Origin of the sequence: Mycobacterium noviomagense (assembly GCF_010731635.1) — a bacterium.
Classification (GTDB): Bacteria; Actinomycetota; Actinomycetes; order Mycobacteriales; family Mycobacteriaceae; genus Mycobacterium; species Mycobacterium noviomagense.
Genome location: NZ_AP022583.1, coordinates 4,099,884 through 4,215,226, shown reverse-complemented (window position 1 = coordinate 4,215,226; position 115,343 = coordinate 4,099,884). Strand labels below are relative to the sequence as shown.

Below are 115,343 nucleotides of genomic sequence, written 5' to 3'. Positions count from 1 at the left end.
CCGTCGCCTCCGGCCATTACGTAGTCGCCGCCGGGGGTCAGGTGCGGCAGTCTAGGGTGTGGTGTCACCCCGGTGTCGATGACGGCGACTTTCACCCCGCCGCCGCGGCCGAATTGCCACGCCTCAGGCAAGTTCAGCATGTCCATGTATTTCGGCTGCACCCGAAAGTCGGTGCCGGGCAACACCCCTACCTCGGTGCAGTAGGAGCTCTGCCTCATCGGTTGTGCCGGTCCGGGTGGACCGTCAGGCGGCAGGGCTGCCGGATCGACCACGGGAGGAGCGATTGCAGCCGCCGACGGTGAGCCGGCCAGCGCGCCGGAGACAACGATCAGCGTGGTTGCGGTCACTCCGGCCGCTCGGCCGCACCACAGCCGAGCCTTACCGGTACCGGATCGCTTCATAGACGTTCATCAGCCACAGCGCCAGCGGGAATATCGGCATCAGGCAGAGGTATTCGATCCATTCCACGAATTTGCGGAACAGCGGACTGTAGATCGTGTTCGGCACCACCGCCGCGGCTGTCAAACCGGCCGCCGGAAGCAACACCAAGACCGAGACCCCGGCCGAAAGCACCGCCGGCGAGCCTGACACGAGTATGTAGCGCACCACGACAGCGGCAATAATGAGCACCGCGGTAGCCGCCAAAGTTATTGACTGCCAACGGTCTACATACGAGCGGCCGCGCAGCATCAGGAAGCCGAAGGTGAAGGCGGCCAGCAGCAGCGGCAGCCATTTGCGCCCGGCGTGCGGATCGCACAACCCGGCGGTGCAGACCACGGTCAGCACGCCGAGGCCGACCAGCAGGCCGGTCAAAAAAGATCGGGCTCGCTCTGCGCGCAGCATCACATCGCGCACCGAGGAGGGGCCTTCCAAAGTCGGCTGTCCCCCACCGGAAACCACGACGGTAGTTGGCAGATCGGGCCGCGCCTCGAACACCCAGCGGCTGGTGGCGGACGGAAAGACCGGCAGGCGGATTCCCGACAGCCACCGCGACAACGCCGGGGCACCGTGATACAGCAGCACGCACGCCAGGAGCACACAGGTCAGCAGCGTCACCGCGCTGGTCAGCAGCACCATCCGGGCGAGACCGGCGATGGTCGCCGCAGCGCAGATCGTCACCAGCGCGGTATAGATTCCCAGCCGACGACCGGTGAACCGCATGACCAGCATCGCCGCGACGCCGAAGATACCGAAGCCCAGCACCGCGTGCGGCGCGCCGACGGGACCGGGGGCGGTGGTGGATAAGGCCACGGCCAGCGGCGCCAGGCCGCTCAGCAGCATGATGTCGCCGACCCGCCGATCCGCAACGGTTTCGGCCCGCATCAAAATCATCGCGGCCACGGTCAGCACCAGCACCGCGATCACCGCCGCGAACGGGGCCGGCAGCCACGACTCGTGGCGCCAGCGCCACCACTCCAGCAGGCCGCTGGCCAGCACGACACCGACGGCCACCATCGCGGCGCCCACCTGGACGGCGACCACGGGATCGATCGGGGCGAAGCGCTTGCTGAGGTTTGCCGACACCGCCGTCGAGATGTGTTCGATGACCTCGGAGCGGTGTTCGGTGTCTTCCAGGAACTTCAGCCACAACCGGTCACCGTCATAGACCTCTTGCTCGGTCAACGACAGGTTCGGCCGCAGCGGTGTGCCGTCGACGAGGCACAGCGTCCAGCGGCCACGCCCCTTGGCCTGCAGCGGTGCGATCCCGAGCTCGCGCAGCCGGGTGTTGACCACCTTCAGCAGCGGGTCGATCATCACCGACAACGGCGCATGGGCGTCCAGTACCACGCCGATCTGGACGTCGGCGGCCATGATGGCCACCACCGCCGCCTGAGGTGTGCCGATTGCGTCAGCGCCGGGCTGCGGCGCTTCTACTACTGCGGTCATTGTCCCGCAGCCCGGTCAATAAATACTGAATGCATCTGCCTCGCCTCGCAATTTCTGAATTGTCCTGCTTACCGCCGCCATCGAGCCAATTCTAAAGTATTTTGCTGTGTCCGCACGCCGAGCGAATACGTTACCGAAAGTTGTTGCTACGGCCGATATTCGACGCCTGTTGTTAAACTCTTCGATGCGTTTTCCACTCGCCGAAGGGAAGGGTCTCTAAAACGGTCTTGACCCCTACCTGCACCAGCTGTGGGGTGGCGGGACAGATCGCCAGCCAGGTTTCTCCCGAACCCGCCGTGCGGGCCTGCTGGTAGAGCGCGATGCGCCCGCCCGATCCGTCTTTCAGTGACAACACCGAGGCACTGGGTCCTTTGGCGTCGTCGCGGTATTGGCGCGCATAGACCGCCGCCTCGGCTTGGGGATCGGCCAGCGCCTGGCCGAGTGCGGCCACCGTGGCCGCGCTGATGCCCAGCCGCCGCAGGTCACCGCCGGAGAACACGTTGAACCCGGCGCTTTGCCAGGCCTTGGTTGCTTCCAGCATTTCGTCGAGCGGAACGTTGACCGCGTTGATCTGCGCGGGCTCCGCGTGGTGAATCGACTCAAGGCCGTCGAAGACCAGGGCCGCGATCGATGGGGTGTCGGTGATCGCCACGTCGTCGACGGTGATTTCATCAGCGACCCGCACGGCCGACACCCAATGCGTCCCGCGGCGTGCCAGCACCACGCGGAACTCGTTGTCGGGGATGTCGCGCGAGCCGACCGGCTGCTCCTCCCCTTCCTCCGGTTCGATGACGCCGTAGCGGAGTTTGCCCCTCGACAGCAGCGCAATGACCTCCAAGTCTGGCGCGGCCAGCACCCGCATCCGCTCGGCCACCTGGTCGTTGACCGTGTCGTCGGCGACGATGCCCTGTTCGCGCATCACCGCCATCCCGGGGTGCTCGTTGAGCCAGTCCATCGACTCGGTGGACACGAACGGCCGGCAGCGAAGTTCGGGTGCGACGTGGCGGATGTCCAGCAGTGCCTGCAGCAACCAGAAACCCTCGACGTTGACGGTGATGTCGGTGCGTGTGCTCTGCTGATCCATCGTTGCCCCCATGTCTGGCGTACTCGGACACCGAAGGACGCGGCAGCACACCGAATGGTAGGTGTGCTGCCGCGCCTGCGTTTAGTTGTTAGGCCCAGCTGGAGCCGACAGCGCTGTCGGTGCTGTTCATGTTGGCACTGGCGGTTTGCACCTTTTGGCCGTGGGCATTGGCCTGCTCGTAGATCACCTGGAAGTTGCGGCCCAGTTCGGTGATGAACTGTTGGCACGCCGTCGACCCGGCGCCACCCCAGAAGTCACCGGCGGCCAGCACGTCACGGATGATCGCCTGGTGCTCGGCCTCCAACGCCGCAGCCTGCGCGCGAATCGTCGCACCGTGGGCGTCGACGTCGCCGAACTGATAGTTAATGGTCATGTGGGTTTTCTCCTAACCTGGGAAAGACTACGCAGCTGCCGCGGTGGACGCTAGCTGCGCAGGATGTTCTGGGACGCCTGCTCTTGCTGCTCGTAGTTGTTCGCGTCGCGGATCAGACCGTCGCGCACGCCGTGGAGCATGTTGACGATGTTGCGAAAGGCCTGATTCATCTGGCTCATGGTGTCGTAGGAGGTGGCCTGTGCAGTACCACTCCAGCTGGCACCGGCGATGTTGACCGACGACGCCCACATCTTGCGGGCCTCGTCCTCAACGGTCTGAGCGTGCACGTCGAAACGTCCCGCCATCGCCCGCATCTGGTCCGGGTCGGTCATAAACCGAGTTGGCATCTGATATCTCCTTAGCTTGAAATCAGCTGGTTGTGTTGGATGTGGTGGCCGGACGCATCACGCGGTGGCGTAACCGCCGACCCGGAAATACACGGCTGGTCCCCCCTTTCCTAACCGGCGTAGACCGGGCGTTGCACCACGGTGGGACGGACATCGAAGCGTGGAGTCGAAGCGACAGGCGCCGCCGTACCGGCGCGGCCGGCCAACGGCGCCCACGGCGCGCCCATCATGCTTCCCGGGTTCGCTGCGCCGACAGCCGGCGTAGCGGCGCTGGCAGTGGTGGCCGGCAACGACGCGGCAACGGGATTGAACGCCGGAGCGGCCGACGCCCAACTCTGCGGGACTGACAGCACTCCGACCGACGTGGCCCGGCCCAGGCCCGCAGTCACCGCAGCACTCCCGAAACTCGGTGTGGCGAGCACACCGGAGCTGCTGCCCACCGCGGAACTGAGCCCGGGGAAGCTGCCGAACATGCTCATGGCGGGAGTCACCGACCGCATCAGCGAGCTGGCCGAGCCCAGCATCCCTGCGCCCGACGAGCCCAGCGACGCCGACGTGCCGCCCGCACCGGACGCCATGCTGGCGCCGGAGGTCAGGGCCGTGGACGACGTCGTCAGACCGGTCAATGCCGTCGCCGACGATGTACCTGAGGACGACGTCGATGACGCGGTTAGCGGCGCCGATGTCGTGGCGGCCAACGGCATCGACATCGTCGATGTCAGCGGTGCCACGGTTTGCGCGCTGGTGCCGGCTCCGGTGCCGGCAGCTTGTGCCGCCGCCGCGGCCTGCAGGGCCGTTGCACCTTCGGTGGTAGTTGGCATCGGCGGGACGAACGGCGTGAACGTCGACGCGAGCTGTGACGCACCGGCATAGCCGTACATGGCCGCGGCGTCCTGGGCCCACATCTCCATGTAGTGGGCCTCGGTGGCCATGATGGCCGGCGTGTTCTGACCGAAGAAGTTGGTCGCGATCAGCATCATCAGCAGCGCGCGGTTGGCCGCGATGACCGGCGGGGGCACGGTCATAGCGAACGCCGCCTCGTATGCGGCCACCGCCGCCTTGGCCTGCATACCCGTGGCCTCGGCCTGTCCGGCGGTAGCACTTATCCACGACACATAGGGGGCGGCCGCAGCCGCCATCGATACCGATGACGGCCCCAGCCATCCACTTGCAAGTGTCGCGATCGCCGAGCTGTACGACGATGCCGTCGAATACAGCTCCGAGGCCAAGGTGTCCCAGGCCGCCGCAGCGGCCAGCATTGGCCCCGCTCCTGGACCGGCGTACATCCGCGCGGAGTTGAACTCCGGCGGAAACAGCCCGAAATCCAACATCTAGGTATCCCCCGCCAGAACCTGCTACTGCGCTGCTGCCGCGTTGGCGGCCTCGGTGACCGCGTAGGAAGCAGCGCTGGTGCCCAAGGTGTTGACGAACTGCTCGTGGATCGCCGCGGCTTGCGCGCTGACCGCCTGGTACATCTGCGCGTGCGCGACGAACTGCGCGGCCGTCAGCGCCGAGACCTCGTCGGCGGCGGCGGGAACCACGCCCGTCGTCGGAGCGGCCGCGGCCGCATTCTGGGCGCTCATCGACGCGCCGATACCCTGCAGGTTGGCAGCCGCCGCCGTCAGCGCTTCCGGCTGTGTGGTTACGAAAGACATGTAGCTTCCTTCCCCTCGATAGCTGAAGAGCAATCGCTCCGGGGAAAGACTAAAGGTGTTCGACCGGCTATGTCGCCCTAGAAAGCAGGTGTTCGAAAGTGTTCACCGAGCGGCAACAAGTGTTCACGTTGCGCAACAATCCATTAACAAGTTGAGGTCGGTCTGGACGTTCGCGCAGGTCTTTTCGGCTCCCGCGGAGAAGTCTCGAAAGGTGCGAGATTCCAGCACCGCCGCCGACGGCCGGGCGGGTTGCGGCCGAAGCGCAGCGCTGAGGTTAAAAATCATCGGGCAACGAAACCGCCGGCTCACGGCCGGGCGCTGCTGCTGTCGAGCGCTGGTGTCAGGCCGTTGAACTCGTGTAGAAGAGTCTGATGGAAAACCTGCCCCTCGATCCGTCGGTGCTGCGGGAAGCGATGGCACGGCGGTTGTATCGCCGGTCGGTGGCTATGGGGCAGATAACGCTTCCGGCCGTGCCCAGCATGGTCGACGAGTACGTCGTGATGTGCGACAACGTCTTCGCCGGCCTGGGTGTGCGGTTTTCGGCCGGGCAGTTCGCCGAACTCAAGACGGTGCTGGAAAGCCAGTTGGCCGAAGCCTATACGGCTTCCTCGCGTTCCAACATCGTCATCTCGTTCCACGTCCCGGTCGGCACGATCCTGAACTACCGTGTCAAGGCCGAGTGGTCGACGATCGACGCCGCTTACGACCAGTGGCTTGCCATCCGCGAGCCGCCATTGTTCGGCACCGAACCGGACGCGCGCGTGTGGACGCTGGCCGGCGAATCAGCCGATCCCAGAAGCTATCCGGTGCTCGACGTCGGCGCGGGAACCGGACGCAATGCGTTGGCCCTGGCGCGACGCGGCCATCCGGTCGACGCCGTGGAGCTCTCCCCGAAATTTGCGCACATCCTTCGGACAGAGGCCGAACGGGAATCGCTCGACGTGCGCGTGATCCAGCGCGACGTCTTTGCCACCATGGACGGCCTGCGCACGGACTATCAGCTCGTCGTGGTCTCAGAAGTGGTACCCGACTTCCGCACCGCGCAGCAGCTGCGCGGCATGTTCGAACTTGCCGCGCAGTGCCTGGTTCCCGGCGGTCGCTTGGTGTTCAATACGTTTGTGCCGCGCGAGGGCTACACCCCGGACGACGCCGCGCGAGAACTCGGACAACAGTGTAACAGCATGATTTTCACCCGCGAGGAGATGACGGGTGCGGCGGCCTTGCTACCTCTCGAGCTCGTGGCCGACGACCCCGCCTACGAATACGAGAAAGCCCATCTGCCCGAAGGCGCTTGGCCGCCCACCGGCTGGTACGCCAATTGGGCAAGTGGCCTCGATGTGTTCGACGTCGAGCGCGAGGAGTCCCCGATCGAATTGCGCTGGCTCGTCTACGAAAAGACGAATGCAGGCGCTCGATCAGGGAACCAGCCGTAGTACAAGCGTCGCTATCCGGCGAAGGGTGGGCGCGCCATCACAGTGGGTTTGAACCCGTATCGGGGGCCAGGACCACCAACGTGCCCGGCCCCGGCACCGGCTAGCGGCATCCCGCCAAGCAAGTTGCCGGCGCCGCCGGATTCCGGAGCGGCGCTGACGCTGCTGATCGGTAGTGGCGACATGGGTTTCGCCAACGGGGCGCCTCCCACCCACGAGGGCGGAACCGTGAGCCCGCCGACGGCACCCGCGTTACCCAAACCCGCGGACACGTGTGCTCCTGCCGCGGCACCGCCGCCTGCGCCGCCGCCCAGCAGGCCTCCAAGGGCACCCAAGCCTCCCGTTGCGGCCTTCGCAGCGCCCCCGGCAGCTGCGGGGGCACTTCCGCCCATCAATCCCATGGTCTTTGCCATCTGAATGCCGGAGTTGCCCATACCGACGCTGAAATACGGCAAACCCTCGGTGTTGTAGAAGAAACCCGAGTATGGCGCGTAGTCATTTAGCAAAGCGGAAAGCGACGAGGGGGCGGTCGACCCGAACAAGAATTGGAAAATCGGGTTGTTGAACAGCGGGTTGGACGACGACCAGAACGTCGAGATCGGGTCGGTAGCGGTCGTGGCGGGTGTCGCAAGGTTCTGCAGCGAGGTCGGCGTCGACGACACCAGCTGGTGCAAGACGTTCTGCGAACTCGTAGTCGCCGCCGCAGTGGTGACGGCATTGTTGACCGCGGTGCCCTGTATCGCCGACGCTGCCGGATCGGCAACCTGCGCGGGCGAGGCGAACGGGATCACCTTTGTGGCGACAGCTGACTGGCCGGCATATGCGTACATCGCGGCGGCGTCCTGGGCCCACATTTGGCTGTACTGTGCCTCGAGCTGCGCGATCAGCGGCGTGTTTTGCCCCAGAACGTTGGTCGCCACCAGCTGCGCCGTTTGAGCACGGTTGGCGGCGACCATCGGCGGAGGAACCGTCGCCGCAAACGCCTGCTCGTAGGCAGCGACCGCCGTCCTGAGCTGACTAGCCGTTTGCTCGGCCTGTGCAGCGGTGGTGTTCATCCACGCGACATAGGGCTGCGCTGCGTTGGCCATCGCTGTGGATGCCGGCCCGAACCATTCCTCACCGACAAGCTGGTTGATCACATTGTCGTAGCCAATGGCAGTCGAATTAAGTTCAGCCGCAAGGCTATTCCATGCCGACGCGGCAGCCTCGAGCGACGCCGGGCCGGCACCGGCGTACATGAGTGCGGAATTTATTTCCGGCTGTAACGCCCCGAAGTCGACCACTAGTCCTCTCCTTAGCCGGCCGCGACCGCATTGGCGGCTTCGGTGACCGCATACGACCCAGCACTAGTTGCCAGTGTGTTGACGAACATCGCGTGAATCGCCGCCGCATGGGCGCTGACCGCCTGATACATCTGGCCGTGGGCGACGAACTGCGCCGCCGTGAGCGCCGACACCTCGTCGGCGGCCGCGGGCACTACTCCCGTCGTCGGGGCTGCTGCAGCCGCGTTCTGGGCGGCCATTGCCCCGCCGATACCCGACAGAGTGCCTGCCGCCGCCGTCAACGCTTCCGGCTGCGTGGTCACGAATGACATCGGATTCCCTCCTGGATGGACCTCAACGACCTTCGCACAAGCAGTTTCGCTACAGAGGTTAGATGGCCACGCGTCCACGGCACGCGAGCGGCGCCAAGTGTTCATTCCCGATTGACTACTGTTCATTCGCGGATAGCAACTGTTCATCCGCGGTTGGGGTTGACGGGCTGTTGCTATCGCGACCTCTACGAATGCGCCGATGGGGTGGTCGGTCGCGACTCGATGACCCCGCAGGGCTCATCGCTACCTAACTATTGGCGGTTAAAAATCTTGCCGCGGATAAAGGCTTGTTCGGGCCGTGGCTGCAATATTGGTGCCATCACCAGCCGGTGACGACCGAGGGTCGTGCCCCGTGGAGTGGTGTAAGTAAAGCGGGCGTTTCGCCTGAGGCTCTGCGGTTGTTCACTATGCCGTGAGGGCTGCCGATGTGGCAACGTTCTGCTCGGGTTTGGTGGCGGGATTGAGCAGGGCGAGTGTGGTTTCGGAGAGGTAGCGTTTGTCGGCGACCTGCCATTCGTCGTGGGCCTCGACGAGCACCGAGCCGGCGAGCCGCAACAGTGCGGCGGGGTTGGGAAAGACTCCGACGACGTCGGTGCGGCGCTTGATCTCTTTGTTGAGGCGCTCGAGTGGATTGGTCGACCAGATCTTTTTCCAGTGCGGCACAGGGAAATCGGCGAATGCGGTGATGTCTGGGCCGGCATCGCGCAGCATCGTTTCGACTTTAGGAAATTGGCGGCCAAGCATGGTGGCGATGGTGTCGAGCTGCTCGCGCACGTGCTCGGCGTCGGGTTGGGCGAAGATGGTGCGGATCGCTGCGGCGACCATCTCCGCCGAGCCTTTGGGAACCTGAGCCAACAGGTTGCGCAGGAAATGCACCCGGCAGCGTTGCCAACTCGCGCCGATCAGGATCGCCTCGATGGCGTTGCGCAGTCCGGTGTGGGCATCGGAGATCACCAACTGCACCCCAGACAGACCCCGCGATTTCAGCGAGCGCAAAAACGCCGTCCAAAACGCGCCGTCCTCGGAATCGCCGACATCAAAACCCAGCACTTCGCGGCGTCCGTCGGCGGCGACCCCGGTCGCGATGACCACCGCTTGGGAGACCACGCGGTGGTTGACGCGGGCCTTGCAGTAGGTGGCGTCTAAGAAGATGTACGGGAATCGTTGATCGGCCAGCGGCCGATCCCGAAACGGCGACTTCGGTGTCCAGATCAGCGCAGATGCGCGACACCTCGGATTTGGAGATACCGCTGTCGGCGCCCAAGGCTTTGACCAGATCGTCGACCTTGCGGGTGGAGGTGCCGTGCAGGTAGGCCTCCATGACCACCGCGAACAGGCACTGATCGACCCGGCGGCGCCGTTCCAGCAGCGCCGGGAAGAACGATCCGCTGCGGAGCTTGGGGATCCGCAGCTCCAGATCCCCGGCCACTGTGGAAAGCGTGCGCGGCCGTGAGCCATTGCGCTGGTTGGTGCGGGCTTCGCTGCGCTCGTAGGGGCCAGCGCCGATCACCGCGGTCAGTTCGGCGTCGATCAACGCCTGATAAATGGTTTCGGCGGCCTGCTTAATCCGGCCAGCGGCATCGGCATTGCGTAGTGCGTCCAACACCTCCAGCAAGGCAGACTGATCCAGGGCCATCGCGATGTTCCTCTCGGTAGTGATACTTGGCGGTTTCACCACAGAGACTCACGCGATGGCCCCCTCTACATCAGAACCGACACGCCGCCATTTCCACCACACCCAGGGACGTCAACCGACCGAGCTCTGGCATTGTCTGGTTACGTCGCACCGCGACCCGAACATTCTGCAAGCGGAGATCCGAGCGGATGAGCACTCTGGGCGAAAACCAGCCTGGCACGTTCCACCTACCGCGGCTGGAGTATTCGACATTGCCGATGGCCGCTGACCGGGGTGTCGGATGGAAGACGTTGCGCGACGCCGGGCGGGTCGTGTTCATGAACGGCGCCTATTACCTGACCCGCCGCGAGGACGTACTGGCCGCGCTACGCGACGCCAAGCTCTTCTCAGCACGACTGGCGCTTCAGCCCCCGGGCAGCCCGGTGCCAGTGCTGCCTTTGGCGTTCGACCCGCCCGAGCACACCCACTACCGCAAAATCCTCGAACCGCACTTCGGCCCGCACGCGCTGAGTAAATACCGGCCCCTGATGGAGCGCCACGCCGCTGAACTGATCGCTGCCCTCGCCGGCCGAAACAGGTGCGAGGCGATGGCAGATTTCGCGCGCCTCTACCCGTATCAGGTGTTCATGGACCTCTACGGGCTGCCGCTGAAAGATCGAGATAACGTGATCGGCTGGAAGAACGCCGTTGTGGCCGATAAATCTGACATTTCGCAAGGTAACGCGCTGGTGGCGTATTTCACCGATGCCATCCAACAACGCCGGCAGCGCCCCGGCGCTGACCTGTTGTCGCAGGTGATGACCGGTCCGGGCGAGCTCAGTGACCTGGAGCTGCTCGGCATGACCCTCCTGCAGATTCTGGCCGACTTAGACGTGGTCGCCGCGGCGATCGGTTTCTCGCTATTCGAATTGGCGCGCCGGCCGCAGCTGCGCAGAGAGCTTCGCGATAACCCGGAGGCGATCAGGGTTTTCATCGAAGAGATTGTCCGACTCGAGCCGTCGGCGCCGGTGGTGGCCCGGGTTACCACCGACTTCGTCAACGTGGGCGGCATGACGCTTCCCCCAGGCACACCCGTGCGGTTGTGCACGGCCGCGATCAACCGCGACGGCAGCGACGCGACGTCCACCGACGATCTGGTCATGGACGGAAAAATGCACCGCCACTGGGGATTCGGCGGCGGCCCCCACCGCTGCTTAGGTTCCCACCTGGCACGGATAGAACTGACCATCGTCGTCGCGGAATGGCTCAAGCAGATCCCCCACTTCGAGCTCCCCGCCGGTTACACCCCAGAGATCAAATTCCCGTCGAAAGGGTTTGCGCTCAGATCGCTACCGTTGAGCTGGAGCTGACCCGGTCACCTGCGGTCAGCCGCAGTGCAGCGCTTGCGGCCCACTTGCCCACGTCGGTGGCTGCGACCTGCAGGAGACCCGCTGTCCTCGGCCGTCAGCAGGCCCTGCCCACGAGAGGCAGCGGCACGCTTGAGCTTGGCGTGGATGTACTCGGCTCAACGTCAATGCTCTGGACCGCTTCACCGAGGCCTCGATATCTGTGATCAATTCACGACAACGAAATGTTCATCTGTCGTTCGCTTGGTGGTTCGGTTCGGCGGTGGCACCAAGAGACCCACGCGGTAGTGCGCTCAAAACGCTTGGGCGATCATGGTTGCTGGCAGACCACGTTCCAGTGCTCGCCAAATGGTGTGTTTGCGCCGTGGCTGCAATATTGGTGCCATCACCAGCCGGTGACGACGGAGCTCTGGCATTGTCTGGTTACGTTGCACCGTGATCCGAACAATCCGCAAGCGGAGATTCGAGCAGATGAGCACTCTGGGCGAAAGCCAGCCAGGCACGTTCCACCTGCCGCGGCTGGAGTATTCGACGTTGCCGATGGCCACCGATCGGGGTGTCGGATGGAAGACGTTGCGCGACGCGGGACCGGTCGTGTTCATGAACGGCGCCTATTACCTGACCCGCCGCGAGGACGTGCTGGCCGCGCTACGCGACGCCAAGCTCTTCTCAGCACGACTGGCGCTTCAGCCCCCGGGCAGCCCGGTGCCAGTGCTGCCTTCGGCGTCCGACCCGCCCGAGCACACCCACTACCGCAAAATCCTGCAACCATACTTCAGTCCGCACGCGCTGAGTAAATACCGGCCCCTGATGGAGCGCCACGCCGCTGAACTGATCGCTGCCCTCGCCGGCCGAAACGAGTGCGAGGCGATGGCAGATTTCGCGCGCCTCTACCCGTATCAGGTGTTCATGGACCTCTACGGGCTGCCGCTGGAAGACCGAGATAACGTGATCGGCTGGAAAGACGCCACTGTCGCCGGCAAGTCCGACGGGCGCGAGTTGCTGGCGTATTTCACCGATGCCATCCAACAACGCCGGCAGCACCCCGGCGCTGACCTGTTGTCGCAGGTGATGACCGGTCCGGGTGATCTCAGTGACTTGGAGCTGCTCGGCATGACCCAACTGCTGATAGTGTCCGGTCTTGATACGGTCGCCGCGGCGATCGGTTTCTCGCTATTCGAATTGGCGCGCCGGCCGCAGCTGCGCAGAGAGCTTCGCGATAACCCGGAGCCGATCAGGGTTTTCATCGAAGAGATCGTCCGACTCGAGCCGTCGGCGCCGGCGGCGGCCCGGGTTGCCACCGACTTCGTCAACGTGGGCGGCATGACGCTTCCCCCAGGCACACCCGTGCGGTTGTGCACGGCCGCGATCAACCGCGACGGCAGCGACGCGACGTCCACCGACGATCTGGTCATGGACGGAAAAATGCACCGACACTGGGGATTCGGCGGCGGCCCCCACCGCTGCTTAGGTTCCCACCTGGCACGGATAGAACTGACCATCGTCGTCGCGGAATGGCTCAAGCAGATCCCCCACTTCGAGCTCCCCGCCGGTTACACCCCAGAGATCCCGTTCCCGTCGAAAACCTTTGCGCTCAAGTCGCTACCGTTGAGATGGCGCTGACCCGGTCACTTCGGGCTCAGCCCGTCCTGTCCGAAAACGCCACAGCCGTAAGCATTCTCGACCGGCTGCTCCGACCACGCCGATCGTCATCAGCGGCGGCGACTCTACCGGATTGGCCAATCCAGCTCAGACGAGCAGGAGGTCGCACCGTTAACCGCCTCACAAGGGGTGGCGCGTTTATCCGGCCAAGATCGGCGACATCAAGGTGCATTGACAGGGACCGTGCCCGACACCGACAGCAGGACTTCGTGACTTCATTCAAGTTCGCCCGAGGACCCGGTTAGCCAGCGTTCTGCTTCGCCTCCTACCCGGCCGACGGTGGGCGCGACATCACCGCTTGGCGGAATCCGTAGCGGTGAATGAAGCCGCCAGCGGCGCGGCCCAGGCTTGTCCCGGCTAGTGGCATACCGCGCAGCAGACCGCTCGTACTTCCGTGAGTGTGCGAGTGGATGCCGACGAAGCCGGGTGCCTCGTTGACCGGCGTTTGCGGTGTCGCCGTGGCCCAACTCGGCGGCACCGACAACCGCCCGATCGTGCCCGCTTGGCCGAGACTTGCAGACACCGACGCCGGGTCGCCCCAGCCGCGCAAGCCACCCAGGCCGGCGAATTGCGGAGTGGGGTACCACGCTCCGCCCACACCGGCCATTGTTCCTCCCGGGCCGGATGTCAGCTGCTGTGCTATGCCCATGCTGAAACTCGCCAGTCCGGCATGGAAATATCCCGTCAGCGTCTGTTTGAGGATTGTCGTGAGATTGCTGGTTGTCAGCCCGAGAGCCCATGCTCCCTGACCCATGTTCAGTCCGCCCAGCAGCGACGTGTCCCTCGTCGATGCCGTCGATGCCGAAAAAAGTTGTTGGAGTGCCTGGGGCACCGCGGCGGCCAAGGCCAGTTCCGTTGTAGCGGAGGCGGTTCGCTCGCCCGCCGTTTTGGTGGCCGCCGCAGCTTGGCCGGCCGGCCCGACCAGGGTAGCGGTTTGCAGCGGCGTGAACGGCGTCACCGCCGAGGCGGCCGACGACGCGCCGGCATAGCTGTACATCGCCGCGGCATCCTGGGCCCACATCTCCGCGTAGTGGGCCTCGGTGGCCGCGATCGCCGGGCTGTTTTGACCAAAAACGTTGGTGGCCGCGAGCGCCATCAACTTGGCGCGGTTCGCAGCGATGACGGGTGGGGGAACGGTGGCCGCAAACGCCGCCTCGTAGGCAGCCACCGCCGCCTTCGCCCGGCTGGCCGACTCCTCGGCCTGCCCGGCGGTAGCGCTCATCCACGCCACATAGGGTGTCGCGGCGGCGGCCATCGCCTCCGACGACGGGCCTCGCCACGACCCACTCGTCAGTCCCGTGACCACAGCGCCGTAGGAGGCCGCCGCCGATCTCAATTCGGCGGCAAGTGCATTCCAAGCCTCCGCGGCCGCCAGCATCGACTCCGGCCCCGGTCCCGAATACATGCGGCCCGAGTTAATCTCGGGCGGTAGCAACGCAAAATCCAGCACTTTTCAACCTTCGATAGCCACAGTCGCGTTGGCGGGCTCCTATGTCGCGTACGAATCGACCGTCCGGGGTGGTCATAAAACGGCTCATGGATCGCTGGTGCACTAGGCACTAGGCGCTAGCTCGATACGTGCCGGGCTACGCGGCAAACTACGCTGCTGTCAGCGGCGACAGCGCTCACCCGGCGGGAACCACACGCTCGTTGCGGTGATCGGCGCATTTCCGGCGCTCATCAGCGCCAGCGCTTCGCAGCTGCGCGACCGCGTTCCGGGCTGTCTGCTCACCAACAAATCCACTTTCTTCCCGATAACACTGCCTAACCGGACGTTTGGCCACGATCATTGTTGCCCGGCGTTAGGCTCGTTGGCGACAGTAGCTCGCCATGGCCGCACACCGTGCAGTCAACGGCGTGTTGTATTCCGGAAAGCTGGCGTTCGTCTGCGCGCCCATTCGTTCGCCGCAGCTAATTGGCCGCCCAACTCGGCACCGACGACCTGCATAAACAAAGCGTTAGCCGATACCGATCAACACATCACTGATCCCCTCAGAGCTGCGGCCTACAAGGCGGCGAAGGGTAAAAATCTTGTTGCAGATAAACCGTCACGCTCGATCAGCGTCGGGTCTCAAGCGGGTCGCCGCTGCCATCCAGCCAGACCACCGAAGCAACCCGCCAACCCGCAGGCCGCCACTACGAAAGCCATTGCGGCTCATAGTCCTATCCGGCAGACGGCGGGCGCGGCATCACGGCGTGGCGGAAGCCGTAGCGGTGGACGAAACCGCCTGCGGCGCGCCGACCTATGCCCGTCCCGGCCAGCGGTATACCGCGCAGCAGACCGCTCGTGCCCGGGCTGACATGGCTGGCGCCATGTGCGCTCAACAGCCCCGGGGCCGTCGTCTCCAGCGCTTGCGGTGCCGCGGCGGCCCAGGCGGGCGGCACCGACAACCGTCCGATTGTGCCCGCTTGGCCGGCGCTGGCAGAAACCGACGCCGGGGCGCCGCCCCAGCCCCCGAGGCCGCCCAAGCCGGCGAATTGTGGCGTCGGGTACCAAGCTCCGTTGGCGCCGGCCGTTGTCCCCCCAGGGCCGAATGTCATCTGCTGTGCCATCTGGATGCAAAACTGCACTACACCAGTTCCGAAATACGCTTGCAGGGTTTGTTTGAGCACTGTCGTCATGTTCCCGGTCGTCAGCCCGAGACCCCACCCCCCTTGGCCGAGATTCAGGCCGTCCAACAGTGAAGTACCGGTTGTGGACGTAGTGGATGCCGCAGACACCGACGAGAGTTGCTGTAGTGCTTGGGGCACCGTGGCGGCAGAGGTCAGTTGCGAGCTGGCACTCGACGCGATCTGCGCCGCGCTGCCCGCCGGGGTGCTCTGGGCCTTATTGACCGCATCGGCTTGGTTGGCTAGTCCGGCGGTGCTGCTGGCCAGCGGCGGCGCGGTGAACGGCGTGACCATCGAGGCAGCCGACGACGCGCCCGCATAGCTGTACATCGCGGCAGCGTCCTGGGCCCACATCTCGCCGTATTGCGCCTCGGTGGCCGCAATCGCCGGACTGTTCTGGCCGAAGAAGTTCGTCGCTACCAATGCCTGCAGCTGGGCCCGGTTGGCCGCAATCACCGGCGGAGGCACGACGGCCGCAAACGCCGCTTCATAGGCGGCCACCGCCGCCCTGGCGTGATTAGCCGCCTCCTCGGCCTGCCCGGCGGTGCCGCTCATCCACGCCAAATACGGTGCGGCCGCAGCCGCCATCATCACCGACGACGGCCCCAGCCACGTGCCACCTGTCAGCCCCGTGACGACCGAGCGGTAGGACTCTGCCGCCGAGCGCAATTCGGCGCCAAGAGCATCCCAGGCTGCCGAAGCCTCCACCATCGATTCCGGGCCCGGGCCCGAATACATTCGGCCCGAATTAATCTCCGGCGGTAACGCCCCGAAATCCATCGATACCTTTCCTTAGCCGACCGCGGCTGCCGCGCACGAACCAGCGACGGCGTGCAGCGGGTTGTCGGGGTGCGCGGTCACCATGAAATGCGCTTTCTTCTCTCCATAACCTTCCGCGAACTTCCTGGCCAACAGCTTGCTCGTTGGTGAGATTAGCTGAGCCATACCGGGACACGCCGCCACCGCAGCCAACAATTCATTCCCAGCCAACTGCTGTTCATCCGCAGTTGGATCAGAAAGCTGTTCGTAATATGCCGTTAATCCTCTTCGAGGATCAGCGCCATCTCGGGGCAGGCCGCCACACCCTCGCGAACCAACTCCTCGTCCTCGCGCCTCACCTCGTGCTCTTCGAGGATGGAGTATCCAGAATCATCGATCGGAAAATGTTTGGGATCGACGGCGTAGCACTGCGCATGGCCCACGCATCTCGACTGCTCGAGACGAACCTTCATGCAGCTTGTCCTTCCGCCGCGCTCACATGCCGCGAGGTGAGCCCGTCATCAACTGTCGATAGAGTCTAGAAGACACTATGAGCACTCGGGACCATGGGACGCCCGGCACCTTCCACCTGCCGCGGTTGGAATACTCGAAGCTGCCGATGGCCGCCGACCGTGGTGTCGGCTGGAAGGTGCTGCGCGACGCCGGACCGGTGGTTTTCATGAACGGATCCTATTATCTGACGCGCCGCGAGGACGTCCTGGCGGCGCTGCGCAACCCTAAGGTCTTTTCATCCAGGCTGGCGCTGCAACCGCCGGGAAGCCCGTTTCCCGTCGTACCGCTGGCGTTCGACCCGCCTGAGCACAGCCGTTACCGCAAAATCCTGCAGCCCTACTTCAGCCCACACGGGTTGCGTAAGTCGATGCCGGTCCTGCGCAGACACGCGACTGACATGATCGATGCTCTAGCGGAGCGGGGCGAATGCGAGGTGATGGCAGATCTTGCGAGTCCCTATCCATTTCAGGTTTTCCTCGACATCTACGGTCTGCCGCTGGAGGACCGTGACCGATTGATCGCCTGGAAAGACGCCGTCATCGCCGACAAGCCCTATATCACACAGGACGACCTCGGCGCGACGCGCGAGCTGTACGAGTATCTTGCCGCCGCAATCAAAAAACGCCGGCAGAACCCGGGTTCGGACATGTTATCGCAAGTGATGACCGGCGAGGGCGACTTCACCGATCTCGAACTGCTCGGCATGAGCCACTTGTTGATACTGGCGGGCCTGGACACCGTGACCGCCGCGATCGGCTTCTCACTTCTGGAGTTGGCTCGCAGACCGCACCTCCGGGTCATGCTACGCGATAACCCTAGGCAGACAAGGGTTTTCATCGAGGAGATCGTCAGGTTGGAGCCATCAGCGCCCGTGGCGCCACGGGTAACCACCGAGACCGTCACCGTCGGCGGCATGATGCTACCAGCAGGCTCACCGGTGAAGTTGTGCATGGCCGCGATCAACCGGGACGGCAGTGACTCGACGTCGACCGACGACCTCGTCATGGACGGCAAGGTGCACCGACACTGGGGATTCGGCGGCGGACCGCACCGCTGCCTGGGATCGCATCTCGCGCGCCTTCAGCTGACCGTGATTGTCAGCGAATGGCTAAACAGAATTCCCGAATTCGAGCTGGTACCAGGGTATATCCCGGAAATACGTTTCCCGTCAAAGACTTTCGCGTTGACGACATTGCCGCTGTTCTTCGGCTGATCGCTCTCCCGATCAGCTAACGCGCGCTAGGACGCCGCTAATGCTGCTGCGCCATGTCGGCAAAACACGACGCCGCTGCGCCGACTGAGCAGGCGAGGGCTGCTCGCCTCGCCGCTCGGGGGACTGAGCGATTTTCGCCCTCGGCGAAGTCGGTGACTGGATCGCTGCTGCGCTATAACGTCCGGCCCGCGCGGTTCCGCACCTACCGGCACCAACGGCGCCGCCCCCAGCGGGAACAACGCACATATCACGAACGCCAGCGGATAACCGGCCGCCGTGATTAACGCGCCGAAAGCTGGCGGTGTAACTGCCGCCGTCAACCGCTGGCAAATATTCTGTGCCCCCAGCGCGCGCCCGCTCCAGAACGGTCCCGCGGACTCCGTGATTGGCGGCCAACCCGTTGTAGCCCACCGCTCACCGCCGCGACGACCATGGCAGTCTCGGCGAGCGGCGAGCTCACGTAATCGTCGACTGCAAGTATCAGCAACGCCAGGAAGCAGGCGACGGCGACCGTTCGAGTTGGCCGCAAGCGCGAACCGGCGCGATCCGACCACCGGCCGACCGCGATGCGGCCCAGCGCGCCGATCAGCTGCCCCACCATCACCAACGCACCAGCCGTCGGTATTGACCAGTGATGGTCACAATCGACCAGACCAGCATAAACGTCACCGTCACCGACTGCGGCACCATCAGCAGCGCCGAAACCAGGTGGATGCGTTGCAACACGTTCGAGCGCCGGTACGGGTTGGCCAGTTGCTCGTCGATGGCGGCCGCCCGCGTCGGCCGCGGCGGGTTGGCCAGGCAGATAAGGCGGCCAGCGCGGCCACCGCGCATGCGATCGCCGGATACAGCAGCGCGGCGAAGAAACCGTTTTCGATCTCGGTCAGCTCGGGCATCCCGACTGCGCCGATCGCAACGCCCAGCGGTTGCGCGGTCTGGCGGATTCCCATCGCCAGACCGCGCTGGTGCGGCGGGAACCACCCCGACACCGGGTGCGGCGCTATGTCGCCAAATACACGATCTGCCCGGCAATTGCGCACGGCCTCGATCGCGAAATCGGATCAGTGGAAGTAGGCAAGCTGGCCGATCTGGGCTGTCGGAGCCGGCATTCTTCGGGGTCCGCCCACACGCCGTGCTCAAGGGCGGAATGATCGCGTAGGCGGCATGGGTGACGCGAACGCCTCCATACCCACCCCGCAGCAGGTGTTCCCGCGGCCGATGTTCGGCGCCGCCGCACCCGCGGCAGCGGCGACCTCGCTCCACTTCGTCGCGCCGCAGGCCATCGACGCCGGTCTGGCCGACCGGCTCGCCGTCGACCGGCGACTGGTCCCGGTCGAGAATGTCCGCGCGGTCGGCAAGGCACAGCTGCCGCTCAACGACGCCCTGCCGGATATCCGGGTGGACCCGGACACCTTCACCGTGCGCATCGACGGGGAGGTGTGGCAGGAGCAACCGGCGGCCGAACTGCCGCTGGCCCAACGCTATTTCCTGTTCTGACAATGTCTGGTCGCGGTCGTCTCGCTACGCTACGTCGGCGGCCAATTGGTTGCGCCGACGCGTGATCAGGATGCTCAAACGGTGTGCTACCACGGCCACTACCAGGAATGTCAGAAACAGCCACCACGGCGGGCGCGCGAGTTCCCACACGAAGACCGCCGCCCACAAGGGCGCCCGCTGGGTTATCGCCACTACGCCCGCCGCCCCCATCAGTGCGACGGCAGGCACGCTGAGCGTCATATCCGTCCAAGCGTTGATCGTCAGCGTTACAACGGATCCCATCGCCGCGCCAGTCGCCAATGCGGGTGTCAACATGCCTCCGACCGCGCCGGCCCGCAGGAACACGGCGGTGAGTAAGGGTTTAAGGACCAGGATCACAGCCGCGGCGGCCAGCGTCGGCTCACCGCTCAAGATCACCGTCAAGATACTCTTGCCATTGCCGGGTAAACCCGGCCACCACAACGAACACATGCCGGTCACCAGCCCTGCAGCGGCGATCTCGGGGATCAGCCGCCACGACGTGGTAACTGCGGCTCGGTGCGCCAGAGCCATCAGCCGGTTAAACGCCAGCCCGACACCAAGCGCAACCGGCGAGAGCGCCAGCGCAGACGCGGCCATCAGATAAGACAATCTCCTGTCGGGCCAAACCAGTTGCGTGGCGTCGTGGGTGACCGGGGCAGCCACCGCCACGGCGAGAGCAGAAGTGATCAGCGCCGTTCCTAACACGCGCGGCTGCCATGTACCTAGCAATACCCGGGCGGCAAACAATGCGCCACCTACCGGGACGCTGTAGACTGCGCCAAGCCCGGCCCCAGCCGCGCAGGCTAGCAGGATCTGGCGGTCTTGCGCGGTCAGGCACCAACGCGAGGTGCCAAAGTCGCCCAATGCGGCGGCGAACTGACGGGGCGCGCCCTCTCGGCCTAGGGACGCACCGGAGCCCACCACGAAAATCTGCAGTGCGGCGTCGGTTATTAGGGGCAGACGGCCCATTTGCTCGCGCCGCGTCATGACATCGATTAACTGTGGCACCCTCGTACGTCGGCGAAGCCACCACCAGCCGCACCCGGCCAGCGCGCCGCCGAACATCGGCCCCAACGCTCGCCGCGCCGGACTGCTCTCGGTCACACCCACCAACAACGACCCGAACGAATAGTGGTATGTGAGGTGCTCGACGGCATGCAGGAAAAGTGTGGTCGCTGCACCCGCAGCACCAGCCACGAGCCCAACGATTATGATCGCGCTGCCGAATTCCAGGTGGCGGCGGATCACGGGGCAAACCTATGCAAGCAGTTGCTAGGCGACAACAGTCGCGGTGGCGAGCACTTGTCAACCTTCCTGGTTAAATCCGCTGCGTCACAGCGGGTGCGCTATGACCGGCTGGCGAACGTATACCATCCAGGTCAGTATCGCTGCGGCCACATAAAACGCGGTGAACATCCAGAACGCGGGCGTGCCGGTACCTGTGCAGAGGTAAGACTGTCGCATCGCCAAATTGATTCCGGAGCCGCCGAGCGCTCCGAACGCCGCAACGAACCCGCTGACCATCCCCGACCTGGCTCGCGAGCGGCGCCGTTCGGCGCCGCTACCGTCAAGGGTGTGGCTGCACGCCTCGAAAACGGTCGGGATCATCTTGTACACCGATGCGTTCCCGATTCCGGAGAGGATGAACAGGACGATGAATGCAACCATGTAGCTGGTCATCGCGGGGCCGGCGGCAGGGCCGGGGTTATGGTCATCCAGGGTGCTGATGGCGGCCAGCAGTCCGGCGGCTACAACCATGGCAGCGAAAACCGCCAGTGTGACGCGGCCGCCGCCGAGTCGGTCGGCCAGCCGGCCGCCATAAATCCGGGCCAACGACGCCAGCAAAGGTCCGACAAACGCGACTTGGGCGGCATGCAGCGAGGCCTGCGCGGGACTTTGCCCCCCAGCGATGAAGCTGATCTGCAGCACATGGCCGAACGCGAACGCAAACCCGATAAACGAGCCGAAAGTGCCGAGGTAGAGCAGCGCGAGCAACCATGTGTCACGGTGAGACAAGATCGACGACAGGATCGACCGGAGGCACGTCGGGTTTATGCGGTGTTGCTCGAGATGGTCCAGGAACACTGTGGCTCCGATGCCGACAATAGTTACCAGTACCAGATACACCGCGCACACCCAGTACGGTTGCCGGTTGCCGGCTATGGCGATGACCACCAGCCCGACCACCTGGATTATCGGCACCCCCAAATTGCCGGCCCCGCCGGTAAGTCCCAACGCCGAGCCCTTGAGCCGGTGCGGGTAGAGGGCATTGGCATTCGTTGTCGACGCCGCGAAATTGCCGCCGCCCAATCCGGTCAACGCCGCGCACACCAGGTACGGCCACAGCGGCAGCCCCGGGTGGGCCAATAACAGCATCGTGCCGCCGGTCGGGATCAGCAGCACGAAGGCCGAGAATATCGTCCAATTGCGGCTACCGAAGGTCAGCGCGGCCATCGAGTAGGGCAGGCGCAGGCATGCACCGACGAGGGTGGCGGTGGTACCGAGCAGGAACTTATCGCCCGCTGAAAACCCGTACACGTGCTTGGGCATAAACAGCACCATCACCGACCACAGCGACCACACCGAATAGCCGAGGTGCACGGTCGCGATAGACCAGATTAGATTGCGCCGGGCGATGACTTGGTTACCGGCCTCCCAGGCCAGCGGATCCTCGGGATCCCACTCCGTGATGCGATGTGAGCGCCGCATACAGTCCTTACCTTAGGGGTGCCCGTGCTGTTTGCCACAGCCGTCGAATCATCCTCACGGGTGCGTAGGACGTTCGCTTGACGTCTCAGGTCCCCCGCGTGGTTTGGCTCACCGTGAGAATAATCTCGACCCGGTGGCGGCGCGAAGCCGACATGCCATGCGGCCGTGTCTTGTTGGCGGTCGTGGTCCTGTACGAGTTCCCAGAACCGTTCGTATTCGTCGATCAGCTGCCAGTGCGCATCAGTGACGAGTTTGGGCTGCCGGGAGGCTAGCCACTCGGCCAGCTTGTCGGCGTGGTCGGTGCCGACATCGGCGAGGGTGGCCCGTGACAGGTCATCGAGCAACGTCGACGGTGTCCTGCGAGTCCTTCTTGTTGCTGCCGATCACCCTGGTCGGGCCTCGCTTGATCCAGCCGACGACATACTCGTTGCGGCTGCCTTCCACCCGGCCGTTGGTATTCGGGATGGTTCCGATGCGCTCGTCGAACGGCCAGGCCCGGCGTGGACACGCCGCGATAGCCCACCGAGCGCACGACCAGCTGCACGGTAGCGCCTCACGTGCGCCGGTGTCCTTGGCCACTACGCGCCCGCTGTCGTCGCTGACCAGCTCGTTGCGCCCGAGCACGATCCGCTCGACTTCCCCGTCGCCCTTGATCTCCATCGGAGAGGTAAAGAACCGGAACATAATTCGGCGGTGACCCGGGCGCGGCTCGCGGCCGACGTAGTCGCGCAGCACCTTGATGTTCTGCTTGCACGTCTTGCCCACCGTGGCCGCGTCGTCGTCGCTGATGCCCTCCAGATCAGCCCGGTCGACCACGACTTCCACCCCTTTGAGGTCGACCAGCTCACGCAACTCCAAGGTGGTGAACGCGGTCTTCAGCGGCCCGCGCCGACCGATGATCACCACTTCCTCGACCCCTCGGTTGCGCAGCGATTCCAGCGCGTGGTCGGCGATGTCGGTCTGCGCCAGCGCATCGAGGTCGGTGACCAGGATCCGGGCGACATCGAGTGCCACGCTGCCGTTGCCCACCACGACGGCCCGGGCGCCGGACAGATCAGGGATCATCCGCTAGAAGTGCGGGTGAGCGTCGTACCAGCCGACGAAGTCGACGGCGGAGATGCTGCCGGGCAAGTGTTCACCGGGGATGTTCAAGGCTCGATCGGATTGCGCGCCGACGCGGTAGATCACCGCGTCATAGTGCCTGGCAAGCTCGACCGCCTCGACGTGCTCGCCCACCACCATGTTGCCGAAGAACGGAAGCGGGAGTCGTCGGCCGTCTTTTCGAACTGCTTGCTGATCGATTTGATCTTGCGGTGGTCGGGCGCTACGCCGGAGCGCACCAGCCCCCATGGCGTGGGCAGCATCTCGAGCATGTGTACCGCGACGTCGAGCTGGTCCGACGAGTCGGCGGCCTTCAGCAGTGATGCCGCGGCGAAGAATCCTGAGGGGCCGGAACCGACGATCGCGACGTGGTAGGGGCGCATACTCACGGTCCCGCGTGGCGATACGCATCACCGTGTCCTGCCTGATACGCGCTGCCGCAACACCGGTCCAGTCTGCGCGTATGTGCCATGTTGATTTCGCGGCTCGCGCCCCTAATGGTTCCTGGCCCGGTGGATCGCCAGTAGAGTTGTCGACGTTGTGGAGGCACAAGCCTTCGTTGTGTCTCCCTACGGCAGGTGGTCCCGCCCCGTCGGGGCCTGACGATATTCCGCAAGCGAACGACTATCAGTAGCGTCGGATTTGGTGAGAGTTTGAGGCATGTCGGCTGTGAAGATAGCGTGTAAAAGCTCCTCAAGCCAGGCTGCCGCACCGTCGGTAGGAACCTATAAGTTTTGCCCTGGTCAGGTTGATCTGAGAAACCTGACATGACAGCAACTTTCGTGAGGTGGTTGTCGAGCCACCGGGTGCCTGGAAGCGCTGCCTGCTTTCAGCCTACAAGGCCGGCTCATTGCGCTGGTCACTCCTATAATCGTGGACAAGATCCCCTACAGACACACAAGGCCGATTTGTGATGTGATTGAGCATGGTGCTCAGTTCTCGCATGCCCGAACTAGGCTCATTCGAAATCTTTTTGAAGGTCGCCCAAACAGGCAGCCTTGGCAGTGCCGCCCGCGAACTCGGGTTGACCCAACAAGCTGTGTCGGCGCGGCTGGCGTCTATGGAAGCAGAGATTGGTGTGCGGTTGGCCGTCCGAACAACACGCGGCTCGCAACTCACGTCTGCTGGTGTCCTCGTCGCCGAGTGGGCGGCTCGCTTGCTCGATGTCGCCCAGGAGATCGACGCCGGTCTGGGCTCGCTTCGAACGGAAAGCCGCCGGCACGTCAAGGTGGTCGCCAGCCAGACGATTGCCGAACAGCTCATGCCCCGCTGGCTGGTGTCCTTCCAAGCCGCGGTCGCCCGGCGCGGCGGCACCGCCCCCGAAGTGGTTCTGACGGCCACCACCAGCGTCAAGGCGATCGCTGCGGTTCGCGACGGCAGCGCCGATCTCGGATTCGTCGAAAAGCCTGGCCCCCCTCGGGGATTAGGCAGCTGTGTCGTGGCGCACGACGAACTGGTGATCGTCGTGCCGCCGGATCACAAGTGGACTCGACGGTCACGAGTCGTAAGCGCCGCCGAACTAGCGCAAACACCCCTAGTTACACGCGAAGTGGGGGCAGGTATACGTGACAACCTGACAATGGCTCTGCGTCGGGCGCTGGGCGACAACGTCGAGCAAGCGCCCGCCGTGCTCGAATTGCCGTCTGCTGCAGCTGTGCGGGCCGCGGTCCTGGCCGGCGCGGGACCGGCAGTCATGAGCCGGCTCGCGGTGGCCGACGACTTGGCGGTCGGTCGTCTGTGCGCCATCACTGTCCCCGAGTTGCAATTGGGGCGCCCGCTTCGAGCTATCTGGGTCGGCGGGCGCACCCCACCCGTCGGCACAATACGAGATCTGCTCAGCCACATCAGTGCCCGCACACCGAGGTCGCGCAAATAGTCGGATCGGTATCCGAATCGGTGACCTCGCCGACTACCGGGCTTTCAAGGGCAACCGGCCGGCGATTGGCTTTGCTAAACAAGTTTCGACGACGCATAACCGGTTAGGCGGACGTTAGGTTAGGCCGCGGCTTGTGCGGCAACTGCCTGATCGTAGCGGTCCAGCACCGTCTCGACCACCAGCCGGTGCGCGCCCAGCGGTTCCGCCATCGGAATATCGGCGGCTCGCGCGTAGGCCAGTACCCTGTCGGTCAGTCGTCCCGGCGCCAGGAAGAACGGCGCGATAACGAGCCGTCGGGCGCCGCGGCGCCGCAATTGATTGGCGGCCTCAGGCACCGACGGCTGGGGCCCGGTGACGAAGGCGGTCGTGACTGCGGCCCACCCGGTGCCCGCCGCAAGCTTGGCCGCCACCTGGGCGGTACGCGCATTCGCCGCGGCATGCGACGAGCCGATCGCCGCGACCAGTACGCCGAGTTCACCGTCGAGCTCGCAGACTTCCCGCGCGGCCAGCCGCTCGTGCAGTACGGATACCAGCCGATCGTCCTCGCCCAGGACGTCGGCTTGTCGCACGGCGACACCGGCGCGTGCGATCTGCTTGGCATCAACGAATGTCTCAAGCAGATCCCCCGACTTCGAACTGCCGCAGGGCTACACCCCCGAAATCAGTTTCCCGTCCAAAAGTTTTGCGCTCAAGTCCCTACCGTTGAGCTGGGGCTGACCCGGTCACGGGTGCGCTCCCACGATTCAGGCGGATCTCCGAGCGGAGCTGAAGCACCGTGCCTTGGGTAGCTACCGGCGCCGGCCCAGCTCGGACGCGCCGAAAGCCCACCACGAAATCAGCGGCCTCCTGATCGGGCGGTGTCTTCCAGCAGATCCGCGGCGCTGGCGGCGCTTTGGGCGGGGTTCGTCATTAGCGCCGCCACCTGATGCGCTCGCGTGATGTATTGCGGCGTGATGATGCAGCGCAGATCCGCGACTAATGATTCCCGATTCGTAGCTGAAAACTGCCGGGATTTCCCAACTTTCAGCCGTCCGACCGCCGCTGCCCAGATCGGCTGATCGAGCCAAAACCACAGAATCAACGTCGGAATGCCGGCTCGCAGGCCTGCGGCTGTCGTACCGGCGCCGCCATGGTGCACCACCGCACGGCAGGCCGGGAAGACGGCTGAGTGGTTCACCGCCTCAACCACCCTCACATGGCCGGGCAGTGGGATTCGGCTGAAGTTGTTTGCCCCCGAACAGATCAATGCGCGCTCACCCAATTGCGCGCAGGCAGCGCTGATCATCGCCACGGTGTCAGCTGGAAACGCGATCGGCGTGCTGCCGAAGCCGAAGTAGATCGGCGGTGGTCCCGCCGCAATCCACGACAAGACCTCCTCGTCGGCAGCTGTGGCCAACTCGAGGGTCAGCGCACCGACGAAGGGACGTCGCTCACCATGTTCCGCCCATTCGGCTGCAAGCCCGGGCACGCAGAGCTTGTCATAGGCCTGGATTTCCAGCGCTCCGGCTTCCCGTGACGCTGTCTGCGGCAAGCCTAATTCACGGCGATGGGCCTCTTGAGCTTCCTTCGTAATGTGCCAATGCAGCGACCCCACGGGCAATACCTGCGGATAGAAGTGCAACGCAGCCAGCGGAACGCTGTAATACTCTGCGACGTTGGCCGCGAGCGCCTGCTCATTCATGCCCGCCACCACCAGATCGGCTCCGTTTGCCAGCGACATGAGCGTCGTGCTCTTCTCCGCCCAGACCCGGGTGACGTGGTCCATGACTTCGGGTAGCGCGCTGATCGGGTTCTGAACCTTGCGGACGAAATCCGCGTCGTGCAGCAGCGCCTGTGAGTCGGGCCCGTAAGCGACCGCTGCGAGCCCGGCTGACTCGACGAGGCGATGCATGTTAGGCGGGACCGCCATCCGGACCTCGTGGCCTCGCCGCTGCAGCTCCACAGCCAAGGCCGTGCAGGGCTCGACGTCACCGCGACCTCCGTAGCCAGCTACCACACATTTCATCAATGCGAACCTAGCTCGCCGTAGTCAGCCCAAACGCGCACGGGCGGCGTCTTCCAAAAGGTCGGCGGCGCCGGCAACGCTTTGCGCTGGCTTTGTCATCGCAGCGGCGACCTCACGGGCACGCGTCACGCAGTCGGCAGCGAGGACGGAGCACAGATCGGCCACCAGCGAGTGCCGGGTGATCGTCGGAAAGTGGCGCGCTGCACCGACTTTCAGCCGTTGAACGACACCTGCCCAGATCGGTTGGTCGTGACCGACCCACAGGACCAGCGTCGGGATTCCGGCTCGCAGGCCTGCGGCGGTCGTGCCGGCGCCGCCGTGGTGAACAACGGCGCGGCAGGCGGGAAAGACGGTCGCGTAGTTCAACGTGCCCACAACTTTGACATGGTCGAAATGCGGGATGTTTTCGAAACCATGGAGCCCGGTGTAGATCAACGCTCGTTCCCCCAACTCCGTGCACGCTGCGCTGATCATGGCGACTGAGTCGGCGAAAGACTCAACGGAGGTGCTGCCGAATCCGAAGTAGATCGGCGGTGTTCCCGCCGCGATCCACGACAAGACCTCCTCGTCGGCATCCGTCGCCAACTCCAGCGTCAACGCGCCTACGAATGGCCGCCGATCGGACACGTCCGCCCATCGGGCTGCCAACCCCGGAAAGCAGACCTCGTCGTAGGCCTGGATTTCCAGCAGATCATGCTCCGGTGCCGAGGGACCGGTCGGCTGGGGCAAGCCTAGTGCGCGCCGTTGGGCGTCTTCGGCCTCCTTCGTGATCTGTCGATCAAGCCACGACAGGGTCGCCGGCATCGACGGGAACTCGTCGATCGGGTAGCAGTGCAGCGTGGCCAGCGGAATGCCGTGATGCTCCGCAACGTTGGCGGCAAGCCCCTGTTTGTCGCTCATCCCGGTCAATATCAGGTCGGCTCCGTCTGCCAGCGTCGACAACACCGTGCTCATCTCTAACCAGAGCTGCGTCGCATACTCAACGAATTCGCACAGCGCGATGACCGGATCCTGAAGCCGCGAGAAGCGGTCGCGCTCTTCATCCCGTAGCAGCGAGTCCGGCCCGCAGGCAACTGCAGCCAGGCCCACCGACTCGATGAAGCCAAGCATCTGCGGCGGCACGGCCATCCGCACCTCGTGCCCTCGGCGCAGCAGCTCGCGACCGACGGCGGCGCAGGGCTCGACATCACCACGCGTTCCATAACTTGCCAGCACAAATTTCATCGAGCCGGACCCGACTCACGGTTGTTCGCCACAGCGCCCCACCCGGGCGGCATCTTCCAGGAGATCGGCTGCCATGGCGGCGCTTTCAGCCGGATTGGTCATCAGGGCGGCGACCTCACGGGCTCGCGTGAGGTATTCCGGGGCGAGCAGGCAGCGCAGGTCAGCGACAAGTGATTGCTCAGTCGTGGCCGAGAGGGGCCGCGCGAAGCCAACTTTCAACTGGTCGACGGCAGCCGCCCAAATCCAGATCGGGTGATCGAGTCCAATCCAGAGGATCAATGTCGGGACTCCGGCTCGCAGGCCCGCGATGGTGGTGCCGACGCCCCCATGGTGCACGACCGCGCGGCAGGCGGGAAAGATGGCCGAGTGATTGACCGCGGCCACCACCTTGAGATGGTCGAAACGTGGGACACCGCTGAAATCGTTTGCGCCCGAACAGATCAGCGCCCGCTCACCTAGCTGCATGCAGGCCGCGCCGATCATGGCAACCGTGTCAGCCGGCGAGGGCACCCGCATGCTGCCGAATCCGAAGTAGATCGGCGGTGTTCCCGCCGCGATCCACGACAAGACCTCCTCGTCGGCATCCGTCGCCAACTCCAGCGTCAGCGCGCCTACGAATGGCCGCCGATCGGACACGTCCGCCCATCGGGCTGCCAGCCCCGGAAAGCAGACCTCGTCATAGGCCTGGATCTCCAGCGATCCGCGGTCCATCCCTCGCGCCGAGGGCCCGGTTCGCTCCGGCAATCCCAGGGCGCGGCGCTGGGCCTTCGCTGCCTCCTCCGTGACCCGGAAATCCAACCACCCCAGCGGCGGCGGCAACACCGGAACGAACTCCCGCATCGGGAAACAGTGCAGTGCGGCCAGCGGAATGCCGTAATAGTCCACGATGTTGGCGGCGAGCGCCTGTTCGTTGGTGCCCGCCAACACCAAGTCGGCCCCGTCGGCCAGCGACATCAGCGTCGTGCCCATCTCCACCCAGAGCCGGGTGACGTGCTCGATGACGTCGGGCAGCATGTTGATCGGATTCTGAACCGTGCCCACGGAATCCACGTCGTGAAGCAACGCCGGCGGGTCGGGCCCATAGGCGACCGGCGCCAGCCCGGCCGACTCGACGAAGCCAAACATGTTGGGCGGGACGGCCATCCGAACCTCGTGGCCTCGCCGCAGCAGTTCGCGGCCGACGGCGGCGCAGGGCTCGATATCGCCGCGGCTTCCATAGCCGGCCACCACGAATTTCATCGCCGCACGCGGCTGGCCACGAGTGGCTTACCGGCGCACGTCGGTAGCCGCCACCTGAACGAACACGCCGGTGTCTTCGGCCATCAACAGCCCGCGACCGCGTGGCAGCGGGCCACCCTTCATCTTGCCGCGGATGAAACCCTCGTCCGGGTCGGCGTCCATCACCAGCAGCGGCGCGTTGGCCTGATGCAACGCCCGCAGCATGGGGTCGCTGCCCGCCGAGGACCAGCCGCCGAACGTGCGGGTGACGAACACGTGCAACCCGACGTCGGCGGCCCGGGTCACCCAGGGCGCGGCCTTGTGCAGCGGGGAGTCGTAGCCGGCTGGCAGCTGCTGGATGTCGTCGATGATCAGGAAGATCTCCGGGCCGCTCCACCACGAGCGCGACAACAACTCTTCGGCCGACAGTCCCGGCGGCGGCTCCCGGCGGGCCAGCGTGGCCGCCAGCTCGTCCATCATCACCGCCACGCCGTCGAGGTTGTAGGCGAACCTCTCCACGTAGTCCGAGCCCAGCACCGTCAGCAGCTGACGGCGCGGGTCCACCAGCCACACCTGCGCCGACGGACGCGACGTGGGCGGGGCCGTGCTCGCCCCGGGTGCGTAGATCCGGCCGATCTCGGCCATGATGGTGGCCAGCGTCGTGGTTCGACCGCACTCGCGCCGGCCCGTCACCATCAGATGCGCATTGTCGGCGAAGTTCAGATACACCGGCTGCAGATCCAATTCGGAGATAGCCCAAGCGATTCCGCCCGCACCGACGCCCTGGCGCCGGTCGGCGGCGGCCAACGCCCGCACCTGCTCCAGCCCGAAGCGGGCCGGCAGCCTGCGCACCGGAGGCGCCTCGCCGACAGCCAGCTGCCGGACCGCGGCGGCCACGCTGTCGCACTCGAACACCGCCTGCGGGGTGTTCCCCAGCGCCGGGCGCGCCACCAACGTGTGCAGCCCGGCCTGCGGGTCGCTGTCGAGTCGCACATAGTTGACCGCAACCATGCCGCGACCGGGTTTGGGCGGAACGTCTTTGGCGAAGCGGGAGCGCACCAGCTTGGCGTCCTCCACCGCGGCCAGGCGCAACTCGACCCGCGAACCGAAGCCGCTGCGCACCGCGGGCCGCAGGTCCGATTCGCGGTCGGCGGTGACCACCACGTGCACGCCGAAGGACGGTCCCTGGTTGATGATCAGGTTCACCTGCTCGATGAGCACCTCGTTCTCTTCGGCCAGTGCCCTGTAGTTGTCGATCACCAAATACACGTCGCCGAACCCGTCGTCGGGCACGCTGCCGGGTTCGCCGCCGAACTTGCGACGCCGGAACACCTCCATTGAGGGGACGTCGTATTCGAGGAAGCTTCGTTTGCGCTCCCGCACCAGACCCAGCACCTCGGCGACCGTGCGGCGCACACCGTAGGGATCGGTCGGGCCGGCGACCCCGCCGACGTGCGGCAGACTGGCCACCGTGGTCAACGCCGTGCCGCTGTAGGCCAGGCAGTAGAACTGAACCTGCTCGGGCGTGTGGGTCATGGCGGCCGAGCAGATCAGGGTCTGCAGCGCGGTCGTCTTACCCGAACCACCGGCCCCAAGGATCAGCACATTGGCGCCGGCCCCGGAGGTGTCGACCGTCCACGGGGGCTGGTCGTGCTTGTAGGGGCGGTCGATGATGCCGATCGGGAACACCAAATTCTTGGCGGTGCCGTAGTCCTGCTGCCACGGTCGGCCCAGGAAGCGGTTCACCAGTTCGTCGATCGGCAGCGGCACATCCAGCGGCGGTTGCCACAGCCGGTACGGCTCGAAGTCGATTTGGCGCAGTTGGTCGATGATCACTGTGCCGACTTTGGGCGTCCGCAGCGCCTCTTCTTCCTCACCCTCGCCGTCACGGTGGCCGTTGAGCACCTCGCCGTCGACGACCTCGGGAAGCGCGCTTTGGCCGTTCGGCCCGCCGACACTGACCTCGATCGGAGTGAATGCGGTGGTGAAGAGCTGTGGGCGGATGTAGTCGATGGCGTGCGTCAGCGGCGTTTGCTCCTCGCCGTCGAGCGACAAGCCGCGGCGGTAATCACGCCAGAGGTATTCGGCCTGGAACCGGATGATCTCGTCGCCGCTCTTGCGGAAGTACCCCAGACCGGCCTGCGCCGGCAGGTTCACCGCGTTCGGCACACCGGCCGCCTGTGCGGCGCCCGCGGTCTGCGCTTTCAGCACCAGCCGATAACCCATGTTCTCCATGAGCTTTTCGGCCCGGCTCTCGATGGTCTGCGACGCCATCATCAGGTGGACCCAGTAGGCGCGGCCCTGGCGGCCGATCGAGTCGAGAACGTCGACCGCGGTCGGCATGATGCGGAACCATTCGTAGAACTCGTCGATGACCACGACCAGCATCGGCAGCGGCGGCATGTCCTGGCCGCGGGCCAGCATCCGGGACCGCAGTTCGTTGTATTCCTTCGCGCCGTCGACACCGGCGGAAAAGCAGATTTCCTTGCGGCGGGCGATCTCGCCCCACATCGCCTCCAGGAAGCGCTCCATCAGCGCTTGGTCGTCTTCCAGGTCGGTGATGATCCGGGAGACGTGCGGTACCCCGTCGAACGGCTTGACCGCGGACCCACCTTTGAGGTCGGCCAGCACGAACTGCAACTCTTCGGGCGGATGGGCGAGCATCAGCGACTCGATCACCGTGCGCACCAGCGACGACTTACCCGAGCCGGTGGTTCCCGACATCACGCCGTGCGGACCGTCGCCGCCCTCATCCAGCGACTTCATGTCAAGGAACAGCAGCTCGCCGTTGTCGGCGCGATTGCCGAACGGTATCCGCAATCGTGATCGGCTGAGCATGTCGTGACGGCCGCTCCACAGCGAGTTGAAGTCGATCTCGCCGGCATCGTCGATTCCGTAGTAAGACAAGATGTCTCGGGCACCCAGCTGTACAACCCGCTGACCGATCTCCTCGTAGGCCTCCGCGAGTCGCCAGTGCGCCATCTGCTGGGCGAACTGTTCGGCGTCGGGTTCGGTCATGCAGTCGGCGAGCGCGAAGAACCATGCGTTGTCGTCGATCACCATCCAGGTGTCGCGGTCGCGGGGCAACGTCTCGATCACGCCGGCCTTGTCGGTGAACCGCAACACCCGCTGCGGCACGGTCGTCCACACCGGCGAGCCGGTGAGGTCGAAGAACGTCACACCGTCGATGCCATCAGAGCTGATCACGTACTCCCACTGCGGGTCTTCGATGTCCGCGATGATCACGTGGTGCGGAGTGGGCGTCTCCGCCGACGAGCTGGCGTGCCGCGGAGTGAAAGACCCACGGCCGGCGAACAATTCGGCTTGCTCGGCGGCGAACTCACGCACCGACGTGTACACCATCCGGGCGTTGCCGGCGGCGTCACGGCGCCGCGGGTCGCCGAAGTGCGGAATCCATTTCACCCAGTCCCACCGGTCGGGATCCGAGGTGACGACGATCATCTGGACGTGGTCGGGTCCGTGCGAGAACGCCAGCTGGCAGATGATCGCCCGCGCCAGCCCCAGAACCTGCTCGCGGTCGCCGACCAGCGAGTACCAGGGCTCGACCAGCAGCGACACCATCTTGGGCAGGTTGTAGACGACGCTTTGGTAGCGGCCGAACTCCTGCAGCGCCTTACCGGTCACCGGCTCCAGCTCGATGTCGGTCGGCATGTTCTGGGGCTCACCCCAGGTCACCTCGGGCCGCGTCATACCGACCCCGACCCGCACGACCCCGAAGTTGAGGTCCTTTCCGTCGGGCTGGCGCTCCCACATCCGGGACGAGCCGACCGCTGCCGCCAGCGTCGTCGGCGCCGGGTGGAACCAGCGGTAGTTGGCGTCCATGCTGTCGGCCGACTCCTGGGCGGTCTCGCGCAGCATGTCGAGCATCAGCATGAACTGGGCGCGCATCGCGTCGAGCTTGGGTCGGCTCATCTGCTGCTGGCCGCCGAAGCGACCGCCGAACATCATCATCGCGACGCCACCGATCATGAAGATCGGAAATATGGCGCCGGCCCCCAGGAACAGCCGTGAGCCGCTGGCCACCGTCATGCCGACCATGCCGACCAATAGGCCGACCACCAGAACGCCAACTACCACCAGCCACCACGGCTTGCCTTCCGGGGGCGGGACGCTCAACGGCGTCGGCAGGACGATGTTCTCCGGTTTCACCACCGGCGCCCGCTCGGGCGTGGGGCGAGCGAATCCTCGTTTCACTTCGGTACCGCCAATTCAGCAGGGTTCGTGTCTGTTGGGAGAGTGTCGTGGCGCACCAGTGCGTCCTGGCGCGAAAGCTCAGGGCCGGGAGCCAGCAGCCGAAGCGCCACCCACGGTGCGGGGCTCGGGTTGGAGGTCAACCCGAGTGCGGTGCGTGCCTCACGCGAGTTGTCCACGCCGTAGCGCACCCCGGATTTTGACAACAACCATAGCGATTCCGCTGTCTTAGCGGCCGGATCGTTGCCGGTGACGACGACGAAGTTGGCGTAGTTCGGGCCGTAGTAGACGCGGTCGGCTTCGCGGCCGGAGTTGTCGGACTTCACCAGCGACACCACCTTGTTGGTGTCGCCGGTAGCGACCGGCACGGTCGGTCCGGAGACCACCTGTTCGCGGGCGCGTTCTTCGCCGGTGGTCTTTTCCCACCACCAGCAGGTTGCCGGATTCTCCTTCATGTTCACCACGTTGAGCGGGCTGTCGGGGTAGGCCGACAGCTCCAGCCCGTGGACCACCGGCATTTTCGCCAATGTCGCCGGCGCCACTACTACCGGCGTGCTGCCCGACGGGGTGCCGGCGTTCTGCAGGATCTGGGCCACGATCGGTGAAATGGTCTGCACGCCGTCCGGCAAAACCACCGAATATTGTTGCGGCCCACTGATTTGCGGTGTGACGAGCACAGCGCCCACCGGCGCGGGGGCGCCGGGGAAGTCTGCCTTGCTACCGCTTTCCGGCACCTTCGGCACCACCAGTTCCGGGCCTACGGGCAGCGCGTCGTAGAGCGCCCGGCTCATCGGGCTGGCCTGCTTGACCTCCTCGGGAGTCAATCCCAACGGCAACAACACCGCGCGGTTGGCCGCATCGATGCGTGACCGGCGGCCCTGCCGGATCACGTACGTGTCGTTGCCGTAGCGCAGCACCACCGCGTCCGAGCCGCTGACCACGTGCCGGCGGCCCGACAGATCCGGGGTGCCGTTGATGACCGTCACAGTGACCGAGGCCGGCGCGCCCACACCCTGTGCCGCCGTCACCGAGTCGCACACCAGCCACGACGACGACGTCGGACTGGTCGGGGAAATGTCCGACGGCGCGCCCGGAATGCCGACCATCGGCCCGTGCGGCTGTTCGGCGATCTGGCTCGAGCGCACTTTGTGCGGGTTTTCGGCTCGCCCCGCAATCAGCCGCGCCGACGCCAGGTTCAACGCCGGATACAAGGTGTCGCCCACCCGCACATAGAGCGCCCCCGAGTCGCGGTCGGCGATGATCGGCGACTCCCCCATCTGCCCGGACGGGCTGATGAAGGACCACAGCAGCGCGCCGAGGCAGATCACCGCGGCCGCCGACACCGACGCGACTACGGCCAGCGCCTGCCGGCGGCCGGGCTCGACCTCCATGCGGACCCGCCACCGTGTCAACGCCATCGCGGTACGGCGGGCCAGGAACTGATAACCGGTGACCTGGGTGCGGGTCGACAGTCCCAGGCCGTAGCCCGACCTGTGCTGCCCGCGTTCTGAATTAGATGGCACTTTGGGTCGCAATCCCCATCCGACGGAATGCCACGGCAGCGGCCGCGGCGTGATTTACATCGATAACCGTAAGGCACCACCACCGACCTCGCCACGCGACGAGTTGTCCGCCGCGGGACGGGTCGACAGCGTCGCGCCCCGAGCTGCAAGCGGCGCGCACCACCGTGCTGTCAGTCGTCATGTCCCCCGCTGAAATGGTTGAGTCTTCACTGGCATCGTAGCCGCGGACAGCAAAGTCGGCTCGGCGAACAGAGTAGCGGCTAACACACCACGCCAGCCCTGTTGTTCGGTGACGCTCACGTGACCGTCACGTGTCCGCCAGGCAAACGCGCTAGCGCCGGCACGTCCGGGCCGCGGCGGCGCGGCCGCCGGTCGCCAAGCAAGATGGCTGCATGACTGAGCCCGCGCCCTCGTTGGCCGACCTCGCCGAAAAGTTTGGGATCGCCACCGAGTACGAGGATTGGGCCGGTCGCAACCTCGCCATTCCGGAGAGCACCTTGGTGGCTGTGCTCGCCGCTTTCGGCGTTGCGGCCGCCACCGAGCAGGAACGCAGCGCGGCGCTGGATGTTTATGAGCGTTCCTATTGGTCACGTCCGCTGCCGGCCACGATCGTCGTGCGCGCCGGCGCCGAGACCCGGTTTTGGGCGCATGTCACCCACGGCGACCCTGCCGAGGTGTGGGTGCAACTGGAGGACGGCACCGTGCGCCGCGGCCTGCGCCAGGTCGACAACTTCACCGCACCGTTCGACATCGACGGCCGCTCGATCGGCGAAGCCAGCTTTGTGCTGCCCACCGATCTGCCGCTGGGCTACCACCGGCTGCATCTGCGTTCCGGCGGGCTCGAGGCTGACGCCGCGCTGATCGTGACGCCGGACTGGCTCGGGATCCCCGAGCGGCTCGGCGCCCGCCGCACCTGGGGCCTAGCCACCCAGCTCTATAGCGTGCGGTCCCGGCAATCCTGGGGCGTAGGGGATCTCAGCGACCTGACCGACCTCGCCGTCTGGTCGGCGTCGAAGCATGGGGCCGGGTATGTGCTCGTCAACCCGCTGCATGCGGCCACGCCGACGAAGCCCATGGAACCTTCGCCGTATCTGCCGGCGTCGCGACGCTTCGTCAACCCGCTCTACCTTCGCGTCGAGGCAATCCCGGAATTCGCCTACCTGCGCAAGCGTGGCCGGGTATGGCGCAAGCGCGCGGAGGTCCAGCAGCGGGCCGACAAATCCGAGCTGATCGACCGCGACACCGCCTGGGCGGCCAAGCGCCGGGCACTCAAGCAGGTGTACCGGGTACCACGGTCAGCGGGACGCGAGCTGGCATATGAGGCGTTCTGCGCCCGCGAGGGCAGCGCGCTGGACGACTTCGCCACCTGGTGTGCGCTTTCCGAGCGCTACGGCGGCGACTGGCATCAATGGCCGCGATCGCTACAGCACCCCGCCGCACCGGGAGTCGCCGATTTCGTCGCGAAGCATCGCCGCGCCGCGGACTATCACCGGTGGCTGCAATGGCAACTCGACGAGCAGCTCGCCGCTGCGCAGTCCCAGGCGGTTCGGGCCGGGATGGGCCTGGGCATAATGCACGACCTTGCTGTCGGCGTGCACCCGGACGGCGCCGACGCCTGGGCGCTGCAAGACGTGCTGGCGCTCGGTGTGACGGCGGGCGCACCCCCGGACGAGTTCAACCAACTCGGCCAGGACTGGTCACAGCCGCCGTGGCGGCCGGACCGCCTCGAAGAGCACGAGTACGAGCCGTTCCGCGCGCTGATCCGGACGGTGCTGCGGCATGCCGGCGGCGTGCGCATCGACCACATCATCGGGCTGTTTCGGCTGTGGTGGATCCCTCGCGGCGCACCCCCCACTGAGGGCACTTATGTGCGCTACGACCACGAGGCAATGGTCGGCATCGTTGCTCTGGAGGCGCACCGGGCCGGTGCGCTGGTGGTAGGCGAGGACCTGGGCACCGTCGAGCGGTGGGTGCGCGACTATCTGCGGGCTCGCGGCGTGCTCGGCACCTCGATTCTGTGGTTCGAGCTCGACCGAGAGGGCGACGGCGCCCCACTGCCCGCTGAGCGATGGCGGGAGTACTGCCTGTCGTCGGTCACCACCCACGATCTGCCCCCGACAGCCGGCTATCTGACCGGAGAGCATGTGCGACTGCGCAATGCGCTCGACCTGCTGACCCGGCCCGTTGAGGAGGAACTGGAGGCCAATCGGCGCGAGTTGGACGCGTGGCTGGCGGAGTTGCGCCGGGTCGGGCTCCTGGATAACCACACCGATCCCGAACAGGACCAAGAACAGGTCGTGCTTGCCTTGCACCGGTATCTGGGCCGTACCCCGTCGCGGCTGCTCGGCCTGTCGCTGACGGACGCGGTCGGCGACCGGCGCACCCAGAACCAGCCCGGCACCACCGATGAATATCCCAATTGGCGGGTACCGCTGGCCGGGCCGGACGGTCGGCCGATGCTGCTTGAAGACGTGTTCACCGACCGTCGCGCGGCGGCGCTGGCCGAGGCAATGCGCGCTCAAACCGCGCCGGAACCCACCTGTTAGCTTCGGTTCCCATGAAAGTCGCCGTGGTCGCCCCGGTCGCCGCCGGGGTCACCGCGGACCCCGGCTGGATGGTGAGCTTCGCGGCGCACCTGGAAGCCTGCGGTTTCGAATCGATCGTGGTTGCCGAGCACACCGTGCTCGCGGCCCGCTACGACAGCGTCTACCCCTACGACAGTTCTGGGCGCGTCGACTTGACAGCCGATTGCCCCGTACCGGATCCCCTTGAGCTGCTTGCTTTTTTGGCCGGCCAGACCACACGGCTGGGGTTGGCTACCGGAGTTCTGGTGTTGCCCAACCACCACCCCGTCGTGCTCGCCAAACGCGCGGCGACGGTGGATGCGCTCTCGGGTGGTCGGCTTCGGCTGTGCGTCGGCGTGGGCTGGTTGCGCGAAGAGGTTGAAGCGTGTGGGGTCGCATTCGCCAGCCGCGGCCGGCGGGCCGACGAGCAGTTGGCGGTGCTGCGGGCACTGTGGGCCGATCACCCGCAAGGCGTCAGTCATCACGGTGAGTTCTTCGACTTCGATGACGTCATGTGTTACCCGAAACCTCTTGCAGGGCCGCGTCTTCCGGTGCACATCGGCGGGCATAGCCGGGCGGCGGCGCGACGGGCGGGCCGCTTCGGCGACGGTTTTCAGCCCCTCGGTGTCGGCGGCGCGCAGTTGGCGTCGCTGCTGACGGTGATGCGTGACGAAGCGGTCGCAGCCGGTCGCGACCCGGCCGGTTTGGAGATTTCTCTTGGCCATCTGGTCACCAAGATCGACGCCGAACGCGCGGGCAGGCTCGCTGATCTGGGCGCCGACCGCATTGTGCTGGGTATGCCCGCGATCACCGATCTCGAAGAGGCGAAGGATGTTCTGTCGGCCTGCGCGCAGCGGTTAGCGCTGACGACGTGACGGTCTCCGCAGCCGATCGAGCGGCACTCTCGGATCTCGTGCACCGCTACGCCAGCGGGATCGACGATCGCCGATTCGACGAGGTGGTACTGCTTTTCACGCAGGGCGCCGAGCTGACTGTGCCAGACCCGCCGGCTCGCCTCGAGCCGGTCGTGCGTCACACCGGGCAGGAGGCCATCGGCACGGCGATCGGCGCGGTTGCCACGACCCTGCGCACCGAGCATGCGATCGTCGGCGAGGTTTACGACGCCGGTCCCGGGCCGGACGCCGCCCGCGGGCGCATCACCTGCATCGCCCACCATTGGGACCGACGCGGGGACGAGCTCGTCGACGTGGTGTGGCATGTGCGCTACGACGACGAATATCAGCGCACCGATGGCGGGTGGCGGATCTCTCGCCGCGTGTTGACGCTCAACGCCATCGAGACCAGGCCAGTGCGACGGGTCCGCCATTGAGCCACACCCCACGTGGGCCGGCACCTCTATGGCTATTGCGTGACGCAGGAGTGAACGACAGCCGAACCGCTGATATCGCGCACACAAAGGAGCGAGGGGCTCAGAGTCGATGTTTAGCGAGTTCAGGATTCAAAGCTAACTCCCAGCAATTGTTTCCACGGGGTTAACCATGGCTCACAGATCTCTTCGTGTATCTTCAGCCGCGTGACGACGACGGACGTTAATGGTGCTCAAGGGCATGGTGATTCGGCTGCTACTGCTACGGCAGCGCATAACGGCAACGCCACGTCACTGCAGGTCGGCACGCCGCTGACGTTCGATCCGAACTATCGCAGCGAGGTGCATACCGCCGAGGACACCATCGATGTGGAGACCTACGGCGGCGGATTCGACCTGACCAGGCGGGCCACCGCGCCCAAACTGCGGGTGGGCCGGGACAAGTGGTTCAACCTCCTGTGGCTGATTCCGATCGGCTTCGCCCTGCTGGTCGCCGCGGTGGCAATCGGTAAGGGCCTGTACCACATGCCGGCGGTGCAGGCATTCATCCACCGTTACCCCGGCACCGACGCCAAGGGCGTCAAGCCGGGCATTCCGGCGTGGATCGGCTGGACCCATTTCTTCAATCTGTTCATGATGATGTTCATCATCAGGACCGGGATTCAGATCCTGTGCGACCATCCGCGGCTCTACTTCAGCCGCAACGCCACACCCGGTAAGGACGAATGGCTGCGGGTCGGTCCACCCGTTCCGGACGACGAGTACTGGACGGCTAATGCCGACACCGTTGCGTTGCCAAGGCATTTCGGCCTTCCCGGATTCCGGCACTCCATCGGCCTGGCTCGGTGGTGGCACCTGGGCGTCGACGTCTTGTGGTTGGTCAACGGCGCGGTGTTCTACGTTCTGCTGTTCGCGACCGGGCAGTGGCGGCACATCGTGCCGACCAGCTGGGATGTCTTCCCCAACTCTGCGTCGGTGGCGATTCAATACCTGTCGCTGCATTGGCCGACCGACAACGGATGGGTTGCCTACAACGGATTGCAGGTGCTGGCGTACTTCACCACGGTCTTCATCGCCGCGCCGGCTGCGCTGATCACCGGGCTGGGGATGTCACCTGCGTTATCGCAGCGTGTGCACTGGCTGTCCAAGCGGCTGAGCATTCAGCACGCACGCTCATTGCACTTCGTGGTGCTGGTGTACTTCTTGTTCTTCATCCTGGTGCACGTCACGCTGGTGTTCACCACCGAGGCGCTGCGCAACCTCAACCACATGTTCGCCGCCCGCGACGACGACAGCTGGCTCGGTTTTTGGTTTTTCGCTGCGGCAATGGTGGTGACGGCGGTGGCGTGGGTTTGGGCCACTCCGTTCACCATTCGTCACCCGCGGGTGGTGCAGCGGGTCGGCTACGCGCTGGTCGGGCCTTTCCAGCGCATGCTGGAGAAGTTGGACCCCAAGCCGGGTGCGTTCACCGAAGAAGACATCTCACCGCATCACTGGCGTAACGGGCGCCTGCCGGAGACGGTCGAGTACAAAGAGTTGGAGCAGAACGACTTCCGCGATTGGCGCCTGCGGGTTTACGGCCTCGTCGAGAACCCGATGGAGTTCTCGCTCGACGACCTGAAGGCACTGCCCTACCACGAGCAGATCAGCCAGCACTTCTGCATCCAGGCCTGGTCGGGCGTCGCCAAATGGGGTGGCGTGCAAATGAAGACGCTCCTCGACATCGTCAAACCGCTGCCCGAGGCCAAATGGGTGGTGTTCTACTCGATGGGTCTCGGCGCGACCGGTGGGATCTACTACAACGCGCATCCCATCGACCAGATGACCCACCACATGACCATGCTGGCCTACAACATGAACGACCAGCCGCTGCCCTACATGCACGGCAAGCCGCTGCGGCTCCGCAACGAATTGCAGCATGGTTTCAAGCTGGTGAAGTGGATCAAAGGCATCGAGTTCGTCGCCGACTACCGCGACATCGGCAGCGGCTACGGCGGCTACAGCGAAGACCACAAGTACTTCGGCCGCCACCAGACGCTCTAACAGCGCGAGCAGACGCAAAAGGCCCCTATTTTGCAACGAAATTGGGGGCTTTTGCGTCTGCTCGGCGCTAGTCGGTTTCCGGCAGCGGAATGCCTTCGCTCGTCGAGAATTCCGCGTCGCTTTGCGTCGACAATCCCATCGACACCAGCGTGCGCGGGAAGAACAGGTCGGTGAGATAGGCCAGCGACACGGCCCACCGATTGACCAGCCGCGGAATGGCGTACAGGTGATAGCCGCGGGTGACGAACTTCGCCGGGAATCCGGTCAAGTGGACCCCCAAGGGGTTCGCCACGGCATGATGAGGCCCGAGGTCCACCACCAAGCCCATGTTGCGATGTTTGTATTCGCGCTTTTTCCCGTAGCCCAGACTCGCCGCGACGTTGTCGGCTAGCACCTTGCCCTGCCGAATGGCGTGCTGGGCGGTGGGCGGCGTGATGTTGCCGGGCTGAGTCACGTCGGGCACCGCTGCGGCGTCACCGGCGGCGAACACGTCGGGATAGCCGGGCACTTGTAGATCGGTCTGCACTTTCAACCGACCCTTTTCCGTCGGCAGTCCAAGCGTCTGAATGAGCGGTGCCGCCGCAACGCCGGTAACCCACGCGACAGTGCGGGTGTTCACCCGCGAACCATCGCTGAGCACAACGTGATCGGCGTGCACCTCGTTGAGGGTCATGCCCAACCGGACGTCGATTCCCCGGCGCCGCAGCACCCGCATCGCTCGGGCACCGAGCTTCTCGCCGACCTCGGGCATCACCTGCTGGGCCAAGTCGAGAAGCAGGAACTTGACTGCGGCAGGATCGAATTCCATCTGCTTGGCGGCGGCGTCGGCCAACGCGCGAAGCTGCGCGGTGAGTTCGGTGCCCGAATAGGACGCCCCCACAACGACGATCGTGCGCCGCGCCCGCGCGCTTTCCTCGTCGGAATCCACACACGACAGCTCGAGTTGCTCGAGCACATGGTCACGCAAGTAGAGCGCTTCCGCGATCGACTTCAACCCTCTTGCGTGGGTAGCTAATCCGGGTATGTCGAACAAGCGGGTGACCGATCCCGGCGTCAGCACCAGTCGGTCCCAGGACATTTCGGACGAGCGCCGCTCGAGGTCGGTGAACGTGAGCGTGTGCCGGTCGAGGTCGACGCTGTCGACGCGGCCGCGCACCTTGCCCACCCCGTCGAGTGTGCCGGCCAGCGGGATGGTCACGAACCGCGCGTCGACCACTCCGCCGGCCACGTCGGGCAGCAGCGGCGTGTAGAGCATGTAGTCGCACGGCGAAATGATTGTGACGTCGACGTCTGATGCCCTTTTGCGCCGCAATCGACGCGCGAGTCGGCGTGCGCACTCGAAACCGGTGAATCCGCTGCCCACGATCACGACCGATGCCATTGGGACCACTGTAGTCGTGGGCCCGCGGCCGACCGGTCTACGGGCTGGCGAGCAGTGTGCCGAATTTCGCTGCCAGCCAGGGCTTACGGCCGCTGGCACGCAGCTTGCTCCGAAGGATCTGCGCCCACTGCGGGACGCGCCCGTAGCCGACGAGCAAGAACGTTGCCGGATCGGCGGTGATGACACAGTCGGCGCGCTCACCGGCCGGGCCGACCACGCCGGTGCCGTCGTCGACCGTCATCCGGTAGCGGGGCCCGCCCCGCAGGCGCAGCTCGAAGCTGACCTGCACGCCGCGGCTTCGGTCCGGCCGCAGATACTTCGGTGCCAGCGCCAGCACAGCGGGCAGCACCAGCAACGCGTCCTCGCGGCGGATGCTCCACGGTTGATGGGCGGCTCGGGCGATGTCGAGGCCGTGGACCAGTTGCTCACCGAGCAGCAGGCACGTCATGAGCGCCGGCTCGAGAACCAACCCGTCGGCGGTGGCGATCGCGGGAGGATCTGACGCGTCGACCGTTGCCGCGGCAGCGAGGTAGCGAACCGCGGTCTGCTCCAGCATGTCGGCGAGCCGGCGCGGATCTCGTTCGGGCACAACCGTCAGATGGTGCGCGTTGACCGCGGTGCGCAGCCGCCAGGGTCGCTCATCAGGCAACTCGCTGGAAACGTCGCGACCGTTGACGTGGCTACTCAGTGCCTCGGTGTATTCGCTCAGATCGCCGACCACATGTGCTGCGGTCTGGCCGACGTTCCACGCCAGTCCCGGCACCGGCGCGCTGGGATTGTCGATGCGGCGCCACAGCTCGGCGCTGCGGCCGATGGCCTCGGCAAAGGCGGCCCTGGTGGCGCCGTCGGCGCGGCTGACATCGTCGGTGGGCCCGGCGGGCATCACGGGTGCGGTCTTCATCAGCAAGTCCTTTGTTGGCATAGCGGTTGAGATAGTGCAACTATCTCACATAGCGGTGCTATGTCAATAGGCTGTTTCGCGGTTCAGCACACGGAAGTGGAGGCCATGCCTGATCCGACGCCACGCTCATCGCTGCGCGCCCAGCAAGTCGCCCAGACCCGTGACGCTCTGGTTCGTGCCGGTCGAGAACTGTTCGGCCAGAACGGCTTTCGCGCCACGTCGGTCGACGACCTGGCACGAGCGGCCCGGGTCACCACCGGTGCCCTCTACCACCACTTCCCCACCAAAACCGCGCTTTTCGAGGCGGTTTTCGAGCATGCGCACACCGAGTTGATGAGCGCAGCCATGGAAGCGGCGCAGGGCGCAGCCGACGATCTCGACGAGCTCGCTCGCGGCTTCGACGCGTTCCTGGGGGCCGTGCTGCAACCCGACCTGCAACGCATCTTGATCATCGACGGCCCTGCGGTGCTGGGAGTGGCCCGCTACACCGAGCTCGACGAGCGCTACGCGTTTGCGGTGATCGTCGAGGCCCTGCGAGCAGCCGCAGCGGCCGGCACGCTGCGCGTCGACGACCCCGAGACCGTCACCCGGTTGCTGCTGGGAGCGCTGAGTCGCGGGGCGATGCTGATCGCCAACTCCCCGCATCCTTCCGAAACCCGCGACGCCGTCGCGCGGTCGATGCGGGCCCTGCTCAACGGTTTCCGCCCGGCCTGACAACTGCAGTGGCGAGCCGTTTTTCCTCGCGGCAATTCGGGTAGGTGGTCAAGATATGCCCGACGCGGCAGCGGAGCGACAGCAGAGGAGAGGCTTATGGGGGACAACTTCCACGACCCGGTCGACCACCACCGAACTACACGGCCGCGCGCGGGCGAATCGATCAAAGACACGGCGAAGGTGCCCGGGCTCGTCTTGCTCGGAGCCGGTGTGGTGGCGTTCGTGGTCTGCCTCGCCGCGTTCGCGATGGGACAAGTCGGCGTCGGTGTCGCAGCCGTCGTCGTCGCGCTGCTTTCCGTCGGAGCCGGGCTCGGTTGGCTGACCATGGAAGGCAGGCGGGTACGCGAACTTCAACGCCAACGGCTCCCCCACCCGCCCGGCGCTGGACGCTGAACGGCGGCAGTCAGGCAACGACGCGAATATGTTCCAGCTGTTGGTCGGCGGGGTCGGGCAACGCCATCCCGGCTCGTACGCCAGACCGTAAATACTCGATGACGACCTCGTTGAGCCGCTCGCCCGGCACCACCGCCGGAATCCCGGGCGGGTACGGCGTGATCTGTTCGGCGGCGATGCGGCCAGCCGCCTTGGCTGCGGGCACCACCTCGACGGGACCGAAGAAGGCATCTCGCGGCAGCATCACCGTCTCGAGTTGCAATTCGTCCGGCGACGGCAATCGGAGCTGTGGTGGAGGGTCGAACGACTCGGCCGCTTTGCGCCAGGCCACCAAAGCGTCCACCAGCCGGTCGATGGTGAGCTGATCGTCGGCGAATGACAACGTCGCCAAAACGCGGCGGTGATCGGCCAGACCGAGATCGATATGGCGATGCTCACGCAGCCAGTCACGCGCCTGATATCCCGATGTGCCGGTGGCCGACACGTCGACCAACACCTGTAGCCGATCCAGGTCGTGCGAGGCCTCGGTGCCGAGCAGCTCGTCTTCCATGACGTCGACGTCGGGAATTCGGCCGATGCGTTCCCGGGCCTGCCTAGCCAGTTCTAGTGCGGTGCCGAGCAATTCGCGACCCTGCTGCACCATCTGCCGACGCCAGCCGTCGAGCGCGGCGTAGATCATCACGTTCGGGCTGGTCGTCATCAGCTGGTCCGCGCAGGCGGACAGCCGGTCGTAGTCGACCAAGTCGCCCTGCACGTGGTAGACCGAGCCCTGCTCGAAGCCGGCGCCCATCTTGTGCACGCTCACCACGCAGATGTCGGCCCCCGCGTCCATGGCCCAGGTCGGCAAGTCGTCGTGAAACGGCAGGTGAGCGCCCCACGCCTCGTCGACGATCAGCGGTTTGCCGCGTTCGTGACAGATCTCCGCAATGCGGACCAGGTCGGCGCACGTGCCATACGGCGACGGACTGACAATCAGTGCCCCCGCCGCATCCGGGTACTTCTCCCACGCTGCGGCGACCCGCTCGGGTGACGGCGGGTGGCAGAAGTGGCGCTCGACATCCCAACGTGGCGTGATCCAGCGCGGCTGGATGCCGGAGAAAATCAGGCCGCCGACGATCGACTTGTGGCTGTCGCGCGGGACAAGCAGACCCGTGTCCGCGCCGCCGGCAACCGCCATCATCGCTGCCCTCACCGACAAAGAACTGCCGCATGTGGAGAAGAACGCCGACGACGCGCCGACGGCATCAGCCATCAGTTCCTCGGCCTGCTCGAGGTACTGGCCGGTCGAGCGTGCGTCGTCCAAGCCGCCGCTGGCCAACACGTCGGCGTGAAACGGCTGGCGGCCCAGCACCGCCAGTACCCGTTCATCGACCCCTCGGGCCTGCCGATGCCCGGGCGGGGTGAACCCGTACCGGCCTTTGCGGTGGTAGTCGGCCAAAGCCTCCAACAACGGCGCCCGGCTGTGGTCCATGGCCAGACGATACTGCGCGAGCCGCGCGCTTCCGGCCGCGATCCAGCGATGCCGTCAGCGCAGAGCGGCCAGGTTGTTGATCGACTTATGCACGTCGGACTTGAGCACCCGGGCGACCAGCCCCCCGATCGGTCCGTTGAGCACGCCGCCCTTGAGCTCGGCGGTGAGATGAAACGCGGTTCCGGGATGGTTGTCGCTGAGCGTCATCTCGACCGCGAGCCGAATTCCGCCGCGGCCGCGGCCTTGCAGTTCAATCACTTCCGGCTCGTCGAACCGGGTCACCGTCCAGTGAACGACGTTGCGGAAGCCCTTGACCTTGATGCACGCCGACACGCACGTGCCCTCTTCGACGGTCGAGGGAACGGGGCTGCGCCAGCCGCCGAAGATCGTCATCCATTCGCCGAACCGGTTCAGATCGGACGCCAGCTTCCAGGCGGCCGCGGGCTCAAGCTCGGATGTCGTCGAAACGTCTACTCGTGCCATGCCGGCGACTCATACCCGCGCGCGGTAAGGGGATAAACCAACCCGCCGTGACGGACGTCAGTTACCGTCCCAGGCGCTGGCCAGTTCCTTTGCGACGTCGATGACCTGGGCCGCTTGTGATTGCGGGGAGTCGATTTCGTCGGCGACGTACTGGGCGATGTAGCGCCGGATTTCTCCGTCGACGCCCGCGACGATCCGTAACAGTTCGCCGCGGATCGACGTGGCGGCGACGTGGACCATGATGTCGGACGGCTTCGGCTTGCTGACTTCGATGACCAACAGCAGCGGCTCGGCGGCATGCGCCGAGGCGCGCAAAGCGATTTCGCCGTCGACCATGAACCGCTGTTTGTCCAACCGCAGATCGACGATCATCTCGATGGCCAGCGGAATCCGGATATCGAACGTGATCATCTGTCCCAGGTTCCGGGTGACCTGCGGTTGCTGGATGTTGACGTTGGCGCTGACCCGGGCAAGGCCCCCTGGCCCCTGACGCATCGGGCCCGTCTGGAACTGCTCGCCGGCGATCTGGCTGAATGCCGCCGCGACGCGCTCCTCGGTGACAGCGATCTCGAAGAACCGTCGACCGAACTCTTCGTAGGTCACGTAGTTTTGGGGCAGCATAAGTTCATACCGTCTCACGTCAGCGGTGTTGTCGACCGCTGACCCTCTGACGTCCGAGAATTTCTCGATGCCCGCCGGGCGGCTGCTGCGGAGTCGGCTGTCCCTGTGAGAAGATCGGGCATTGCACCGGCGCGACGGCGCATCGGCGCCCTGGTCCGATTTCCCGTCTGGTTGTCCACCGCACCACACCAATCCCTTGATTCGCCCACTTCGGCCGGCGTCTGTCACGCTGCGAGAACCTGGAGGTGTTTGTCAGTTCCATGTCCGCCCACACAGTTCCTGAACCCCGCTCCACCGGATCGCGACTCGAAGTGGCGCTCACCTGGCTGGGTGGCGGCCACGTGGACGAGCTCGGTGAGCGTCACGAGCGCTCCACCCACGCGATCGCCGGCGTCGTTGTGCTGCTCGGCGCGGTACTGGCCTGGATAGCCGCGACGGTTGTCGTCGGCCAATCGGTGCGCTGGCCGGTTGCGGCCGTCCTGCCGTTGACCCTGGTCGTCGGGCTGCTGGTGGGCGCGGTGACGCGCGCCACCGCGAACGGCCCGATCCGCAGTCGGGCCGGCGTGCTGGCACGCGGCGCGGTGGCGGTCGGCGTCGGCGTGCTGGTGGCCGAGCTGGCGGGGCTGGTGATGTTCTCCGGTTCGATCGATCGGCGTCTGCAGGAGCAGGCGGCGCAGCGGGCCGACTCGACGCCTGCGGTGGCGCAGGCATCCGGGCAACTCGACCGGGCGCGTGCGGCGCGGGCCGCCCTCGACCAGGCGGTCGAGCAGGCCCGCGCTCAGCGCGACGAGGTGCTGGTCATCGCGCGCTGCGAGTACCACCCGACGCCGGCGTGCCCGCAGACGCGCATCACCGGTGTCCCTGGAACCGGGCCGGAAACCCGCGCCTCGAACGAGCTGTTGGCCGATGCCCAGCGCGAGCTCGACACCGCACTGGCCGCACGTGAGCGTCGCGCACCCGAGCTGGACGCCACCGTCGCCGCCGACGAACAGGCGCTCGACCAGGCGCGCCGAGCCGCGGTCGCGGACGCGGACCGCGGCCTCGGGGCACGGTGGGTCGCGATGTACGGCCTCACCTTCGCCAGTGCCGGGGTGTTGGTGCTGCGTCTGCTGACGGTCGCGTTCTGCGCGCTGCTGTACCTGTTGCCGCTGGTCCTGCGGTTGTGGCGCGGCGAGACAACGTATGAGCGCCACGCGGCCGCCCGCGACGAGCGGGACCGCGCGGAGCTGCAGGCCGACACCGCGATCGCGGTCAAGCGCGCCGAGGTACGCGAGGCGGCCGAGACGATGTGGGCCGAGCAGCAGCTGGCCAGTGCTCGGCTGGCCGTGGAGGCGCAGACCGAAATCGACCGCGCGCAGCACCGCCGCCGGGTCGCCGAGGCGATCGAGGGCCCGGTGCGGGCGGCGTCTGAGCGGGTGTCTGAGGCGGACGACGACGATATGTACCTGCCGATCGCGGCGGAAGCCGAGGCCGCCAGTAAAGCGGCCATGCAGGCCGTGCAATTGCCCGCCGGCAAAGAACCCGCTGTCGAGAACCTGCCCGCGCCGGTTGAGACCGGCGCCGTCGAGCCGCAGCAGCAGCGTGGGTCGCCGCTCATCCCCGATGTCACCAAGGCCGCCGCCCGGTGGGTTCGTCCGCTGGTGCCTGGCTTCGTGGCCCGCGCGATCGACACCACGACCCAACCGCTGCGGGCCGCCCGCCAGGTGTTCGAAGAGGTCGAGGAGATCAGCTTCTCGCTCAAACGCACCCGCAGGGTGACCGTCAGCGCCGAGGAGCGGGTCGGGCAATCGCCGCCGGAGGCGTCCGCGGCGGCCGAGCACACGACCGAGTCATCGCTGCCGGCGCCCGACGACGAGGAGCAGAGCCGGCTCGGCGTGCGTTTCCCGGGCCACGTGGACTTTTCGGTGGGGTCAGCTGGCCGCGACCAGCTGACCGCATCGCAGGGGCCGCGGGAAGTGGAGGCGGGCGGCGGGCCGCCAGAATTGGGCGCACCGGAGGGCCCGCGCCAGCTGCCGCCCGGGCAATAGCCTCATGCTGGGTGTCGCGGGCGGCCGGGGCGGGTAATCCCCCGACGTTTCCCGGTATGGAGTAAGGCACCGAGATGAGGCTGCGCAGGAGCACCGTCGGGGGCCCTGGCTATCGCCGCATTCGCCGTGGGCGCGGCTTTTGCTACGTCAACGGTCAGCGCGAGCCAGTCGACGACCCCGAAGTCCTCGCGCGCATCGAGTCGCTGGTCATTCCCCCGGCGTGGAAGAACGTGTGGATCTGTCCGTACCCGAACGGCCACATTCAGGCCGTGGGCACCGATGCCGCGGGCCGGCGCCAATACCTCTACCACCAGCAGTGGCAGTTGGAGCGGGCCGAGGAGAAGTACGACCGGGTGCTGAGACTGGCCAAGCGGCTGCCTGACTGGCGCGCGCACGTGTTGGCCGATATGCGCAGCCGGGGCTTGGAGCGCGACCGTATCCTGGCCGTCGCACAGCACCTGATCGACCGCGGGTATTTCCGCGCCGGCGGCGAGGAGTACGCGCAAGAGAACGGCAGCTTCGGGTTGGCCACCTTGCTTCGTGACCATGTACGGGTGCGCCGCGACAGTGTGGAGTTCGACTACCCCGCCAAAAGCGGGGTGCGCCGGACGGTGTCGCTCGACGACTCGCTGGTGATTCGGGCGGTGAAGTCGCTACTGCGCGCGGAGACGCCCATCCCCCGGCTGCTCGTTTACCGGACGTCGGAGGGGTGGTGCGAGGTACGCGCCGACGACCTCAACGCCCGGTTCCGTGAACTCGTCGGCGAGGAATTCAGCGTCAAAGACCTTCGCACCTGGCACGGCACCGTGCTGGCGGCGGAGGGGTTCGCGACAGCGCGGGAGCCCACGTCGAAAACGGCTCGCCGCCGCGAAGAAGCGGCGGTGATGCGGGCAGTGTCCGAGGAACTGGGCAACACACCCGCGGTCGCGCGCAGTTCCTATGTGGATCCGCGAGTGGTGCTGGCTTACGAGCAAGGCATCACGATCCGCCCAGTGCTGCAACGGGTTGCACGCCAACGCAATCCGGTCGAACGTCAGCACCTGATCGAAAGGGCCACCGCTCGCGTCATCAAACGAGTCGACAAGGATTGACCGAAAGCCGTTGGCATACTGGGTGTTTTGTCTTCACCGCGCCTGTTCGCCCCTGAGCGCACTTCGAATGCGTAGTGCTTGACGACGAAATAGCAAGCTGTGATGCGCCTTTGCACCGCAATACCGAATTCTGTGCAACAGCCCGGATATTCTTCGATCTGTAACTGAAACCACTAAATCTACCGAATCGTGAGTGCACCACATATTTTGGTGGCCAAGCAATGGTGTTGTTAGTGTCCCGGCGCATGTTTGTTTTAGCTACGGTAATGTCCCTTATTCAGCAGGTGTCGGGTACCCCGTATGTCACGGGTGGAGACTCTCCTGCCGGTACCGACTGCTCCGGCCTGGCTTCGTGGGTGTCGAATATCGCCACGGACAGGCCGGTCTTCGGAAACCGGTTCAACACCGGAAACGAGGAGTCCGCCTTGCTGGCCCGCGGCTTCCAATACGGAACTGCTCCCGGCGCTTTGGTGATCGGGTGGAACGGCGGCCACACGGCGGTGACGTTGCCGGATGGGACTTCGGTGTCCAGCGGCGAAGGCGGTGGCGTGAAAATCGGTGGCGCAGGCGCCTATCAACCGCAGTTCACCCACCACATGTTTTTGCCCGTCGAGCCTGAGGCACTACAAGACGCTCCCCCGCCTGAGGAAGCGCCCATTCTGGTCGGTGCTGTGGAACCCGCAGCGCCAGCGCTTGATTCAGCGCCGGCCGACGCCGTGGTTCCAGACGCCCTTGGCCCACAGGCGGATCCACCGCCGCCGGGCGACGGCCCTGACGTGGGTATCTAAAGCGCTAGCTGTCCGATAGTGCAGCAGGCAAGCGCAGGTGACGCTACTGCAGGGTGACCGGGTCGCCGGCGCGGATGACGCCTTCATCCAGCACCTCCAGGTATGCACCGGCGCAGGGCAAGGCAGCCGATCCTGCTTGCGCTACCCGGTTTTCGGCGACCAAGGTGCGCAGCGCTTGCGGAGCCGGCGGCAGCGAACCGTGGCCGAGCGTGGGTACCGCGCATCGTGATGTCGGCTTGAGAACCCGCAACCGCGTCTCACCGACCACGAGTTCCTTTCCCGCCCAGTCGTTTTCAGCGTACGGGGGGTAACCGGGCGGTGTCACGATCACTAGGTTCGGCCGGTAACGCAACGCCTCCACCCCGATCCGCTCCAGTGTGGCGGTGGTGATTGCGTGCAGCGGGGCAAGGTCGGTGAACGAATCGCCCGGCGTCGCGCCGGCGATTTCGACGATGCGGGCTTCCACCTCGGCATCCACGCCCAACTCGAGTACCTTTTCCGGGTCGGGCCGTTCCAACGTAGCTCCCGGCGAGCGCTTGCTGACCAGGCGGACCGACCGTCCCAATAACCGGGAGAGCAGCTCGTCGATGCCAGGGTCGTCGGCGGCCACGCAGGTTTTGTCGGGCAGCTGGATGCGGACCCGCCCGCCCGATCCCTTGGCGGTGAACTGCAGAAGCTGCCGCCACAGCCGGGGATGCTTGGCGCTGGCCACCCGGCCGGTAACCGCGTCCACCAGCGCCAGCCGGCGGTCTCCGTCGGCCCCACGCTCGTCGACGAACATCTCGGTGACGATTTCGCCGAGCATCGACTTCACCGGATAGCGCCACAGGCTCTCCACGTGCATCGGCGCATGGCCCGGTAAAGAGTGGTCGGGCGTCGTCACGGCTCCAAGTATGCGCTGTTTTAGCACCCGTAGAGATGCCAGGGAGTTCACGTGGTGTTCAGTCAGCCGTCGCTGTCACATTGTTGACCGCACATCAACGCCGGTTGATCTCAGACGTATGCGTGTCGTCCAGGTCGCCAACTTCTATGGGCCTCGCTCCGGCGGCCTCCGAACAGCTGTAGATCGGCTGGGCGCGGAATACTGCGCGATGGGCCATGAAGTGTTCCTCATCGTACCGGGCCCATACGCCGGACGAAGTCAGCTGAACAGCGGTGTCGTTCGAATTAGCGTGCCCGCCAAGCTGATTCCGTTCACCGGTGGCTACCGCGCCGTGATGCCCGCAGCCGTGCGTGCACTGCTGCAAGCACTACAACCGGACGCCTTGGAGGTATCCGACCGGCTTACGCTCCGATCGCTGGGCCAATGGGGTCGCGACCACGGCGCCACGACGGTGATGATCTCCCATGAGCGCCTTGACCGCTTTGTCGGCCAATTTCTTCCGCGCGCCACGGCGCGAAGGTTCGCCGACTTCGCCAACGCGCGCACCGCCGCCAACTACGACACGGTGGTATGCACGACGGGGTTCGCGCGGGAAGAGTTCGACCGCATCGGCGCGACCAACACCGTGACCGTGGCCCTAGGCGTGGACCTGGAGACCTTTCACCCGTGTCGGCGTTCGGCGCAGGTGCGTGAGCGCTGGGCCGCGCCGTCGCAGCTGCTACTCGTCCACTGCGGCCGGTTGTCGGTGGAAAAGCGCGCCGACCGCAGCATCGACGCACTCGCCGCGTTGTGCGATGCCGGTGTCGATGCCCGCCTGCTTGTGGTCGGCGAGGGCCCGCTGCGGCCCAGGTTGCAACGGCAAGCCGCGGGGCTCCCGGTCGACTTCACCGGTTTCATCGCCAATCGGCGCGCGGTCGCCGGGGTGCTGGCCTCGGCCGACGTCGCGCTGGCACCGGGACCGCACGAGACGTTCGGCCTCGCCGCACTGGAATCGCTGGCCTGCGGCACACCGGCTGTGGTGTCGCGCACCTCGGCGCTGACCGAAATCATCACCACAGACAGCGGCGCGACCGCCGATAACGACCCGGCGGCCATCGCTGAAGCGGTCTGCGCTGTGGTGGCGCGGCCGGAAAACGACCGTCGGCGCGATGCCAGGCGCCGCGCCGAAATGTTTCCCTGGCAACGGGCGGCAGCGGGCATGCTGACCGTATTGGGCGCCGGTCGGGACCGATTAGTCCGGCATATTCCCCGTCATCGCCGCTGACGTCGTCGGGCACAACCACGGGCGCACGGCGCGGCAGCGCGCGAAATTACGGGCGTTCCGGGTGGGCCGCAGTCATACTCGGACCATCCCGCCTAGGAGGCACCATGCCGGCGCACAGTTTGGCACAGCAGATGCTGCGGCGCCGGCCGGTGAGCGGCGCGCCAGTCGCCCACGGCGCCTCAGATCATCTGCGACGCAGCTTGGGAACTTTTCAGCTCACCATGTTCGGTGTCGGCTCGACAATCGGCACGGGCATCTTTGTCATCCTGTCGGTGTCGGTACCCCAAGCCGGTCCGGCAGTCGTCATCTCGTTTCTGCTCGCCGGCATCGCGGCCGGACTCACCGCGATCTGCTATGCCGAACTGGCTTCGGCGGTACCGGTTTCCGGGTCGGCCTACTCGTACTCCTATGCCATCCTGGGTGAACTCGCAGCAGTGGGCGTCGCGGCATGCCTACTGCTTGAATACGGTGTGTCAACCGCCGCAGTTGCCGTTGGATGGAGTCAGTACCTAAACAAGTTGTTCGACAACGTCTTTGGGTTCCAACTGCCGCAAATAATCTCGGCTGCGCCGTGGGACACCAAACCTGGCGTCGTCAACCTGCCGGCCATCGTCTTGATCGCGATGTGCGCGGTCCTGTTGATCCGGGGTGTCAGCGAATCGGCGAAGGTCAATGCCGTGATGGTGGTGATCAAGCTCGCCGTGCTGCTGATGTTCGCCGCTATCGCGTTCACCGCGTTCAGGGCAGACCGTTTCGCCGACTTCGCGCCGTTCGGTGTCTCGGGCATCAGTTTGGCTGCCGGCACGATCTTTTTCACCTACATCGGCCTTGACGCGGTGTCCACCGCCGGCGACGAGGTCAAGGAACCGCAACACACGATGCCGCGGGCGATCATCGCGGCCATGCTCATCGTTACCGGTTTTTACATACTCGTGGCGGTGGCCGCGATGGGAAGCCAGCCGTGGCAGGAGTTCAAAGGTCAAGAGGCTGACCTCGCGGCGATCTTGGAGCACACCACCGGAAACGTCGTCGGCAGCACCATTTTGGCGGCCGGAGCGGTGATATCGATCTTCTCCGTCACTTTGGTGACGATGTACGGCCAGACACGCATCTTGTTCTCGATCGGACGTGATGGGCTGCTGCCGACCACGTTCGCCAAGGTCAACCCGCGCATGATGACACCCGTCAGCAACACCGTCATCGTCGCCGTGGTTCTGGCGATGTTGGCCGGGCTAGTCCCGCTGGAGAATCTTGCCGAAATCGTCTCCATCGGCACGCTCATTGCGTTCATCGTCGTGTCGGTGGGTGTGATGGTGCTGCGGGTCCGAGAACCCGACTTGCCTCGCGGTTTCAGGGTTCCCGGCTACCCGGTCACACCGATCCTTTCAGTGGCGGCATGCGTCTACATTTTGTCCAGCCTGCACTGGTACACGTGGGTCGGCTTCACTGTGTGGCTCACGGTCGCGCTGATCTTTTATCTGGGTTGGGGCCGCAGGCACAGTGCCCTCAATGGCTGCGGCGACCGCAGTATCGCCGCAGCCATACCGGATGAGGACGCGGCGGAGCCGAAGAGCCGACATATCGATGACGCCGTGTGATCCTCTTTCACCGGTCCTGCGCGGATGCCGCGGCCTTGGGGTGATTTCGTGCGGTAGCGACATGCCGGTGGGAGCATTTGCTGATGGACGACCAGGACGACCCCGAGAAACGCATCGCCGAGCTCGAACGCCAGCTGGCGGAGCGGGCGCCCATCGTGGAACTGAGACACCCGAGTGCGACGGTAACCACTGCTCCGGAGACGCCAGGCGCCCCGCCACCATCACCCGCTGCAGGATCGTCCACACCGTACGGTGCAGCTACCGGGGAGCTGTACGGCATGGGCGGCGCCGATTCCCCACGGTGGCAACGCAGTCATCCCCGGCGTCGTTGGCGTTTGGTGTCGATAATCGCGGTGTTCTGGTTGCTGATTCCGGTAAGCCACGGGGTGGCTCGGATTGTCACGCATCTGACGCATCACTCCTCCACCGGCATGCACCCGACAACCGTCAGCCCCACCGTCGCCGCGTTCCCAACGCAACCCTTGCCGGACGCCCTGACCGTCGGCCCCGGCGCAGTGGTCAGCGCCAGCGGTAACAGGCAATCCCAAACATTCGCCTGCAATGGCGGCACGCTTCGGTTGTCCGGCAACAGCAATACGTTCACAGTCGCCGGTCACTGTCTCAAGGTAGAAGTCTCGGGCAACTACACCCATGTCACCGTCGACAGTGCTGACACCATCGACGCCGGCGGCACCTACACCGTGACCGTCTACCACTGGGGCACACCAAAAATCACCGAGTCCGGGATCGGCGTCACCGTGAATCAGGGCTGACCACTGAAAGTTATTGCTATTTAATGGATTCGAAGATCATGCCGGCCTCGAACAGCACCGCGTCCGTTGGCTGGTCAGTCGGCTTTCTGCCAGGGCTGGCAGCTATGCGTCAAAAACGCCTTGTCACTCGGCTGTAGTGCGACTACCTGAGGTCCGGTACTGATGTTGTTGTCGATGATGTCGGTCGGATTAAGACTGTTCAGCCGGGCCCAATAGCAATCAGATTCTCCCTCACTGCTTTTTCCGCCGGAGCGGTAGGTACCCAACACGATGTCGGTACCGACTCGATAGGTTCCATCGGTTTCCATGATCGTCTTGGGCAGGGGCGTCGCCGGCGGTGAGCCGGTCACCGTCACGGTTTTGGTGATGACGGGTTGCACTGTGGATGTCACCGTGGCCACCGGCTGCCCTGGCGGCGAGCAACCGACCAGCAGCATCACCACTGCCGCTACAGCAGTTTTCTTTACCTGCACCGAAGGAGGGTAAGCATGGCAGCAGGACCCTGACGCACTATCCCTGTCGAGGGACCGAGTCCCTGTCACCGTGCGGTGCCTCCTCGACAACGCCAAGACGCTCAGAAATTCCGACCTGATTCGCGGGTCCGTCAGTGTTCTGCTGTCGGGGGCGAAGTTTCGATGGTGGTCAGTTCGGTGAGGCCGCTGATCCTGAAGACCGGCATCAAAAGAGGGCGGGCGATCAGGTGGATGTGCTCGGCGTGGGTGAACAAGGCGTTGATGGCCGCGCTGTCGAGGTACTCCACAGCACTGAGGTCGACGGTAAGTTTTCCGCCGCTTTTAGCGGCCTCCGTGCTGGCGGTGGTGAGGGCTCGATCGAATCTGTCGATATTGCTGAGATCGATTTCCCCCGCTGCGACCAGCACGAGTTTTCCGTCGTTGCCGCGTGTGGTGTCCAAAGTGAGCGGTGCGGACATCAGGTGATCCTCGCGGAGAGCTGAACTATGGTCCCGGCGGTATCGGAGTTGATTGCGACGTCATGCATCAGCCCTCGCATGAGGGCGATACCCCGGCCGCGGTAGGGGTCGCTAGCCGCTTTGGGAGGCTTCCACGAGCCCATGTCAGTGATAATCACGTTCACCTGGTTAACCGATACGATCGCATCCAATCGAATTGTGCCTTCGGAGCTGTCGCGGTGACCGTGCTCGATGGCGTTGGCGACGGCTTCTCCGGCGGCGACAAGCACGTCCATCGTCTGATCCGGGTTCACCCGGGCTCGGCTCAACCAGCTGCGCAAGGCGCTGCGGGTCGGGGCCAGGTGGCTGACGTGGGCCGGAAACTTCAACTCCAGCGGGGCGGGGTGGCGGTAGAGCAGAAGCACAACATCGTCCTGATAGCCGCCCTCGGGCGCCAGCCGCGTCATGATCTGGTTTGCCAGATCGTCCAGCGTGGAGACGCGGCCTTCCTGAACCAGGGCGGCGGCGCGCGAGATACCCTGCCCCAGCGCGATGCGGCGACGCTCGACCAGGCCGTCGGTGTAGAACAGCAGGGTCGCCCGCGCTGGCACGGTCACACGAGCTTCTGGGCGGGGCCAGTCGGTTCGTACGCCCAAAGCAATGGTGTGGCCGTCCTCCAGGATCCGGGTCGTGCCGTCGGCGTAGACCAGGATGGGCGGCGGATGCCCCGCACTGGAGTACACCAGCTCACCGGTGTCGGTATTGAGCACCGCGCAGACGGCCGTGGTGCACTGAGCACCGGGCAGTCGCGCCGCGAAGCGGTCCAGCCCCCCAAGAGCGGCACTGGGGCTGAGATTTTCGAACAGCAGCGCGCGGCAGGCGCTGCGCACCTGCCCCATCACAGTGGCGGCGGCGAGGCCGTGGCCGACACAGTCGCCGACGATCAGCGCGATGCGTCCGTCGTCGAGGTCGACGACGTCGTACCAGTCACCGCCCACCTGTAATGGGGGGCTGGCAGCCTGATAGCGCACCGCGAACCCCCTCGGCAGCTGAGCAGGGCCGAGGATTGCGTGCTGCAGCGCCAGGGCGGTTTCGCGCTGCTGATCCACTTGATGCACCCGCTGCAGGCCCTGGCCAAGCCGGCCGGCGAGCACGGTGAGCAACGTCTGGTCCTCGAGAGTGAACGGCCGTTGCTCGGCCAGATCGATTCGGACGACGAGCACGCCCTCGGGGTGCTGCAGTGCGATGCCCGCCGTCCCCGGCACTGTTGCGTTGGGGGTAAGCAGGTCGCCGTCGCGCAAGGCGCTCAGCATCTGTTTTGTGTCGGATGGCAAGTCGGCCCACTGGGCGGGCTCGCCGACCGACACCACCTGGGGTGCCCCTCGGGCGGTGTCGACGGAAGCACCGTGTGCCGGGAAGGTGACGGCCAGAACGCGGCGTGCCCGCCATAGCCGACGCAGCTCCTCGGCTGCAGCGCGCACCGCGTCATCGACCGTGTTCGCTTGGGTCAGTTCCTGGTTGAGGGCATGTTCGCGACCTGCCGCCAGCGCCAGGGCAATGGCAGCGTGCCGGGCGAAGTCACTGACGAGCTCGAGGTAGTCGTTGTCGAACGACGGCTGCTGCGGGCGGCGGGCGACAGCGATCACACCAAGCACCCTGTCGTCCGCAATCAGCGGCATGACGATCGCCGAGCGTTCACCGACGTCGGTGAACCCCTGGATCGGATACTGGAAGGAATCGGTAATCAGCGGTTGCCCGCGACGCGCGACACCGCCCGTCGTGGAGCCTTCCATCGGAACCTGCTGACCGATCACCTGCGACGTGTAGCGGCCCGCCGTGGCGGCTACGACCAGGGTGTCGACTTCATCGGCGGGCAGATTGGGCTCTCTGGGAACCAGCAATATCGCCTGTTCGGCATCAGCCAACTCCAGCGCCCGGTTCACGATGAGCTGCAAGGGCCCTGTCTGTGGGTTACCGGACAGCAGCGCGGTGGTGATCTCGCGACTGGCCTTGGTCCATTTCGCCGATTCACGTTCTCGCTCGAACAGTCGCGCGTTGTCGATGGCGGCGGCCGCTGCGGTGGCTAACGCACGCACGGCACGTTCTTCAGCGTCGGAAAACACCCGGCCGGGCTGGTCGTCGGCGAGGTAGAGGGTGCCGAAGTCTGCGTCGCGCACCGTGATCGGTATTGCGAGGAGTGCCCGCATCGGCGGGTCATGTGCGTGCAGCGCGGCAGCCTGCGGATCAGCGCTCAGATCGTCGACACGCAGACCCTCACCTACCGGCAAATCGGCGAGCCGACGCGCAATGTCGTCACCGATTCCTGTCCGGACGAAAGAGACGAGGGTTCCGTCGCCGCCGCGGATACCCAGCGCTCCATAGCGGGCGCCTGCCAGCTCCATCGCCGCATTGACGATTCGGTGCAACGTCACGTCGAAGTCCAGATTGGAACTGATCTCGACGATGACCCGGACCAGCTGTTCCATCTGATCGCGGGCTGCCGCGTGCTCGTCACGCTCTTCGCGCATTCGGCTTACCCGCTCGCGCCGGTCTTGCCAGGTGAACGCCGATTCACCCGGGTCGTTGTCCATAGCTACAACCTAATTGTTTGATTGGAAGTGCGGCCGTAGACCTATGGCTTAAGTCATGTCGGTCCGAAAGCTGAAACAGTCGAAGCCGTAATCAGAATTGTTGTCCTGCAGACATTTGGGCGCCTAGTTACCGCGGGCTCATCCGGTGCTTACTTTCTCGTCTAATGGCATCACGCCGTTCGTCTCCGGGCTGAGCTCCGGCGAATTCCTCGCATCCTGATACGCAGCCTCAAGAGCCGCCGGAACCGCTTCTAGGTCGCGGTATACGTCCATCAGTTGCTCGAGCACCCTGATTCGTTGCTGCCTCGCCTCGATCGCCGCGCGCCGGGCCTGTTCACGGTAATGATCGGCCTCCTGCTTAGCATCGGCGAGGAGTTGCTCACGCTCCTGCTGGGCGTCCTGCCACGCCGCATCGATCTCTGACTTGGTTTCGGCGCGCATCCTGACAAGTTCGGCGTCGAGCTTTTTCTTGGTTTGCTCGTACTCAGCTTCTAAAGCGTTTTGCTTTGCGACCAGGTCCGCCAGTAGTTTTTCCTGCTTTTGCTGCTCCGCCTCGGCTTCGGCCTTGGCGGCGGCGATCAGCGCGTCTGCCTCGGCGCGCGCCTCGGCCTGCATCTCGGAAACCTCGTCGACCGCACGTCGCAGCATCTCGCCCATCCGATGTTGGACCGCGTGCGGTGAGGGCGAGGTGTCCCTGAGGACGGCGATCTCCCTGCGCAGCGCGGCTGTTTCGTCGTCGCATTCCCTTAGCCGGGCCCGAAGGCTTTCAACGTCCTTGAACAGCAACTCCTGCTTGATGGTCAACGCCTCGATGTGGGCGTCAACCGCCGCCGGAGCGTAGCCCATAAAGGCGCGAGAAAACGTCTTTGCGGATTCGGTGTTCACTGCCACTTCCCTTCTGAAAACGCCTGGCAGACTCGCTGAAACCGCCCTCTGGGCGTCGAGACTGTGTCACGGTCCTACGCTTGCGCCGACAGGACCGCTCACGCCGAGGGTAGCGAGGCATGCGGCCTCGCGGGCAAGACGTCAGCGTCGTACTGCGTACAGCGCCGTGCCGACCGCTCGGGCCACTAACCTTCAGATTCTCGCGCCGTTCCTCGACTGATCATCCAGGCGACAAAGACCACTGCTATCGCCAACCCACCGTAGCCCAGCACCGAGGGCCACCACGGTTCGCTGGGTTGGCTGGGCTCCTCGTAACCGGCCAGTGCCACCAAGAAGCTGCCATTGTCGGTCGGCCCGACACCCGGCAGCGACTGGGTCTTGGTGATCCTGATCTGGGCGTTGCCGCTCGGATCGTTCGTCTGACCCCACGCAAAGGTGGAGTCGTCGAGAAGGAAGGTGTCCTGGCTGCCGGCGGGTTGGCTCTCGTCGCGGCCCACCACGACCACTTGGCCCACTTTGACGATCTGGTTGCGGGCGGGGACATCGGCCAAGACGTCCTGGAAGACGTCCGGCGGGGCCGGCGGGGTGTACTCCGGCGGCGGTGGGCCATTCCAGCCGTCCGGCGGTATCCAGGCCCCGCCGTTGAAGCTGCCCGAGGCCAGATAGCTGCCGCCGACCGCGGTGAACGGGAACACGCCTGCGCTAGCGACATCGAGCACCACCCGGCCTCCGGCCGGCACGTACGCCTCCCGATACGCGCCGTTGTAGAAATAGCGAAAGGTCATCGCCTGGTTGAGCGGGTTGTACAGAGCGGGACGGTGATAGACGTCGTAGTCGACGTAGTCCCAATGTCGCGGGCGCGCCAACGACTTGTTGTCGGCTTTGACGATGTCGACGTTGGCGTTATGGGCGTTGACCACATCTTGCACCTGGTGGTTGAAGTCGACCACCTGCAGCATCTGGTGCGTCGTGCGGAAATCGATGCGCGTCGCCGGTGCGTTTTTCGCGGCCGCAACCGCCTGGGGCGGCGCATCGACGCTCTTCGGCGGTGCAACCAGCGCAGCGTTCGTCGGCGCACCGGAGGGCCGCGGACTGATCTTCGGGGCCCGCACAGGGACCGTGCTCGTGGGCGGTGGGCTTGGCGGAATCACCTCGGGGGTTTGCGCCGGCGGCACCGGCTCCGGCGGAAGCTCCAGAGGCGGCAGCGGCGCCATGCTGGGAGACGACTGGGCGGGCCGAGGCGGCGCTTCTTCGAAGCACGACCTTGTCGACGGAAGGTGGTACATCGACACCCACGAAAGGCATTCGTCGCAGAAATTTGGGTTTGACCCGGCCCCGACACACGGAGCCGACTGCGCCACACCGGGGATGCTGGCTACCACCGAGAACGGTGCGAAAGCCAGGGCGGCTGCAGCCGCGATCCCGAGTGCCTTCATTTCATGACCTTTCGGCAACCGCATTGGTTGGGAGTTGCGATCACCAAGAGTGGCGCGGGTGGGTAGCGGCTGTGCCGTTACCCAAGCCAGTGTCGCACTTTTGTGACAAGGGCGTCATAGGGGTTTGTGGTTTGCCTCGATCTCGTAATTGTGTAGACGCTGCCGAAGATGTTGTGTACGCCGGGGAGGGTCGCGACCAGACACAGCGTTCGAGCCGCAGATGGTCGCCGAGAGCCTTCGCAAGGCATGTCTTTACGTCGGCACCAGTTGGGCCGAACTTGCCTGGCGGGCCAGTTTCCTGTCGAAGGTCCACAGTGGTTCGGCGTTCGACAATTCAGCGTATGCGGCGAGGCAGCAATCTTCGAACGAGAGCTTGGAGTGTTGGCTAAAAAGCACAAGTGCACGTGTGAACATGACACGGTTGCAATCAATTTGGGTTAACGACAACAGACCATCGAGCGCCTCGGCTACCGCCGCGCGACCGAAATCGTAGTGGCGGCATAGGGCAAAGACGACCTCGATGACCGCCACGTCCGAAACCGCGAAGGGCGCATCAGCGCCTTCAACTAAAGCGACTGCCGCCGCATGCTGGTCTGGAACATCATTGAGCAACAGTCGAAGTACAACGTTCGCATCGAGTGAACCGGCAAATACGGGCATCACAGCCGCGACTCGCGCTGGGACTGGTAGAAGTCGTTGACATCCAACAGTGGGCGGGTGCCCGGCTTGATATGGCGACTTATACGTTCGCTCAACTCGCTAACACTTGGCGGTTTCGTGATGATGAGTTCCCCGGTTTCTTCGTTCAGTCGCGCACGCAGCACGCCCCCTGAGTCTGCTAGCCCAAGCCGCCGGCGAACGGCGACCGGCAGCGTGGTCTGCCCCTTGCGCGTGATGGTAAGAGTAAGGTCCATGCTCATTACTATATACACTTTGCATTACCCAGGCCGGTAGGTAATGAAATCGGCGGCGTCCATGTTGAGGCGCAGGCTCGAGTGGAGGCCACCAGCGCATTGTCATGTCTCGGGACATCGTTGACAGGTGTCCCGAGACATGGTTTACACCTTCAACCTGTTTTCGGGTGAGTTTCCGCATTTGATGCCGCGGGGTTGGTAGTCGCGGGTGGGGTCGAGTGTGAGTTTGCGGATCAGTGTTCCGGTGTTGTGGGTCGAGCACGCGGATGTCACGATTGTCGATGAGCACGGTGACGTGGGTGCCGCGGCGGTGTTTGGACAGTCCGATGTGGTGTAGGCGGCTGTTGTAGCGGATGGTGATGACGCCGGCGGCGTCGATGCGGTCGCGGCGGACCCGGTAGTGCGGCGGGATCTGGTAGCCGGTGGGGAAGGCTTTGGGGCGAGCCTCAAAGGCCTGTCGGGGTGTTCGCCGGTTGACTGCTCGGTGTGGGCGGATGGTGTTGTAGTAGGTGGTGAATTCGTCGAGCTGGGTTTGCAGTTCGGTGATGGATCGAGCCGGTGGTAGGGCGCGCAGGTGTTTTTTGAGGGTTTGGTGGAAGCGTTCGACTTTTCCGCAGGTCTGTGGGTGATAGGGGCGGGAGTTGATGTAGTTGATGCCGAGTTCGCCGAGGGTGATTTGCAGGGCGGTGCGTCCGCCGCGCCGTGGTGTGGCGGTGAAGATGGCGCCGTTGTCGGTGAGCACTGTGGCTGGGGGGCCCCAGCGGGCGAAGGCGGCCAGGAACGTGTCCATCACGTCCGGGCCGGTCATGGTGGGTCGAGCGAGGCTGGTTAGGGCCAGACGGGAGTGGTCGTCGAGCAGGTTGAGGATCTCGACCTCGGTGTCATCGGCGAGGTGCCAGTGGGTGACGTCGGCTTGCCCGAGTTCGTTGGGTTGGGCGGCGGTGAAGCGTTTCCAGGCTGATCGGGGGCGTTTATGGGGTTGGGGTGTGATGAAGCCGCGTCGGGCCAGGATGCGCCAGATCGTGGATAGGGCAGGGACTTTCGTGACGTCGGGGTCGCGGGCGAGGTGCTCGGCGATGGTGGCCGCGCCGGCGTCATAGCCGGCTTTGTCCAAGGTTTTGCGCAACCGCACGATCGTGTCTTCCAGCGCGGGGCCAATGGCGCGGGCGTTGGTATGCGGGCGCCGTGACTGCGGTTGGAAGGCCGCGGCCCCGTCGGACTGGTAGCGGGTGACCAGCTGGTGTACCCATTGCCGGGACAGGTCGTAGTCTCGGGCAACCTCGCTTTTGCTGCGCCCTTCTAGCACGACGGCGGTGATCACAAGCTGTGCCTTCGACATGGCCGACCTCCCACACGGTGAGGGTGTCAACTATGTCGCGAGACATCCGTCAACTATGTCGTGAAACCAGACAGAGGCCACCAGCGCATGAAAATGCGAGGAGCGAGAAAAGAACAGCCAGTGACCATCGGTAGCGCCGAGCGGCGCTGCGTCGATCGTTGTAGCGCCAGCGCTCGCAGAACTGGTTGGCGTATACCTCGGGGTATGTACACCCGCAGGGTACGCAATCCGTGGTCTGGCCAGGGTCTCGAAATGCGTTTAAGCTGCGCAAACCTTTGGTCGGGCTGACAGGATTTGAACCTGCGACCACTTGACCCCCAGTCAAGTGCGCTACCAAACTGCGCCACAGCCCGGTCGCCGCCTACATCCTCGGCAGCAGGTCGAAAGCCTACCGCAGCCGTGGCCCATTGCTGTAACGCAAAGCAAGCGGTTAGCGCCTACAACGTGGCCAGTAGCCGATATAACCCGATGAGGCCGACCACGACAATCGCCGCGCGAAGCGTGCTGGGCGAGAGCCGGCGCCCGTAGTGGGCGCCCAAGAAGCCGCCGATCAGCGAGCTCACCGCGATCACCGCCGCCGCAGGCCAGCTGATCCGGTGAAACGCAACGACGGTATATGCCAGGGCCGCAACCACATTCACCAGTAGCGCCAGCAGATTCTTCGCCGCGTTTATCCGCTGAATCGACTCGGGCAGCAGCGCCCCCATCAGCCCGACCAGCAAGATGCCCTGCGCCGCGGTGAAGTAGCCGCCGTACACGCCGATCGCGAAGGTACCAACAAGGAGCCCGGCCATCCGGCGAAACGACAGGTGGTCGACCGCCCGGCCGCTCTGCTCGGCGCGCCGGCGCGCCCACGCTTGGATGCGCGGGCCGGCCAGCACCATGACGAGCGCAACGACAAGCAGCCCTGGGACCACCCGGATGAACACCTTCTCCGGCAGATGCAGCAGCAGCCACGCGCCCACTGCCGCGCCAGCTAGCGACGCCGGGATCTGGCACCGCAGCCGCCGCCACTGGCCGCGCAGCTCGCGACGGTATCCCCAGGTTCCCGAGACACTTCCAGCCACCAGGCCCACCGCGTTGGACATGGTCGACGTCACCGCGGGGTAGCCGAGCGCAACCAGCGTCGGGAACGTCACCAAGGTGCCCGAGCCCACCAGTGCGTTGATCGCGCCGGCCGTCGCACCGGCCAGCGCGATCAGCGCCACATGAGAAATGGGCACTGGGGAACCCTATTGGGCGCAAGCTGGACGACAACTGGCAGTCAGCGTGACCGTGCGCCTCGCTTTTCGCGCACGCGCACGTTGATGCGGATCGGGCTGCCCTCGAACCCGAACGTCTCGCGCAGCCGGCGCTCCAGGAACCGTCGATACCCGGCCTCCAGAAACCCCGTGGTGAACAACACGAACGTGGGCGGGCGGACGGCGGCCTGCGTCGCGAATAGGACGCGCGGCTGGCGACCGCCGCGTACCGGCGGCGGCGTGGCTGCGATCACTTCCTTGAGCCACGCGTTCAGCTGGCCGGTGGAAATGCGGGTGTCCCACGACGCCAGTGCTGTCTCTAGCGCCGGCACCAGCTTCTGTAGCGCCCGACCCGTCTTGGCGGAGACGTTGACCCGCTGCGCCCAGCGCACTTGCACCAGCTCGCGATCGATTTCGCGCTCCAACAGGTAGCGCCGGTCTTCGTCGACCAGATCCCACTTGTTGAAGGCGAGTACCAATGCCCGCCCGGCTTCGATGACCATCGTCAAGATGCGCTGGTCTTGCTCGGTCAGTGGCACCGAGGCGTCGATCAGCGCGATCACCACTTCGGCGGCATCGATTGCGCCGTGGGTACGCACCGACGCGTAGTACTCGTGCCCGCTGGCCTGACCCACTTTTCGGCGCAAACCGGCGGTGTCGATGAACCGCCATGTCTTGCCGCCCAATTCGATCAGGGAATCCACCGGATCAACCGTTGTGCCTGCGACCTCGTGCACAACGGCCAGCTGATCACCCGCCAGCCGATTCAACAGCGAGCTCTTGCCGACGTTCGGTTTGCCCACCAGCGCCACCCGCCGCGGGCCGCCACCGACCGACGCCGTCTCGGCCACCTCGGGCAGGGCGGTCACCACCTCGTCAAGCAGATCGGCCACGCCGCGACCGTGCATGGCGCTGATCGCATACGGTTGACCCAGCCCCAGTGACCACAGCGCCGCCGCGTCGGCCTCGCCCTTGTCGCTGTCAACCTTGTTGGCCGCCAAGAAGACTGGCTTTCCCGAGCGGCGCAGGATCCGAGCGGCCGCCTCGTCGCCCGCTGTGGCACCGACCACGGCGTCGACAACCAGGATCACCGCGTCGGCCGTGCGCATCGCCACCGCCGCCTGCTCGGCGACCAACTGTTGCAGGCCCTTTGCATCTGGCTCCCACCCGCCGGTGTCCTGCACGACGAACCGCCGCCCGGTCCACAGCGCGTCGTAGGAAACGCGGTCGCGAGTCACGCCGGGGACATCTTGCACCACCGCTTCACGGCGACCGAGAATCCGGTTGACCAACGTGGATTTGCCGACGTTCGGTCGGCCCACCACTGCCACCACCGGCGGTGGCCCGTACGCCGCCTCGGAAGCGACTTCGTCAAGCTCCCAATCGCTTTCGTCGTTCCAGGTGCCGTCGCGGCTCATGTGCGCCGCTCCTCCTCATCGCTGCGCTCTGCATCGTCGCCGGCGCGGCTCATTGCATGGCCTCGCTACGCTGCTTGACCAACTCCAGTAGGTGAGCGATCACCTCGGCCTCGGTCATGTCGCTGGTGTCAACGACCACAGCGTCATCAGCTGCCCGCAACGGCGACACCGCACGGGTCGAATCGAGATGGTCCCGGCGGCGCACGTCCGCGAGCACACCGGCATAGTCGTCCGCCAATCCGGCGGCGACGTTCTGGTCGTTGCGCCGCTGCGCCCGTGTCTCCGCTGACGCGGTCAGAAAGATCTTCACATCCGCGTCGGGCAGCACCACGGTCCCGATGTCGCGGCCCTCCACCACGACGCTCGACTGGCCCTCAGCCAGCTCGCGCTGCAAACCGACAAGCCGCCGACGCACAGCCGGAACCGATGATACTGCCGAGACGGCTCGGGTAACCTCGTCGCCGCGGATCTCATCCGAAACATTTTCGCCGCCAAGGCAACAGCGGTCCCCGTCCGGGTCATATCCCACCGACAGCGGCACGGTCTCCGCGAGCGCCCCGACAGCCGCATCATCAGAGGGGTCGATGCCGGCTCGCAGCACCGCCAGCGTCACAATCCGATACATGGCACCGGTATCCAAGTACCGCGCCCCAAGAGCGCGCGCCAGTTCCCGTGAAACGGAAGACTTCCCGGTTCCTGCCGGACCGTCAACGGCGACGACCAGCCCACTCACAGGCCCACCGCTTTATAGAGTTCGCCAATCTCGTTGCGGCCCAATGCCCGGATGCTTCCCGGCCGCTGGTTGCCCAGCGATACGGGGCCGATGTCGGTTCGCACAAGCGCCTGCACCGGAAAACCCGCAGCCGCCAGCAACCGGCGCACAATGCGCTTCCGGCCTTCGTGCAGCGTCACCCGCACCAGTGTCTTGCCCGAAACGGCGTCCACCACCGCGAAGTCGTCCACCGAGGCACGACCATCGTCGAGTTCGATCCCGGCGCGCAGCTTCTTGCCCAGCCCGCGCGGCACCGTCCCGGCCACTGTTGCCAGATACGTCTTGGGCACCTCATAGGACGGATGCATCAACCGGTGCGCCAACTCGCCGTCGTTGGTCAACAGAAGGAGGCCTTCGGTGTCGGCGTCGAGACGCCCGACGTGGAAGAGGTTCTTGTTGCCCCGCACCCGATGTTCGACCAAGTCGCCGATACACGGTCGGCCGCGATCGTCGGACATGGTCGAGTGCATGCCGCGCGGCTTGTTCAATGCCAGATACACCAGCGAGTCGTCGAGAACTACCCGCGCCCCGTCGACACGTATCACCGACGCATCCGGGTCCACCCGGCTGCCCAGCTCCGTCACCAGCTGCCCATCCACTTCGACGCGGCCGTCGGCGATCATCTGCTCGGCTACTCGCCGTGACGCAATCCCGGCCTGCGACAACAGTTTTTGCAGCCGCACTCCGTCAGCCATCACTCCTCGTCCACGTCGAACGACGTCGGCTGCTCCGGCTCGGCAGCGCCACCGAGTTTGGCGAAACGCCGTTCGGTGTCAAGGGATTCGCTGATGTCGTCGATGGTGTCGACATCGGGAAGCAGCGGCGCGATGTCGGGAAGATCGGCCAGCGACGACAATCCCAACCGCTCCAAAAACAGCTCGGTTGTGGCGAACGTCGTCGCGCCGGTATCCGGGTCGGTGCCCGCCTCGGTGATCAGGCCGCGCGCCAGCAGCGTGCGCATGACGGCGTCGACGTTGACGCCACGGACCGCGCTGACCCGCGCGCGGGTCACCGGCTGGCGGTAGGCGACCACGGCAAGCGTCTCCAACGCCGCGCGGGTCAGCTTGCTTCGTGAACCGTCGAGCAGCAGCCGCTCGACATACGGGGCGAAGCGGCCGCGGGTGTACATCCGCCATCCCCCGCCCGCCTCCCGCAGGTCGATGCCGCTGTCACGGTCGGCCAGTTCCTCGGCCATCAGCCGCAGTTTGGCAGCGACCCGGTACACGGGTTGCTCGGTGACCGCGGCGAGCGTTTCCACGCTCACCGGGGTGTCCACCACCAGCAACAAAGCCTCGAGCACCCGGCCGAGCTCGTCGTCATCGAGCTCTGACTCCAGCCCCGGGACGTCGAGACCCAAATCGGGCTCGGGCAGGTGGTCGGTCATGGTTGATCTCGCACTTCTGGTGGCTCCGCTTTCACCAAGTCTTCGCTGGTCGGCCGTTCCCCGGTCCACGAAACCTGGAGCACACCAAGCGGTTCTGACTGGTCGAATGCTACCGCCCGGGCCCGATACAGTTCGAGTAGCGCCAGGAAGCGGCCGACGATCTCGATCGGCGCCGCACAGTCGGCGACCAGCTCCGAAAACGACGCCCAGTGGCCGATGCCTCGCGCCTCCAACAGGTCCAGCAGCTGTTCGGCCTGCTGCGGCACCGAGACCATCAGCTCGTGCAGGTGCTCGGTGGCCACCGTCGGCGCCGGCCGCGGCGTCAGCGCGATCGCCGCGATCTGCGCGAAGCTGTCGGCGTCGACGCCCAGCATGACCTCTGGCAGCAGGTTCGCGAACCGATCCTCCAGGGACACCGCGCGTGGATAGCTGCGCAACGCCGCGGCCTCCAGCTCGGCGAACATCTCGGCGACATGCTTGAACGCCCGGTATTGCAGCAGCCGGGCGAACAGCAGGTCACGGACCTCCAGCAGGGCCAGATCCTCCTCGTCGTCGACCTGGCCCGCAGGCAGCAGCCGGGCCGCCTTGAGGTCGAGCAGCGTCGCGGCGACCACCAGGAACGCCGTGGTCTCTTCGAGCTCCAGGTCGGGTCCGATGGCCCGCGTATAGGCGATGAACTCGTCGGTCACCCGGTGAAGCGCCACCTCGGTGACGTCAAGCCGGTGCGCGAAGATCAGCTGCAGCAGCAGGTCGAACGGCCCCTCGAAGTTGGCGAGCCGGACCTGGAAACCGTTCTGGGATGAGCCCTCGAACTCCACGCGGTCGTTCACGCGCCGAATCGGTGGATGACCTCGCGGGCCAATGAGCGGTAGGCCTCCGCACCGCTCGACTTCGGCGCCCACGAGGTGATGGGCTCGCCGGCGACGCTGGTCTCCGGGAAGCGCACCGTGCGGCTGATGACCGTGTCGAACACCAGGTCACCGAACCGTTCCACGACACGGGCCATGACCTCACGCGCGTTGACGGTACGCGGGTCGTAGCGGGTGACCAGGATGCCGCTGATCTGCAGCTTGGGGTTAAGCCGATCGTGCACCTTGTCGACGGTGTCGGTGAGCAACGCCAGCCCGCGCAGCGCGAAGTATTCGCACTCGGTGGGGATCACCACACCGTCGGCGCACGCCAGGCCGTTGACCGTGAGCAAGCCCAGCGACGGCTGGCAGTCGATCAGCACGTAGTCGTATCGGTCGAGCACCGGATGCAGCGCCCGGGCCAAGGTCTGCTCGCGGCCCACCTCATTGACGAGCTGAATTTCGGCGGCCGACAGGTCGATGTTGCTGGGTACCAGGTCCATGTGCTTGACGCGGGTGTGGATGAGCACGTCGTCGATGGACACCCGCGGCTCGACCAGCAGGTTGTGAATCGTGCGCTCGAGTTCGTAGTGCGGCACACCCAGGCCGGCGGACAGTGCGCCCTGCGGATCCATGTCGACCAGCAGGACCCGGCGCCCGTACTCGGCCAGCGCGGCGCCCAGGTTGATCGTCGACGTGGTCTTGCCGACGCCGCCCTTCTGGTTGCACATCGCGATGACCTTGGCCGGGCCATGCGACATAAGCGGTTTGGGCTCGGGAATCGCCCGCGGCGGCCTTCCGGTCAGGCCGACACCCGCGCCGCTGTCGGGGTCGTCGGTCATGCCCGGCCGCGTGTCGTCGCCCAACGCATGGGGGTTCGGTGGGTGACGCACAGGCTAGTGGCGGACATCGCAGGAAAGTCTAACGGCTTAGCGCGCCTGCGCTGGGAAACCCGCAAGCAACCTAACCAGCGAATTTCCGGCACAGGGCCGCGGGGCTATCGTCTCCTGTATGAATCTCAAGCAGCGCATCCCCTTCTTGCGGTGGTCGGTCTTGAGGATGGCTATAGGCAGCCACAACATCACCACCACCGGCCAGATCGGTGACGGGCGGGAGGCTGCAGCCGTCCGATACGTGCTGGAAAATGCCCGCGCCGGTGACATCGACGATGTGCTGGCCACCATCGACCGATTCGCCTACGAGAAGTCGCTGTTGATCAACGTCGGCCCGGAGAAAGGGGCGCTGCTCGACGCCGCGGTCCGCCGCGCCGCCCCCAAACTCGCGCTGGAGTTGGGCACCTACTGCGGTTACGGGGCGCTGCGGATTGCGCGTGCCGCACCCGCCGCCAAGGTGTACTCGGTCGAGCTGGCCGAAGCCAACGCCGTCAACGCTCGACAAATCTGGGCGCATGCCGGGGTCGGCGACCGGGTGACGTGTGTAGTCGGCACCATCGGCGACGGCGGGCGCACTATGGACACGCTGGCCAATGAGCACGGATTTACCGCTGGCGCAATAGATTTCGTGTTCCTCGACCACGACAAGGATGCTTACCTTCCCGATCTGCAAAGCATCCTCGACCGGGGCTGGCTGCACGAGGGATCAATTGTCGTCGCCGACAACGTCAAGGTGCCCGGCGCGCCCAAGTACCGGTCCTACATGCGTGAGCAGCAGGGCAAGCTGTGGAACACCACCGAGCACAAGGCACACGTGGAGTACCAGACGCTGGTCGCTGACCTGGTGTTGGAGTCGGAGTACCTGGGTGGCTAACGCGCTCGCGGATGCGCGCCGGCCCAGACTTCCCGCAGCGCGTGCACGGTCACCAGCGTGTAGATCTGAGTCGTCGTCACAGACGCGTGGCCGAGCAGCTCCTGTACCACTCGAACGTCGGCGCCGCCGTCGAGCAGGTGGGTGGCAAACGAGTGCCGCAGCATGTGTGGCGACACTTTCGAGGTGATGCCGGCACGTTCGGCGGCATCCTGCAATACCTGCCAGGCGCTTTGCCGCGACAACCGCCCACCACGGGCGTTGAGGAACATGCTGGGCGTTCCCCGGCCGCGCCGAGCCAGCTCTGGGCGTCCCCGCACCAGATAGGCCTGCAGCGCCTCCACAGCGGGACGCCCGACCGGCACCAGCCGCTGCTTGCCGCCCTTGCCGCGCAGCAGCACTGACCTGGCCTGTACGTCGATGTCGTCGACATCGAGCCCCACAGCTTCGGAAATCCGCGCTCCGGTGGAGTACAAGAACTCCAGGAGCGCCCGGTTGCGCAGCGTCAGCGGTCCGTCCGACGGACTGTCGCCGCCCGCTGCCGCCAGCAGAGCCAGCACCTCGTCGACGGTCAGACTCTTGGGCAGCCGGCGGCCTGAGGTCGGTGGTTTGACCTCCCGCGCCACATCGACATCGGTGAGGCCTTCAGCCGCTGCGAACCGGTGCAAGCCGCGCACCGCGATCAGGGCGCGCGCGGCCGACACCGCCGACAGCGGCACCGCGCCCGCATCGGGATCACCACGGCGCAGCGCCACGAGGAAGTCGCTGACGTCGTCCTCGGTGACCTTGGCCAGATCGTCGATGCCGCGCACCGTTAGGTGCTCGAGGTAGCGGCGCAGGTCGCGGCGGTAGGAACTCAGCGTGTTGGCGGCCACGCCCCGCTCGATCGTCAGATGGTCGAGATAGCTCTGCACTTGGGTCTCGAGCGGCGGCGCCAACGTAGTCATCGCGCCGCCTGCCGCTCGGCGAAGGCCGTCGGCTTGTCGAGCCACGGCGCGTCCACCGGCCGCGGCTGCGCAAGGCCCTTGCGCACCGCGAACGCCGCCAAAATGCCGGAAACGGCAAGCGAATTGACGATCTCTCCGCTGAATACTCGACGCACCGCCTCGGCCAGCGGATACCACTGCAACGTCATATCGGCTTCTTCGTCATGGCCTTGCGGTCTTCCGACGTCGGTCAATCCGGTGGCCAGATACACCCGCACCGACTCGTCGCTGAAACCCGGCGTGGAATCCAAATCGGCCAGCACCTGCCACGTCTCCGCCTTCAGCCCGGCTTCTTCCTGCAGTTCCCGGGCAGCCGTGAGGTGCGGTGCCTCGCCGTGCACGTCGAGCAGCCCGGCCGGCAGCTCCCAGAGGCGACGACCGAAGGGGTGGCGGTACTGATAAACCAAGGGGATGTTGTCGTCGTCGTCCAGGGCGACGACGCCCACTGCGCCGTAGTGCTCGACCACTTCGCGGTTGACGATCTTGCCGTCGGGCATCACCACCCGGTCCTTGCGGAGCGCGAAAATCTTTCCGGTATGCAGGATTTCGGACGATATCGTCTCGAAGACGTGTTCAGCCACGGGCGACGGGTTCGGGTTCGTGCAGCGGCTGCCCGACGCTGCCGCGGGGTTCGTTGCCGTTGGGCCGCTGCTCGGGGATCTCCACCGGCAGCCGCTCGGCCGCCTTGTAGTCGATAGCGGCGCCGACGAACGCGACAAACAGCGGATGCGGCCGGGTGGGACGGCTCTTCAGCTCCGGGTGTGCCTGGGTACCGACGACGAACGGATGGACCTCACGCGGATATTCGACAAACTCCACCAGATGGCCGTCAGGCGAGGTTCCGGAAAACCGAAGCCCGCTTTCGGCGATCTTGTCGCGGTAGGCGTTGTTGACCTCGTAGCGATGCCGGTGTCGCTCCGAGACCTGCGTTGTCTGGTATGCCTGCGCGACGATCGAATCCGGTTCCAGCACAGCCGGATACGCGCCCAGCCGCATTGTGCCGCCCAGATCTGCCTCGCCGGCCACGATATCTTCCTGGTCGGCCATGGTGGAGATGACGGGATCCGGGGTGCCTGGGTCGAACTCGGCTGAATTGGCTTGTGTCAGCCCAACGGAACGCGCAGCTTCGATCACGATGCACTGCAATCCCAGACACAGTCCCAGCACCGGTAGGCCTCGGGTTCGCGCATAGTGGATCGCGCCGATCTTGCCCTCGATGCCGCGGATCCCGAACCCGCCGGGGATCAGCACGCCGTGCACATCGCTCAACGCGGCCGCCGCGGCACTGGGATCTTGGCAGTCATCGGATGCTACCCACCGCATCTCCACCTTCGCGCGGTGCTTGAATCCGCCTGCCCGCAGCGCCTCAGTGACCGACAGATACGCATCGGAGAGGTCAACGTATTTGCCCACCAACGCGATTCGCACCGTCTCCTGCGGCTCGTGCACTTTGCGCAGCAAGTCGTCCCATTCCGTCCAGTCGACGTCGCGAAACGGCAGGTTGAGACGGCGCACCACGAAGGCGTCGAGCTCCTCTCGGTGCAACACCTTGGGAATGTCGTAGATCGACGGCGCATCCGGAGTCGAGATCACACCGTCGATGTCCACGTCACACATCAGCGCGATCTTGTTCTTCAGCGGTTCGGGAACGTCGCGGTCGCAACGCAGGATCAGCGCGTCCGGGGTAATACCGATGCTGCGCAAGGCCGCCACGGAGTGCTGGGTGGGCTTGGTCTTCAGCTCGCCCGAGGGTGCCAGATATGGCACCAGCGACACATGCAGGAAGAAGACATTCTCCCGGCCGAGGTCGTGGCGAACCTGCCGGGCCGCCTCCAGAAACGGCTGCGATTCGATATCGCCGACGGTGCCGCCGATTTCGGTGATGACGACGTCGGGGCGATTGCCTTCGGCGTCGGGCTCGGCCATGGCCAGGATGCGGCTTTTGATTTCGTCGGTGATGTGCGGGATGACCTGGACGGTGTCGCCGAGATACTCGCCGCGCCGTTCTTTGGCGATGACCGACGAATAGACTTGGCCGGTAGTGACATTCGCTGATCCGGACAGATCGCGGTCCAAAAAGCGCTCGTAGTGGCCGACATCGAGGTCTGTTTCGGCGCCGTCCTCGGTGACGAAAACCTCTCCGTGCTGGAACGGGTTCATGGTTCCCGGGTCGACGTTGAGATACGGGTCGAGTTTTTGCATGGTCACCTGCAAGCCGCGGGCGGTCAGTAATTGTCCGAGACTGCTGGCCGTCAGCCCTTTGCCCAGCGATGAGGCCACGCCGCCGCTGACGAAGAGGTGCTTGGTGGCGGTCTGCGGGTGCCTGCGCAAAATTGCCACCTCCGTGAAGACGGGCAGGACTACGTTCTTTGTGCTGTCATGCACTTGGGCCTGCCGACCCACGGAAATCCACCCTAACACCGACAGCGTCGCGCCGTCGTTGACACGCCCCGGCTCAGGCTCCGATCGCGCGGGCTACTGGGCGACAGTGAGCGACGTGGCGCCGTGACCTATTCCGTACTGGCCAGTACGAGCGCCGTTGATCAGGTCATGTAAACCCAGGACCACCGTGATCCGCCCAGACTCGGCGTCGACGTCATCGACGGTGGTAATCGCCGACGCCATCCCGGGATCGGCACGAGTGACGGCGACGGCCGCCGTTCCGCTGGCGGATCCGTCGCGACCGGCCAACACCGTGCCGGTGCCGTGAGGTGCCAGTGCGGCGGCGAACCGCGCCACACTCACACCTTGGTTTCCGGCGTCGTCGCCAAGCCCACCACCGGTGATGACCACGGCTGCGTTCGCTGCACCGATATGCGCGTCGGAGGGATAGGAGATGAAACCGGTATCGCGAAGTGCCGCCAGCACGACGTCGCGCTGGGCGTCATCGACGGTGGGAACCGCGGGATCACGGTTGATCAGCAACGCAATTCCGAGCAGATCACCGGCCTGCGAACCTTGGTCGACGAGCTTGGTGCTCAATTGCGCACCGGCTGGCACGATCGAGGAGTTCACAACCGAGCGCAGCTTTTCCGCCGAGTTGGCGTCGATGAACTCCTGGGTCAGCGACACCATTCCGCGCAGCGTCGCTCCAGCCTGGCCCATCAATTTCGACACTGCTTGGACATCGTCGTCTTTGGCGTCCGGGGTGCGGAACACAATGACCGACTTGCCCGCGAGTGCGTCGTGGACGATGTGTGCCGCCATTTGAGAAGTAAAATCATTTGCTGCGCTGAGCTTTTCGTTCAGCGCGTTCTTCTGGTCGTTGAGCCTGTCGATCTGAGCGTGCAGATCCCGCTTTTCGGCCCGCAAGCCGGACAGCACCGTATCAGACAGCAGGCCTGACCCCAAGACGACGCCGAGCGCCAGCGCCACAAACACCGCAGCCAGCGAAATAGCATGGTGGCGTAGGGATATCACCGTCAGCGCCGCCTAGGTGATCCGGCCCTGCACCCACAGGGAGAAGCGGTTCCAGTACTCGACGACCCAATGCACCACCACGGCGTCGGCCCGCGACACCCACAGCACGGCGATGACGGCGATCAGCATCGTCAACACCAAAAGCGCAACAGCGCCAGCCGACATGTGGCTGCGATACAACGTGGCGACAGCCTTGGCGTCCACCAGCTTTTCCCCCACCCGCAGCCTGGTCAGGAAGGTCGACGGGTTGCTGGCCACGCGTGTGCGGTCGAAGAACGTCTCGATGTTGGCGGTGTGCCCGGCGGTGACCAACAGCGCGGCGCCGTGGTGATCGGCCAGCAGCAGGGCCAGGTCGGTCGCAGAGCCGGCAGCCGGGAACGTCATCGCTCCTACGCCGAGGTCCTGGATCCGTTCCAGGCCCGGCGCATGGCCGTCGGCGTCAGCCGGTAACACCACCTGCGCACCGCATTTGAGGACTTCCGCGCTCATCTGCTCGGGGTCGCCGACGATGAGCTGGGGCCGATATCCCGCCTTGCGCAGAACGTCGGCTCCGGCGCCGACACCGATCAGCACCGGCTGGTATTCCTTGATGAATGGCTTGAGCGCCTTCAAATCATCGGCGGCACTGGGCTCATCGGACACCACCACCACATGGCGGCGGCGCATGTCCACGTCGACATCCGGAATACCGATGCCGTCGATCAACAACGGGCTTTCGCTGCGGATGAACTCAATGGTGTTGCCCGCGAACGCCTCTAAATGAGCGACCAGCCCGCTTTTCGCTTCGTGCATCAGGTCGGCGATGTCATGGTCGGTGCGCTCGGTGCCGTGAATCAGCCGACGGTCGCCGGAATACACCCCGCCGTTGTAGAGCCGAACTTTGGCGCCGTCCTTGATTTTCTTGAAGACCTCCGGGCCCGCCTCGTCGATCAGGGTGACCCCGTTGGCGACCAACACCTCCGGGCCCAGGTTGGGGTAGCGGCCGGACACTGAGGGAGACGCGTTGACGACGCCGGCGATGTCGGCTTCGACGAGCGCATCGGCGGTGACGCGATCGAGATCGAGCACGTCGAGGACCACGATGTCACCGGGACCCACCCGGCGCAGCAGGCGGTCGATGTCGCGGTCGACCCGGGCGGTGCCGACAACCCCGGGCCGCTCAGCATTACGAGACAGAAGCGCTGACATCTTCATGCGGCGATTCTGTCGGCGGAACCACCCGGTTGCGAGTAGGCGCGCCGTAACAACAGCCTCAGTAGTTATAAATTGTCACATCTGCCACAGCACTATGGACTCGAGCTGATCTCGGCTCGGGCAGCCTCCAGCAGCTCGCTGGCGTGTGCACGGCCGCTGTCGGAGTCACCCAGACCGGCCAGCATCCGGGCCAGCTCGGCGACGCGGTCCGCGCCCTCCACGCGGCGTACCGCGCTGGCGCCGTCTGCTCCGATGGTGTCCACAACCAGATGTACATCGGCATAAGCGGCCACCTGGGGCAGGTGGGTCACCACGATGACCTGGTGGGTGTGAGCCAGCCTCGCCAGCCGTCGACCGATCTGCACCGCGGCTCGCCCGCCCACGCCGGCGTCGACCTCGTCGAACACCATGGTGGTGCCCGCCGAACGTCGGGCCGAGGTGGCCAGCACGACCTCTAAAGCCAGCATCACCCGCGACAGCTCACCGCCGGAGGCGCTTTTCGACAGCGGCAACACCGTCGTCCCGCGATGGGCGGCGAAACCGAACTCGACCTGGTCGATGCCGTCTGCGCCGGCATGAACCAGCTCGCCCGACGGGAGTCGCAGCGCGGCCGGATTGTCGTCGTTGGCGGCCGCGGTGGTCACGCTGACGGCGAGCTCGGCATTGGCCATCGCCAGCCCGGACAGCTCCGCGCTGACGGCCTTGGCCAGCCGCTTGGCTGCTTGCCTGCGCAACTTACTGAGATCGGTTGCCGCTTCGGCCAATTGGACTGCCAGTTCGTCGACCCGGCGCTGCAGGCTGGTCAGCGCCTCCTCGGAAACGTCGATCTGAGCCAGCCTGGTCCGCGCCTGGCGCGCCCACTGCAGCACGCCGTCGATGTCGGCAGCGTATTTGCGGGTGAGCGTGCGCAGGTCGGCTTGACGGGCGAGCTTGGTGTCCAGTGCGCTGGCGTCGGCGGGCAGCTGGAAGAGGTAGTCGCCGAGCTCGCGGGCGGCATCGCTCACCACCGCCAGCGCCTCGTCGAGTTGGTCGGCCAGGGCGCGCAGTGTGGCGTCGTCGGTCGCCGCCAACGCCGCCTTCGCCTGCCCGAGCAGATCGGCGGCCGATCGCGGCTCGCCCGGAAACTCGGCGGCGGCACCGCTGTCGTCCAACGCGCCGGATAACGCCCCGCGCGCACTGGCCGCGGCCTCGCGCAGCGCGTCGAGTTCGGAGAGCCGCCGGATGTCGGCGAGCAGCGCGTCGTCCTCACCCGGTTCGGGGTCGACGGCGTCGATCTCGTTGAGCGCGAACTTCAACCGGTCGGCCTCCTGCGCCAGTTCGCGGGCGTGGTTGCGGCGCTCGACGAGGTCGCGCCGCGCCGACTGCCAGGCGTCGCGCAATTTGCGGTAGCGCTCCAGCCGCGAGCCGACGTCGGCGAACCGGTCCAATGCGTTGCGCTGCTGTTCGGGCCGCATCAAGCGCAGCTGGTCGTTTTGGCCGTGCAACGTGAGCAACTCGGTGGTGAAACTGCTCAGCGACTTGGCGGGCACGCTGCGTCCGCCCAGGTACGCGCGCGATGGCCCGTCCCGGCTGACCGAGCGCGACGCGATTACGCTGCCGTCCTCGTCGCGTTCGGCTCCCGACGAGTCCAGGATGTCGTCGATCTGGGCGGCGGCGGCTTCGTCGAGATCGACTGTGGTGAAACGACCTTCGACCACCGCGCGGTCGGCACCCGACCGCACGCGGGTGGCGTCGGCGCGCGCCCCACCGAGCAGCTGCAGCCCGGTGACCACCATCGTCTTGCCGGTGCCAGTCTCGCCGGTGAGCACGGTCAGGCCCTGGCCGAACTCCGCGGTCGCGGCGCTGATCGCGCCCAGCGACTCGATGCGTATTTCAGTCAGCATCCGCCGGCACCGCTTATTGCCCGCGCCATCCGGTAACCGGCAGCCGGAACTTGCGTACCAGACGGTCGGTGAACGGTGCGCTATCCAGCCGTGCCCACTTCACCGGTGTGTCGCAGCGCGTCACCTCGAGCCGCCCGCCGGCCGGTACCAGCATTTCGCGGCGGCCGTCGCAGAACACCAGGGCGTTGTGGCCGCCCGACTCGACTTCGATCGCGATTGTCGCCTCGGGGCTGGTGACCATGGGCCGGGCGAACAGCGCATGAGCATTGTTGGGCACCACCAGGATCGCCTCCAGGTCGGGCCACAACACCGGGCCCCCGGCGGAGAACGCGTAGGCGGTCGATCCCGTCGGCGTCGACACCAACACCCCGTCGCAGCCGAACGTCGACACCGGCCGCCCGTCGACCTCGAGAACAACCCCGAGAACGCCCAGCCGCGGGCCTTTTTCCAAGCTCGCCTCGTTCATCGCCCATCCGCGGTCGACGATCCCGGTCTCGTCGCGCACCACGATGTCGAGCGTCAGGCGATCTTCGATCCGGTAATTCCGGGCGACCACCCGTTCGAGCACGGCGTCGATGGCTTCGGCCTCAGCCTCGGCAAGGAATCCGATCCGGCCCAAGTTCACCCCGAGTACCGGGATGTTCGCGCTCCGGGCCAGCTCGGCTGCGCGTAGAAAGGTACCGTCACCGCCGAGCACGAGCACCAGCTCGCATCCTTCGGCGGCGCGAGGGTCGGCGTCAACCACCTCGATGTCGACGCCCAACGCCCGCATGTCGTCGGGCGACAGGTGCACCGAACCCCTGTCGACCGCCTCAGCCGACAGCGCACGCAGTCCAATCCCGTTGTCCGCCAGTGTTTTCTCGACCCGGCGTGCGGTATCGGTCACTTCCTCGCGTCCGGTGTGCACCACCAACAGCACGGTGCGGTCGTGGGTCATTGCGGCCCCTCGTCGACGGCGTGCCGTACCGCGTCCACCAACGCCTCGCCGGATAGCGGCTGCTCCGGCTGGGCGCGGAGCCACAGGAAGTATTCGACATTGCCGGACGGCCCCGGTAGCGGGCTGGCGGTGACGCCGACGGTGTGCCAGCCCAGCTCCTCGGCGCGTCGGGCCACGGTAAGCACCGACTCGCAGCGCAGCTTCGGGTCATGCACGACCCCGCCGGCCCCGACTTGACCCTTTCCGACCTCGAACTGCGGCTTCACCATGGGAACGATATCGGCGTCCGGTGACGCGCATGCAGTCAAGGCGGGCAAGACCGTGGTCAGCGAGATGAACGACAGGTCGGCCACGACCATGTCGACCGGGCCGCCGATCGCAGCAGGCGAGAGATCGCGGACGTTGGTGCGTTCGACGACAACCACCCGCGGATCGGACCGCAGCGCCCACGCCAGCTGTCCGTAGCCGACGTCGGCGGCGACGACTTCCCGCGCGCCCCGATCCAGTAGCACTTCGGTGAACCCACCGGTCGACGCGCCCGCATCCAGGCAGCGCCGTCCATCGACGGTGATGCCGAAAGCGTCAAGGGCCCCAATGAGTTTGCAAGCACCGCGCGACACCCAGCTGCGCTCGTCACCGTGCGCGACGGTGACGGCGGCGGTGACGGGCACGTTGGTGCTCGGCTTGGCCGCCGGCATCCCGTCGATGCTCACCTTGCCCGCCCCGATCAACTCGGCGGCTTGCTGACGGGATCGCGCCAGCCCGCGCCGGACCAGTTCGGCGTCGATGCGGGCACGTCGTGCCACGGGCGCTCAGCCCTTCTCCGCCGACTCCAGCGCGCGCACCAGCACGTCGTGCGCTTCGGAAAGCCGGCGCGCGATCTCGTCGAGGTCGGCCTCGGCGAGGCTGTTCTCATCGTCCGCGAGATCGGGCAGCCCGGCGAGCAGCGCGTTGATCTGGGCGCGGATCTGGTCAGGGTCGTATGTCACTGCGCCGCTCCTCCTCATCGCATCGCTGAAGCATCGTCGCCGGCGCGGGTCATTGCGCCCTTTACGCTAGCCGATCTTCGTCGGTGAACAGGGACCAGCGGCTCAGGGCGTCGCGGGCCTGCTCGTCGCCGGCCTTGACCGTGATATGGCCGTCGTCGCAGTCTGCGTCCCAAACAGCCTTGGCGACGGCGCGAACCACCGACAGCCCGTCCCCGGCGTCCTCGTCGTTCGCGCTGACCGTCACCGTGCCGTCACGGTTTTCGACTCGCCATGCCGCTCGCGGCGCAACCGCGAGCTCGTCGGCGTCGCGGTGCAGCGAGCGCAGGTCGTGCGCGATGTAGGTGGGCCGTTGCGACGGCACGGCATAAACGGCATCGCGGGCCGAATTCACGCCCGTGAGGACCATCAGGCTGGGCAGCTTTGCCGCGTTGGCGCCGGCGATGTCGGTGTCCAAGCGATCACCGACCACCAGCGGTGCGCGAAAGTCGCCGCGTGCCACCGCGTCGGTCATCAGTGTCGGCGCAGGCTTACCGGCCACTTGCGGTTCGGCATCGGTTGCAGCTCGCAGTGCGGCAACCATCGACCCGTTACCGGGCAACAGCCCGCGCTCGGACGGCAAGGTGCGGTCGACATTGGCCGCCACCCACAGCGCGCCCGCGCGGATGGCCAGCGCTGCCTCGGCAAGGTCGGGCCATCCTGTCGTGGGCGAGTGGCCCTGGACCACCGCCACCGGCTCGTCTTGCCACAGCCGAACAGGACGCAATCCGACTGCGGCGATCTCGTTGGCCAGTGAATCGGTGCCCACGACCAGTACCCGTGAGCCGGGCGGAAGCTGATCGGCGAGCACATGCGCGGCGGTCTGGCCGCTGGTGACCACGTCGTCGCCGGTTGCCGTGAAGCCTAAATCGCGCAGGTGCTCGGCGACTTCGTCTGCCGCGCGGGACGCGTTGTTGGTGATGAACAGCTTTCGGCTACGCACCTTGTCCAGCGACTCCACCGCGCCGTCGGTGGGCTGGCGGCCCCGAAAGACGGTCCCATCCAGATCGATAAGCAAGCAATCGTATTGCTCTGCAAGCGTTGTCACGTCAGGCCAACTCGCTAACCCGCTCTTCGGCGTCGGTGACGCCTTCGACATCCGCGGTCGCCGAGCGCAAAAACCATTGCAGCGCTTCGTCGCTGCGGCCCAGCGCCAGCAGCGTTTCAGCGTAGGCGTAGAACAACCGCGCGGCGGTCGAGCCGGTACGGCTGGGATCCAGCTGCGGCGTGGACAACACGATCAGGGCCTGCTCGAGCTGACCGAGATCCGCGCGGGCCCCGGCGGCCACGATGCGCAACTCATCGGCGTCGTCACCACTGAGCTCGGCCGCCTCGGGTCCCCGAGCCAGTTCGATCGCCCGCTCGGGACGGCCGAGGCCGCGTTCGCAGTCGGCAATCAGTGGAAGGAGCGGGGATTTGCTGCCCATTCTGCGCGCGGCGCGCAGTTCGGCGAGCGCTTGCGCCCAGTCGCCGCAGTGGTAGGCCGCGATGCCAACGGCTTCGCGGACCGCGGCGATGCGGCCGGACCGGGCCCGGGCCGCACGTGCGTGGCTGAGCGCGGCTTGCGGGTCGTCGTCGATCAGCCCACCGGCCGCGACGAGGTGGCGTGCCACCGCCTCGGCGGTGGCACGGTCCAAGGTGCTTAATTCACGGCGGATTTCGGGCGCCAACTGCTTGGCTTCGACGTCGGGCGGGATCACCGGCCCGTCGTCGAGCTCCTGCGGTGCGTGCTGGGGTTGGACGCGCCGTGCGCGGCCGGGGCCGGAGCGGGCAACGTCGCGTCCGGCGTATGGCCCTCGCCGCGGTGCGCCACCGGCCGGCGGTCGCGGTCGTCGCTCGCCGCCATGCGTGTCATCGACCACTCGTGCATCCACCTCGAATCGCTCTGCCGCGCTGTATCCCACTGCCCTGTCAAAGGATACGGAAACCGTCGACGCGCCGACAATTGAAGGGCCGGCAATTAAGAGCCTGTAATTGCATTTCAAATTTCGCGTAAATAAAAGCACCCCCTTGTGGGGGGTGCTTTTTGTGTGTTCGGCGGTGTCCTACTTTTCCACCCGGGGTGGGTAGTATCATCGGCGCTGGCAGGCTTAGCTTCCGGGTTCGGGATGGGTCCGGGCGTTTCCCTGCCGCTATGGACCGCCGTAACTCTATTTGAATTTGTGTTTTTGGTGGTGGGGTGTGGGTGGTGTGGTTGCGGTGGTTTAGTTGTCCGGCTCGTTTTCAGGTCGGTGCGGCCTGCATCGGTCGCCGGACGGTGTTGTAAGTTTTCGGCCGGTTAGTGCCAGTGGCCTTCGCCCCTTGCGGGGTGTCTAGGTCTGGTCTATTGATCCCGTGTTCTGCGGGGGGCCTTATCCCACTGATATGGGTGAGAAGCCTGGTCTTGGAGAAGGTTTCCCGCTTAGATGCTTTCAGCGGTTATCCTGGCCGAACGTGGCTATCCAGCGGTGCCCCTGGTGGGACAACTGGTGGACCAGAGGTTCGTCCGTCCCGGTCCTCTCGTACTAGGGACAGGTTTCCTCAAGCTTCTGACGCGCGCGGCGGATAGAGACCGAACTGTCTCACGACGTTCTAAACCCAGCTCGCGTGCCGCTTTAATGGGCGAACAGCCCAACCCTTGGGACCTGCTCCAGCCCCAGGATGCGACGAGCCGACATCGAGGTGCCAAACCATCCCGTCGATATGGACTCTTGGGGAAGATCAGCCTGTTATCCCCGGGGTACCTTTTATCCGTTGAGCGACACCCCTTCCACTCGGGGGTGCCGGATCACTAGTCCCGACTTTCGTCCCTGCTTGACGTGTGGGTCTTGCAGTCAAGCTCCCTTGTGCACTTGCACTCGCCACCTGATTGCCGTCCAGGTTGAGGGAACCTTTGGGCGCCTCCGTTACCTTTGGGAGGCAACCGCCCCAGTTAAACTACCCGCCAGGCACTGTCCCTGAACCCGGTTCAGGGTTCGAGGTTAGAGGTCCAATACGGCCAGAGTGGTATTTCAACAACGACTCCACACAAACTGGCGTTCATGTTTCACAGTCTCCCACCTATCCTACACAAGCCGCATCGAACTCCAATACCAAGTTGTAGTAAAGGTCCCGGGGTCTTTTCGTCCTGCCGCGCGTAACGAGCATCTTTACTCGTAGTGCAATTTCGCCGAGTCTATGGTTGAGACAGTGGAGAAGTCGTTACGCCATTCGTGCAGGTCGGAACTTACCCGACAAGGAATTTCGCTACCTTAGGATGGTTATAGTTACCACCGCCGTTTACTGGGGCTTAAATTCTCCGCTTCACCCCGAAGGGTTGACGGGTCCTCTTAACCTTCCAGCACCGGGCAGGCGTCAGTCCGTATACCTCGTCTTGCGACTTCGCACGGACCTGTGTTTTTAGTAAACAGTCGCTTCTCCCTGGTTTGTGCCACCCCCTGCCGCTGCCGGCCGCGAAGGCCATGACGGTGTGGGGGTCCCCCTTCTCCCGAAGTTACGGGGGCATTTTGCCGAGTTCCTTAACCATAGTTGTCTCGTACGCCTCGGTATTCTCTACCTGACCACCTGTGTCGGTTTGGGGTACGGGCCGTGTGTGAGCTCGCTAGAGGCTTTTCTCGGCAGCACAGGATCACCGAATTCACCTCAACCGGCTATGCATCACCTCTCAGGATTTCATGAGCGACGGATTTGCCTATCGCTCTCCCTACCGGCTTGCCCCAGTACAACCACTGACTGGTACGGCTACCTTCCTGCGTCACCCCATCGCTTACCTACTAGCAGACCGGGTCCCACGCAGCCCCCCACCCCCACACCCCAAAAAGGGCACGGTCAGCGGGGTTTTGGGTGGTTAGCAGATCCGATTCGGTATGGGCGCGCACACACGGGTACGGGAATATCAACCCGTTGTCCATCGACTACGCCTGTCGGCCTCGCCTTAGGTCCCGACTCACCCTGGGCGGACTGGCCTGGCCCAGGAACCCTTGGTCTTCCGGCGGGCAAGGTTCTCACTTGCCTTATCGCTACTCATGCCTGCATTCTCACTCCCCCCCACCTCCACACAAGATCACTCTCATGCTTCCCCGGTGGAGGGACGCTCCCCTACCCAACAAATTGCTTTGTTGCCGCGGCTTCGGCGGTGTGCTTGAGCCCCGCTACATTATCGGCGCACAATCACTTGACCAGTGAGCTATTACGCACTCTTTCAAGGATGGCTGCTTCTAAGCCAACCTCCTGGTTGTCTGTGCGACTGCACATCCTTTCCCACTTAGCACACCCTTAGGGGCCTTAGCCGGCGATCTGGGCTGTTTCCCTTTCGACGCGCGAAGCTTATCCCCCGCCGTCTCACTGCCATGCTTTCCCACCGCGGCATTCGGAGTTTGGCTGACGTCAGTAACCTAGTCGGGCCCATCGGCCATCCAGTAGCTCTACCTCCGCGGTGAACCACACAACGCTGCACCTAAATGCATTTCGGGGAGAACCAGCTATCACGGAGTTTGATTGGCCTTTCACCCCTACCCACAACTCATCCCCTCAGTCTTCAACCTAAGTGGGTTCGGGCCTCCACGCGGTCTTACCCGCGCTTCACCCTGGCCATGGGTAGATCACTCCGCTTCGGGTCCAGAACACACCACTACACCCCATACCGGGGATACGCCCTATTCAGACTCGCTTTCGCTGCGGCTACCCCACCCGGGTTAACCTCGCGACATGTCCCTGACTCGCAGGCTCATTCTTCAAAAGGCACGCCATCACCCCACCAACCGGGGGCTTTGACGGATTGTAGGCACACGGTTTCAGGTACTCTTTCACTCCCCTCCCGGGGTACTTTTCACCATTCCCTCACGGTACTGATCCGCTATCGGTCACCAGGAAGTATTCAGGCTTACCGGGTGGTCCCGGCCGATTCACAGCAGATTCCACGGGCCCGCTGCTACTCGGGAACGCTTTCTCGGGAGCCATGATGTTTTCACCTACCGGGCTCTCACCGTCTACGGCAGACCATCCCAGGCCACTTCGACTAACACCACGGTTTCTCACTCCCGTCCAGGCCGGCGGACCCGAACCAAAAACGCCCCACAACACCACACACACAACCCCCGCCGGGTATCACATGCATGCGGTTTAGCCTGATCCGCGTTCGCTCGCCACTACTAACGGAATCACAATTGTTTTCTTCTCCTACGGGTACTGAGATGTTTCACTTCCCCGCGTTCCCCCCCGCACCCTATACATTCAGATGCGGGTGACACGACATCACTCGTGCCGGGTTACCCCATTCGGACATCCTCGGATCCACGCTCGGTTGACAACTCCCCGAGGCATATCGCAGCCTCCCACGTCCTTCATCGGCCCCTGATGCCAAGGCATCCACCATGCGCCCTAACACACTTACAAACACCAAAAAACACTCGGCAAACAAGAAAAACAAAAAACCAGCTTCTTGCTTGCTAGATGCTCGCAACCACTATCCAAAACTCAAACACCACACCCCACCACCAAGCGAGGCAACAACACCACAGGTGTTGTCTCAGGACCCAACAGTGTGTTGGCGGCTTGCTTGCCATGCACCCAGCCCGACGCCACTACAGCGCCGAACTCCACATCGGCTCGGTGCGCGCCCGATGCGCACACCCCTTTTTCGTGGTGCTCCTTAGAAAGGAGGTGATCCAGCCGCACCTTCCGGTACGGCTACCTTGTTACGACTTCGTCCCAATCGCCGATCCCACCTTCGACGCCTCCCTCCCATACGGGTTAGGCCAGCGGCTTCGGGTGTTACCGACTTTCATGACGTGACGGGCGGTGTGTACAAGGCCCGGGAACGTATTCACCGCAGCATTGCTGATCTGCGATTACTAGCGACTCCGACTTCACGGGGTCGAGTTGCAGACCCCGATCCGAACTGAGACCGGCTTTAGCGAGGATTCGCTTAACCTCACGGCATCGCAGCCCTTTGTACCGGCCATTGTAGCATGTGTGAAGCCCTGGACATAAGGGGCATGATGACTTGACGTCATCCCCACCTTCCTCCGAGTTGACCCCGGCAGTCTCCCATGAGTCCCCACCATCACGTGCTGGCAACATGGGACAAGGGTTGCGCTCGTTGCGGGACTTAACCCAACATCTCACGACACGAGCTGACGACAGCCATGCACCACCTGCACACAGGCCACAAGGGAACGCCTATCTCTAGACGCGTCCTGTGCATGTCAAACCCAGGTAAGGTTCTTCGCGTTGCATCGAATTAATCCACATGCTCCGCCGCTTGTGCGGGCCCCCGTCAATTCCTTTGAGTTTTAGCCTTGCGGCCGTACTCCCCAGGCGGGGTACTTAATGCGTTAGCTACGGCACGGATCCCAAGGAAGGAAACCCACACCTAGTACCCACCGTTTACGGCGTGGACTACCAGGGTATCTAATCCTGTTCGCTCCCCACGCTTTCGCTCCTCAGCGTCAGTTACTGCCCAGAGACCCGCCTTCGCCACCGGTGTTCCTCCTGATATCTGCGCATTCCACCGCTACACCAGGAATTCCAGTCTCCCCTGCAGTACTCCAGTCTGCCCGTATCGCCCGCACCCCCACAGTTAAGCTGTGGACTTCCACGAACAACGCGACAAACCACCTACGAGCTCTTTACGCCCAGTAATTCCGGACAACGCTCGCACCCTACGTATTACCGCGGCTGCTGGCACGTAGTTGGCCGGTGCTTCTTCTCCACCTACCGTCACCAACACGAAAACGTGCGGCTTCGTCGATGGTGAAAGAGGTTTACAACCCGAAGGCCGTCATCCCCCACGCGGCGTCGCTGCATCAGGCTTGCGCCCATTGTGCAATATTCCCCACTGCTGCCTCCCGTAGGAGTCTGGGCCGTATCTCAGTCCCAGTGTGGCCGGACACCCTCTCAGGCCGGCTACCCGTCGTCGCCTTGGTAGGCCATCACCCCACCAACAAGCTGATAGGCCGCGGGCCCATCCCACACCGCTACAAAACGCTTTCCACCACCCCACATGCATGGAATGGTCCTATCCGGTATTAGACCCAGTTTCCCAGGCTTATCCCAAAGTGCAGGGCAGATCACCCACGTGTTACTCACCCGTTCGCCACTCGAGCACCCCCCGAAAGGGGCCTTTCCGTTCGACTTGCATGTGTTAAGCACGCCGCCAGCGTTCGTCCTGAGCCAGGATCAAACTCTCCAAACAAAAACCATTCAGAGAAACAACCTGACAAACAAACACACCACACCCAATGACACGGGGCATCAAAAGGCGCGGCAAAAAAACAACAAACAAAACCACCAAACACACTATTGAGTTCTCAAACAACACCCACCAGCCGCGCAACCAGCCGCGGCCGTATGGCCGCGGGCAAGTGGTGCGGACGGCGAGGGACCCACCGAAGTGGACCTTTCCCTCTTGGAGGCCGTCGCGTCCGGCGAACTGGCCGGGCGGCGACGACCTCAATAAGTTACGCTCGGGGCCACGCCGAGTCAAACAAGCTGCTAGACGGCGTCTTTGGGCTCCGGCAAGCTCATCCAACACGTTCGATGCCGGCGATATTCCGCTTGCCGCGCCGCAACACCAGCCAGCGCCCGTGGAGAAAGTCAGAGGGCCGCGGCGTCCACTCCTCGCTGTCGACCTTCATGTTGTTGACCGAGACGCCGCCCTCGGCGATGGTGCGACGCGCGGCGCCCTTGCTTGCCGATAGACCGCTGGCCACCAAGAGGTCGACGATCCCGTCGGGGGCACCTGGCTTCAATTCGGCCACCGGGGTTTCCCGCAGTGCCGCTGTAAGCGTGGCCTCATCCAACTGCGCGAGGTCACCACGACCGAATAACGCCCGGCTGGCATGTTCGACGGCTTCGGTGGCCGCCTCGCCGTGCACCAGCGTGGTGAGTTCTCGGGCAAGCCGGCGCTGCGCGACGCGTTCCTGCGGCCGCGAGGCCGTCGCCTCTTCGAACTCGGCCAGTTCCTCGGCAGACAAAAACGTGAACCAGCGCAGGTAGCGGATGACGTCGGCGTCGGCGGTGTTGATGAAGTACTGGTACCAGGCGTAGGGAGTCGTCATCTGCGGGTCCAGCCACAGGCTGCCGCCGCCGGTGGACTTGCCGAACTTGGTGCCGTCGGCGGCCGTCACCAGCGGCACGGTCAGCGCATGCACGGTGACCCCCAGCTTTTGGCGCGCCAGGCGCACCCCGGCGATGATGTTGCCCCACTGGTCGGAACCACCGATCTGTAGCACGCACTGGTGGCGGCGATACAGCTCCACGTAGTCGTTGGCCTGCAGCAGCATGTAGCTGAATTCGGTGTAGGAGATCCCCTCACCCTCCAGCCGGCGCCGGATAGTGTCGCGATCCAGCATCACGTTGACCGAGAAGTGCTTGCCCACGTCGCGTAGGAACTCGATGGCCGACATGCCGCTGGTCCATTCGAGGTTGTTCTCGACGATCGCGCCGGTCGGTGAGTCGTCGAAGTCAACAAAGCGTTCTAGCTGCCCGCGGATCCGCTCGGTCCACTCCAGCACTGTGTCGGCGGCGTTCAGTGTGCGTTCGCCGGTGTCGCGGGGATCGCCGATCAGGCCGGTGGCACCCCCGGCCAGCACGATGGGCCGGTGGCCGGCGCGTTGGAAACGCCGCAACGCCAGCAGCGGCACCAGGTGGCCGGCGTGCAGGCTGGGCGCGGTGGGGTCGAAGCCGGCGTACAACGTGAGCGGGCCGCGCGCCGCTTCAGCTGCCAGCGCATCGAGGTCGGTGGACTGCGCGATCAGCCCGCGCCAGCCCAGCTCGTCGAGGATCGGTGCGCCCACAGTCATAGATCTTCCAGGATCGTCACCTCTGGCCGTTAATCGCTGGCCCCTGGCGCGGGCGCGCGTGGGCTACGCCGGTAGGCCGACACCTCCGGTCGACCCTGCAGCCACAACCGCCACGGCCGGTCGGCCGCATGGCTGATGCCCACCCGCGGGCCGCTCACGGCGTCGAGCGTGTCGTTCAGTTTCAAGGTGATCGGGCTTTCGGCATCGAAGAGGTCAACCCCGTTGTCTGCCATGGTGATTCCCAATGCGGAGCAGAGATTTCCGGGTCCGCGCGCGAGTGCGGCGGTTCGAGCCAGATCGCCACGCCGGGACCGGGCAACGTCGACACCGTTTTCTATCGCCGCGGCCCGCAGCAGGACGGCGGCCGCCGTTCCGTCCGGGCCACAGGCGACGTTGGCGCAGACGTGGATGCCGTGGCTTCGATATGTGTAGAGGTGTCCGGGCGGCCCGAACATCACCGCATTGCGACCGTTGAGCCCGCGGTACGAGTGCGCCGCGGCGTCCGGCCAGGGGCCGTCGGGTACCCCGCCATACGCCTCCACCTCGACGATCGTGGCGCTGACACCTCGCCCATGCACGGTGGCGCCGAGTAGTCGGCGCGCGGCGGTGACCGGGTCGACCATCAGTTCCTCAGCGCTCACCGGACAGATTTTGCCCCGTGGTGATCGCAAGCTCAGCGGCGCTGGGCGTAGCGGGTCAGCACGACCAAGCCCAGCTCTTGACAACACCGCGTCGGGAGCGCATATTCATCACATGATGAGTTCATCGAGTGATGAATTGTTGTCGAACGACGCAGAAGCGGCCGTCGATATCAAGCACCTGCGGGTGATTCGCGGTAAAAGGCCTGCGCTGCATGACTTTTCGGTGCAGATTGCCCGAGGTACCATCACCGGGCTGTTGGGCCCGTCCGGCTGCGGCAAGACCACGCTGATGCGCTGCATCGTCGGCACCCAGGTCGTGACCGCGGGGACGGTCACAGTGCTGGGACGGCCCGCGGGATCGGCCGTTCTGCGCCGTCGGGTCGGATACATGCCCCAGGACCCAACCATCTACAACGACCTGCGAATCGTCGACAACGTGCGCTACTTCGCGTCGCTGTACGGCTTCGACGCGCATGCCGCCGACGCCGCCATCGAAGGGGTGGGCCTGTCCGATCACCGCACCGCGTATTGCGGCAATCTTTCCGGGGGCCAGCGCACCAGGGCGTCGTTGGCATGCGCGCTGGTGTGCCAGCCTGCGCTGCTGGTGCTGGACGAACCCACGGTGGGTCTGGACCCGGTGCTGCGCGCCGATCTGTGGGAGCAGTTTCATCAGCTCGCGCGCGGGGGCACCACACTGCTGGTCTCCAGTCATGTGATGGACGAAGCCGACCACTGCAGTGACCTGTTGTTGATGCGTGAAGGTCATCTGGTCGCCCACACCACCCCGACCCGACTACGAGAGGACACCGGATGCACGGCACTCGAGGAAGCGTTTCTGTCCATCATCAAACGCAGCACCGCGCAGCAACCCAAAGCCGGATAGGCCTGCAGGCTTACAGCGCAACCACCGCGCGAATACTCCGCCAACTGGTGGCCGATCGCCGCAGTATCGCGATGATCTTGCTGGTGCCCGTGCTGGTTATCACGCTGATGTACTTCATGTTCGAAAATGCCCCGCACCGGCCCGGCACGCCGTCGCCGTTCAACAACGCCTGCCTGATTCTGCTGGGCCTTTTCCCGCTGTTCTTGATGTTCGTCATCACCTCGATCACCATGCAGCGCGAACGGGCGTCGGGCACGCTGGAGCGCATTCTGACCACTCCCCTGCGCCGACTAGATCTGCTCATCGCCTACGGGACCGCGTTCTCGATCGCCGCGGCGGTGCAAGCAACTTTGGCCTGTGTGGTGTCGTTTTGGTTCCTCGGCTTCGACACCGCGGGCAGCCCCATGTGGGTATTTGTGATCGCGATCATCAACGCTGTGTTGGGCGTCGGGCTGGGCTTGTTGTGTAGTGCGTTCGCGCGCACCGAGTTTCAGGCCGTGCAGTTCATACCCTTGGTGATGGTGCCGCAGCTGTTGCTGGCCGGCATCATCGTCCCGCGAGGATTGATGGCGACCTGGCTGCAATGGATCAGCAACGTCTTGCCCGCCAGCTACGCACTGGAGGCGCTTCAACAGGTCGGCGCACATACGGAGCTGACCGGTATCGCGGTGCGCGACATGGTCGTCGTGCTGGGTTTTGCGCTCGCGGCGTTGTGCCTGGCCGCGGGGACGTTGCGGCGGCGGACCCCGTAGAGCCTTGGCTAGCGTTGAACGCCGACGCCCGGGGAGACCAGCGGGAAGTTCGGACACCCGGGAGCGGATTCTGGCGAGTGCACGGGAGCTGTTCTCGCGCAACGGAATCCACAAGACCCCGATTCGGGCGGTGGCCGCAGCGGCAGGCGTGGACTCTGCGCTGGTGCACCATTACTTCGGCACCAAGGAGCAGCTGTTCGCCGCTGCCGTGCGGATCCCGGTCGACCCCATGGAAGTCATCGGACCACTGCGCGAAACTCCCGTTGAAGACATCGGTTACAAGCTGCCGTCGCTGCTGCTGCCACTGTGGGATTCCGAAGCCGGCAAGGGATTCGTTGCCGAACTGCGGTCACTGCTGGCCGGTGACGACGTAAGCCTCGTCCGCTCGTTCCTGCAAGAGGTGATCAACGCCGAAGTGGGGTCGCGCGTGGACGATCCGCCGGGATCTGGACGCATTCGAATCCAGTTCGTCGCGTCGCAATTGGTGGGCGTGGTGATGGCGCGTTACATCCTGGAATTGGATCCGTTCAAGTCGCTGCCGCCCGAACAGATCGCGCGCACGATCGCGCCGAACCTGCAGCACTACCTCACTGGGGAGCTGCCGGATTGGCCCGCGCCATGAGCCGGACGTGCTCGTCGTCGCTGACCGCGGTGCCTTCGTCGACCAACAGCACCGGGATCCCGTCCTCGATGCGGTAAGCGCGGCGCAGCCGCGGGTTGTACAGCAGCGCACCGTCGGGTTTTTCGACCAGCAGCAGCGGGCCGCGGTCGGCGGGGCAGACCAGGATGCTCAACAGCGTTTCGTCGATCACGGCAGCGCTCCCTTAGTGCGCGCCGAACAGCTCGGTGCGCACCGCTGCGGTGAACCGGCGAAATTGGTTGCCCGCCGGGTCGAAATACCACACCTGGCGGCCCGGCTTGGGAAGCCCCGCCGCCCGCAGCGCGCTGACCGTGGGCCGGTAGGTGGCGCTCAGCGAAATCTCGGGCACGACATGGACGATGTCGGGTCCCACACCGATCGGCGCCATCTTCGCGATGGCCTCGGTCAGGTCGGCGGCGGTGATGCTGGCGCCTGGCCGCAGCGTCACGGCGGCCACCGCCACATGCCGGCCACGCACCGACACCCCGTAGGTGACTGCGAGGTCGATGGCGGTGATAAAGCCCAGCGCATCGGTGATCGGTTCGCAGTAGACGATTCCGCGCGCAGTGCGGATCACCGAACCGCGGCGTCCCACCAGCCAGTAGTCCCCGTCGGGGTCGCGGCGGAACAGATACTCCGTCGAGATCCACGTGTCGGCGGGCGCGAACACGCCGCGTTTGACCGATGCTGTCGGGTCGATCGGCCCGCGGGGCTGGGCCAGCAATACTCCCACTTGGTCGGCGTCGGCGACCTGTACGAAGCCCCGCTCGTCTTCCAGGATCAGGTCGCGATCGGCGTCGTACGCACCGAGTTCCACGCGGCTGGCGCCGGGCAGCGGGCGGCCCTTGCTGCCGATCTTGGCGCCGGACACGTTGGCCAGCACCGCCTGCCCGTCGGTGGTCGCGAAGAATTCGACGACGTGGGCGGGCGCGAAGGTGTCAATCACCCGCTGCCACAACCCCGTCGGCATTCCCGAGCCGATGAAGAGGCGCACCGGGTGGTAGCCCTGCAACGCGGATCCCGGGTGGTCGATGACCTCGCGCAGCATGGTCCAGGTATAGGACACGACGGTGACCCCGTACTGGCGGACTTCGGCGACAAACCGGTCCGGCTGCAGGCCGCGCGACAGCGCGATGCGGGTACCGCCGACGACCGCGCCGCCGAGGCTCACCAGCAACCCGGATTCGTGGTGCAGCGGGGTGAGGCAGTACACGGTATCTCCGCGGCCCAACGCGGCAGTGGAGGCGGTCCCGAACGCCGAAAGCGCCCAGCGGTAGTTGGTGATCTGCTTGGCAACCAGCTCGCCGCTGGCGGTGGTGCTGAACCCGATGAACGCCAGATCCCGTGCCAGTCCGGGGTTCTGCCGGTACCACGCGGGGAGCTCGACCGCGTCGGGATCGATCTTTTCCATGTCAATGACGTCGGCGTCCTCCGGCAGCTGCAGATCGCGTGACTCACCACCGCCCAACACCAGGACATGGCCGGGCAATTGGCGCGCGGAGTCGAGATTGGTTGGGTCGGTAATGATTTCGCTGACACCGCCGATGCGTGCTGCCGCAACCAGATCGCTGTCGGGCCGCATCAGCACAGCGACCGCGCCGAGCCGCGACAACGCCGCGATGGCGACCAGCGCGCTGGGCCGGGTTTCCATCAGGACACCGACGTGGTCGCCCTGCCGCACACCGACGTCGATCAGGCCGCGCACCACGTTGTTGATGCGCCGGTTAACCGCTTCGTAGGTGTGGACCCGCCCGTCGAACAACAGGAACTCGCCTTGCGGCGCGTCGTGGGCCTGTTCGTCGATGATCCGGCCAAGCGAGATGCGGGTGTGGTCGTTGATCTGGCCCAGCCGGGCCAGCCTGGGCAGCGTGCGCACGGTTTCCACCGCCATGGTCCGCACCGATTTGTTGGCGGCGACGACGGCCTCGGCCGCGCCGCGGGCGAGGGTCAGCGCCACCTCGGACGCTTCCCCGACGCCGTGCGCCAGCCGAGCGCTCAGCGCCACACCGGACTGGGCGCGTTCGACCGGCTGCTCGACCATCGGGACGATGTCGTCCGGCTTGTCACCGGATCCAGAGATCCACAGCACCCAGGCCGCGACGGTCGGCCAGGTCTGCTGTGCCGCTTTGGATCCGACGACCAACCCGAAGTGGCCTGCCCGCAAGCAGTATTCGTACACTTCGGCGTTCGGGGCCGCACGCCGGATGCCCCGCACCGCCGGGGGCTGGCCGATGTCGTCGACTTCGCCGACGAAGGCCAGCACGGGGCAGGTGATGTCCGTCAGGGTCACCAGTTGCCCGTTGATCGAGAAACCGCCGGTCATCATCCGGTTGTGCGCGATGAACTGCTTGAGCAGTTCGGAGACTGCGGGACCCGACCAGGCGATCCAGCCTTCGGATTCCAGGAATCTGCGCTGCGCTTCGCGCGGCAGCAAAGCTTCCCGGTCGTGCAGTTGACGCAGGAAATCGATGCGGGCTTTCGCAGTCTTGAGCGGATCCATCAACTGGAAACCGGTGCGCGCCAACCAGCTTGGGATCGCCAGCCGGGTGAAAACATGGTCGGCCATGAAGTTCGCGGCCGCGGCGGCCAAGTTGGGCGGAACGCCCATCGGCAGCGCGGCCAACGTGTCGACCGGCGACCCGAACGCCACAATGCTGGCGATGTTTTTCGAGTGGCGGTATGCGGCAGCTTGATAGCAGAACATGCCGCCTTGGGAATAGCCCGCCAGGTGCACGTCGCGGCCGGTGACATCGGTCGTGGTGTCGATGGCCTGGCTGAGCGCGACGATGTGGTCGGCCAGGGTGCGGCGCATGCCGCCTTCGACTTTGTCCGGTTCGCCGAAGTCGATGACCCACGGGTCCAGGCCGGCCGAATGCAAGATCCCGACCGCGCCTTCTTGGCGGGTGACGTCCCACATGTTGGCCGACATCATCATCGGGTGCACCAGCAGCACCGGCGGACCGGCCGGCGGTTGGCCAGGGCGGCTGTCCGGCGGAAAATACCGCCGCAGCTTGTACATGGGCACACTCTCGACGATCTGGAACGGCGACGGTGTGGTACCAGTCTCCAGCCCGCCCAGCCGCAAGACCTCCAGGCCGTTCTGCGCCGTGGCCATCAGACGCTCGACGGGCCGTGTGACCGCCGACAGATTCAGATCCACTTGCTGCCTCCGCTATCAAGTATCGCTGCTGCAGGCGGGCCTGACAGCGTGGCAATCATGGCACATCTGCGGGCGTGGACCCGCGGCTTTGGCCCCCGCCGGTAGCCGGTTAGGGTCGGGCCGGTGGCGCACCTGCTGGGGGCCGAGAACGTCCACCTCGAGTACCCGACTCGGGTCGTGTTCGAATCGGTGAGTTTGGGCGTCAGTGACGGCGATCGCATCGGCATCGTCGGACGAAACGGAGACGGCAAATCCAGTCTGCTGGGTTTGCTGACCGGTCAGTTGCGTCCGAATTCCGGCCGGGTCACTCGCCGCAGCGGGCTGCGGGTGGGTGCGTTGAGCCAGGCCGACACACTGGGCGGCGTCGGCACTGTCCGGCGGACGCTGGTCGGCGACCGGGCGGAGCACGAGTGGGCGGCTAACCCGCGTATCCGCGAGGTGGTCAATGGGCTGGCGTCCGACTTTCCTTGGGACGCTGAGCTATCCGCTCTGTCCGGCGGGCAGCGGCGTCGTGTGCAGCTGGCCGCACTGCTGCTCGGCGACTGGGACGTGATCGCCCTCGACGAGCCCACTAACCATCTGGACATCGAAGGAATCACCTGGTTGGCCGCCCACCTGCGCCAGCGGTGGGCGCGTAACACCGGGGGTCTTTTGCTCGTGACCCATGACCGGTGGTTTCTCGACGAGGTGGCGACCACGACATGGGAAGTACATGACGGGACGGTTGAGCCGTTCGACGGCGGTTACGCGGCTTATGTGCTGCAGCGCGTCGAGCGGGACCGGCTGGCGGCCGTGGCGGAGGCGAAACGGCAGAACCTGATGCGCAAGGAGTTGGCCTGGCTGCGCCGAGGGCCGCCGGCGCGGACGTCCAAACCGAAGTTTCGGATCGAGGCGGCCAACCAGCTGATCGCCGACGTGCCGCCGCTGCGCAACACGGTAGAGCTGGCGAAGCTGGCGACGGCGCGGCTGGGCAAGGACGTGATCGACCTGCTCGACGTGTCGGTCTCCTTCGGTGGTCAGCCGGTGCTGCGCGATGTCGAATGGCGGATCGCTCCCGGCGAACGGGCCGGGATCGTCGGTGCCAACGGTGCCGGCAAGTCCACGCTGCTGGGGCTGATCGCCGGGAGCGTGCAGCCGGACACCGGCCGGGTCAAGCGCGGCAAGACGGTTCGGCTGGCGATGCTCGACCAGCAGTGCGACGAGCTGGCGCCGATGGCCGGCGACCGCGTCGCCGACGTGGTAGGTAGGCTGCGCAGCGGCTACCGGGTCGCGGACCGGGAAGTCAGCCCAACGCAGCTGTTGGAGCGGCTCGGGTTTTCCCGAGCGCAGTTGTCGGCGCGGGTGGGCGACTTGTCCGGCGGTTTCCGTCGGCGGCTGCAGTTGATGCTGACGCTGCTGGCCGAACCGAATGTGCTGTTGCTCGACGAGCCGACCAACGACGTGGACACCGACATGCTCGCGGCCACCGAGGACTTGCTGGACTCCTGGCCGGGAACGTTGATTGTGGTTTCCCACGACCGCTATCTGTTGGAACGGATCACCGACCAGCAGTACGCGGTTCGGGATGGGCGACTGCGCCATTTACCCGGCGGCATCGACGAATACCTGCGGCTGGCAGCGGCTGCCAGTGAGCGGCGTCCCGACACTGCCGCGAAGTCCACGTCCGGCGCTGAACTGCGCGCCGTGCAGAAGGAGACCGCAGCCCTCGAGCGCCGGTTGGCGCGGCTGGCCGACCAAATCGCGGATAAACGCACCGAACTCGCTGAGCACGAGCCCTCCGACCACGTCGGGTTGACGCGACTGACGCAGGAGTTGCGGGCGCTGGAAGACGACGCCGCCGCGCTGGAGGACCGCTGGCTTGAGCTTTCCGAGCAGATCGAGTGACGCTAACGCCACAGCTGGTGTCGCAGCCGATCGGCGGTGTCGCGCACGCTATCCAGCTGTTTGCCGACCTGGATCGGCGCTGTGCCCCCGCGGGCGTCGCGCGACGATACCGAGCCCTCGACCGTCAGTACGTTGCGGACCTCCGCGGTCAGGGCGGGATGGATGGCGGCCAGCTCGTCGTCGGTCAGTTGTTCCAGCCCGACGCCGCGTTGCTCCGCTGTTCGCACCGCCGCGCCGGCGGCCTCGTGCGCTGCGCGGAATGGAATTCCTTGCCGCACAAGCCATTCTGCCATATCGGTGGCCAGGGTATAGCCGGCCGGCGCCAGTGTCGCCATCCGCTGCACGTTGAATGTCAGGCTAGAAACCAGTCCGGCCATGGCCGGCAGCAGTAGTTCCAGCTGGGCCACCGAGTCGAATACCGGCTCTTTGTCCTCTTGCAGATCCCGGTTGTAAGCCAGCGGCTGGGCCTTCAGCGTGGCCAGCAGCCCGGCCAGGTTGCCGATCAACCGGCCGGATTTGCCGCGGGCCAGCTCGGCGATGTCGGGGTTTTTCTTCTGCGGCATGATCGAGCTGCCCGTCGACCATGAGTCATGCAGGGTGACGTACCCGAATTCCGTTGAGCTCCAGATGATGATGTCTTCGGCGAGCCGCGACAGGTCGACGCCGATCATCGCAAGCACGAACGCCGCCTCCGCGGCGAAATCCCGAGCCGCGGTCGCATCGACCGAATTGTCCGCGGCTGCCGAGAATCCCAGCTCTTCGGCGACAACATCGGGATCGAGGCCCAACGACGAGCCGGCCAGCGCTCCGGAGCCATACGGTGATATCGCGGTGCGCTCGTCGAAGTCGACGATCCGATCGACGTCGCGCAGCAGCGGATGAGCGTGCGCGAGCAGATGGTGGGCCAACAGAATGGGCTGTGCCGATTGCAGATGTGTCTTGCCCGGCATGATCGCAGTGGGATAGGTGGCGGCCTGGTCGGTGAGCGCGCCGACGACGTCGAGCACCCCGGCGGCGACGCGGCGCACCGCGTCGCGCAGCCACATCCGAATCAACGTGGCCACCTGGTCGTTTCGCGATCGCCCGGCTCGCAGCCGGCCACCCAGGTCCGGACCCACCCGCTCGATCAGGCCGCGCTCCAGCGCTGCGTGCACATCCTCGTCGGTGTCAACGGGCCCAAAGCTGCCGTCGGCCACGTCGTCGGCGAGGCGGTCCAGCCCGACCAGCAGCCCGTCACGCTGCTCTTCGCTGAGCAGCCCGGCCCGGAACAACACCCGGGCGTGCGCCTTGGATGCGGCGATGTCGTAGGGCGCCAGCACCCAGTCGAAGTGGGTGGACCGGCTCAGCGCAACCAGCGCATCAGAGGGGCCGTCGGCGAACCGCCCGCCCCACAGCGATCCCTCGTTGGTGCTCATGGGGCAGCCCTTCGTGCGCGAGCAGACGCAAAAGCTCCCCGACACACCGTGCGTGAGGGGCTTTTGCGTCTGCTCGCGCCAGTCACCGCAAGTCCCTGCGGGCCGCTAGTTTCGACGACAGCCCGTGCACGTACACGAAGCCCTTCGCCTTGGACTGATCGAAGCTGTCGCCCTCGTCGTAGGTGGCCAAGTTGAAGTCGTACAGCGACTCCGGGCTGCGCCGCCCGTTGACGGCGATGTGCCCACCATGCAACACCATTCGGATCTCGCCGGTCACATGCTCTTGTGTTTTGGCGACGAAAGCCTCCAACGCCGCCTTCAGCGGCGAATACCACAGGCCGTCGTAGACGAGCTCGGCCCAGCGCTGATCGGTCAGCCGCTTGAACCGGCCGAGTTCGCGCTCCAGCGTGACGTGTTCGAGCTCGGTGTGCGCGGTGATCAGCACCATCGCCCCGGGAGCCTCGTAGATTTCGCGGCTCTTGATGCCGACCAGCCGGTCCTCCACGACGTCGAGCCGCCCGACACCTTGCGCGCCGCCGCGGCGGTTGAGCTCCTCGATGGCCTGCAGGACCGTGACAGGTCTGCCGTCGATCGACACCGGCACCCCGCACTCGAAGCCGACGATCACCTCGTCAGGGGTATTCCAGTTGACGGTGGGATCTTCGGTGTAGGAGTACACGTCTTTGGTCGGCGCGTTCCACAGGTGTTCCAGGAAGCCGGTTTCCACCGCGCGGCCCCAGACGTTCTGGTCGATCGAGAACGGCGAACGTTTGGTGACGTTGATCGGGATGGCGTTCTCCTCAGCGAACGCAATGGCCTTCTCGCGGGTCCACGCGTAATCTCGAACCGGGGCCAGCACCTCCAGATCCGGTGCGAGCGAGGCGAATCCGACCTCGAAGCGCACCTGGTCGTTGCCCTTGCCGGTACACCCGTGCGCGACGATGCTGCCGCCGTATTGACGTGCAGCCGCGACCAGATGTTTGACGATCAGGGGCCGGCTGATCGCCGACACGAGCGGGTAGCGGTCCATGTAGAGGCCGTTCGACATGATCGTGGGCAGGCAGTAGCCCTCGGCGAACTCGTCGCGGGCATCGACGACGACCGCCTCGACCGCGCCGCAGTCCAGCGCCCGCTGGCGCACCACCCCCATGTCCTCGCCGCCCTGGCCGAGGTCGATGGCTACCGCGACGACTTCCCGGCCGGTCTCCTTGCCAATCCAGCTGATCGCAACCGAGGTGTCCAGACCGCCGGAATACGCCAGGATGACGCGCTCGGACATAAACCAATCTCCTTATACTTCAGCTTTGTTCAACTGCCGCAAAGCGGCTTCGAGTTCGGCGCCGGTCATCGGCTCGCGAGCCGCCACAAAGATGGTGTCGTCTCCGGCGATCGTGCCGACGACGTACGGCAGCGCCGCGCGGTCGATTGCGCTCGCCAGGTAGTGAGCGGCACCGGGCGGGGTGCGCAGCACGGCGAGATTGCCGGTGGCGTCGGTGGACACCAGCAGCTCACCCAGCAGCCGTGACAGCCGGCCTGTGCCGCCGGAGATTCCGCGTACCGGGCTGCCGTCTTCGGGAACGACGTAGACCCCAACACCGCCGTCGGCGCCACGCAGCTTGACCGCGCCGAGTTCTTCGAGGTCGCGCGAGAGCGTGGCCTGTGTGACGTCGATGCCCTCCGCGGCCAACAAGGCGGCGAGCTCGCTTTGGCTGCGCACCGACGCCGACGACAGGATCGCCACGATGCGGGCCTGCCTGCCGGCGCGGGTGACGTCCGGGGTGGTCTTCGAACGAGTCATCGGGACCTCTCCAGCAACCAGACGAGCAGTGCCTTCTGCGCGTGCAACCGGTTCTCCGCCTCGTCCCACACCGCGCTGTGCGGGCCGTCCATCACCTCGTCGGTGATTTCCTGACCGCGGTGGGCCGGAAGACAGTGCAGCACAATGCACTCCGGGTCAGCCAGCGCCAGCAGCTCGGAGTTGACCTGGAACGCCCGGAACGGCTGTAACCGGTCCAGCCCGTCGTTCTCCTGACCCATTGACGTCCAGGTATCGGTCACCAGCACGTCGGCGCCTTCGGCTGCGGCCTGCGGGTCGGCGGTCACGCTGACCGACGCTCCGGTGGTCGCGGCGCGCTGCTCGGCGGCAACGAGAACCGCTTTGTCGGGCGCGAACTCGTCGGGAGCGGCGATGGTCACATGCATGCCCGCGGTGACGCCGCCGAGCAGCAGCGAGTGCGCCATGTTGTTGGCGCCGTCACCGAAGTAGGACAGCTTCAGCCCGGGCAGCGATCCCTTGCGTTCGGCGATCGTCTGCAGGTCGGCCAGCACCTGGCACGGATGGAACTGGTCGGACAGCGCGTTGACGACCGGGACAGTGGCGCTCTCGGCCATGGCGATCAGCCGGTCCTGGCCAAACGTTCGCCACACGATCGCATCGACATAGCGGGACAAGACTTTTGCGGTGTCGCCGAACGTCTCGTCGCGGCCCAGTTGGGTGCTGCGGGCGTCGACGACCACGGCGTGGCCGCCCAGCTGAGCGATGCCCGTCTCGAACGAAAACCGGGTACGGGTGGAGTTCTTGTCGAAAATCACCGCAACGCCCCGCGGCCCCTCCAGCGGGCGGCAGCTGAGCGGATCCTTCTTCAGTCGAGCCGCCAACTTCAGCACATCGGCCTGTTCTTGCGGGGACAGGTCGTCATCGCGTAGGAAATGCCGTGGCGTGCTCATGCCGTCTCCGAAGCGGTGTCGAGGATGGCTGGCAGCGCGGTGATGAAGGTGTCGATCTGGTGCTCGGTGATGATCAGCGGCGGCGCCAACCGGATGACATCGGGTGCGGCGGCGTTGATCAGGAAACCGCCGCTGCGCGCAGCGGTCTCGACGTCTTTAGCTTTGGGCGCGGTGAGCACGACACCGCACAACAAGCCGCGGCCCCGGACGTGGTCGACCAGAGGGTGGCCGAGCGATTCGATGCCGTGCCGCAACGACTTTCCCAGCACCTCGGAGCGGCGCACCAGATCGTCGGCGGCCAGCACACGCAGCACCGCCAAGGCCGCGGCCGCGCACACCGGGTTGCCGCCGAAGGTGCTGCCGTGCAGGCCGGGCGTCAGCAGCTCCGCCGCCGGCCCGACCGCCAGGCACGCCCCGATCGGCAGCCCACCACCGAGACCCTTGGCCAAGGTCACCACATCCGGGGTGATGCCGTCGTGCTGGTGGGCGAAAAAGGTGCCGGTGCGTCCCATCCCGGTCTGCACTTCGTCGAGCACCAGCAGCGCGCCGTGCCGCGCCGTAATGTCGCGGGCCGCAACAAGGTAGCCGTCGGGCGGCACGACGACACCGCACTCCCCCATGATCGGCTCCAGGAACACCGCAGCGGTGTCGTCGGACACCGCGGCCGCCAGCACATCGACGTCGCCGTACGGCACGTGCGTGACGTCGCCGGGCAGCGGTGCGAACGGCGCCTGCTTGGCCGGCTGGCCGGTCAGGGCCAGCGACCCCATCGTGCGGCCGTGGAATGCGTCTTGTGCCGCAACAAGTTTCGTACGGCCGGTCAGCCGGGACAGCTTGAACGCCAGCTCGACGGCCTCGGTGCCGGAATTGCACAGGAACACCCGCGCCTCGGCCCCGAGCAAGGCGACCAGTGCCTCAGCCAGCGCGATACCGGGCTCGGTGGCATACAGGTTGGAGGTGTGGCACAGGGTCGACAGTTGCTCGGTGACCGCCTCGATCACCGCGGGATGGCGGTGGCCGAGGATGTTGACCGCGATGCCGCCGAGCAAATCGAGGTAAGACTTGCCGTCGACGTCGGTGACCACCGCGCCGTCACCGCTGGCCAGCGCCACCGGCGGGGTGCCGTAGTTGTTCATCATCACGGCTGACCAACGCTGCTGCATCACTGCGGTTCGTGGCGATCGCAAGCTCGGCGAGGCCGAGCGCAGCGGGTCGCCACCATGTGATTCAGTCATGCCGCCACCACCTTGGTGCCGGTGCCCGCGTCGGTGAACAGCTCGACCAACACGCAATGCTCCACCCGACCGTCAATGACGTGCGCGCTCGGCACACCGCCGGAAACGGCGCGCAGACACGCTTCGACCTTCGGAATCATGCCCTCCTCCAGCGTCGGCAGCAGTTGGGTGAGTGTCGCGGTATCGACTTCGCTGACCAACGAATCGCGGTCCGGCCAGCGGGTGTACACCCCTTCCACATCGGTGAGCATCAACAGCTTCTCGGCGCCCAACGCTTCGGCCAGCGCCGCCGCCGCGGTGTCGGCGTTGATGTTGTACACCACTCCGTCGGTATCCGGTGCAAGCGTGGACACCACCGGAATGCGCCGTGCCGCAATCAGATCCAACACGGCGGCGGCATTGACGTGTGCGACGTCGCCCACCAGCCCGATGTCGGTGGCGACACCGTCGACCGTGACGCGGCGGCGCACCGCGGTGAACAGCTGCGCGTCTTCACCGGTGATACCGACGGCGTAGGGTCCGTGCGCGTTGATCAGGTTGACCAGTTCCCGGCCCACTTGCCCGAACAGCACCATGCGTGCGACGTCGAGCACTTCCGGTGTGGTGACCCGGAATCCGCCCTTGAAGTCGCCGGCGATGCCGAGCCGCTGCAGCATCGCCGTGATCTGCGGTCCACCGCCGTGGACGACGACGGGATGGATGCCACAGTTGCGCAAAAACGCCATGTCGGCGGCGAACGCATGCTTGAGCGTGTCGTCCGTCATCGCGTTGCCGCCGTATTTGACGACGACGATCTTGCCGTGCAGTTGCTTGAGCCAGGGCAGGGCCTCGGCGAGCACCTGCGCTTTGACCTGGGTGGGCAATTCGCTAGTGGTCATGACAACTCGCTGCTCACCATGAGCTGGCCACCGCCGACGATGCAGAGCGAAGCGATGAGGAGGAGGCGGATCATGAGCTATACGCGGAGTTCTCTTCGACGTAACCGTGCGACAGGTCGGTGGTGCGGATGGCGCCGTGACCACTGCCTAGCCCGAGGTTGACGGCGACGTCGATGTCGGTTCCCGACAGGTCTACGTCTCGGGCTTTCGGCGTTCCGACGCCGTCGACGCAAACCGCAAAACCATTGAACGACACGGTGATCCGGTCGGGATCGAGCTGCACCGGCGCCATGCCCACTGCTGCGAGCACCCGGCCCCAGTTCGGGTCCGAGCCGAACAACGCGGTCTTGACCAGGGTGTCGCGCGCGATGACCCGGGCCGCGGTGACGGCGTCGTCATCGCTGGCCGCACCGGTCACGGTGACGGTGATGCGCTTGGTGACGCCTTCGGCGTTGGCCTGCAACTGCGCGCACAGGTCGTCGCAGACCCGAAGCACCGCCTCATCGAGTTCGGCTTGGCTGGGGGCGATTTCGCTTGCCCCAGACGCCAAAAGCAGCACAGTGTCGTTGGTGGAGCAGGTTCCGTCGATGTCCAAGCGGTCGAAGGTGACGGCGGTGGCACGCCGCAGGGCGTGGTCGAGCGCTGCGGCATCGGCGACGGCGTCGGTGGTCAGCACGCACAGCATGGTGGCCAGCGACGGTGCCAGCATCCCGGCGCCCTTGGCCATTCCGCCGATGGTCCAGTTACCCGGATGGTGCAGCGCAACCTGTTTCGGCACGGTGTCGGTGGTCATGATGGCCCGGGCCGCGTCCTCGCCGCCGGTGAGTCCGCCTGCCATCTCGTGAACGACTTCCTGAACGCCGGCCAGCACCTTGTCCATCGGCAGCCGGTCGCCGATCAGGCCCGTTGAGCAGACGGCAATCTCGATGGCGCCGGTCTCGGTGCCCCAGTCGGATAGCGCGGCGGCGACGGCCTCCGCCGCGGCGTGGGTGTCTTGGAACCCGGCGGGGCCGGTGCAGGCGTTGGCGCCGCCGGAGTTGAGGATCACCGCGCGCAGCCGGCCCGTGGTGAGGACCTGCCGGCTCCACAGCACCGGCGCGGCCTTGACTTTGTTGCGGGTGAAGACGCCGGCGGCGGCGGAGTCCGGGCCCTCGTTGAAGACCAACGCGAGATCCAGCGCACCGGAAGGCTTGATCCCGGCAGCGATGCCCGCAGCCCGGAAACCCTCCGGCGCGGTGACGCCCTGAGAGCGCACCAGCCGGGCAGTGGCGGCCAGGTCGGTCACGGCGCCACCCCGACTATCGGGAGCCCTTCGGTTTCCGGCCAGCCCAGCGCCAGGTTCATCGACTGGACGGCGGCGCCGCCGGTGCCCTTGACCAGGTTGTCGATGGCGGCGATCGCGACGAGCATGCCAGCGTCCTCGTCGACCGCAACGGCGATATGCGCGGCGTTGCTGCCGATCACCGCACCGGTGCGCGGGAGCTGCCCTTCCGGCAGTAAGTGCACGAAAGGTTCACTGCCGTATGCCTTTTCGTAGGCGGCGCGCAGCTGCGAGAGCGGCGCGCGGGTCGGCGCGGTGCAGGTGGCCAGGATGCCGCGCGACGTGGGGATGAGCACCGGAGTGAACGACACGGTGACTTTTCGGTCGCTGACCTTTTGCAACTCCTGCACGATCTCCGGGGTGTGCCGGTGGGCCCCACCGACGTTGTAGGCACGCGCCGATCCGATGACTTCTGCGCCGAGCAAGTCTGTCTTCGCGGCACGACCAGCCCCCGATGCGCCGCTGACGGCGACCACCGTGACCGCGGGTTCGACGAGGTCCTCGGCGACGGCCGGCAGCAGTGCCAGCAGTGCGGCAGTCGGATAGCAGCCCGGAACCGCGATGCGGCGCGCGCCGCGCAGCTGATCGCGGGCGCCGGGCAGTTCGGGTAACCCGTACGGCCAGCTGCCGGCGTGCGGTGAACCGTAGAAGCGCTGCCAGGCTGCGGGTTCGGTGAGCCGGAAATCAGCGCCGCAGTCCACGATCAGCGTCTGGGGATCCAGTTGCTCGGCCAACGCCGCCGAATACCCATGCGGGAGCGCCAAGAAGACCACGTCATGGCCGCGCAGCACGTCGACCTCGGTCGGTTCCAGGATCCGCTGAGCGAGCGGCAGCAAGTGGGGGTGCTGCTCGCCCAGGGTGCTTCCGGCGTTGCCCGCCGCGGTGAGCGCGCCGATCGTCAACCGGCCGTCGGCGTAGGCGGGGTGACCGAGCAGCAGCCGAAGGATTTCGCCTCCCGCGTAGCCGCTGGCGCCAGCCACCGCCACTCGCAGGGTCATGGCCGCCATTCTGCATGGTTATGCAAAACTATGCAAACTCATTCCAACGCCAGCAGACGTAAAAGCCTCCCGACACGCCGATGAACGGGGACGTTAGCGTCTGCTCGCCGCAAAACACTCAGGTGCGCAGGACGGCGCCTACCCGTTCGGCGGCGCGGCGCACGGCGGCATCCCGGGCCGCGCTGGCGTCGTCTTCGGTCAACGTGCGATCTGGTGCACGGAACCGCAACGCGAACGTCAGCGACTTGCGGTCCTCGCCGATCTGGGGGCCGGTGTAGACGTCGAAAAGCCGGATATCCTCCAGCAGCTCGCCCGCGCCCTCGCGCACCGCGTCTTCCACCGCCTGGGCGGCGACGTCGGCGCCGACCACCAGGCTGACGTCTTGAAACACCGCCGGAAACGGCGACACCTGAGGTGCGGGCAGGGCTTTTACGAGCGGAACGGCATCCAGGTTGAGTTCGGCCGCGCAGGTGCCGGGCGGCAGCTCGCAGCGTTCGATGACCGCCGGGTGCAGCTGGCCGGCATGGCCGATCACGGCGTCGCCGATGAGCACTTCGGCGCACCGGCCCGGATGCCACGGCAGATAGTCGGCGGCCCGCAGTGTCACGTCGACGCCGCAGGAGCGGGCGATGGTCCGAACCGCCTCGAAGGCGTCGGCGGCTTCGGCCCGCCGACCGGCGCCCCAGGGCCCGCGCGGTTCCCGCAGGCCGGTCAGCACCACCGCGACGTGCTGCGGCTGGCGCGGCAGTGACGCGTCGAGCATGGCGATCTCGTCGTCGGTGGGCCGCCGGTCGACGGGGATGACGCCGACGCTGCGGGTCTGGGAAGTCGGATGGACCACCTGCGCGATGGCGAACAGCTCGACGTCGGCGATGCCCCGAGAAACGTTGCGCGCCAGGGCTTCCAGTAGCCCGGGAAGCAGCGTGGTGGCCAGATGCGGCCGATCGGCCTCCAGCGGGTTGAGCACCTGTGTGGTGGTGCGCCGAGGATCGTCGGCGGGCAACCCCCACCGGTCGAAGATGCCCGCGGGCAAAAACGGTGTCGGCAGGACTTCGACATAGCCGGACAACGCGAGCGACTTGCTGATCGCGCGGTGGCGCTTTTGCTTGCGGGTCAAACCCCGGCCGGCGGGCGCCGCGGGTAACACCGAAGGGATGACGGCGAAGCCTTCCAGTCGCAGCACTTCCTCGACCAGATCGGCGGGCTGCACGAGATCGGGCCGCCAACTCGGCGGCGTCACGGTCAGCACATCGCCGTCGGCGGTCACCGCGGCGCCGATTTGGGTCAGCCGCCGCACGGTTGTGCCCGGTGGATACTCGACGCCAGCGGTGCGGTCGGGTAGGTCGGTGGTCATTCGGATGGGTGGCAGCGACCAGTCGTCGCGCGGCGGGTCGCCCCGCCAGTCGGTCAGCACGGGAGCCGCTGTGCCACCGGTGATCTCAGCCAACAGCGCGGCGCAGCGATCCAGCGCTGCCACCGAGATCGCCGGGTCGACGCCCCGCTCGTAGCGGCGGGCGGCCTCACTGCCCAGGTGCAGCCGCCGCTGGGTGCGCGATACCGCGGGCGGATCCCACACCGCCGCCTCCAGGAGCACGTCGGTGGAGCCCTGGCGGGTCTCGGTGCTGCTCGACCCCATCACGCCGCCGATTGCGGCGGTGGCGACGTCATCGACGATCAGCACGTCGGCGGGCTCGAGTCGGCGCTCGACGTCGTCGAGGGTGGTCATCGTTTCACCGGCCCGGGCGAACCGCACGGCCAAGCCGCCGGTGATCCGGTTGCGGTCGTGGGCGTGCATGGGGTGGCCCAACTCCAGCATCACGTAGTTGGTGGCGTCGACGGCCGGCGAAATGGCCCGGATGCCCGACAGCAGCAACCGACGCTGCAGCCACCACGGCGACACTGCGCTGGGGTCAATGCTGGTGACCGGGCGCAGCGCAAACCGGCGCACCCCGGTCCCGGGTTGCACGGTCAGCGGCCACGCCTCCCCCTCGACCGGCAGCGGCGCGACATCGGCCGGGTCGGCGAAGTCGAGGTCGTAAGCGCAGGCGATCTCCCGGGCCAGCCCGCGCACCGACATGCAGTAGCCGCGGTCGGGGGTAATCGCCAGGTGGAACACCACATCGTCGAAACCGAGCGCCTCTGTGGCGTCGGCCCCGGGTTCGGCGGTGCCCGCCGGTAGCACGAGAATACCGGAATGATCTGTGCCCAAACCTAATTCGGCCATCGAGCAGATCATGCCGTCGGAGTTGCGCCCATAGGCCTTGCGGGCGGTGATGGTGAAGTCGCCCGGCAACGTGGTGCCGGGCAGCGCCACCACTACCAGATCACCGACTGTGAAATTCGTTGCACCACAGATTATTTCGCGCGACTGAGGCTCGCCGACGTCGACCAGGCAAGCGCGGATCGGTTTCTTGAACTCGGTCAGCTCTTCGATGGCGGTGACCCGCCCAACCGTCAGCGGCCCGGTGACCGGTCCGAGCGCGAGCACTTCTTCGACCTCGTGACCGATGCGCAGCAACGTCTGCTCGAGCTCATCGGCGGGCACGTCCCAGCCGGGCGCACCGACCGCGACGACTTCACGCAGCCAGCTGTAGGGGACGCGCATCAGGCCCCCACGCCGAACGGTAATGAGAACCGCACGTCGCCCTCGACCATGTCGCGCATATCGGGGATGCCGTTGCGGAACTGCAGCGTGCGTTCCAGCCCGATGCCGAACGCGAAGCCCGTATACACGTCGGGATCGATGCCGACGGCGCGCAAGACGTTCGGGTTGACCATCCCGCAGCCGCCCCACTCCACCCAGTCGGCGCCGCCCTTCTTGTTCGCGAACCACACGTCCACCTCGCCGGACGGTTCGGTGAACGGGAAGAAGTGCGGGCGCATCCGGGTACGCGCCTCCGGCCCGAACTCCGCGCGGGCCAACGCGTCCAACGTTCCCCTCAGATGCGCCATCGACAGCCCGCGGTCCACCGCCAGGCCCTCGATTTGGTGGAACACCGGGGTGTGGGTGGCGTCGAGCTCGTCAGTGCGGAAGGTGCGGCCGATCGAGATCACGTACACCGGCAGCTCGCGCTCGAGCAGCGTGCGCACCTGCACCGGCGACGTGTGCGTCCGCAGCACCTGGCGAGACCCTTCCGGCGCGATGTAGAAGGTGTCCTGCTCGCTGCGCGCCGGGTGGTCGGGTGGGAAGTTCAAGGCGTCGAAGTTGAACTGCTCGCTCTCGACCTCCGGTCCTTCGACCAGTTCCCAGCCCATCGCGACGAACGTGTCGGCGATGTGTTCACCCAGAATCGTCACCGGGTGCCGCGCGCCGGGTGGTTGGCGAGTCGACGGCAAGGTCACGTCGATGCGCTCGGCGACCAAGACCGCCGCGTCGCGCTCGGCGCGCAGCGTGGCCAGTCGCTCGGCGTAGCTGTGCTGGGCGTCGGCGCGGGCGGCGTTGACGCGGCGGCCGGCGTCGGCACGGTCGTCCTTCGGCAGCGCGGCCAATGCCTGGCGCGCCAGCGCCAGCGGTGAGCGATCGCCGAGGTGCTCGGTCTTGGCGCGCGCCAGGGCGTCCAGATCGGCCGCCAGCGTGAAGGCTTGGCGGGCGGCGTTGACCGCTTTGGTCAGTGCCTCCGACGACACGATGGACGGATCGACGGGTTGATCACCCACGCGGCGAGACTCCTTGCTGGCTGGTGCGTCCCGGCGCTGCGCGGCGCGACGAGCAGGCGCTCCTGCTTGCGGGACGCAAGTGCTGATCATAGGTGATCGGCATTGGCCGCCTTGCGGCCGTTTCGGCCGGGTGAGCTGGTGGAACTGCGAGCTCTTGGCAGGTGACCCGCCGCGCCCAGCTTCGCTGCGCTCGCGATCCCCAACCGGTCAGCTCTGCGTGAGCGGCTCCCGGGCGGCCATCGAGGCCATTTCCAGGGACCTGCGCGTCAGCCGCCACCGTGCGATCCGGTCGGCGGCCAGCGCGCTCAGCACACCGAAGACGAGCCCGGTCGTTGCGGTCACCGCAGTATGAGCCAGCAGCAGGAAACCGAAGGCCCCGCCCACCGAGAGCAACGCGTACCGCACCGGCGTCCAGTGCCCCGGGTGGCCGAACCGAGTGGCCAGCAGCATGCCGATCACTAACGCGACCCCGTGCCCGGCGTCGGTGAATTCGGCGCCGAGAGCCGCACCTGCCAGGCCGACCGCGAGCCACCAGCCGATCCAGGCCGGACGCCAGCGCCACGGGATCGCGGCGGTCAACGCCCCCAGCACCGCGACGGCCCCGTAGCTCATGCCGACGTCGCTGGCCTTGGTGATCGACAGGGGCAGCCAGCCGAACTCGACCGCGGCGATCAGGCCGACCGCCACCACGAGAGTCGCACCGACGTGGCCGAGCAGGAAGGCGAGCGTCAGCCGGCCACTGCGCCAATGCAGTTCCGCGAGCGCGAGCAGACACACCAGGCCCGGCAGCCAGATGTACATGGGCCCGGCGTCGATCACGAACGCGCTGCCGAAAAGCGTTCCGATCTTCCCGCGGGCCAAGTTATGCAGGTTCGTGCTGACGTGCAGGATCACTTGCTGCTGCACTCGCGGGCCGAGGACGACAAGCGCGGTGCTGATTGCTACCAGTACGGCGGCGTAACTCAGTGTGAGCCGGACCCGCGCCAACCTAGACAACATCGGAAAGATCATCGGCATCCACTATGCCTGCGGATCGGCGTCTCCGTCTGCATCGGCACCTGTAATTTCCCTGCGAGTTTCGAGGCGGTAGATGGCCATGTCGGCGGGAACCCCACTGGGCTTGCCGCCGAACAGCGGTCGATGGGCACGTTTGGCGACCACGCCCAGCTCGTCCAAATCGGCTTGTGGAATTTTATCCAGCGCGGGGCCGGACACCATGATGCCACCGCGGGTGGCACGCTCCATCACCCGGGCGGCAATGTTGACGTCGACGCCGAGCCAGTCGGCGGCCACCCGCCGCGGATGACCCGTGTGGACCCCGACCCGCATCCGCGGTGTATAGCCGTCCACTTCAACGGAGCTGAGGGCTTTCTCTGCCTGGGAGGATGCCCGCACCGCCGCCACCGGGTTGTCGAACACCGCCATGATTCCGTCGCCCAGCCGTTTGACGATGCGCCCGCCGGCATCCAGCAGCGGCGGTTCGACGGCCCTCGCCGCGTGTCGCAACAGTTTCAGCGCCGCGTCGTCGCCGGCTTTCAGCGACCATTCCGAGAATCCGACCAGGTCGGTGAAAACCAGCGTCACCTCGGGATTGGCCGGGCGCCGGGAGACGGCCTCGGTCAACGCCTGCCAGAGCTGCAGTGCGCCCAGGCCAACCTCGCGGGACGCCGCACCGCGGTCCGCGAGTACCCGGCCCGCTGCGCGCGCCGCCGCGCGGGGAGCGCCCTCACCCGCCGTGGACAGCGGGTCACCGAAGTCGGGATCGCCGGGCAACGCCCGTCGCGCGCGGCGGATCATTTCGACAATTCCCGGGCTTTCGTTGGTGCGACGCAACCACTGCGCCGGAGAACGGCGTTTTGAGTCAGACGGAGCCGGCGGGGTCACCGCTTGCTCGGGCTCGCCGGACGCCGGATTGGGCCCGAGTTCCACTTGGTCGAGGATAGGTGGAGTCCCGCACGACCGGCAACGAGCCGCATCATGATCCTTACCACCAGGTTCGCCAAAGCGCCTGGTCAGAGGCGCTCGCGTAGCGGTCCGTCCACGCGATGACACGGCCTGGCGGCACGCCGGGGAAATCGTAGACAACATGCGTTGTCAACATTATCGTGTGTCGTATCGACCCGAAGGATTGCTCGGCTCCTCCTGGGGCCGCTACACGGTCCGCATGGGGCTAGGAGGCCGTGATGACCGCGACATCGACGACATCCGCCAAACCCCTGCCTCGCGCTCGCGGGGGTGCTCCCCGAGGCGATGGTGCGCCGGCGCCGCTCGGCCCGGACTCGCTGACTTGGAAGTATTTCGGCGACCTGCGTACCGGGATGATGGGTGTGTGGATCGGCGCGATCCAAACGATGTATCCCGAGCTCGGTGCTGGGGTCGAGGAGCATTCGATCCTGCTGCGGGAGCCGCTGCAACGGGTCGCCCGCTCGGTGTACCCGATCATGGGTGTGGTCTACGACGGTGACCGGGCGGCACGAACCGGCGAGCAGATCAAGAACTTCCACCGCACCATCAAAGGGCTCGACACCGCCGGTCGGCGGTACCACGCCCTGGACCCCGAGACGTTCTACTGGGCGCACGCCACGTTCTTCATGCTGGTGATCAAAGTTGCCGAGTATTTCTGCGGTGGCCTGACCGAGGCCGAGAAGCATCAGCTGTTCGACGAGCACGTGCAGTGGTACCGGATGTATGGGATGAGCATGCGGCCGGTGCCCAAGTCCTGGGACGAGTTCCAGCAGTACTGGGAGCGGGTGTGCCGAGAACGGTTGGAGCTCAACCAGGCCACCCTGGACATTTTTCGGATGCGGATCCCCAAGCCGAAGTTCGTGCTGATGCCTACCCCGCTGTGGGACCAGCTGTTCAAGCCGTGGATGGCTAGCCAGCGTTGGATCGCTGCCGGGCTGTTCGATCCCCCGGTCCGAGAGAAAGCGGGCATGCGCTGGACACCGGGTGACGAGGTGCTGCTGCGGCTGTTCGGAAAATTCGTGGAGCTGGCTTTCGTGGCAGTGCCCGACGAGATCCGGCTGCACCCGCGGGCGCTGGCCGCCTATCGGCGCGCCCAAGGACGAATCCCGGCCGATGCGCCGCTGGTCGAGGCGCCGAGATTCATGGCGCCACCGCGAGATCGCCGAGGACTGCCCATGCATTACTTCCCGCCGCGCAAAACAATATTCGAGCGCGCCGGGTCTCTGGTGCATACCACGTTTTCGCTGGCCGGTCGCCGCCCTGTCTGGGGCCGTGGCACGGCGGCGGGAGAGCGCGCGCAATCACCGCAGTGCCCGCGAGCTCTGGTATAGGCAAATCGCCGCTGCCGCAGCAACATTGAGGCTCTCCGCGCTGCCCGACATCGGGATGCGCACCCGGTAGTCGGCCAACCGTGCGAGCTCATCGGGCAGGCCATGTGATTCGGGACCGAACAGCCACGCCGTCGGCTGATCCAGCAGCGGTCCGGCCTCGTCGAGGCTGGTCTGGCCGTCCAGCGTGGTGGCCAGCACCTGCAGCCCCGCGTTATGCATCGCCTCGACAGCCGCCCGCGCATCCGGGGCGACCACGACCGGGATCGCGAAGATGCTGCCGGCCGAGGCGCGCAGGCACTTGCCGTTGTACGGATCGACGCTGTGCCCCAGGAGGATCACCGCCGCGGCGCCCATGGCGTCCGCGATGCGGATCAACGTGCCAGCGTTGCCGGGCTCGCTGATCTCGACGGCAGCTGCGACCAGCGCCGGATTGCCGGCCAGGACGTCTTCCAGGGCGGTGGCGGGCATTTCGCACACCGCGACCATGCCCGCCGGAGTCACCGTATCCGAAAGCGCTTTGGCGGCACGCTCATTCACCAGGTGGACCGGGACGTCTTGGGCGTGCAATAGCTCGACGTGCCGGTACGCCGCGGACTCAGTGACAAAGATTTCGCGGACCAGACCGCGCCTGGATGCCGCCTCGACCAGATTCGGGCCTTCGGCGAGAAACCGCTTCGCGCTGCGTCGCCGGACATGACGGTGAAGTTTGACCGCCGCGACCACCCGGGCCGAGCGTTCGGTCAGCACCGGGCCGTCGCCGGGCCAGGTCCGATTGCCCGGCTCCTCCTCATCGCGCTCCGCGCTCTGCATCGTCGCCGGGCGGTGTCAGGCAGCTTCTCCCGAAGGCGCGTTGACGTTGTCGGGCAGTGCCGCCCGAGCCACGTCGACCAGTGCGGTGAACGCCGCCGGATCACTCACTGCGATGTCTGCGAGGTTCTTGCGGTCCACTTCGACGCCGGCGGCCTTGAGGCCTTGGATGAGCCGGTTGTAGGTGATGTCGTTAGCGCGCGCTGCCGCGTTAATCCGGGAGATCCACAGCTTGCGGAACTCGCCCTTGCGTGCCCGACGATCGCGGAACGCGTAGTTCAGCGAATGTAGCTGCTGCTCTTTGGCTTTGCGGTAGAGGCGAGACCGCTGGCCGCGATAGCCTTTTGAGGCCTTCAGGATGGTGCGACGCTTCTTGTGGGCGTTGACTGCCCGCTTCACGCGTGCCATTGGGTATTCCTATCCTCGGTCGGACGTACTGACCTGGTCAGCCGTTCAGCATCGACTTAACCCGCTTGGTGTCATTCGCTGACACCGCGGTGCGGCCCTCCAGCCGTCGGGTCCGCGTGGTGGGCTTGTGCTCGAACAGGTGCCGCCGGTTGGCGTGCTGACGCACGATTTTGCCGGTTCCGGTGCGGCGGAATCGTTTTGAAGCCCCACTGTGGGTCTTGGCTTTGGGCATGTGTCCTCAGTTCTGCTGTCTGGTCAGTTCGATGGTTCGGTATCGCCGTTGGGTGCGGGCTCGGGTATGGGTGCGACGGCTTGTCGCGCCGCCCTGGCCCGAGTCTTCGCGCCGCGGTGCGGCGCCAGCACCATCGTCATATTGCGTCCGTCCTGTTTGGCGGCCGTCTCGACGAAGCCGTAGTCGGCCACGTCGGCGCCCAGGCGCTGCAACAGTCGATAGCCCAGTTCGGGCCGGGACTGCTCGCGTCCGCGGAACATGATGGTCACCTTGACCTTCGACCCCGCCTCCAGGAAGCGGATGACGTGACCCTTCTTGGTCTCGTAGTCGTGGTCGTCGATCTTGGGTCGCAGCTTCTGTTCCTTGACGACGGTCTGCTGCTGGTTTCTGCGAGACTCGCGCGCCTTCTGCGCCGCCTCATATTTGAACTTGCCGTAGTCCATGATCTTGCAGACCGGTGGTCTGGCGTTCGGGGCGACTTCGACAAGGTCGAGATCGGCGTCCGCGGCGACGCGGAGTGCGTCTTCGATCCGCACGATGCCTACCTGCTCACCTCCCGGTCCGATCAGTCGGACTTCAGGTACGCGGATGCGTTCGTTGACGCGGGTCTCAGTGCTGATGTGGCCTCCCTTGGTTGTCTTCTTTGTCGCGACCGGCGCTCGGTTCCGTGGATGCAGCAGGTGGATGCCCTGCCATCAGCAAAAAGGCCCTGCTGCAGCAGGGCCCTAGTGCCGACCGGTCGCGGACTGAGCCGCCTGCGGTGTGCGCAGAACAGGCGCGATGCCTGTGACCGGACCGCTGAGCCTGGGAGGAGAATTTCTCTCGGCCAGCGGTGGGAGTGGGACTCCACTTGCTGTTCCCA

The 115,343-nt window shown here is 65.7% G+C and carries 94 protein-coding genes, 1 tRNA gene, 3 rRNA genes and 5 pseudogenes (1 of these 103 only partly in view); 25 read left to right on the top strand and 78 right to left on the bottom strand.

All coding sequences use genetic code 11. From position 1 onward, the window contains the following. The 7 genes from mycP to G6N15_RS19890 form a co-directional block, all read right to left on the bottom strand. Positions 1–401, bottom strand: the start of a protein-coding gene (mycP, locus tag G6N15_RS19920) for a type VII secretion-associated serine protease mycosin (RefSeq protein ID WP_163748164.1). The gene continues 1,366 nt to the left of window position 1, outside the view; only the first 401 of its 1,767 coding nucleotides appear in the window; the start codon lies at positions 399–401; the stop codon falls past the left edge of the window. After that, complete coding sequence (gene eccD, locus G6N15_RS19915) at positions 379–1,887, bottom strand: type VII secretion integral membrane protein EccD (protein ID WP_083090073.1); 1,509 nt, start codon at positions 1,885–1,887, stop codon at positions 379–381. The genes mycP and eccD overlap by 23 nt, the downstream gene beginning before the upstream one ends. A 172-nt stretch (positions 1,888–2,059) precedes the next feature. Next, a complete protein-coding gene (locus tag G6N15_RS19910) occupies positions 2,060–2,971 on the bottom strand; it encodes an ESX secretion-associated protein EspG (protein WP_083090074.1) in 912 nt (303 codons plus the stop codon). Between the two features lie 88 nt (positions 2,972–3,059). Continuing rightward, the gene (locus G6N15_RS19905; protein ID WP_083090075.1) at positions 3,060–3,344 is read right to left on the bottom strand and encodes a WXG100 family type VII secretion target; all 285 of its coding nucleotides are present in this window, start codon (positions 3,342–3,344) and stop codon (positions 3,060–3,062) included. A gap of 50 nt (positions 3,345–3,394) precedes the next feature. Next, positions 3,395–3,691 (bottom strand): WXG100 family type VII secretion target, encoded by a 297-nt coding sequence (locus G6N15_RS19900; protein ID WP_083090076.1) that lies wholly within the window; start codon positions 3,689–3,691, stop codon positions 3,395–3,397. 110 nt (positions 3,692–3,801) lie between these two features. Next, positions 3,802–5,019, bottom strand: coding sequence for a PPE family protein (locus G6N15_RS19895; RefSeq protein ID WP_179961841.1), 1,218 nt, complete (start codon positions 5,017–5,019; stop codon positions 3,802–3,804). Positions 5,020–5,046: 27 nt separating this feature from the next. Continuing rightward, on the bottom strand, positions 5,047–5,346 hold the full coding sequence (locus G6N15_RS19890; RefSeq protein WP_083090078.1) for a PE family protein: 300 nt from the start codon (positions 5,344–5,346) through the stop codon (positions 5,047–5,049). Positions 5,347–5,717: 371 nt separating this feature from the next. Here G6N15_RS19890 and G6N15_RS19885 point away from each other — a divergent pair, with 371 nt between their 5' ends. Continuing rightward, the gene (locus tag G6N15_RS19885; protein WP_083090079.1) at positions 5,718–6,779 is read left to right on the top strand and encodes a class I SAM-dependent methyltransferase; all 1,062 of its coding nucleotides are present in this window, start codon (positions 5,718–5,720) and stop codon (positions 6,777–6,779) included. An 11-nt stretch (positions 6,780–6,790) separates the two neighbouring features. Here the strand turns inward: G6N15_RS19885 and G6N15_RS19880 are convergent, their stop codons facing one another. From G6N15_RS19880 to G6N15_RS19870, 3 genes and pseudogenes are all read right to left on the bottom strand, one after another. Continuing rightward, complete coding sequence (locus G6N15_RS19880) at positions 6,791–8,014, bottom strand: PPE family protein (RefSeq protein ID WP_232070284.1); 1,224 nt, start codon at positions 8,012–8,014, stop codon at positions 6,791–6,793. A 56-nt stretch (positions 8,015–8,070) separates the two neighbouring features. Next, positions 8,071–8,370: a PE family protein gene (locus G6N15_RS19875; protein WP_083090081.1), complete on the bottom strand. Its 300-nt coding sequence runs from the start codon at positions 8,368–8,370 to the stop codon at positions 8,071–8,073. A gap of 405 nt (positions 8,371–8,775) precedes the next feature. Continuing rightward, positions 8,776–10,006 (bottom strand): annotated as a pseudogene (locus tag G6N15_RS19870) (IS256 family transposase). A 188-nt stretch (positions 10,007–10,194) separates the two neighbouring features. On the opposite strand from G6N15_RS19870, the gene G6N15_RS19865 reads away from it, so the two are divergent. Beyond that, positions 10,195–11,355 (top strand): cytochrome P450, encoded by a 1,161-nt coding sequence (locus G6N15_RS19865; RefSeq protein ID WP_163748159.1) that lies wholly within the window; start codon positions 10,195–10,197, stop codon positions 11,353–11,355. 468 nt (positions 11,356–11,823) lie between these two features. After that, a complete protein-coding gene (locus G6N15_RS19860; RefSeq protein ID WP_163748156.1) occupies positions 11,824–12,975 on the top strand; it encodes a cytochrome P450 in 1,152 nt (383 codons plus the stop codon). A gap of 304 nt (positions 12,976–13,279) precedes the next feature. Here G6N15_RS19860 and G6N15_RS19855 read toward each other — a convergent pair whose 3' ends face one another. From G6N15_RS19855 to G6N15_RS19845, 3 genes are all read right to left on the bottom strand, one after another. Next, the gene (locus G6N15_RS19855; RefSeq protein ID WP_083089248.1) at positions 13,280–14,464 is read right to left on the bottom strand and encodes a PPE family protein; all 1,185 of its coding nucleotides are present in this window, start codon (positions 14,462–14,464) and stop codon (positions 13,280–13,282) included. 713 nt (positions 14,465–15,177) lie between these two features. Then, a complete protein-coding gene (locus G6N15_RS19850; RefSeq protein ID WP_083089247.1) occupies positions 15,178–16,404 on the bottom strand; it encodes a PPE family protein in 1,227 nt (408 codons plus the stop codon). A gap of 257 nt (positions 16,405–16,661) precedes the next feature. Beyond that, positions 16,662–16,856: a ferredoxin gene (locus G6N15_RS19845; protein ID WP_083089246.1), complete on the bottom strand. Its 195-nt coding sequence runs from the start codon at positions 16,854–16,856 to the stop codon at positions 16,662–16,664. A gap of 77 nt (positions 16,857–16,933) precedes the next feature. On the opposite strand from G6N15_RS19845, the gene G6N15_RS19840 reads away from it, so the two are divergent. Then, positions 16,934–18,109: a cytochrome P450 gene (locus tag G6N15_RS19840; RefSeq protein WP_083089245.1), complete on the top strand. Its 1,176-nt coding sequence runs from the start codon at positions 16,934–16,936 to the stop codon at positions 18,107–18,109. A 689-nt stretch (positions 18,110–18,798) separates the two neighbouring features. Here G6N15_RS19840 and G6N15_RS23620 read toward each other — a convergent pair. Continuing rightward, entirely contained in the window at positions 18,799–19,059 is a 261-nt protein-coding gene (locus G6N15_RS23620) for a hypothetical protein (RefSeq protein WP_332107676.1), read from the bottom strand. Between the two features lie 36 nt (positions 19,060–19,095). Between G6N15_RS23620 and G6N15_RS19830 the strand changes: the two are divergent. Further along, positions 19,096–19,606, top strand: a pseudogene (locus tag G6N15_RS19830) (amidohydrolase family protein); the annotation flags it as partial. A 24-nt stretch (positions 19,607–19,630) separates the two neighbouring features. Here G6N15_RS19830 and G6N15_RS19825 read toward each other — a convergent pair. The 3 genes and pseudogenes from G6N15_RS19825 to G6N15_RS19815 all read right to left on the bottom strand — a co-directional run. Beyond that, positions 19,631–20,875: a chloride channel protein gene (locus G6N15_RS19825; protein ID WP_083089242.1), complete on the bottom strand. Its 1,245-nt coding sequence runs from the start codon at positions 20,873–20,875 to the stop codon at positions 19,631–19,633. An 84-nt stretch (positions 20,876–20,959) separates the two neighbouring features. Beyond that, positions 20,960–22,336, bottom strand: coding sequence for an MFS transporter (locus tag G6N15_RS19820; RefSeq protein ID WP_083089241.1), 1,377 nt, complete (start codon positions 22,334–22,336; stop codon positions 20,960–20,962). A 206-nt stretch (positions 22,337–22,542) separates the two neighbouring features. After that, a pseudogene (locus G6N15_RS19815) lies at positions 22,543–23,820 on the bottom strand (FAD-dependent oxidoreductase); the annotation flags it as partial. A 542-nt stretch (positions 23,821–24,362) separates the two neighbouring features. On the opposite strand from G6N15_RS19815, the gene G6N15_RS19810 reads away from it, so the two are divergent. Next, entirely contained in the window at positions 24,363–25,313 is a 951-nt protein-coding gene (locus G6N15_RS19810) for a LysR family transcriptional regulator (protein WP_083089240.1), read from the top strand. A 119-nt stretch (positions 25,314–25,432) separates the two neighbouring features. On the opposite strand, the pseudogene G6N15_RS19805 reads toward G6N15_RS19810, so the two are convergent. Further along, a pseudogene (locus G6N15_RS19805) lies at positions 25,433–25,909 on the bottom strand (CbiX/SirB N-terminal domain-containing protein); the annotation flags it as partial. Positions 25,910–25,937: 28 nt separating this feature from the next. Between G6N15_RS19805 and G6N15_RS23865 the strand changes: the two are divergent. Beyond that, a pseudogene (locus tag G6N15_RS23865) lies at positions 25,938–26,030 on the top strand (hypothetical protein); the annotation flags it as partial. Positions 26,031–26,148: 118 nt separating this feature from the next. On the opposite strand, the gene G6N15_RS19800 reads toward G6N15_RS23865, so the two are convergent. The 5 genes from G6N15_RS19800 to eccB are packed head-to-tail and all read right to left on the bottom strand — an operon-like array spanning position 26,149 to position 35,495. Next, complete coding sequence (locus G6N15_RS19800; RefSeq protein ID WP_083089238.1) at positions 26,149–27,318, bottom strand: glycosyltransferase; 1,170 nt, start codon at positions 27,316–27,318, stop codon at positions 26,149–26,151. Between the two features lie 24 nt (positions 27,319–27,342). Continuing rightward, positions 27,343–28,542, bottom strand: coding sequence for a glycosyltransferase (locus tag G6N15_RS19795; protein ID WP_083089237.1), 1,200 nt, complete (start codon positions 28,540–28,542; stop codon positions 27,343–27,345). 15 nt (positions 28,543–28,557) lie between these two features. Further along, positions 28,558–29,781, bottom strand: coding sequence for a glycosyltransferase (locus G6N15_RS19790; RefSeq protein WP_083089236.1), 1,224 nt, complete (start codon positions 29,779–29,781; stop codon positions 28,558–28,560). A 27-nt stretch (positions 29,782–29,808) separates the two neighbouring features. After that, complete coding sequence (eccCa, locus tag G6N15_RS19785) at positions 29,809–33,975, bottom strand: type VII secretion protein EccCa (protein ID WP_083089235.1); 4,167 nt, start codon at positions 33,973–33,975, stop codon at positions 29,809–29,811. Next, positions 33,972–35,495 (bottom strand): type VII secretion protein EccB, encoded by a 1,524-nt coding sequence (gene eccB, locus G6N15_RS19780; RefSeq protein ID WP_083089234.1) that lies wholly within the window; start codon positions 35,493–35,495, stop codon positions 33,972–33,974. Before eccB ends, eccCa begins: the two co-directional genes overlap by 4 nt. A 392-nt stretch (positions 35,496–35,887) precedes the next feature. On the opposite strand from eccB, the gene malQ reads away from it, so the two are divergent. The 4 genes from malQ (at position 35,888) to G6N15_RS19760 (ending at position 41,429) form a co-directional block, all read left to right on the top strand. After that, entirely contained in the window at positions 35,888–38,041 is a 2,154-nt protein-coding gene (gene malQ, locus G6N15_RS19775; RefSeq protein ID WP_083089233.1) for a 4-alpha-glucanotransferase, read from the top strand. Positions 38,042–38,052: 11 nt separating this feature from the next. Beyond that, a complete protein-coding gene (locus tag G6N15_RS19770; RefSeq protein WP_083089232.1) occupies positions 38,053–38,934 on the top strand; it encodes an LLM class F420-dependent oxidoreductase in 882 nt (293 codons plus the stop codon). Then, the gene (locus G6N15_RS19765) at positions 38,931–39,389 is read left to right on the top strand and encodes a nuclear transport factor 2 family protein (RefSeq protein ID WP_083089231.1); all 459 of its coding nucleotides are present in this window, start codon (positions 38,931–38,933) and stop codon (positions 39,387–39,389) included. Before G6N15_RS19770 ends, G6N15_RS19765 begins: the two co-directional genes overlap by 4 nt. A 291-nt stretch (positions 39,390–39,680) precedes the next feature. Continuing rightward, on the top strand, positions 39,681–41,429 hold the full coding sequence (locus tag G6N15_RS19760) for a molybdopterin-dependent oxidoreductase (RefSeq protein WP_083089252.1): 1,749 nt from the start codon (positions 39,681–39,683) through the stop codon (positions 41,427–41,429). Between the two features lie 67 nt (positions 41,430–41,496). On the opposite strand, the gene G6N15_RS19755 is transcribed toward G6N15_RS19760, so the two are convergent. Next, positions 41,497–42,810 (bottom strand): NAD(P)/FAD-dependent oxidoreductase, encoded by a 1,314-nt coding sequence (locus G6N15_RS19755; protein ID WP_083089230.1) that lies wholly within the window; start codon positions 42,808–42,810, stop codon positions 41,497–41,499. Between the two features lie 37 nt (positions 42,811–42,847). After that, positions 42,848–43,711 carry an SCP2 sterol-binding domain-containing protein gene (locus G6N15_RS23355; RefSeq protein WP_232070283.1) on the bottom strand — a complete coding sequence of 288 codons (864 nt, stop codon included), beginning with the start codon at positions 43,709–43,711 and terminating at the stop codon, positions 42,848–42,850. A 105-nt stretch (positions 43,712–43,816) separates the two neighbouring features. On the opposite strand from G6N15_RS23355, the gene G6N15_RS19745 reads away from it, so the two are divergent. Both G6N15_RS19745 and G6N15_RS19740 read left to right on the top strand, forming a co-directional pair. Continuing rightward, a complete protein-coding gene (locus G6N15_RS19745) occupies positions 43,817–44,425 on the top strand; it encodes a TetR/AcrR family transcriptional regulator (RefSeq protein ID WP_232070282.1) in 609 nt (202 codons plus the stop codon). Between the two features lie 96 nt (positions 44,426–44,521). After that, complete coding sequence (locus tag G6N15_RS19740; RefSeq protein ID WP_083089229.1) at positions 44,522–44,818, top strand: hypothetical protein; 297 nt, start codon at positions 44,522–44,524, stop codon at positions 44,816–44,818. Positions 44,819–44,828: 10 nt separating this feature from the next. Here G6N15_RS19740 and G6N15_RS19735 read toward each other — a convergent pair whose 3' ends face one another. The 3 genes from G6N15_RS19735 to G6N15_RS19725 are packed head-to-tail and all read right to left on the bottom strand — an operon-like array spanning position 44,829 to position 47,393. After that, positions 44,829–46,289 (bottom strand): aminotransferase class I/II-fold pyridoxal phosphate-dependent enzyme, encoded by a 1,461-nt coding sequence (locus tag G6N15_RS19735; RefSeq protein WP_083089228.1) that lies wholly within the window; start codon positions 46,287–46,289, stop codon positions 44,829–44,831. Between the two features lie 54 nt (positions 46,290–46,343). Beyond that, positions 46,344–46,772 (bottom strand): type II toxin-antitoxin system Rv0910 family toxin, encoded by a 429-nt coding sequence (locus tag G6N15_RS19730; RefSeq protein WP_083089227.1) that lies wholly within the window; start codon positions 46,770–46,772, stop codon positions 46,344–46,346. Between the two features lie 57 nt (positions 46,773–46,829). Then, entirely contained in the window at positions 46,830–47,393 is a 564-nt protein-coding gene (locus G6N15_RS19725; RefSeq protein ID WP_083089226.1) for a hypothetical protein, read from the bottom strand. Between the two features lie 260 nt (positions 47,394–47,653). Here G6N15_RS19725 and G6N15_RS19720 point away from each other — a divergent pair, with 260 nt between their 5' ends. The 3 genes from G6N15_RS19720 to G6N15_RS19710 all read left to right on the top strand — a co-directional run bounded on the left by G6N15_RS19720 (position 47,654) and on the right by G6N15_RS19710 (position 51,299). Continuing rightward, complete coding sequence (locus G6N15_RS19720) at positions 47,654–49,420, top strand: DUF4407 domain-containing protein (RefSeq protein WP_083089225.1); 1,767 nt, start codon at positions 47,654–47,656, stop codon at positions 49,418–49,420. 74 nt (positions 49,421–49,494) lie between these two features. Continuing rightward, positions 49,495–50,511: a DNA topoisomerase IB gene (locus tag G6N15_RS19715; protein ID WP_083089224.1), complete on the top strand. Its 1,017-nt coding sequence runs from the start codon at positions 49,495–49,497 to the stop codon at positions 50,509–50,511. 245 nt (positions 50,512–50,756) lie between these two features. Beyond that, on the top strand, positions 50,757–51,299 hold the full coding sequence (locus G6N15_RS19710; protein ID WP_083089249.1) for a glycoside hydrolase: 543 nt from the start codon (positions 50,757–50,759) through the stop codon (positions 51,297–51,299). A gap of 43 nt (positions 51,300–51,342) precedes the next feature. Here the strand turns inward: G6N15_RS19710 and G6N15_RS19705 are convergent, their stop codons facing one another. Further along, complete coding sequence (locus G6N15_RS19705; protein ID WP_163748361.1) at positions 51,343–52,143, bottom strand: MOSC domain-containing protein; 801 nt, start codon at positions 52,141–52,143, stop codon at positions 51,343–51,345. Positions 52,144–52,300: 157 nt separating this feature from the next. Between G6N15_RS19705 and G6N15_RS19700 the strand changes: the two genes are divergently transcribed. From G6N15_RS19700 to G6N15_RS19690, 3 genes are all read left to right on the top strand, one after another. After that, entirely contained in the window at positions 52,301–53,446 is a 1,146-nt protein-coding gene (locus G6N15_RS19700; RefSeq protein WP_083089657.1) for a glycosyltransferase, read from the top strand. A 104-nt stretch (positions 53,447–53,550) separates the two neighbouring features. Further along, positions 53,551–55,044, top strand: coding sequence for an APC family permease (locus G6N15_RS19695; protein WP_083089654.1), 1,494 nt, complete (start codon positions 53,551–53,553; stop codon positions 55,042–55,044). Positions 55,045–55,127: 83 nt separating this feature from the next. Beyond that, positions 55,128–55,817, top strand: coding sequence for a DUF3060 domain-containing protein (locus G6N15_RS19690; protein WP_083089652.1), 690 nt, complete (start codon positions 55,128–55,130; stop codon positions 55,815–55,817). Between the two features lie 74 nt (positions 55,818–55,891). Here the strand turns inward: G6N15_RS19690 and G6N15_RS19685 are convergent, their stop codons facing one another. From G6N15_RS19685 to G6N15_RS19610, 15 genes are all read right to left on the bottom strand, one after another. Continuing rightward, positions 55,892–56,290, bottom strand: a complete 399-nt coding sequence (locus G6N15_RS19685) for a hypothetical protein (protein ID WP_232070281.1) — start codon at positions 56,288–56,290, stop codon at positions 55,892–55,894. 131 nt (positions 56,291–56,421) lie between these two features. Continuing rightward, complete coding sequence (locus G6N15_RS19680; protein WP_083089650.1) at positions 56,422–56,748, bottom strand: STAS domain-containing protein; 327 nt, start codon at positions 56,746–56,748, stop codon at positions 56,422–56,424. Next, positions 56,748–59,318, bottom strand: a complete 2,571-nt coding sequence (locus G6N15_RS19675; RefSeq protein ID WP_083089648.1) for a SpoIIE family protein phosphatase — start codon at positions 59,316–59,318, stop codon at positions 56,748–56,750. Before G6N15_RS19675 ends, G6N15_RS19680 begins: the two co-directional genes overlap by 1 nt. Before the next feature lie 138 nt (positions 59,319–59,456). Further along, positions 59,457–60,203 carry a coiled-coil domain-containing protein gene (locus tag G6N15_RS19670; protein ID WP_083089646.1) on the bottom strand — a complete coding sequence of 249 codons (747 nt, stop codon included), beginning with the start codon at positions 60,201–60,203 and terminating at the stop codon, positions 59,457–59,459. Positions 60,204–60,388: 185 nt separating this feature from the next. Continuing rightward, positions 60,389–61,639, bottom strand: coding sequence for a hypothetical protein (locus G6N15_RS19665; RefSeq protein ID WP_083089662.1), 1,251 nt, complete (start codon positions 61,637–61,639; stop codon positions 60,389–60,391). A 252-nt stretch (positions 61,640–61,891) separates the two neighbouring features. Then, positions 61,892–62,299, bottom strand: a complete 408-nt coding sequence (locus G6N15_RS19660; RefSeq protein ID WP_083089644.1) for a PIN domain-containing protein — start codon at positions 62,297–62,299, stop codon at positions 61,892–61,894. 99 nt (positions 62,300–62,398) lie between these two features. Further along, positions 62,399–63,892: an IS481 family transposase gene (locus G6N15_RS23350; RefSeq protein WP_232070280.1), complete on the bottom strand. Its 1,494-nt coding sequence runs from the start codon at positions 63,890–63,892 to the stop codon at positions 62,399–62,401. A gap of 276 nt (positions 63,893–64,168) precedes the next feature. After that, positions 64,169–64,245 (bottom strand) — tRNA-Pro (locus G6N15_RS19645). A gap of 84 nt (positions 64,246–64,329) precedes the next feature. Then, complete coding sequence (locus G6N15_RS19640; RefSeq protein ID WP_083089639.1) at positions 64,330–65,115, bottom strand: sulfite exporter TauE/SafE family protein; 786 nt, start codon at positions 65,113–65,115, stop codon at positions 64,330–64,332. Positions 65,116–65,156: 41 nt separating this feature from the next. Beyond that, entirely contained in the window at positions 65,157–66,551 is a 1,395-nt protein-coding gene (der, locus tag G6N15_RS19635) for a ribosome biogenesis GTPase Der (protein WP_083089636.1), read from the bottom strand. Positions 66,552–66,600: 49 nt separating this feature from the next. After that, positions 66,601–67,284 (bottom strand): (d)CMP kinase, encoded by a 684-nt coding sequence (cmk, locus tag G6N15_RS19630; RefSeq protein WP_083089634.1) that lies wholly within the window; start codon positions 67,282–67,284, stop codon positions 66,601–66,603. Further along, positions 67,281–68,018, bottom strand: coding sequence for a pseudouridine synthase (locus tag G6N15_RS19625; protein WP_083089632.1), 738 nt, complete (start codon positions 68,016–68,018; stop codon positions 67,281–67,283). The genes cmk and G6N15_RS19625 overlap by 4 nt, the downstream gene beginning before the upstream one ends. Next, the gene (gene scpB, locus G6N15_RS19620) at positions 68,018–68,707 is read right to left on the bottom strand and encodes an SMC-Scp complex subunit ScpB (protein ID WP_083089630.1); all 690 of its coding nucleotides are present in this window, start codon (positions 68,705–68,707) and stop codon (positions 68,018–68,020) included. The genes G6N15_RS19625 and scpB overlap by 1 nt, the downstream gene beginning before the upstream one ends. Continuing rightward, a complete protein-coding gene (locus tag G6N15_RS19615) occupies positions 68,704–69,537 on the bottom strand; it encodes a segregation/condensation protein A (protein ID WP_083089628.1) in 834 nt (277 codons plus the stop codon). Before G6N15_RS19615 ends, scpB begins: the two co-directional genes overlap by 4 nt. Then, positions 69,534–70,397, bottom strand: coding sequence for a ParA family protein (locus G6N15_RS19610; protein WP_083089626.1), 864 nt, complete (start codon positions 70,395–70,397; stop codon positions 69,534–69,536). Before G6N15_RS19610 ends, G6N15_RS19615 begins: the two co-directional genes overlap by 4 nt. Before the next feature lie 169 nt (positions 70,398–70,566). Between G6N15_RS19610 and G6N15_RS19605 the strand changes: the two genes are divergently transcribed. Continuing rightward, entirely contained in the window at positions 70,567–71,322 is a 756-nt protein-coding gene (locus tag G6N15_RS19605) for an O-methyltransferase (protein ID WP_083089624.1), read from the top strand. Here the strand turns inward: G6N15_RS19605 and xerD are convergent. The 16 genes from xerD to G6N15_RS19530 all read right to left on the bottom strand — a co-directional run bounded on the left by xerD (position 71,319) and on the right by G6N15_RS19530 (position 90,188). Beyond that, the gene (gene xerD, locus G6N15_RS19600) at positions 71,319–72,266 is read right to left on the bottom strand and encodes a site-specific tyrosine recombinase XerD (RefSeq protein ID WP_083089621.1); all 948 of its coding nucleotides are present in this window, start codon (positions 72,264–72,266) and stop codon (positions 71,319–71,321) included. The two genes, G6N15_RS19605 and xerD, sit on opposite strands and share 4 nt — an antisense overlap. Further along, positions 72,263–72,886: an NUDIX domain-containing protein gene (locus G6N15_RS19595; RefSeq protein WP_083089619.1), complete on the bottom strand. Its 624-nt coding sequence runs from the start codon at positions 72,884–72,886 to the stop codon at positions 72,263–72,265. Before G6N15_RS19595 ends, xerD begins: the two co-directional genes overlap by 4 nt. Beyond that, positions 72,879–74,636, bottom strand: coding sequence for a CTP synthase (locus G6N15_RS19590; RefSeq protein WP_083089661.1), 1,758 nt, complete (start codon positions 74,634–74,636; stop codon positions 72,879–72,881). The genes G6N15_RS19595 and G6N15_RS19590 overlap by 8 nt, the downstream gene beginning before the upstream one ends. Positions 74,637–74,780: 144 nt before the next feature. Further along, positions 74,781–75,725, bottom strand: coding sequence for a copper transporter (locus G6N15_RS19585; RefSeq protein WP_083089616.1), 945 nt, complete (start codon positions 75,723–75,725; stop codon positions 74,781–74,783). Between the two features lie 12 nt (positions 75,726–75,737). Further along, positions 75,738–76,919, bottom strand: coding sequence for a putative cytokinetic ring protein SteA (gene steA / locus G6N15_RS19580; RefSeq protein ID WP_083089614.1), 1,182 nt, complete (start codon positions 76,917–76,919; stop codon positions 75,738–75,740). A 92-nt stretch (positions 76,920–77,011) separates the two neighbouring features. Further along, positions 77,012–78,802 carry a DNA repair protein RecN gene (gene recN / locus G6N15_RS19575; protein WP_083089612.1) on the bottom strand — a complete coding sequence of 597 codons (1,791 nt, stop codon included), beginning with the start codon at positions 78,800–78,802 and terminating at the stop codon, positions 77,012–77,014. Positions 78,803–78,815: 13 nt separating this feature from the next. After that, positions 78,816–79,739 (bottom strand): NAD kinase, encoded by a 924-nt coding sequence (locus tag G6N15_RS19570; RefSeq protein ID WP_083089610.1) that lies wholly within the window; start codon positions 79,737–79,739, stop codon positions 78,816–78,818. Then, positions 79,736–80,545, bottom strand: a complete 810-nt coding sequence (locus tag G6N15_RS19565; RefSeq protein WP_083089608.1) for a TlyA family RNA methyltransferase — start codon at positions 80,543–80,545, stop codon at positions 79,736–79,738. The genes G6N15_RS19570 and G6N15_RS19565 overlap by 4 nt, the downstream gene beginning before the upstream one ends. 6 nt (positions 80,546–80,551) lie before the next feature. Beyond that, positions 80,552–80,728 carry a hypothetical protein gene (locus tag G6N15_RS22800; protein ID WP_169922538.1) on the bottom strand — a complete coding sequence of 59 codons (177 nt, stop codon included), beginning with the start codon at positions 80,726–80,728 and terminating at the stop codon, positions 80,552–80,554. 61 nt (positions 80,729–80,789) lie between these two features. Then, positions 80,790–81,863, bottom strand: coding sequence for an HAD-IIA family hydrolase (locus tag G6N15_RS19560; RefSeq protein WP_408632411.1), 1,074 nt, complete (start codon positions 81,861–81,863; stop codon positions 80,790–80,792). Beyond that, entirely contained in the window at positions 81,814–82,626 is an 813-nt protein-coding gene (locus tag G6N15_RS19555; protein ID WP_083089659.1) for a tetratricopeptide repeat protein, read from the bottom strand. The genes G6N15_RS19560 and G6N15_RS19555 overlap by 50 nt, the downstream gene beginning before the upstream one ends. A gap of 170 nt (positions 82,627–82,796) precedes the next feature. Further along, a 5S ribosomal RNA gene (gene rrf, locus G6N15_RS19550) occupies positions 82,797–82,911 on the bottom strand. Positions 82,912–83,022: 111 nt separating this feature from the next. Further along, positions 83,023–86,137 (bottom strand): 23S ribosomal RNA (locus G6N15_RS19545). A gap of 260 nt (positions 86,138–86,397) precedes the next feature. Then, positions 86,398–87,938 (bottom strand): 16S ribosomal RNA (locus G6N15_RS19540). The 16S, 23S and 5S rRNA genes sit together here, the layout of an rRNA operon. A 328-nt stretch (positions 87,939–88,266) precedes the next feature. Then, positions 88,267–89,541, bottom strand: a complete 1,275-nt coding sequence (gene tyrS, locus G6N15_RS19535) for a tyrosine--tRNA ligase (RefSeq protein ID WP_139797992.1) — start codon at positions 89,539–89,541, stop codon at positions 88,267–88,269. Positions 89,542–89,576: 35 nt separating this feature from the next. After that, complete coding sequence (locus G6N15_RS19530; protein ID WP_083089447.1) at positions 89,577–90,188, bottom strand: DNA-3-methyladenine glycosylase; 612 nt, start codon at positions 90,186–90,188, stop codon at positions 89,577–89,579. A 112-nt stretch (positions 90,189–90,300) separates the two neighbouring features. On the opposite strand from G6N15_RS19530, the gene G6N15_RS19525 reads away from it, so the two are divergent. The 3 genes from G6N15_RS19525 to G6N15_RS19515 are packed head-to-tail and all read left to right on the top strand — an operon-like array spanning position 90,301 to position 92,445. Beyond that, positions 90,301–91,071 (top strand): ABC transporter ATP-binding protein, encoded by a 771-nt coding sequence (locus tag G6N15_RS19525; protein ID WP_083089444.1) that lies wholly within the window; start codon positions 90,301–90,303, stop codon positions 91,069–91,071. A 2-nt stretch (positions 91,072–91,073) separates the two neighbouring features. Then, a complete protein-coding gene (locus G6N15_RS19520; RefSeq protein ID WP_232070492.1) occupies positions 91,074–91,823 on the top strand; it encodes an ABC transporter permease in 750 nt (249 codons plus the stop codon). Between the two features lie 4 nt (positions 91,824–91,827). Beyond that, positions 91,828–92,445, top strand: a complete 618-nt coding sequence (locus G6N15_RS19515; RefSeq protein ID WP_083089442.1) for a TetR/AcrR family transcriptional regulator — start codon at positions 91,828–91,830, stop codon at positions 92,443–92,445. Here G6N15_RS19515 and G6N15_RS19510 read toward each other — a convergent pair. Together G6N15_RS19510 and G6N15_RS19505 are read right to left on the bottom strand one after the other, a co-directional pair. Continuing rightward, entirely contained in the window at positions 92,411–92,635 is a 225-nt protein-coding gene (locus G6N15_RS19510; protein ID WP_083089439.1) for a Trm112 family protein, read from the bottom strand. The two genes, G6N15_RS19515 and G6N15_RS19510, sit on opposite strands and share 35 nt — an antisense overlap. 12 nt (positions 92,636–92,647) lie before the next feature. Continuing rightward, positions 92,648–95,578 carry an acyl-CoA synthetase gene (locus G6N15_RS19505; protein WP_232070491.1) on the bottom strand — a complete coding sequence of 977 codons (2,931 nt, stop codon included), beginning with the start codon at positions 95,576–95,578 and terminating at the stop codon, positions 92,648–92,650. Positions 95,579–95,746: 168 nt separating this feature from the next. Here G6N15_RS19505 and G6N15_RS19500 point away from each other — a divergent pair, with 168 nt between their 5' ends. Beyond that, a complete protein-coding gene (locus G6N15_RS19500; RefSeq protein ID WP_083089434.1) occupies positions 95,747–97,507 on the top strand; it encodes an ABC-F family ATP-binding cassette domain-containing protein in 1,761 nt (586 codons plus the stop codon). 2 nt (positions 97,508–97,509) lie between these two features. Here G6N15_RS19500 and argH read toward each other — a convergent pair whose 3' ends face one another. From argH to G6N15_RS19440, 12 genes are all read right to left on the bottom strand, one after another. Beyond that, positions 97,510–98,922, bottom strand: a complete 1,413-nt coding sequence (gene argH / locus G6N15_RS19495) for an argininosuccinate lyase (protein WP_083089432.1) — start codon at positions 98,920–98,922, stop codon at positions 97,510–97,512. 82 nt (positions 98,923–99,004) lie between these two features. Further along, the gene (locus tag G6N15_RS19490) at positions 99,005–100,201 is read right to left on the bottom strand and encodes an argininosuccinate synthase (protein ID WP_083089430.1); all 1,197 of its coding nucleotides are present in this window, start codon (positions 100,199–100,201) and stop codon (positions 99,005–99,007) included. A gap of 12 nt (positions 100,202–100,213) precedes the next feature. Then, positions 100,214–100,720: an arginine repressor gene (locus tag G6N15_RS19485; RefSeq protein WP_083089428.1), complete on the bottom strand. Its 507-nt coding sequence runs from the start codon at positions 100,718–100,720 to the stop codon at positions 100,214–100,216. Continuing rightward, positions 100,717–101,649: an ornithine carbamoyltransferase gene (gene argF / locus G6N15_RS19480; protein ID WP_083089426.1), complete on the bottom strand. Its 933-nt coding sequence runs from the start codon at positions 101,647–101,649 to the stop codon at positions 100,717–100,719. Before argF ends, G6N15_RS19485 begins: the two co-directional genes overlap by 4 nt. Beyond that, positions 101,646–102,812: an acetylornithine transaminase gene (locus G6N15_RS19475; protein WP_083089458.1), complete on the bottom strand. Its 1,167-nt coding sequence runs from the start codon at positions 102,810–102,812 to the stop codon at positions 101,646–101,648. Before G6N15_RS19475 ends, argF begins: the two co-directional genes overlap by 4 nt. Positions 102,813–102,880: 68 nt before the next feature. After that, positions 102,881–103,762, bottom strand: a complete 882-nt coding sequence (gene argB / locus G6N15_RS19470; protein ID WP_083089424.1) for an acetylglutamate kinase — start codon at positions 103,760–103,762, stop codon at positions 102,881–102,883. A 70-nt stretch (positions 103,763–103,832) separates the two neighbouring features. Continuing rightward, positions 103,833–105,047: a bifunctional glutamate N-acetyltransferase/amino-acid acetyltransferase ArgJ gene (argJ, locus tag G6N15_RS19465; RefSeq protein ID WP_083089422.1), complete on the bottom strand. Its 1,215-nt coding sequence runs from the start codon at positions 105,045–105,047 to the stop codon at positions 103,833–103,835. Further along, on the bottom strand, positions 105,044–106,090 hold the full coding sequence (gene argC, locus G6N15_RS19460) for an N-acetyl-gamma-glutamyl-phosphate reductase (protein WP_139797990.1): 1,047 nt from the start codon (positions 106,088–106,090) through the stop codon (positions 105,044–105,046). The genes argJ and argC overlap by 4 nt, the downstream gene beginning before the upstream one ends. A 109-nt stretch (positions 106,091–106,199) precedes the next feature. Next, positions 106,200–108,686, bottom strand: coding sequence for a phenylalanine--tRNA ligase subunit beta (pheT, locus tag G6N15_RS19455; RefSeq protein WP_083089420.1), 2,487 nt, complete (start codon positions 108,684–108,686; stop codon positions 106,200–106,202). Next, the gene (pheS, locus tag G6N15_RS19450; protein WP_083089417.1) at positions 108,686–109,738 is read right to left on the bottom strand and encodes a phenylalanine--tRNA ligase subunit alpha; all 1,053 of its coding nucleotides are present in this window, start codon (positions 109,736–109,738) and stop codon (positions 108,686–108,688) included. Before pheS ends, pheT begins: the two co-directional genes overlap by 1 nt. Before the next feature lie 207 nt (positions 109,739–109,945). After that, positions 109,946–110,749, bottom strand: a complete 804-nt coding sequence (locus G6N15_RS19445; RefSeq protein WP_083089454.1) for a rhomboid-like protein — start codon at positions 110,747–110,749, stop codon at positions 109,946–109,948. Positions 110,750–110,758: 9 nt separating this feature from the next. Beyond that, a complete protein-coding gene (locus tag G6N15_RS19440) occupies positions 110,759–111,667 on the bottom strand; it encodes an adenylate/guanylate cyclase domain-containing protein (protein ID WP_232070279.1) in 909 nt (302 codons plus the stop codon). Positions 111,668–111,921: 254 nt separating this feature from the next. On the opposite strand from G6N15_RS19440, the gene G6N15_RS19435 reads away from it, so the two are divergent. After that, positions 111,922–113,034 (top strand): oxygenase MpaB family protein, encoded by a 1,113-nt coding sequence (locus G6N15_RS19435; RefSeq protein ID WP_083089413.1) that lies wholly within the window; start codon positions 111,922–111,924, stop codon positions 113,032–113,034. Here G6N15_RS19435 and G6N15_RS19430 read toward each other — a convergent pair. The 4 genes from G6N15_RS19430 to infC form a co-directional block, all read right to left on the bottom strand. Further along, positions 113,005–113,781, bottom strand: a complete 777-nt coding sequence (locus G6N15_RS19430; RefSeq protein ID WP_083089452.1) for a TrmH family RNA methyltransferase — start codon at positions 113,779–113,781, stop codon at positions 113,005–113,007. The genes G6N15_RS19435 and G6N15_RS19430 overlap by 30 nt on opposite strands. 78 nt (positions 113,782–113,859) lie before the next feature. Then, entirely contained in the window at positions 113,860–114,249 is a 390-nt protein-coding gene (rplT, locus tag G6N15_RS19425; protein ID WP_083089411.1) for a 50S ribosomal protein L20, read from the bottom strand. 37 nt (positions 114,250–114,286) lie between these two features. Continuing rightward, on the bottom strand, positions 114,287–114,481 hold the full coding sequence (rpmI, locus tag G6N15_RS19420) for a 50S ribosomal protein L35 (RefSeq protein ID WP_083089409.1): 195 nt from the start codon (positions 114,479–114,481) through the stop codon (positions 114,287–114,289). 23 nt (positions 114,482–114,504) lie between these two features. Continuing rightward, on the bottom strand, positions 114,505–115,101 hold the full coding sequence (gene infC / locus G6N15_RS19415) for a translation initiation factor IF-3 (RefSeq protein WP_163748358.1): 597 nt from the start codon (positions 115,099–115,101) through the stop codon (positions 114,505–114,507). Positions 115,102–115,343: the final 242 nt, after the last annotated feature.

Excerpts from the sequence above, each read along its gene's own strand:
- pheT (WP_083089420.1), bottom strand. The coding sequence starts at position 108,686 with ATGCGCGTCCCCTACAGCTGGCTGCGTGAAGTCGTCGCGGTCGGTGCG.
- G6N15_RS19475 (WP_083089458.1), bottom strand. The coding sequence starts at position 102,812 with ATGCAGCAGCGTTGGTCAGCCGTGATGATGAACAACTACGGCACCCCG.
- G6N15_RS23350 (WP_232070280.1), bottom strand. The coding sequence starts at position 63,892 with ATGTCGAAGGCACAGCTTGTGATCACCGCCGTCGTGCTAGAAGGGCGC.
- G6N15_RS19845 (WP_083089246.1), bottom strand. The coding sequence starts at position 16,856 with ATGAAGGTTCGTCTCGAGCAGTCGAGATGCGTGGGCCATGCGCAGTGC.
- G6N15_RS19605 (WP_083089624.1), top strand. The coding sequence starts at position 70,567 with ATGAATCTCAAGCAGCGCATCCCCTTCTTGCGGTGGTCGGTCTTGAGG.
- rpmI (WP_083089409.1), bottom strand. The coding sequence starts at position 114,481 with ATGCCCAAAGCCAAGACCCACAGTGGGGCTTCAAAACGATTCCGCCGC.
- malQ (WP_083089233.1), top strand. The coding sequence starts at position 35,888 with ATGACTGAGCCCGCGCCCTCGTTGGCCGACCTCGCCGAAAAGTTTGGG.
- G6N15_RS19730 (WP_083089227.1), bottom strand. The coding sequence starts at position 46,772 with ATGGCACGAGTAGACGTTTCGACGACATCCGAGCTTGAGCCCGCGGCC.
- G6N15_RS19720 (WP_083089225.1), top strand. The coding sequence starts at position 47,654 with ATGTCCGCCCACACAGTTCCTGAACCCCGCTCCACCGGATCGCGACTC.
- G6N15_RS19445 (WP_083089454.1), bottom strand. The coding sequence starts at position 110,749 with ATGATCTTTCCGATGTTGTCTAGGTTGGCGCGGGTCCGGCTCACACTG.
- G6N15_RS19885 (WP_083090079.1), top strand. The coding sequence starts at position 5,718 with ATGGAAAACCTGCCCCTCGATCCGTCGGTGCTGCGGGAAGCGATGGCA.
- G6N15_RS23355 (WP_232070283.1), bottom strand. The coding sequence starts at position 43,711 with ATGAAGACCGCACCCGTGATGCCCGCCGGGCCCACCGACGATGTCAGC.
- G6N15_RS19905 (WP_083090075.1), bottom strand. The coding sequence starts at position 3,344 with ATGACCATTAACTATCAGTTCGGCGACGTCGACGCCCACGGTGCGACG.
- G6N15_RS19770 (WP_083089232.1), top strand. The coding sequence starts at position 38,053 with ATGAAAGTCGCCGTGGTCGCCCCGGTCGCCGCCGGGGTCACCGCGGAC.
- G6N15_RS19890 (WP_083090078.1), bottom strand. The coding sequence starts at position 5,346 with ATGTCTTTCGTAACCACACAGCCGGAAGCGCTGACGGCGGCGGCTGCC.
- G6N15_RS19735 (WP_083089228.1), bottom strand. The coding sequence starts at position 46,289 with ATGGACCACAGCCGGGCGCCGTTGTTGGAGGCTTTGGCCGACTACCAC.
- eccD (WP_083090073.1), bottom strand. The coding sequence starts at position 1,887 with ATGACCGCAGTAGTAGAAGCGCCGCAGCCCGGCGCTGACGCAATCGGC.
- G6N15_RS19505 (WP_232070491.1), bottom strand. The coding sequence starts at position 95,578 with ATGGCCACGGCGCAGAACGGCCTGGAGGTCTTGCGGCTGGGCGGGCTG.
- G6N15_RS19710 (WP_083089249.1), top strand. The coding sequence starts at position 50,757 with ATGTTTGTTTTAGCTACGGTAATGTCCCTTATTCAGCAGGTGTCGGGT.
- argB (WP_083089424.1), bottom strand. The coding sequence starts at position 103,762 with ATGACCACTAGCGAATTGCCCACCCAGGTCAAAGCGCAGGTGCTCGCC.
- G6N15_RS19675 (WP_083089648.1), bottom strand. The coding sequence starts at position 59,318 with ATGGACAACGACCCGGGTGAATCGGCGTTCACCTGGCAAGACCGGCGC.
- G6N15_RS19790 (WP_083089236.1), bottom strand. The coding sequence starts at position 29,781 with ATGAAATTCGTGGTGGCCGGCTATGGAAGCCGCGGCGATATCGAGCCC.
- argC (WP_139797990.1), bottom strand. The coding sequence starts at position 106,090 with ATGGCGGCCATGACCCTGCGAGTGGCGGTGGCTGGCGCCAGCGGCTAC.
- G6N15_RS19610 (WP_083089626.1), bottom strand. The coding sequence starts at position 70,397 with ATGACCGACGACCCCGACAGCGGCGCGGGTGTCGGCCTGACCGGAAGG.
- G6N15_RS19880 (WP_232070284.1), bottom strand. The coding sequence starts at position 8,014 with ATGTACGCCGGTGCCGGCCCGGCGTCGCTCGAGGCTGCCGCGTCGGCA.
- G6N15_RS19485 (WP_083089428.1), bottom strand. The coding sequence starts at position 100,720 with ATGACTCGTTCGAAGACCACCCCGGACGTCACCCGCGCCGGCAGGCAG.
- G6N15_RS19435 (WP_083089413.1), top strand. The coding sequence starts at position 111,922 with ATGACCGCGACATCGACGACATCCGCCAAACCCCTGCCTCGCGCTCGC.
- G6N15_RS23620 (WP_332107676.1), bottom strand. The coding sequence starts at position 19,059 with ATGGGAATCCGCCAGACCGCGCAACCGCTGGGCGTTGCGATCGGCGCA.
- G6N15_RS19525 (WP_083089444.1), top strand. The coding sequence starts at position 90,301 with ATGATGAGTTCATCGAGTGATGAATTGTTGTCGAACGACGCAGAAGCG.
- G6N15_RS19865 (WP_163748159.1), top strand. The coding sequence starts at position 10,195 with ATGAGCACTCTGGGCGAAAACCAGCCTGGCACGTTCCACCTACCGCGG.
- G6N15_RS19490 (WP_083089430.1), bottom strand. The coding sequence starts at position 100,201 with ATGTCCGAGCGCGTCATCCTGGCGTATTCCGGCGGTCTGGACACCTCG.
- G6N15_RS19560 (WP_408632411.1), bottom strand. The coding sequence starts at position 81,863 with ATGTCGAAGGCGTCACCGACGCCGAAGAGCGGGTTAGCGAGTTGGCCT.
- argF (WP_083089426.1), bottom strand. The coding sequence starts at position 101,649 with ATGAGCACGCCACGGCATTTCCTACGCGATGACGACCTGTCCCCGCAA.
- G6N15_RS19860 (WP_163748156.1), top strand. The coding sequence starts at position 11,824 with ATGAGCACTCTGGGCGAAAGCCAGCCAGGCACGTTCCACCTGCCGCGG.
- G6N15_RS19755 (WP_083089230.1), bottom strand. The coding sequence starts at position 42,810 with ATGGCATCGGTCGTGATCGTGGGCAGCGGATTCACCGGTTTCGAGTGC.
- G6N15_RS19810 (WP_083089240.1), top strand. The coding sequence starts at position 24,363 with ATGGTGCTCAGTTCTCGCATGCCCGAACTAGGCTCATTCGAAATCTTT.
- G6N15_RS19740 (WP_083089229.1), top strand. The coding sequence starts at position 44,522 with ATGGGGGACAACTTCCACGACCCGGTCGACCACCACCGAACTACACGG.
- G6N15_RS19910 (WP_083090074.1), bottom strand. The coding sequence starts at position 2,971 with ATGGATCAGCAGAGCACACGCACCGACATCACCGTCAACGTCGAGGGT.
- G6N15_RS19705 (WP_163748361.1), bottom strand. The coding sequence starts at position 52,143 with ATGCACGTGGAGAGCCTGTGGCGCTATCCGGTGAAGTCGATGCTCGGC.
- G6N15_RS19820 (WP_083089241.1), bottom strand. The coding sequence starts at position 22,336 with ATGCGGCGCTCACATCGCATCACGGAGTGGGATCCCGAGGATCCGCTG.
- recN (WP_083089612.1), bottom strand. The coding sequence starts at position 78,802 with ATGCTGACTGAAATACGCATCGAGTCGCTGGGCGCGATCAGCGCCGCG.
- G6N15_RS19665 (WP_083089662.1), bottom strand. The coding sequence starts at position 61,639 with ATGAAGGCACTCGGGATCGCGGCTGCAGCCGCCCTGGCTTTCGCACCG.
- G6N15_RS19725 (WP_083089226.1), bottom strand. The coding sequence starts at position 47,393 with ATGCTGCCCCAAAACTACGTGACCTACGAAGAGTTCGGTCGACGGTTC.
- G6N15_RS19690 (WP_083089652.1), top strand. The coding sequence starts at position 55,128 with ATGGACGACCAGGACGACCCCGAGAAACGCATCGCCGAGCTCGAACGC.
- G6N15_RS19795 (WP_083089237.1), bottom strand. The coding sequence starts at position 28,542 with ATGAAATTTGTGCTGGCAAGTTATGGAACGCGTGGTGATGTCGAGCCC.
- scpB (WP_083089630.1), bottom strand. The coding sequence starts at position 68,707 with ATGACCGACCACCTGCCCGAGCCCGATTTGGGTCTCGACGTCCCGGGG.
- G6N15_RS19695 (WP_083089654.1), top strand. The coding sequence starts at position 53,551 with ATGCCGGCGCACAGTTTGGCACAGCAGATGCTGCGGCGCCGGCCGGTG.
- G6N15_RS19840 (WP_083089245.1), top strand. The coding sequence starts at position 16,934 with ATGAGCACTCGGGACCATGGGACGCCCGGCACCTTCCACCTGCCGCGG.
- G6N15_RS19850 (WP_083089247.1), bottom strand. The coding sequence starts at position 16,404 with ATGGATTTCGGGGCGTTACCGCCGGAGATTAATTCGGGCCGAATGTAT.
- xerD (WP_083089621.1), bottom strand. The coding sequence starts at position 72,266 with ATGACTACGTTGGCGCCGCCGCTCGAGACCCAAGTGCAGAGCTATCTC.
- G6N15_RS19680 (WP_083089650.1), bottom strand. The coding sequence starts at position 56,748 with ATGTCCGCACCGCTCACTTTGGACACCACACGCGGCAACGACGGAAAA.
- steA (WP_083089614.1), bottom strand. The coding sequence starts at position 76,919 with ATGAAGATGTCAGCGCTTCTGTCTCGTAATGCTGAGCGGCCCGGGGTT.
- G6N15_RS19700 (WP_083089657.1), top strand. The coding sequence starts at position 52,301 with ATGCGTGTCGTCCAGGTCGCCAACTTCTATGGGCCTCGCTCCGGCGGC.
- G6N15_RS19660 (WP_083089644.1), bottom strand. The coding sequence starts at position 62,299 with ATGCCCGTATTTGCCGGTTCACTCGATGCGAACGTTGTACTTCGACTG.
- G6N15_RS19745 (WP_232070282.1), top strand. The coding sequence starts at position 43,817 with ATGCCTGATCCGACGCCACGCTCATCGCTGCGCGCCCAGCAAGTCGCC.
- der (WP_083089636.1), bottom strand. The coding sequence starts at position 66,551 with ATGAGCCGCGACGGCACCTGGAACGACGAAAGCGATTGGGAGCTTGAC.
- G6N15_RS19570 (WP_083089610.1), bottom strand. The coding sequence starts at position 79,739 with ATGACCCACGACCGCACCGTGCTGTTGGTGGTGCACACCGGACGCGAG.
- argH (WP_083089432.1), bottom strand. The coding sequence starts at position 98,922 with ATGAGCACCAACGAGGGATCGCTGTGGGGCGGGCGGTTCGCCGACGGC.
- G6N15_RS19625 (WP_083089632.1), bottom strand. The coding sequence starts at position 68,018 with ATGGCTGACGGAGTGCGGCTGCAAAAACTGTTGTCGCAGGCCGGGATT.
- G6N15_RS19800 (WP_083089238.1), bottom strand. The coding sequence starts at position 27,318 with ATGAAATGTGTGGTAGCTGGCTACGGAGGTCGCGGTGACGTCGAGCCC.
- rplT (WP_083089411.1), bottom strand. The coding sequence starts at position 114,249 with ATGGCACGCGTGAAGCGGGCAGTCAACGCCCACAAGAAGCGTCGCACC.
- G6N15_RS19900 (WP_083090076.1), bottom strand. The coding sequence starts at position 3,691 with ATGCCAACTCGGTTTATGACCGACCCGGACCAGATGCGGGCGATGGCG.
- G6N15_RS19715 (WP_083089224.1), top strand. The coding sequence starts at position 49,495 with ATGAGGCTGCGCAGGAGCACCGTCGGGGGCCCTGGCTATCGCCGCATT.
- G6N15_RS19875 (WP_083090081.1), bottom strand. The coding sequence starts at position 8,370 with ATGTCATTCGTGACCACGCAGCCGGAAGCGTTGACGGCGGCGGCAGGC.